Source organism: Aurantimonas aggregata (assembly GCF_010500835.1).
GTDB classification, from domain to species: domain Bacteria; phylum Pseudomonadota; class Alphaproteobacteria; order Rhizobiales; family Rhizobiaceae; genus Aurantimonas; species Aurantimonas aggregata.
Window position 1 is genome coordinate 336665 of the sequence record NZ_JAAAMJ010000001.1, and the last position, 113322, is coordinate 449986.

Annotated in this window: 99 protein-coding genes, 1 tRNA gene, 1 pseudogene and 1 other annotated feature (1 of these 102 running past the window's edge); of the genes and pseudogenes, 62 read left to right on the top strand and 39 right to left on the bottom strand. The window is 67.8% G+C overall.

Features of this window, described 5'->3' with window-relative positions:
• The 4 genes in view from GTW51_RS01525 to GTW51_RS01540 are tightly spaced (at most 11 nt apart) and all read right to left on the bottom strand, a layout consistent with a single transcriptional unit that may run on beyond the window.
• Positions 1-10036 carry the beginning of an SDR family NAD(P)-dependent oxidoreductase gene (locus GTW51_RS01525; RefSeq protein WP_163042109.1) on the bottom strand. Its footprint begins 10760 nt before the window's first position, so the window shows 10036 of its 20796 coding nt (coding positions 1-10036); the start codon lies at positions 10034-10036; its stop codon lies off the left edge, out of view.
• Positions 10037-10047: 11 nt separating this feature from the next.
• Positions 10048-12444: an ACP S-malonyltransferase gene (fabD, locus tag GTW51_RS01530; RefSeq protein WP_163042110.1), complete on the bottom strand. Its 2397-nt coding sequence runs from the start codon at positions 12442-12444 to the stop codon at positions 10048-10050.
• On the bottom strand, positions 12441-14090 hold the full coding sequence (locus GTW51_RS01535) for a cyclic peptide export ABC transporter (protein WP_163042111.1): 1650 nt from the start codon (positions 14088-14090) through the stop codon (positions 12441-12443). Before GTW51_RS01535 ends, fabD begins: the two co-directional genes overlap by 4 nt.
• Before the next feature lie 2 nt (positions 14091-14092).
• The gene (locus GTW51_RS01540) at positions 14093-15727 is read right to left on the bottom strand and encodes a cyclic peptide export ABC transporter (RefSeq protein WP_163042112.1); all 1635 of its coding nucleotides are present in this window, start codon (positions 15725-15727) and stop codon (positions 14093-14095) included.
• A gap of 460 nt (positions 15728-16187) precedes the next feature.
• Here GTW51_RS01540 and GTW51_RS01545 point away from each other — a divergent pair, with 460 nt between their 5' ends.
• Together GTW51_RS01545 and asnB are read left to right on the top strand one after the other, a co-directional pair.
• A complete protein-coding gene (locus tag GTW51_RS01545; RefSeq protein ID WP_163042113.1) occupies positions 16188-16436 on the top strand; it encodes an acyl carrier protein in 249 nt (82 codons plus the stop codon).
• Positions 16437-16456: 20 nt separating this feature from the next.
• Positions 16457-18454 carry an asparagine synthase (glutamine-hydrolyzing) gene (gene asnB, locus GTW51_RS01550; protein ID WP_163042114.1) on the top strand — a complete coding sequence of 666 codons (1998 nt, stop codon included), beginning with the start codon at positions 16457-16459 and terminating at the stop codon, positions 18452-18454.
• On the opposite strand, the gene GTW51_RS01555 is transcribed toward asnB, so the two are convergent.
• From GTW51_RS01555 to GTW51_RS01575, 5 genes are read right to left on the bottom strand one after another with little or no spacing between them, the layout of a single operon-like run.
• Positions 18418-19185, bottom strand: a complete 768-nt coding sequence (locus GTW51_RS01555) for an enoyl-CoA hydratase/isomerase (protein WP_163042115.1) — start codon at positions 19183-19185, stop codon at positions 18418-18420. The genes asnB and GTW51_RS01555 overlap by 37 nt on opposite strands.
• On the bottom strand, positions 19182-20429 hold the full coding sequence (locus tag GTW51_RS01560) for a beta-ketoacyl synthase N-terminal-like domain-containing protein (RefSeq protein WP_163042116.1): 1248 nt from the start codon (positions 20427-20429) through the stop codon (positions 19182-19184). The genes GTW51_RS01555 and GTW51_RS01560 overlap by 4 nt, the downstream gene beginning before the upstream one ends.
• The gene (locus GTW51_RS01565; RefSeq protein ID WP_203565835.1) at positions 20410-20700 is read right to left on the bottom strand and encodes an acyl carrier protein; all 291 of its coding nucleotides are present in this window, start codon (positions 20698-20700) and stop codon (positions 20410-20412) included. The genes GTW51_RS01560 and GTW51_RS01565 overlap by 20 nt, the downstream gene beginning before the upstream one ends.
• Positions 20697-21953 (bottom strand): hydroxymethylglutaryl-CoA synthase family protein, encoded by a 1257-nt coding sequence (locus GTW51_RS01570; protein WP_163042117.1) that lies wholly within the window; start codon positions 21951-21953, stop codon positions 20697-20699. The genes GTW51_RS01565 and GTW51_RS01570 overlap by 4 nt, the downstream gene beginning before the upstream one ends.
• Positions 21950-23197, bottom strand: a complete 1248-nt coding sequence (locus GTW51_RS01575) for a cytochrome P450 (protein WP_163042118.1) — start codon at positions 23195-23197, stop codon at positions 21950-21952. The genes GTW51_RS01570 and GTW51_RS01575 overlap by 4 nt, the downstream gene beginning before the upstream one ends.
• 241 nt (positions 23198-23438) lie before the next feature.
• Here GTW51_RS01575 and GTW51_RS01580 point away from each other — a divergent pair, with 241 nt between their 5' ends.
• Positions 23439-24293: a metallophosphoesterase family protein gene (locus GTW51_RS01580; RefSeq protein ID WP_163042119.1), complete on the top strand. Its 855-nt coding sequence runs from the start codon at positions 23439-23441 to the stop codon at positions 24291-24293.
• Here the strand turns inward: GTW51_RS01580 and GTW51_RS01585 are convergent.
• Positions 24269-25075 (bottom strand): 4'-phosphopantetheinyl transferase family protein, encoded by an 807-nt coding sequence (locus GTW51_RS01585; RefSeq protein ID WP_163042120.1) that lies wholly within the window; start codon positions 25073-25075, stop codon positions 24269-24271. The two genes, GTW51_RS01580 and GTW51_RS01585, sit on opposite strands and share 25 nt — an antisense overlap.
• Between GTW51_RS01585 and GTW51_RS01590 the strand changes: the two genes are divergently transcribed.
• Entirely contained in the window at positions 25074-26042 is a 969-nt protein-coding gene (locus GTW51_RS01590; protein ID WP_163042121.1) for an acyltransferase domain-containing protein, read from the top strand. The genes GTW51_RS01585 and GTW51_RS01590 overlap by 2 nt on opposite strands.
• 21 nt (positions 26043-26063) lie before the next feature.
• Here GTW51_RS01590 and GTW51_RS01595 read toward each other — a convergent pair whose 3' ends face one another.
• The 4 genes from GTW51_RS01595 to GTW51_RS01610 form a co-directional block, all read right to left on the bottom strand.
• Positions 26064-27296, bottom strand: coding sequence for a cytochrome P450 (locus GTW51_RS01595; RefSeq protein ID WP_163042122.1), 1233 nt, complete (start codon positions 27294-27296; stop codon positions 26064-26066).
• A complete protein-coding gene (locus tag GTW51_RS01600) occupies positions 27296-28564 on the bottom strand; it encodes a cytochrome P450 (RefSeq protein ID WP_163042123.1) in 1269 nt (422 codons plus the stop codon). Before GTW51_RS01600 ends, GTW51_RS01595 begins: the two co-directional genes overlap by 1 nt.
• 72 nt (positions 28565-28636) lie before the next feature.
• Complete coding sequence (locus GTW51_RS01605) at positions 28637-29929, bottom strand: cytochrome P450 (RefSeq protein WP_163042124.1); 1293 nt, start codon at positions 29927-29929, stop codon at positions 28637-28639.
• A 119-nt stretch (positions 29930-30048) separates the two neighbouring features.
• Positions 30049-30861, bottom strand: coding sequence for an FkbM family methyltransferase (locus GTW51_RS01610; RefSeq protein WP_163042125.1), 813 nt, complete (start codon positions 30859-30861; stop codon positions 30049-30051).
• 781 nt (positions 30862-31642) lie between these two features.
• Here GTW51_RS01610 and GTW51_RS01615 point away from each other — a divergent pair.
• The 15 genes from GTW51_RS01615 to GTW51_RS01685 all read left to right on the top strand — a co-directional run bounded on the left by GTW51_RS01615 (position 31643) and on the right by GTW51_RS01685 (position 45093).
• Positions 31643-31804: a hypothetical protein gene (locus tag GTW51_RS01615; RefSeq protein WP_163042126.1), complete on the top strand. Its 162-nt coding sequence runs from the start codon at positions 31643-31645 to the stop codon at positions 31802-31804.
• Positions 31805-32105: 301 nt separating this feature from the next.
• Complete coding sequence (locus GTW51_RS01620) at positions 32106-33308, top strand: GTP-binding protein (RefSeq protein ID WP_163042127.1); 1203 nt, start codon at positions 32106-32108, stop codon at positions 33306-33308.
• A gap of 35 nt (positions 33309-33343) precedes the next feature.
• Positions 33344-34882, top strand: coding sequence for an ABC transporter substrate-binding protein (locus GTW51_RS01625; protein ID WP_163042128.1), 1539 nt, complete (start codon positions 33344-33346; stop codon positions 34880-34882).
• Positions 34879-35817 (top strand): ABC transporter permease, encoded by a 939-nt coding sequence (locus tag GTW51_RS01630; RefSeq protein ID WP_163042129.1) that lies wholly within the window; start codon positions 34879-34881, stop codon positions 35815-35817. Before GTW51_RS01625 ends, GTW51_RS01630 begins: the two co-directional genes overlap by 4 nt.
• Positions 35814-36632 carry an ABC transporter permease gene (locus GTW51_RS01635; protein ID WP_163042130.1) on the top strand — a complete coding sequence of 273 codons (819 nt, stop codon included), beginning with the start codon at positions 35814-35816 and terminating at the stop codon, positions 36630-36632. The genes GTW51_RS01630 and GTW51_RS01635 overlap by 4 nt, the downstream gene beginning before the upstream one ends.
• Entirely contained in the window at positions 36629-38068 is a 1440-nt protein-coding gene (locus GTW51_RS01640) for an ABC transporter ATP-binding protein (protein WP_163042131.1), read from the top strand. The genes GTW51_RS01635 and GTW51_RS01640 overlap by 4 nt, the downstream gene beginning before the upstream one ends.
• A 202-nt stretch (positions 38069-38270) precedes the next feature.
• Positions 38271-38417, top strand: coding sequence for a hypothetical protein (locus tag GTW51_RS01645; RefSeq protein WP_163042132.1), 147 nt, complete (start codon positions 38271-38273; stop codon positions 38415-38417).
• Positions 38414-39184 (top strand): zinc ABC transporter ATP-binding protein AztA, encoded by a 771-nt coding sequence (gene aztA / locus GTW51_RS01650; protein WP_163042133.1) that lies wholly within the window; start codon positions 38414-38416, stop codon positions 39182-39184. The genes GTW51_RS01645 and aztA overlap by 4 nt, the downstream gene beginning before the upstream one ends.
• Complete coding sequence (locus tag GTW51_RS01655) at positions 39181-40065, top strand: metal ABC transporter permease (protein ID WP_163042134.1); 885 nt, start codon at positions 39181-39183, stop codon at positions 40063-40065. Before aztA ends, GTW51_RS01655 begins: the two co-directional genes overlap by 4 nt.
• 19 nt (positions 40066-40084) lie before the next feature.
• Positions 40085-41080 carry a metal ABC transporter substrate-binding protein gene (locus GTW51_RS01660; protein ID WP_163042135.1) on the top strand — a complete coding sequence of 332 codons (996 nt, stop codon included), beginning with the start codon at positions 40085-40087 and terminating at the stop codon, positions 41078-41080.
• A 73-nt stretch (positions 41081-41153) separates the two neighbouring features.
• Positions 41154-41567, top strand: a complete 414-nt coding sequence (locus GTW51_RS01665; protein WP_203565836.1) for a transcriptional repressor — start codon at positions 41154-41156, stop codon at positions 41565-41567.
• Entirely contained in the window at positions 41560-42786 is a 1227-nt protein-coding gene (locus GTW51_RS01670; protein WP_163042136.1) for a CobW family GTP-binding protein, read from the top strand. Before GTW51_RS01665 ends, GTW51_RS01670 begins: the two co-directional genes overlap by 8 nt.
• 11 nt (positions 42787-42797) lie before the next feature.
• Positions 42798-43778, top strand: a complete 981-nt coding sequence (locus GTW51_RS01675; RefSeq protein ID WP_163042137.1) for a CobW family GTP-binding protein — start codon at positions 42798-42800, stop codon at positions 43776-43778.
• A complete protein-coding gene (locus tag GTW51_RS01680; RefSeq protein WP_163042138.1) occupies positions 43766-44815 on the top strand; it encodes a WD40 repeat domain-containing protein in 1050 nt (349 codons plus the stop codon). The genes GTW51_RS01675 and GTW51_RS01680 overlap by 13 nt, the downstream gene beginning before the upstream one ends.
• Positions 44812-45093 carry a nitrate reductase gene (locus GTW51_RS01685; RefSeq protein WP_163042139.1) on the top strand — a complete coding sequence of 94 codons (282 nt, stop codon included), beginning with the start codon at positions 44812-44814 and terminating at the stop codon, positions 45091-45093. Before GTW51_RS01680 ends, GTW51_RS01685 begins: the two co-directional genes overlap by 4 nt.
• A 260-nt stretch (positions 45094-45353) precedes the next feature.
• On the opposite strand, the gene dmeF is transcribed toward GTW51_RS01685, so the two are convergent.
• Complete coding sequence (gene dmeF / locus GTW51_RS01690; RefSeq protein ID WP_163042140.1) at positions 45354-46316, bottom strand: CDF family Co(II)/Ni(II) efflux transporter DmeF; 963 nt, start codon at positions 46314-46316, stop codon at positions 45354-45356.
• Positions 46313-46591 carry a metal/formaldehyde-sensitive transcriptional repressor gene (locus GTW51_RS01695; RefSeq protein WP_163042141.1) on the bottom strand — a complete coding sequence of 93 codons (279 nt, stop codon included), beginning with the start codon at positions 46589-46591 and terminating at the stop codon, positions 46313-46315. Before GTW51_RS01695 ends, dmeF begins: the two co-directional genes overlap by 4 nt.
• Positions 46592-46683: 92 nt before the next feature.
• On the opposite strand from GTW51_RS01695, the gene GTW51_RS01700 reads away from it, so the two are divergent.
• From GTW51_RS01700 to GTW51_RS24280, 3 genes and pseudogenes are all read left to right on the top strand, one after another.
• Positions 46684-47151, top strand: a complete 468-nt coding sequence (locus GTW51_RS01700; RefSeq protein ID WP_163042649.1) for an Rrf2 family transcriptional regulator — start codon at positions 46684-46686, stop codon at positions 47149-47151.
• Positions 47141-48036 (top strand): annotated as a pseudogene (locus GTW51_RS01705) (NAD(P)/FAD-dependent oxidoreductase). The gene GTW51_RS01700 and the pseudogene GTW51_RS01705 overlap by 11 nt, the downstream one beginning before the upstream one ends.
• Positions 47933-48400, top strand: a complete 468-nt coding sequence (locus GTW51_RS24280; protein ID WP_203565837.1) for a class I SAM-dependent methyltransferase — start codon at positions 47933-47935, stop codon at positions 48398-48400. The pseudogene GTW51_RS01705 and the gene GTW51_RS24280 overlap by 104 nt, the downstream one beginning before the upstream one ends.
• Positions 48401-48458: 58 nt before the next feature.
• On the opposite strand, the gene GTW51_RS01715 is transcribed toward GTW51_RS24280, so the two are convergent.
• The 5 genes from GTW51_RS01715 to GTW51_RS24285 all read right to left on the bottom strand — a co-directional run bounded on the left by GTW51_RS01715 (position 48459) and on the right by GTW51_RS24285 (position 52711).
• The gene (locus GTW51_RS01715; RefSeq protein ID WP_246232487.1) at positions 48459-49370 is read right to left on the bottom strand and encodes a DMT family transporter; all 912 of its coding nucleotides are present in this window, start codon (positions 49368-49370) and stop codon (positions 48459-48461) included.
• A complete protein-coding gene (locus tag GTW51_RS01720) occupies positions 49367-50128 on the bottom strand; it encodes an ABC transporter ATP-binding protein (protein WP_163042143.1) in 762 nt (253 codons plus the stop codon). The genes GTW51_RS01715 and GTW51_RS01720 overlap by 4 nt, the downstream gene beginning before the upstream one ends.
• Complete coding sequence (locus GTW51_RS01725) at positions 50125-51120, bottom strand: FecCD family ABC transporter permease (protein ID WP_203565868.1); 996 nt, start codon at positions 51118-51120, stop codon at positions 50125-50127. Before GTW51_RS01725 ends, GTW51_RS01720 begins: the two co-directional genes overlap by 4 nt.
• Positions 51121-51161: 41 nt before the next feature.
• The gene (locus GTW51_RS01730; protein ID WP_425483216.1) at positions 51162-52178 is read right to left on the bottom strand and encodes an ABC transporter substrate-binding protein; all 1017 of its coding nucleotides are present in this window, start codon (positions 52176-52178) and stop codon (positions 51162-51164) included.
• A 404-nt stretch (positions 52179-52582) separates the two neighbouring features.
• Positions 52583-52711, bottom strand: a complete 129-nt coding sequence (locus GTW51_RS24285) for a hypothetical protein (RefSeq protein ID WP_281354555.1) — start codon at positions 52709-52711, stop codon at positions 52583-52585.
• A gap of 88 nt (positions 52712-52799) precedes the next feature.
• Between GTW51_RS24285 and GTW51_RS01740 the strand changes: the two genes are divergently transcribed.
• Positions 52800-53462, top strand: a complete 663-nt coding sequence (locus tag GTW51_RS01740) for a hypothetical protein (protein WP_246232490.1) — start codon at positions 52800-52802, stop codon at positions 53460-53462.
• A gap of 200 nt (positions 53463-53662) precedes the next feature.
• Here the strand turns inward: GTW51_RS01740 and GTW51_RS01745 are convergent.
• Positions 53663-53736 (bottom strand) — tRNA-Ile (locus GTW51_RS01745).
• Between the two features lie 150 nt (positions 53737-53886).
• Here GTW51_RS01745 and GTW51_RS01750 point away from each other — a divergent pair.
• On the top strand, positions 53887-54615 hold the full coding sequence (locus GTW51_RS01750; RefSeq protein WP_163042146.1) for an SIMPL domain-containing protein: 729 nt from the start codon (positions 53887-53889) through the stop codon (positions 54613-54615).
• A 72-nt stretch (positions 54616-54687) separates the two neighbouring features.
• Here GTW51_RS01750 and GTW51_RS01755 read toward each other — a convergent pair whose 3' ends face one another.
• The 7 genes from GTW51_RS01755 to GTW51_RS01785 all read right to left on the bottom strand — a co-directional run bounded on the left by GTW51_RS01755 (position 54688) and on the right by GTW51_RS01785 (position 63062).
• Positions 54688-55023 (bottom strand): hypothetical protein, encoded by a 336-nt coding sequence (locus GTW51_RS01755; protein WP_163042147.1) that lies wholly within the window; start codon positions 55021-55023, stop codon positions 54688-54690.
• A gap of 137 nt (positions 55024-55160) precedes the next feature.
• A complete protein-coding gene (locus tag GTW51_RS01760; protein ID WP_163042148.1) occupies positions 55161-56030 on the bottom strand; it encodes an SDR family oxidoreductase in 870 nt (289 codons plus the stop codon).
• Between the two features lie 80 nt (positions 56031-56110).
• Complete coding sequence (locus tag GTW51_RS01765) at positions 56111-56401, bottom strand: HlyU family transcriptional regulator (RefSeq protein WP_163042149.1); 291 nt, start codon at positions 56399-56401, stop codon at positions 56111-56113.
• A complete protein-coding gene (gene rpoD / locus GTW51_RS01770) occupies positions 56401-58374 on the bottom strand; it encodes an RNA polymerase sigma factor RpoD (RefSeq protein ID WP_163042150.1) in 1974 nt (657 codons plus the stop codon). Before rpoD ends, GTW51_RS01765 begins: the two co-directional genes overlap by 1 nt.
• 296 nt (positions 58375-58670) lie before the next feature.
• Entirely contained in the window at positions 58671-60626 is a 1956-nt protein-coding gene (dnaG, locus tag GTW51_RS01775; RefSeq protein ID WP_163042151.1) for a DNA primase, read from the bottom strand.
• An 85-nt stretch (positions 60627-60711) separates the two neighbouring features.
• On the bottom strand, positions 60712-61566 hold the full coding sequence (locus GTW51_RS01780; protein ID WP_163042152.1) for a universal stress protein: 855 nt from the start codon (positions 61564-61566) through the stop codon (positions 60712-60714).
• A gap of 11 nt (positions 61567-61577) precedes the next feature.
• Positions 61578-63062, bottom strand: coding sequence for a SulP family inorganic anion transporter (locus GTW51_RS01785; RefSeq protein WP_163042153.1), 1485 nt, complete (start codon positions 63060-63062; stop codon positions 61578-61580).
• A 64-nt stretch (positions 63063-63126) separates the two neighbouring features.
• Positions 63127-63179 (bottom strand) — a sequence feature (sul1 is cis-regulatory element that is thought to sense ions involved in sulfur or methionine metabolism; They are found in Alphaproteobacteria).
• 167 nt (positions 63180-63346) lie between these two features.
• On the opposite strand from GTW51_RS01785, the gene GTW51_RS01790 reads away from it, so the two are divergent.
• Entirely contained in the window at positions 63347-63703 is a 357-nt protein-coding gene (locus tag GTW51_RS01790) for a CidA/LrgA family protein (RefSeq protein ID WP_163042154.1), read from the top strand.
• On the top strand, positions 63696-64415 hold the full coding sequence (locus GTW51_RS01795; RefSeq protein WP_163042155.1) for an LrgB family protein: 720 nt from the start codon (positions 63696-63698) through the stop codon (positions 64413-64415). Before GTW51_RS01790 ends, GTW51_RS01795 begins: the two co-directional genes overlap by 8 nt.
• Before the next feature lie 39 nt (positions 64416-64454).
• On the opposite strand, the gene GTW51_RS01800 is transcribed toward GTW51_RS01795, so the two are convergent.
• A complete protein-coding gene (locus tag GTW51_RS01800; RefSeq protein WP_163042156.1) occupies positions 64455-64904 on the bottom strand; it encodes a GatB/YqeY domain-containing protein in 450 nt (149 codons plus the stop codon).
• 360 nt (positions 64905-65264) lie between these two features.
• On the opposite strand from GTW51_RS01800, the gene carA reads away from it, so the two are divergent.
• Positions 65265-66452 carry a glutamine-hydrolyzing carbamoyl-phosphate synthase small subunit gene (carA, locus tag GTW51_RS01805; protein ID WP_163042157.1) on the top strand — a complete coding sequence of 396 codons (1188 nt, stop codon included), beginning with the start codon at positions 65265-65267 and terminating at the stop codon, positions 66450-66452.
• An 88-nt stretch (positions 66453-66540) separates the two neighbouring features.
• On the opposite strand, the gene GTW51_RS01810 is transcribed toward carA, so the two are convergent.
• The gene (locus GTW51_RS01810) at positions 66541-66678 is read right to left on the bottom strand and encodes a hypothetical protein (protein ID WP_163042158.1); all 138 of its coding nucleotides are present in this window, start codon (positions 66676-66678) and stop codon (positions 66541-66543) included.
• A 297-nt stretch (positions 66679-66975) separates the two neighbouring features.
• Here GTW51_RS01810 and GTW51_RS01815 point away from each other — a divergent pair, with 297 nt between their 5' ends.
• Positions 66976-67275 carry a helix-turn-helix domain-containing protein gene (locus GTW51_RS01815; RefSeq protein WP_163042159.1) on the top strand — a complete coding sequence of 100 codons (300 nt, stop codon included), beginning with the start codon at positions 66976-66978 and terminating at the stop codon, positions 67273-67275.
• On the opposite strand, the gene GTW51_RS01820 is transcribed toward GTW51_RS01815, so the two are convergent.
• The 3 genes from GTW51_RS01820 to GTW51_RS01830 all read right to left on the bottom strand — a co-directional run bounded on the left by GTW51_RS01820 (position 67254) and on the right by GTW51_RS01830 (position 70432).
• The gene (locus GTW51_RS01820; RefSeq protein WP_163042160.1) at positions 67254-68783 is read right to left on the bottom strand and encodes a bifunctional aminoglycoside phosphotransferase/ATP-binding protein; all 1530 of its coding nucleotides are present in this window, start codon (positions 68781-68783) and stop codon (positions 67254-67256) included. The two genes, GTW51_RS01815 and GTW51_RS01820, sit on opposite strands and share 22 nt — an antisense overlap.
• Positions 68784-68866: 83 nt before the next feature.
• Positions 68867-69976, bottom strand: a complete 1110-nt coding sequence (locus tag GTW51_RS01825; RefSeq protein WP_163042161.1) for an extracellular catalytic domain type 1 short-chain-length polyhydroxyalkanoate depolymerase — start codon at positions 69974-69976, stop codon at positions 68867-68869.
• A 39-nt stretch (positions 69977-70015) separates the two neighbouring features.
• Positions 70016-70432, bottom strand: coding sequence for a CopG family transcriptional regulator (locus GTW51_RS01830; RefSeq protein ID WP_163042162.1), 417 nt, complete (start codon positions 70430-70432; stop codon positions 70016-70018).
• 259 nt (positions 70433-70691) lie between these two features.
• On the opposite strand from GTW51_RS01830, the gene GTW51_RS01835 reads away from it, so the two are divergent.
• Positions 70692-71183, top strand: a complete 492-nt coding sequence (locus GTW51_RS01835; protein WP_163042163.1) for an NUDIX hydrolase — start codon at positions 70692-70694, stop codon at positions 71181-71183.
• Between the two features lie 39 nt (positions 71184-71222).
• Here GTW51_RS01835 and GTW51_RS01840 read toward each other — a convergent pair whose 3' ends face one another.
• Complete coding sequence (locus tag GTW51_RS01840) at positions 71223-71897, bottom strand: GntR family transcriptional regulator (RefSeq protein ID WP_163042164.1); 675 nt, start codon at positions 71895-71897, stop codon at positions 71223-71225.
• Positions 71894-74866: an FAD-binding and (Fe-S)-binding domain-containing protein gene (locus tag GTW51_RS01845; protein WP_163042165.1), complete on the bottom strand. Its 2973-nt coding sequence runs from the start codon at positions 74864-74866 to the stop codon at positions 71894-71896. Before GTW51_RS01845 ends, GTW51_RS01840 begins: the two co-directional genes overlap by 4 nt.
• Positions 74867-75025: 159 nt before the next feature.
• Here GTW51_RS01845 and GTW51_RS01850 point away from each other — a divergent pair, with 159 nt between their 5' ends.
• The 12 genes from GTW51_RS01850 to cls all read left to right on the top strand — a co-directional run bounded on the left by GTW51_RS01850 (position 75026) and on the right by cls (position 88907).
• A complete protein-coding gene (locus tag GTW51_RS01850; protein WP_343033866.1) occupies positions 75026-76222 on the top strand; it encodes a pyridoxal-phosphate-dependent aminotransferase family protein in 1197 nt (398 codons plus the stop codon).
• Between the two features lie 63 nt (positions 76223-76285).
• On the top strand, positions 76286-77263 hold the full coding sequence (locus tag GTW51_RS01855; RefSeq protein ID WP_163042166.1) for a TRAP transporter substrate-binding protein: 978 nt from the start codon (positions 76286-76288) through the stop codon (positions 77261-77263).
• A gap of 106 nt (positions 77264-77369) precedes the next feature.
• Positions 77370-77903, top strand: coding sequence for a TRAP transporter small permease (locus tag GTW51_RS01860; protein WP_163042167.1), 534 nt, complete (start codon positions 77370-77372; stop codon positions 77901-77903).
• Positions 77900-79180, top strand: coding sequence for a TRAP transporter large permease (locus GTW51_RS01865; protein ID WP_163042168.1), 1281 nt, complete (start codon positions 77900-77902; stop codon positions 79178-79180). Before GTW51_RS01860 ends, GTW51_RS01865 begins: the two co-directional genes overlap by 4 nt.
• Before the next feature lie 4 nt (positions 79181-79184).
• The gene (locus tag GTW51_RS01870; protein WP_163042169.1) at positions 79185-79967 is read left to right on the top strand and encodes an enoyl-CoA hydratase/isomerase family protein; all 783 of its coding nucleotides are present in this window, start codon (positions 79185-79187) and stop codon (positions 79965-79967) included.
• Positions 79967-81184, top strand: coding sequence for a CaiB/BaiF CoA transferase family protein (locus tag GTW51_RS01875; RefSeq protein ID WP_163042170.1), 1218 nt, complete (start codon positions 79967-79969; stop codon positions 81182-81184). Before GTW51_RS01870 ends, GTW51_RS01875 begins: the two co-directional genes overlap by 1 nt.
• 13 nt (positions 81185-81197) lie before the next feature.
• Positions 81198-82481, top strand: coding sequence for a beta-eliminating lyase-related protein (locus GTW51_RS01880; protein ID WP_163042171.1), 1284 nt, complete (start codon positions 81198-81200; stop codon positions 82479-82481).
• Between the two features lie 73 nt (positions 82482-82554).
• Positions 82555-83697, top strand: coding sequence for a glycine cleavage system aminomethyltransferase GcvT (gcvT, locus tag GTW51_RS01885; RefSeq protein WP_203565871.1), 1143 nt, complete (start codon positions 82555-82557; stop codon positions 83695-83697).
• 19 nt (positions 83698-83716) lie between these two features.
• Positions 83717-84085 carry a glycine cleavage system protein GcvH gene (gene gcvH / locus GTW51_RS01890; protein ID WP_163042173.1) on the top strand — a complete coding sequence of 123 codons (369 nt, stop codon included), beginning with the start codon at positions 83717-83719 and terminating at the stop codon, positions 84083-84085.
• Positions 84086-84089: 4 nt separating this feature from the next.
• Positions 84090-86942, top strand: a complete 2853-nt coding sequence (gene gcvP / locus GTW51_RS01895; RefSeq protein ID WP_163042174.1) for an aminomethyl-transferring glycine dehydrogenase — start codon at positions 84090-84092, stop codon at positions 86940-86942.
• Positions 86943-86975: 33 nt separating this feature from the next.
• Entirely contained in the window at positions 86976-87419 is a 444-nt protein-coding gene (locus GTW51_RS01900) for a YqaA family protein (RefSeq protein WP_163042175.1), read from the top strand.
• Between the two features lie 27 nt (positions 87420-87446).
• Positions 87447-88907, top strand: coding sequence for a cardiolipin synthase (gene cls / locus GTW51_RS01905; protein WP_246232492.1), 1461 nt, complete (start codon positions 87447-87449; stop codon positions 88905-88907).
• 72 nt (positions 88908-88979) lie between these two features.
• Here the strand turns inward: cls and GTW51_RS01910 are convergent, their stop codons facing one another.
• Positions 88980-89738: an IclR family transcriptional regulator gene (locus tag GTW51_RS01910; protein ID WP_163042177.1), complete on the bottom strand. Its 759-nt coding sequence runs from the start codon at positions 89736-89738 to the stop codon at positions 88980-88982.
• A gap of 196 nt (positions 89739-89934) precedes the next feature.
• Here GTW51_RS01910 and GTW51_RS01915 point away from each other — a divergent pair, with 196 nt between their 5' ends.
• From GTW51_RS01915 to GTW51_RS01980, 14 genes are all read left to right on the top strand, one after another.
• Entirely contained in the window at positions 89935-91524 is a 1590-nt protein-coding gene (locus tag GTW51_RS01915) for a gamma-glutamyltransferase (RefSeq protein ID WP_163042178.1), read from the top strand.
• Between the two features lie 61 nt (positions 91525-91585).
• Complete coding sequence (locus GTW51_RS01920; protein WP_163042179.1) at positions 91586-93202, top strand: ABC transporter substrate-binding protein; 1617 nt, start codon at positions 91586-91588, stop codon at positions 93200-93202.
• Positions 93203-93280: 78 nt separating this feature from the next.
• A complete protein-coding gene (locus GTW51_RS01925) occupies positions 93281-94222 on the top strand; it encodes an ABC transporter permease (RefSeq protein ID WP_163042180.1) in 942 nt (313 codons plus the stop codon).
• Positions 94222-95109: an ABC transporter permease gene (locus GTW51_RS01930; RefSeq protein ID WP_163042181.1), complete on the top strand. Its 888-nt coding sequence runs from the start codon at positions 94222-94224 to the stop codon at positions 95107-95109. Before GTW51_RS01925 ends, GTW51_RS01930 begins: the two co-directional genes overlap by 1 nt.
• Complete coding sequence (locus tag GTW51_RS01935; protein WP_163042182.1) at positions 95106-96758, top strand: ABC transporter ATP-binding protein; 1653 nt, start codon at positions 95106-95108, stop codon at positions 96756-96758. Before GTW51_RS01930 ends, GTW51_RS01935 begins: the two co-directional genes overlap by 4 nt.
• A 9-nt stretch (positions 96759-96767) precedes the next feature.
• Entirely contained in the window at positions 96768-98267 is a 1500-nt protein-coding gene (locus GTW51_RS01940; protein ID WP_163042183.1) for a M81 family metallopeptidase, read from the top strand.
• A gap of 34 nt (positions 98268-98301) precedes the next feature.
• Positions 98302-99462: a M20 aminoacylase family protein gene (locus GTW51_RS01945; protein ID WP_163042184.1), complete on the top strand. Its 1161-nt coding sequence runs from the start codon at positions 98302-98304 to the stop codon at positions 99460-99462.
• A gap of 41 nt (positions 99463-99503) precedes the next feature.
• Positions 99504-100661 (top strand): M20/M25/M40 family metallo-hydrolase, encoded by a 1158-nt coding sequence (locus tag GTW51_RS01950; protein ID WP_163042185.1) that lies wholly within the window; start codon positions 99504-99506, stop codon positions 100659-100661.
• A gap of 56 nt (positions 100662-100717) precedes the next feature.
• Complete coding sequence (locus tag GTW51_RS01955) at positions 100718-102106, top strand: amidase (RefSeq protein ID WP_343033870.1); 1389 nt, start codon at positions 100718-100720, stop codon at positions 102104-102106.
• A 261-nt stretch (positions 102107-102367) separates the two neighbouring features.
• Positions 102368-103450, top strand: coding sequence for a TRAP transporter substrate-binding protein (locus GTW51_RS01960; RefSeq protein ID WP_163042186.1), 1083 nt, complete (start codon positions 102368-102370; stop codon positions 103448-103450).
• 4 nt (positions 103451-103454) lie between these two features.
• A complete protein-coding gene (locus GTW51_RS01965) occupies positions 103455-103979 on the top strand; it encodes a TRAP transporter small permease subunit (protein ID WP_163042187.1) in 525 nt (174 codons plus the stop codon).
• A 3-nt stretch (positions 103980-103982) separates the two neighbouring features.
• A complete protein-coding gene (locus GTW51_RS01970; protein WP_163042188.1) occupies positions 103983-105308 on the top strand; it encodes a TRAP transporter large permease in 1326 nt (441 codons plus the stop codon).
• 4 nt (positions 105309-105312) lie between these two features.
• On the top strand, positions 105313-106899 hold the full coding sequence (locus tag GTW51_RS01975; protein ID WP_163042189.1) for a gamma-glutamyltransferase family protein: 1587 nt from the start codon (positions 105313-105315) through the stop codon (positions 106897-106899).
• A gap of 217 nt (positions 106900-107116) precedes the next feature.
• Positions 107117-107338, top strand: a complete 222-nt coding sequence (locus GTW51_RS01980) for a YgaP family membrane protein (RefSeq protein ID WP_163042190.1) — start codon at positions 107117-107119, stop codon at positions 107336-107338.
• Positions 107339-107349: 11 nt separating this feature from the next.
• Here GTW51_RS01980 and GTW51_RS01985 read toward each other — a convergent pair whose 3' ends face one another.
• Both GTW51_RS01985 and GTW51_RS01990 read right to left on the bottom strand, forming a co-directional pair.
• Entirely contained in the window at positions 107350-107739 is a 390-nt protein-coding gene (locus GTW51_RS01985) for a hypothetical protein (RefSeq protein ID WP_163042191.1), read from the bottom strand.
• Between the two features lie 97 nt (positions 107740-107836).
• Entirely contained in the window at positions 107837-108193 is a 357-nt protein-coding gene (locus tag GTW51_RS01990; protein WP_163042192.1) for an ArsR/SmtB family transcription factor, read from the bottom strand.
• Positions 108194-108297: 104 nt separating this feature from the next.
• On the opposite strand from GTW51_RS01990, the gene GTW51_RS01995 reads away from it, so the two are divergent.
• The 7 genes from GTW51_RS01995 (at position 108298) to GTW51_RS02025 (ending at position 113067) form a co-directional block, all read left to right on the top strand.
• On the top strand, positions 108298-109191 hold the full coding sequence (locus GTW51_RS01995; protein WP_163042193.1) for an MBL fold metallo-hydrolase: 894 nt from the start codon (positions 108298-108300) through the stop codon (positions 109189-109191).
• A gap of 10 nt (positions 109192-109201) precedes the next feature.
• Entirely contained in the window at positions 109202-109579 is a 378-nt protein-coding gene (locus tag GTW51_RS02000) for a rhodanese-like domain-containing protein (protein ID WP_246232495.1), read from the top strand.
• A gap of 77 nt (positions 109580-109656) precedes the next feature.
• Entirely contained in the window at positions 109657-110445 is a 789-nt protein-coding gene (locus GTW51_RS02005; RefSeq protein WP_163042194.1) for a sulfite exporter TauE/SafE family protein, read from the top strand.
• 33 nt (positions 110446-110478) lie between these two features.
• Complete coding sequence (locus GTW51_RS02010) at positions 110479-110913, top strand: YeeE/YedE family protein (RefSeq protein WP_203565838.1); 435 nt, start codon at positions 110479-110481, stop codon at positions 110911-110913.
• A gap of 11 nt (positions 110914-110924) precedes the next feature.
• Positions 110925-111353, top strand: coding sequence for a DUF6691 family protein (locus tag GTW51_RS02015; RefSeq protein ID WP_163042195.1), 429 nt, complete (start codon positions 110925-110927; stop codon positions 111351-111353).
• 151 nt (positions 111354-111504) lie between these two features.
• Positions 111505-112512 (top strand): zinc-dependent alcohol dehydrogenase family protein, encoded by a 1008-nt coding sequence (locus GTW51_RS02020; RefSeq protein WP_163042196.1) that lies wholly within the window; start codon positions 111505-111507, stop codon positions 112510-112512.
• Positions 112513-112620: 108 nt separating this feature from the next.
• The gene (locus GTW51_RS02025; RefSeq protein WP_163042197.1) at positions 112621-113067 is read left to right on the top strand and encodes a DUF2383 domain-containing protein; all 447 of its coding nucleotides are present in this window, start codon (positions 112621-112623) and stop codon (positions 113065-113067) included.
• The last annotated feature ends 255 nt before the right edge of the window (positions 113068-113322 follow it).

Below are 113322 nucleotides of genomic sequence, written 5' to 3' on the forward strand. Positions count from 1 at the left end.
CGGCGACCTGCGGCTGGCCTGCCGCCAGGCTGTGATGCAGCGCGCCGATCCCGGCTTCACGTCCCAGCGGCCGCTGCCCCATACGGCCGAACAGCGCCGCCTCTGTTGGCTCATCGACGCGCATGCCGCCGTCCCGCCAGAGCGGCCAGTCGATCGACAGGATGGCCCCGTCGGAGGTCCGGGCCAGCCCATCCAGAAATCCGTTGGCGGCCGCATAGTCGGCCTGGCCTTCATTGCCGAAGGCGCCGGCGAGCGATGAAAACAGCGCGAAGGCGTCGAGGTCGAGCCCCCGGCAGGCCTCGCGCAGGGCCAGCGCTCCAGCGATTTTCGGCGCGAGCACGGCGCGCAGATCGTCGGCGGTCTTGCCCACGAGGAAACCGTCGCGCAGCGTTCCGGCGGCATGAACGACGCCGTTCAGCCCACCATGCACCTCGACGATCTGGGCGACCAGCGCGTCGACCAAAGCCGCATCCGCCATGTCGACCTGCCGATAGGCGGTCACGGCGCCGAGGTCGCGCAGCTGCTCCAGGAAAGCCGATCGATCGGCATCGACCGGGCGGGCGCCGGCCAGGACGATGACGGGCCGGCGGGCGGTGCGCGCGATATCCTCGGCAACGATCCGGCCGAGACCGCCCATGCCGCCAGTGACGAGGTAGACGCCGCCGTCGCGCCAGCGATGCGCCGGCGTCACCTCGTCGAGCGCCTGCCACGCGCGAACATGGCGTCGCCCGCTCTCGTAGCGGCAGGGCGAGCCGGCAAGGTCGCGCGCGGCGTCGGCCAGCCATCCAGCGACCCAGTGTGGCGCGCTGCCCGGCGGGATCTCCACCAGCTGCGTCCCGATCCGCGGCTCTTCCAGCGATGCCGTCGCCAGCATGGCGCCGAGCCCGGCGAAGACCAGGCCGGCGCCTTCCGCCGGGACGGCGAGCTGGATCAGGACGGCGTCATGGCCCGGCGCCGCGATCTCCCGGCGCAAGAGGTCCAGGAGCGCCACGGCAGCATTCGTATAATCCTGGCCGAGATCGGCGCCGCCAAGCGCGAGCTGTTCGACTTCGGCGCCGAGGACGGCGGCAACCCCGACCCCGCAGCCGATGACGATGCGCCGGCCGCGGAAAGCCGGCCCCTCCGCGTCCCTCGGCACCCAGATCGGGGCGAAGCGTGCCGTGTCCCGATCGGGCTCTCCCCGCTCGGCGGTCGGAAGCCAGAATCGCGTGGTCGCGAAGGCGCGTGGCGGCAACGGCGCGCGTCCCGGGCGATCTGGCCGGTCGTGGCTCTCCAGCACAACATGGGCGTTCGCCCCGCCAAAGCCGAAACTGCTGACGCCGGCGCGGCGCGGACTGCCGTCGGGCGCGGGCAGCCAAGCTTCCGGCGCGGTGACCAGCCGGAACGGGCTGCCGGCAAGATCGATGTGCGGATTGGGTGGCGTCGCGTGCAGCGTCGGCGGCAACAGGTTTCGCCGCATCGCCATCACGATCTTGATCACGGCGGCAAGCCCCGCCGCGGCTTCAAGATGGCCGATATTCGACTTCACCGCGCCGAGCCCGATGCCTTGCGGGCCGGCCTCGCCGCCGTCCAGCAAGGTTTCATAGGCGCGGCGCAGGCCGTTGATCTCGACCGGATCGCCGAGGCCAGTCCCGGTGCCATGCGCCTCGACATAGGACACGCTGCGCGGGTCGATTCCCGCCATCGCAGCCGTGACGAGGCGCGCCTGCGCCTTGGCGTTAGGGGCGGTCAGCGCGCCCGACCGACCGCCATGATTCTCCGCGCCGCCGGCGACAACGGCCAGGATGCGGTCGCCGTCGAGCTCGGCATCGCCGAGCCGCTTGACGAGCAGCGCCGCGGCGCCCTCGCCGCGCGCATAGCCGTCGGCCGCCGCGCCGAACGTAATGCACCGACCGGAGGGCGACAGCATGCCGGCCAGATGCGGCCCCTCGAAGCCGTCGGCCGAGAGGCAGAGATTGACGCCGGCGACGATCGCCGCCGAGCATTGCCCGAGACGCAGCGCGTCGCGGGCGCGCAGCAAGGCGATCAGCGAGCTGGAGCAGGCCGTATCGACGGCCTGGCTCGGCCCGCCCAGATCGAACTGGTGCGACAGCCGGTTGGCGGCCATGGCCAGCGAATTGCCCGTCGCGAGATAGCCATCGACCGGCAAGCCCTCGGCCCGCCAAAGCGCGGCATAGTCGAGCGCGCTGATGCCGACGAAGACGCCGGTGTCGCGCGGCAGGTCCTGCGGCGTGAGGCCGGCATCCTCCAATGCCCGCCAGGCGGTCTCCAGCAGCAGGCGCTGCTGCGGGTCCATGCGCTCGGCCTCGACCGGCGAGATCTTGAAATGCGCGGCGTCGAACCGGTCGACATTGTCGAGGAAGCCGCCATGCAGCGCAAAGCCGCCCTCTCGCAGCCGTGCGGTATAGGCAGGAGAATAGCGATAGAGAGGCAGGTCGGACGTGAGATCGCGGCCGGCCAGGAGATGGTCGAAGAAGCTCTCGACATCGGGGCTGCCGGGGAAACGCCCGGCCATGCCGATGATGGCGATCCGGTCGTCCGCCTCCTGCCATGACGCCGTTTGCGGCCGGCCAGCGCCGGCGGGTCCAGGCCTAGCCGGCGCGGCGATCCTGTCGGCGGGGTTGGCTGCGGCGCGTGCCGCCACCGGCCCGACCGGTTTTTCCGGGGCGACCGCAACGACGACGCCGTGCCGGTCGGCGAGATGGGCCGCCAGCGCCGCGATATGCTCGCACTCGAAGAAGATCGCCGGCGACAGGTCTATGCCATGGGCCAGACTGACATCGGCGGCATAGCGGGCCAGCGAGATGGAGTCGAAGCCGAGATCGTGGAAATGCTCGCGCAGTCCGATATCGGATGCTGCGAATTTCAGGATTGCCGCCGCCCGTTGGCGCAGATCCCCTGCGAGCAGGCCGAGCGAGGCGTCCTGCTGCTCCGGGATGGCGGGGTTGCTTGCGGGCGCATCCGCCATCGCTTTGCCGGCGGGCGCAAAGCCCGAAAGCATGGCGACGACACGGCCGCCTTCGCCGAGGAACAGGATATCCAGGCGGCCCTGCCCCGACGGGCGGCAGAGCACGTCCGCAACCGCCCCGTCCGCGAAGGCGGCGCCGTCGAGGGACCAGGGCCCGCTGCCGGTGAAATCGGGCATGGCGAGGAGCAGCGCCTGGAAGGCGGCGCCCCATGCGGGCGCCGGCAGGCGCGTGTCTTGCTTGAAATGATCCTGCTGCGGCGCGTCCGTCCGAAGGCTGGCCAGCAGGCCACCGCAGGGCAGGAACCAGGCCTGGTCGAGGCTGTCGAGAAACGGCCCAAAGCCCAGATGCCGGTCTTTCAGCGCCGCACGGATCTCCACCGATCCAAGCGTCCGGTCGGCGCTCGCACGCAGGCCGGCGACATCGATTGCTTCCGGATCGACGACGGCACACCCGTCATGCGGGGCGAGGAAGGTGCCATGCGCCCAAGGGCGCATTTCCGCCGCCGCTCCAACCGTCCCGATCGCGATCCGGTGGCCGCCCGTGCCGGGTTCGATGCGGATCGTCAGTTCCCGCACATTCGGCCAGTCCGTTGCGGCTTCGACCACGATGTCCGCCAGCCGGCCACCTTCGCCGAGACCGGCGATTCGGACCGCCGCCGCCATGATCTCCGGCACGACCATCGGCAGCACCGCGTCGCGGCCGTTCTCGGCAAAGACGTAGTCCCGCAGCTCCGCCAGATGAATGGGGGTGCGATAGCGCAGGCCCCCAGCGTCGGAGAGATTGACGCCGATGAAGGGATGCAGCTTCGACCGCGCGCCCATCGGATGAACCACCGAGGGGGCGTCCGGCGCTTCCTGGTACCAGCAGCGGACCTTCTCGAACGGATAGGCGGGCAGCGACACGCGGCGCAGGGCCCGTCCGCCGGCGAGGCGGTCCCAGTCGACCGCGGCTCCCGCGCACCAGGCGGCACCGACGCGGCCGAGATCGCGCGCGTCGCAGGCGGTCTCGAGCGCGGCGCGGTCGCGCGGCGGATCGGCGTCGAGGATCGACGGCGTATAGAGGGTGCCGGGCCGCGGCGTGCCGGCGAGGAAGGCGTCGATGGCAGCCAGCGCATCGGCGCAATCGGCGGCGACCAGCGCGAGGCGGCAGGACAGCTCGTTCCTGCCCACCTGCAGCGTATAAGCGAGGTCGGCGAGGCGCGCCGGCGGCCCCTCGCGCAGATGCGCGGCGAAGCGTTGCAGGACAGCGCGCAGCCGGGCCGGGTCGAGCCCGGAAAATACCAGCAGTTCGGGCAGATCCGCGACCGGCAGCGGCGCCGGCTCGGGGGACTCCTCGATGACGATATGAGAGTTCATGCCGCCGGCGCCGATTGACGTGACGCCCGCCCGCCGCGGCATCGCCCGGCCGGCGTCGTCGACAAGGCGCGGCCAGGCGGAGAGTTCCCGCTGGACGTAGAAGGGCGAGGTCGCGAAGGGGATGTCGGGGTTGAGCGTCTCAGCATGCAGCGAGGGCGCGAGCTGGCCGTGCTTCAGCTGCATCAACACCTTGGCGATGCCGGCAAGCCCCGACGCGGCGAGCAGGTGCGCGACGTTGCCCTTGACCGTGCCGATCGGGCAGACCTGGACGCCGTCCGTCGCCTTGCGGAACACCTGTGTCAGCGCCTTGATCTCGATCGGGTCGCCGAGCGCGGTGCCAGAGCCGTGCCCCTCGATATAGCCGATCGACGCCGCGCTGATCCCGGCATCGCAGAGCGCGCTGTCGATCGCGGCGGCCTGCTGGGCCGGGCTCGGGACGGTGAAGCCGTTGCGCGCCCCGGCGTTGCTGATGCCCGTGCCGATGATGACGCCGTAGATGCGATCGCCATCGCGCCTGGCGTCGACCAGCCTCTTCAGCACCACCGCGCCGACACCTTCGCCGAGGATCGTACCCTCGGCGCCAAGGCCGTAGCCGCGAATGACCTCCGCCGATTTCGCGGTGAAATGCTCCTGCGACGTCGCGATCAGCTTCTGCGGATGCAGCAGCAGGCTGACCCCGCCGGCCAGCGCCATCTGGCAGCGCCCGGCCCGCAGCATGTGCACGGCCTCGTGGACGCACGTCGCGGACGCCGAACACATCGTGTCGAGGAAATAGGAGGGGCCGGTGAGGCCGTAGTAATAGGACACCATGTTCGGCACGGTGCCGGTGTAGCTGCCGCTGGCAAGCGCCCCGCGCATCAGCATGTTCTGGAAGCCGTAAAGATCGTATTCGTTGGTCATCGACCCGACGATGACCGCGACGTCGCCGTAATGGCGCCGGGCGATGGTCTGGCGCGAATAGCCGGCATCCTCGAACGCCTCGACGCTCGCCTGCAGGAACAGCCGCACCTCCGGCGACATCAGCTCGGCCTCGGCCTGCGAGATGCGGAAATAGCGCGGGTCGAACTTGTCGATGTCCTTCAGGAAGGCGCCGGTCCGGACCACCGTCTTGCCAAGGACGTCGCGCTCGCCATGATGCAGCGCGCCGTTGTCCCAGCGCTCGGCCGGGACCGGCTCGAAGCCGTGTTGGCCTTCCGAGAGCATTTGCCAGAAGCTCTGCTGGTCGTCGGCACCTGCCACATGCAGCGACAGGCCGATGATCGCGATGTCGTGGGGGCCGTCCTGGCCGTCGGCTGCATGAGCCTGGGCACTGACCGGTATAGACGCCGATCGGACGCGATCGCCGGCACCGGCCGCCGCGGCAGCAGCGGGCGGCGCCTTCTGCGCGGCGACCGGCGCATCCGCAACAGGCGGTTCCATGGCCGCCAGCGAGCCGGCGTCGCTCTCCAAAAGCAGTCGAAGCGCCGGCGCGTGCTCGGCCACGAGATGGCCCGCAATGGCTTCGAGATCGACATATTCGAACAGGAGCGTCTTCGACAAAGGCCCGAGCGCCTCTTCCAGGCGGTTCGTCGTCTCGACGATGGCGATGGAGTCGAGACCGTATTCGGAGAGCGCCTGGTTCACGCGGATGCGCGCGGCGTCCATCTCCAGCACATCGGCCAGGATCGCGCGGACATGTTCGATCGTCGGTTGCAGGAGCGCCTCCGCATCGCCCGAGGGTTCCTGCGCCGGCGCGACGGGCGGCGTGCCCGATGCGGGCAGGCCGTAGCCGGCGATCATCGCGTCGATCCGCGTCCTGCCGCCGTAGAGGACGGTCGTGCGGGCCGTGGGCGTGCCGGTCAAGAGGGCGTCGAGCGCTGCAAGCCCCGCTGCGCTTGGCATCGGCGACAGCCCGAGCCGCCGCTGCATCGCGGCCAGCGTCGCGGCGTCGACCGACATGCCGCCATCGCGCCAGAGCGCCCAGGCGACGGCAACCGTCCGGCCAAAGGCCCTTCCCGCCGAAACGTCGGCGGCGCGGGCCTCGGCGAAACCGTCCATGAAGGCGTTGGCGCCGGCATAGATTGCCTGGCCGGGATTGCCGAAGACCGAGGCGACGGAAGAGCAGAGCACGAAGAAGTCGAGCGGCGCCTGGCGCGTCGCCCGGTCGAGATGCACCGTGCCGGCGATCTTCGGCGCGAACACGGAAGCCGCAGCGGCAACGTCCTGAGACAAGATATAGCCATCGTCGAGCACTCCGGCCGCGTGGATGATCCCCTTCAGCGGGCCGTAGTCCCTGGCGATCCGGGCGGTGAAGCGCGCCGTCGCCGCCTCCGAGGCGAGGTCGCAGGCGGCGTATTCGACCCGGGCGCCGTCGGCGCGAAGCTTCTGCAGCCGTGCCTCCGCGGCCGGCTCGGGCGCCGCCCGCCGGCCGCTGAGGATAAGGGTCCGCGCGCCGCGTGCCACCAGCCATTCGGCGAAGATCAGGCCGAGCCCACCGAGCCCGCCGGTGATCCAGTAGACCCCCGCCGGATCGGCCGAATAGGTGGCGCCGGACGGGCCCCACGTGTCGACCCACGGCATCCAGGCGCGGCGCCGGTTGTCGGCCTCGTAGCGCAGCTCGGTCAGGGTGTCGGCGGCGCTCGCTTCCGCCAGAACAAGCGCCGACAGCCGGTCGAGGCAGGCCTCGCCGGCCAGGGCGACCAGGCGCCCGCCGATCTTCGGATTCTCCAGCGTCGCCGTCCTCAACAGCGCGGCAAGCGGCGCCGTCGCGGCAGGGCCGAGCGTTTCCCGGGCGAGGACCAGCAGGCGGACCGGCTCGCGCGGGCGCGACCGCATGACGTCGCCGACGACGCCGTGGAGGCAGGCAAACAGGATTTCCGTCGCCGCCGCGAGCCCAAGCCCGTCGACGTCGTCGAGCGCCTCCACCGGCAGGCCGGTGCGCCGTGCCAGCGCCGCTGCCGTCTCGTCGTCCCAACCCGCGATGAGGACGCGCGGGCGGGCTGCCGTCGCCGGTTCGATGCCCTTCAGCGGCGCGTCCTGCCAGGCGCCCCGCGCCAGAACCACCGGCGATGCTTCCTCGCCCGCAGCGGCCGGCACGGAAGCGGCGGCGCCGGTGATGGTGGCGGCGCCGGGCGCGATCACCCGCAGAGCGAGGTCGTGGAAGATCACGCGCCGTTCACCGGTGCCGTCGACGAGGTCGATGTCGAGCCGCCGAGTCGCGTCGCCCTTGCCCGGACGCAGGCGCACATGCGCCCACATGGTCGCCTCGCAGGGGCCAAGGACCTCGATGCGCGCGCAGGCGAAGGGCACGGCGGCACCGGGCGGCGGCGCCTCGCCGATCGCCACCCAGGCCTGGATCGCCGCATCGAGCAGCACCGGATGCAGTTGCAGGGAATCCAAGGTCGGCAGCAGGCGGCGCGGCAGCTTCAGAAGCGCCAGCGCCTCGTTCTCGCCGCAGCTCACCTGCGCCAGCGCGCGGAACGCCGGACCATGCGCGACGCCGCCGGCGCCGAGCCGGGCGTAGCAGGTCTCAGTGCTGACCGCCTGCCGGATGCGCGCCTTCAAGGCGGCGAGATCAATCCGGTCGGCGCCGGGTTCCGACAGCGGTCGGATCATTCCCTGCACGTTCGGCGACGCGGCGGTCGCGCCCTCGCCTGCCATGATGGCAAAGCCGATGCCGCCGTCGGGAGCGCGGTTCAACCGGGTCTCGATGACGACGCCCTGTCCTTGCGGCGCCTGGATGGGGCGGCTCCAGACGATCGTCTCGATGGCGCAGGCCGCTCCCGCCAACGCGCCCGCCATGCTTGCCGCGGCGCGCGCCATTTCCAGGCAGGCGACGCCGGGCAGGACGGCGATCCCGCCGACATGATGGTCCGCCAGGACGAACATGTCGGCCGAAAGGCGCGTCTCGAAGCCGGCGCCGTCCAGGCCCGAGACGTTGCGGTGGACGAGCGGGTGGCGGACCGCGTCCTGATCCTTGGTGCCGGTCGACAGATCCATCCAGTGGCGCTCGCGTGCGAAGGGATAGAGCGGCGCGGCGATCCGCCGGCCGACGGCCTGGCCATTCGCGGCCCAGTCGACTTCCTCGCCGGCGACAAAGCGTCGTGCGAGATCCTGAGCTTTCGCGCCGTCGAGGTCCCCTGCCGGAAGTTCCTGCAGCGGACCGGCGGGATCGGCAAGGAAGGCACGCAGCGCTTCAGCAAGGTTTTCGGCATCGCGGGCGACGAAGGCGCGCCGGACGGGCATCGCCGTGCGCCCGGTCTGGAAAGTTCGGGCGAGGTCGGCGATCGCCGTATCGTCGTGACCTTCGATGAAATTCAGGAGCCGCGCCGCATAGGCCGGCAGGCCATCCTCCGTCGCGCTGGAGATCGGGATGACATGCCACGACAAGACCGAGCCCGCATCGGTTTCCACTAGGGTGGCCGGCGGCTCTTCCAGCAGGACATGGCCGTTGCTGCCGCCGAACCCGAAGGAGCTGACACAGGCCCGCCGCGGTTCGCCTGCCGCACTCGGCCAGTCGGTCGCCTCGCTTTGAATCCGGAACGGCGTCTCAGACAGGTCGATCAGCCGGTTCAGCTGGCCGAAGCCGACATTCGCCGGCAGCCGGCCATGGCGCAGGGCCGCCAGCACCTTGACGATGCCCGCGACGCCCGCGGCGCCCTCCAGATGGCCGATATTGGTCTTTACCGAGCCGATGCCGCAGCTGTCCGGCGGGAGCGTCACGCCCGCTTCGGCGGCAAGCGCCGCGAAGGCCTGCTTCAGCCCGGCGATCTCGATCGGATCGCCGAGCGGCGTGCCCGGGCCGTGCGCCTCGACATAGCTGATCGTCTGCGGCCCGACCCCGGCCACGCGGATGACGCCTGCGATCAGTTCGGCTTGCGCGGCCGGGCTGGTGACGGTCAGCGAGTTCGTCCGCCCGCCGTGGTTCACGCCGACGCCCCGAACCAGCGCGTGGATCGGATCATCGTCCGCCAGCGCCTTGGACAGCGGCTTCAGCAGCAACACGGCGCCGCCCTCCCCGCGCACATAGCCGTCGGCCCGGTCGTCGAAGGCCTTGGCCTCTCCGTTCTTCGACAGCATGCCCGCCTTGGCGAAGGCGACGAAATGGTTGGGCGACCATATCAGATTGACCCCGCCGGCCAGCGCCATGTCGCAGTCGCCCTCCTGCAGCGCCCGGACGGCCTGGTAGAGCGCCGTCATCGACGCGGCGCAGGCGGTGTCATTGGTGATGCTCGGGCCGTGGAAGTCGAAGAAATGCGAGATCCGGTTGGCGATGATCGAGAAGGCGATGCCGGTCGGCGTGTAGGCGTCGACCCTGGCGAGGTACTTCTCCAGGAGTTCGGCATAGTCCCAGTGGCACACGCCCATGTAGACGCCCGTCCGGCTACCCGCGAGGTCCGCGGCGCGGTAGCCCGAATCCTCGATCGCATGCCAGGCCATTTCCAGGGCAAAGCGCTGCTGCGGATCCATCCACGCGGCCTCGCGCGGCGATATGCCGAACAGCGAAGCGTCGAAGCAGTCGGCGTCGTCGACGAAGCCGCCGCAGACGCGGCCCGCGCCCTTGCCGGCCTCGGCGGTCACCGTGGCGGGGTCGAAGCGCCCGGCCGGAACCTCGGCGATCAGTGAGCGCCCGGCGGCGAGGTGGTTCCAGAACCCGTCGAGACTGTCGGCACCCGGCAGCCGCAGGCCGAGCCCGATGATGGCGATGGGTTCGCGTGGGGGCCGCCTTGCCATCACCGTCTCCCCTAGCGCGCCATGGCGTCGAAACGCCGGTTGAGGAGATCGGCGGTCTGTTCCAGCAGCATCAGGGCGATACTGTCGACATGGCGTTCGCGCCAGGATTCCTGCGGCGTGCCGGCGACCCACTGGTTGAAGGCGCCCTGCGCCGGGCCGCAATGGACCTGGAAGTCGACCTTGTGCTCCAGGTCGCCGGCCAGCGCCCAGTTCGTCGTGTCCTTGAAATAACGCTTGAAGACGAGGGCCATGCGGTGCTTGGGCAGCCGCTCGGCCCGCGCGATCTCCGTCGCCGGGTAGGTTTTCGCCACGTCGGCGAAGACCGCTTCGAAGCTGCGCCGGAAATAGCGCTCCTCGATCTGCGCCCGCAGTTTCGGCTCGATCGTCTCGAGGCTCTCGTGCTGGCGGTAGAGCCCGACGAGCCGATCAGCACGGGCGGGAAAGAAGACGCCCTTCTTCAGCACTTGTACCTTCGAGCCCAGCTCGAACATCTCGCCCGACGGCGCATAGGCGGTATCGTAGACGTCGATCCCTTGCAGGAGATCCTTGACCGCGTCGCTGGTCCCCGCCTCGACCGTGCACTGGTTGATTGATCCGGTGACGATGAAGTCGGCGCCCAGCACCAGCACCGCGGCGGCCGCTTCCGGCGTGCCGATGCCGCCGGCCGCGCCGACGAAGAGCCGGCCGAAATCGCCGAAACGCGCCTCGGCCGTGTCCCGCAGCTTGAGGATCGGCGGGATAAGGGCGAAGGGCATGCCCTGGTCGGTGTGCCCGCCGGAGTCGGACTCCACGCAGATCGCGTCCGCCATCGGCACCCGTCGCAGAAGCTCGGCCTCCCCCGCGTCGATCGCGCCGGCCTGCAGCAGCCGGTCGACCAGCGCCGCTGGCGCCGGGGCGAGAAACTGTGCCGCGACGTCCGGGCGGGAGACCTTGGCGATGATGCGGTTGTCGGCGCGCACCTTGCCTGCCTCGCGCCGAAGCCCCTTGGCCCGGTAGCGCACCAGGGCAGCGGTCACCTCCATGAAGGCCGAGGCCTCGACGACCCGAACGCCCTCCGCGATCAGCATGTCGGTCATCTCGTCCTCGAGATAGGGCCGATTGACGTGGGCGATGAAGTTGACGCCGAAGCTCGCGCGGTCGGGAATGGCCGCGCGGATCCTCGTGATCGCCGCCCTGACCGTTTCCGTCGGCAATCCCGCCGCGCCGAAGATGCCGAGAAGCCCGGCGCGGGCCATCCGCACGACGATGTCGGTCGAGGCGATGGCCTGGTACATCGCGCCGCTGGCATAGGGGTAGCGCAGCCCGAACGCCTCGCAGAAGGCGCGCGAGCCGAGGCTTTCCACGGAAATCCGGCCCCGGCCGGCCGTGTAGCCTGCAGCGTCAGGGACGCTTTCACCGTTCTCGGTGGTATCCGGCGAGCCCATCGGTGGCGGTGCTGCTTCGGCCGGTTCGGCCACGGCCGCGTTCGCATCGGTTTCCGTCGGCAGCGCATGCGGCGCCCCGCCGACCGGCGCCACCGGGCGTGCCAGTTCGGCCGCGCCCAGCGGGCCGGCTTCCAGCTCGGTGCGCTTGAACATCGGCCGGACCACCGGCGGCCCTTCCGGCCCGATCTCCACCGTGTCGACAAAGCCGACGCCCCTGGCGAGGAGGTAACGCAGGCTCTCGCTCCAGCGCACCGGCCGGGTGATCTGCTCGACCATGCGGGCGCGCAGATCGGCATCGACATGCGGCCGGGCCGTGACGTTGGAGATCACCGGCACGCGCTGCGGGGCGAGCGGGACATCCGCGATGAAATCGGCGAACCGATGCTGCGCCTCGGCCATGAAGGGCGTGTGGAACGCGCCACTGACCGGCAGCGGAAGGTAGTGCGTCGCGCCGGCCGCGAGGAAGAGGCTCTCTGCGGCGACGATCGCCTCCCTGCGCCCGGAGACGACGATCTGGCGCGGCGTGTTGAAGTTCGCCGGATGGATGTCGGCGAGATCCTCGCGGCGAAGCAGATCCGCGATCGTTTCGGCCTCGAGCCCCAGCACGGCCGCCATGCCGCCGCCGCGCGCTTCGGCCATCAGCGACCCGCGCCGTGCGACGAGCCGCAGGCCGGTGGCGAAATCGACGACGCCCGACGCAAAGAGCGCGACATATTCCGCGACGCTGTGGCCGAGCAGGAAATCGGCGCGGTCCCCCGTCTCCTCGACATGCCGGAGATAGCGCAGGCTGTTGACGACATAGAGCGCCGGCTGGGTGAACTGCGTCTGGCTCAGCCGCTCGGGCGGTCCGTCGCGGCACAATCGGGCGACATCGAAGCCGAGGACGTCGCCGGCCTGTCGGACGAGGTCCGGGAACGCGGCGAATGCCTCCCCGCCCATGCCGAGCCGCTGCGCGCCCTGGCCGGGAAACAGGAAGGCCTTCATGGCGTCACCAGCTGGGACCGGTCCCGGATCCATTCGATCCGTCCAAGGTCCATTCGCACGACGCGGTCGGCGACCGGCCAGTATTTCTCGTCGTGGGTGGTCGCGATGACGAGCTTTCCCTGCGCCTTCAGCTCCGGAATGAAATCGTTGTAGAAATACTCGCGGAAATGCACGTCCTGCTCGGCCGACCATTCGTCGAAGACGTAGACCGGCCGGTCCTCGAGAACGGCGGCGATCAGGGCCAATCGCTTGCGCTGCCCCGTCGACAGATGCAGCTGGTTGAAGCGGCCATCCGCGAACGTGACCTTGTCGGCAAGCCCCATGACGGCGATCAGGCGGTTGACGCGCGCGGGGTCGATATTTTCCAGACCGTAAAGCCGGTCGAACAAATGGAAGTCGACGAAGACCGCCGAGAAGAGCTCTCTGTAGCCAGCGATGGCCTTGCCGACGACCGCCTTGCCATCGACCTCGATCCAACCCGACTGCGCAGGATAGAGACCGGTCATCGCCCGGAGCGCCGTCGACTTGCCGCTGCCATTGCCGCCGACGAGGAAGATCACCTCGCCGCGCGAGACGGTCAGATCGAGGGGGCCGATCGCATAGGCCTCCGGATCAGCGACATCGTAACTGAAGCGCAGCGCGCTGAAGCCGATCTGCGAGAAATCGTGAAACGCCATGGCTTCTTCACGGGCTTCCTCCGGCGAGACGCTCGGCGCGGCCGACAATTCGCGGTCGATCGCCAGGATCGCCTGCAGCCCGACTTCGGCCCGAACGAACATAGGTGATTGCGCCACCGTCTTCGACAGGGTGCCCATGCAGAACAACAGCACCGGGACGATCTGGAAGACAATGACACTGTTGCCGGTGACATAGGCCGGGAAGGCGAAAGCAACGACGCCGAGCATCAGGAAGGTGACGAGATAGACGAGGAGCGTTAGCGCCACCCAGTGCTCGACGGACCGCACCAGCAACCGCTCGAGGATGTTCGACCGTCGGCGATAGGCCTTGGCGACGCTCTCGGTGCGGCTGGTGTTGAGACGCAGTTCCTTCGATCCGTGGATGACATCGACGATCGCATCCAGCATTTCCGCCTGCATTCGCTCGACCAGTTGCAGGATCTCCACGAAGCGGTTGTTGCTCGCCTTGTAGCCTATGACGCCGGCCAGCACGGTCGCCAGGAACAGGACGAAGGCGGCCGGCGAAAGATAGAGCAGGAAGGCGAGCGCCACCGCCAGGAGGATCGTCTGCTGGAAGGCGTCGATGATCAGGGGGAAGGTGATCGAGAGGTGGTTGGTCTCCTTGGCCACCAGATTGTATAGGCGGCCGCGTCCCAGCCGGTCGGCGACGAGGAGTTCGGTCTTGCGCAGCCTGTCGACGATCGCCAGCCGCTTGGCGTCGAGCAGCTCCTCGATGATCGCCATGGAGCGGACGAGGGCGAACTGGTTGGCGCCGTAATAGAGACCGAACGCGCACAGAAAGGCGGCCCAGGCGACGACACCCGGCGGATTGCCGAGCGCCACGATTCCCGCGACCGTGGTGATGATGACGATCAGCGCCGCATTGGCGAGCCCTGCCACGAGGGTAAGAAGCAGCATGATGCGGAGCTGGCGCCGGTCGGCGCCCCTGATGAAGTCGAGCAGCGCCATCGCTAGGCGCCCCCTGCGGGCAACATCATGCCGAGATCCAGCGCCACGCGCCGGTCGCACCGGTCCCAGTAGCGGTCGTCGTGGGTGACGGCCACCACGGTCTTGCCGCGAGCTTTGAGGTCCGGCAGCATCTCCGTGTAGAAGACCTCGCGAAAATGCGCGTCCTGATCGGCCGCCCATTCGTCGAAGAGATAGACCTCGCGGTCCTCAAGCAGGCTGACGATCATGGCGAGGCGCTTGCGCTGGCCCGTGGACAGGTCGCTGGTCGTGAAGCGCCCCTTCCGGAACCCGACCTTGTCGCTGAGCTCCATCCGCGCGATCAGCCGATCTACTTCTTCCGGCACGACGTCCTCCAGCCCGTGAAGCCGGTCGAAGAGGTGGAAATCCATGAAGATGCTGGAGAAGATTTCCCGATATTCCTGCCGGTTCGCTTCGTCGATCGCTACATCGTCACAGACGATGCGACCGCCCGTCGGTGCATAGAGCCCGCACAGAAGCTTCAGCGCCGTGGACTTCCCGCTGCCGTTCCCCCCGGTCATGAAGACGATCTCCCCGCGCTTGATGGAGAGTTCGAGCGGACCCGCCGTGAAGGTGGTGATCCCGTCCGCGTCGACATAGCGGAAGGTCGTCCCGACCAGGTCGATGGAAGCAAACGCCCTGAACGGCGAGCGCTGGCGCGGCAATGGCGCCACGGCTGCCGGTGCGCCCTCGTCGAGCCGTTGCTCCAGGGAATAGATGTGACCGAGGCCCGCCTCTGCCCGGCCGACGAGGCGGACGACCGAGGTGATGGCCGCCATCGGCCCGATCGCAAAGACCGACGCGGCAACGATCTTGTAGATCGTGTCCGTGTAGCCGGAGAAGAAGACCGGCAGCACGAACACGACGACGCCCACGAGCAGGAACACGAAGGCGTTGCTGAACTGCAGGAGGGTCACCCAGCGCCCACCCAGCCCGACCACCACGGTCTTCAGCCGGCCCGTCACCTCTGCGAAATGGCGGAAGATCGCATCGTTCTTGTCGGCGTTCAGGCGGATTTCCTGAAAGCCGAGCGTGAAGTGCGACAGGGTCTCGAGCATCGCCGCTTCGCGGTGATGCACCTCAGCGAGCGCGCCGCTGAGCGCCCGCTGCCGCCCGACGAAGACGATGATCCCGAGTGCGATGAACCCGGCCACCACGACGAACGACACGAACGACAGGGTCGCGATGTAGACGAGCAGGAAAAGCAGCAGGAACGCGCTCTGCGCCGCTCCGATCAGCAATGGCAATGTCTGCGACAGATGGTCGGTTTCCTGCGCGACGGTCAGGTAGATGTCGCTTGGGCCGAGGGTTTCGAGCGTCCTGAGATCGGCCCGCAGGATCTTGGCGACAAGGCGCCGCCGGGTTGCCTCGAGACGCGACTGCACGAACCGGTTGGTCTGCTGCAGCGAGGCGCGGTTGGCGAGCAAGAAGAATGCCAGCGTCAGGAGATAGGCAACGAGAAGTTGCGAGCCGACGGCCCGCCCGAGCAGGGCATGCTCGGCTGCCTGGTTGATCAGCGCAACGAGACCGGCATTTCCCAGCCCGGACAGGCATGTGATGACAAAGATGAAACGACGATTGGCGGGCAATCCCCCCCGAAGGAGGCGGACGATATTCATTGACGACCGGCCATCCTGACTCCCCCTCGGATGGAAACCTTCCGGAATGCCCCATCGGTCTATTAGCGAACCATGTCAGCGATGTTAACGCCGCAAGGAGAGCCTGGCCTTCGGCTCCGGCGGTTGCGCTTGCGCGGTAAGCAGCCCTGCCCATGCTGGCTAACATGCTATGCGGAGGCCTGCCCCGACGCAAGCGACAACCACGGGCCGGCCTGCGATAAAACTCATTAAAATCCGTTATTTATGCGGCAACGGCGGACGCCGTCCGGAGCATTGCCGGCCGATCGGGACCGCGTGACCGCCGTCCTGCAGGGAAAGCCTGACCCGGCGTAAAAATACGCGCTCCAGCCCTGTCGTTCAGCCGAATGTTTCCCTACGCTGTTCCTTGCCCTGAAAGGCGGCGAACGGATCTTCGTCCGGCGACCCCAACCCGCACGTTTCCCGAGAGCAACCCGAGACCATGACGAAGGTTCGCCGTTTCATCGAAGAACAATTCCTGATCGAGTTCGACGAAAGCTTTCCGGAAAGCGCCGACCTCTTCAAGGAAGGCGTTATGGATTCCTTCGGCTACATCCAGCTGATTCGGTTTCTCGAGAAGGAATTCGCGATCAAGTTCACCGAGCAGGAGATGACGGGCGGTGTCATGGTCAGCCTGACGCAGATCGAGCGGGCGGTGGCGCTGAAGACGGCAGGCCATCCGGCCGGCTGACGTAGAACAGGCGGAAAATCATGTGCGGCATCGCCGGCATCGTCCATCCGGCCCGGCCCGCCGAGGCCCTGTCGGCTGACATCAGCGACATACTCGCAAATATCGGCCATCGCGGGCCGGACGGTGCGGGCTATCTTGTCGACGACGGCTTCGCCATGGGCACGGTCCGCCTCGCCATCCTCGACCCGGCGGGCGGGGCGCAGCCCTTCGGCGACGACACCGGCCGCTACTGGCTCTGCTACAACGGCGAGATCTACAATTACCGCGAACTGCGCGAGACCCTTCGGGCGCTCGGCTGCACGTTCCGGACCCATTGCGATACCGAAGTCGTCCTGAACGCCTGGATCATTTGGGGCCCGGACTGCCTGCGCCGCTTCAACGGCGGCTTTGCCTTCGCGCTTTACGACAGCTGGACGAAGGACCTGGTCCTCGCCCGCGATCGTTTCGGCAAACGACCGCTCTTCTATGCCCGCCACGGGAAGGCATTGCTGTTCGCGTCGGAGATGAAGGCGTTTCTCGCGATCCCCGGCTTTGCCTTCGAACAGGACCCGGCGCAGCTGTCATCCATACTCGGCCAGACGACGCCGCTGCCGGATCAATCCGGCTTCATCGGCATCGAAAGCCTGCCGATGGGGCAGTGGCTCAGTCTCCGCAACGGCTCGGTCACCGCCCGGACCTATGCCGAGCTGCGGTTCGACGCTGGACCGGCGGTCGCCAGCGAGGCCGAGGCTGTCGAACTGATCCGGACGCGGCTCGCCCGCAGCGTGGAGTTGCGCCTGCGCAGCGATGTCGAGGTCGGCGTCTATCTCAGCGGCGGGGTCGATTCTGCCATCGTCGCCGCGCTGGCCGGCGACTTCTCGACACGAAAGCTCTCGACCTTTTCGGTCGAGTTCGAGGATTCCGAGTTCGATGAATCCGCCGACCAGCGCCTGGTGGCGGCCCATCTCGGCACGCGCCATCACGCCGAGCGGATCAGCCACGCCGACATCGCCCATGCCCTGCCCGACGCCGTCTTCCATGCCGAAATGCCGGCCTTTCGCAGCGCCTTCGTGCCGATGTTCATCCTGTCGCAGCGAACCCGGGACGAGGGCATCAAGGTCATCCTCAGCGGCGAGGGCGCGGACGAGGCCTTTCTCGGCTACGATCTGTTCAAGGAGACCCTGCTGCGCGCGGCCTGGAGCGACATGGCGGAGGACGTCCGGCGCGAGCGGCTGCAATCGCTCTATCCGCATCTCGGCCATTACGGGCCCGAGGATATCGCCGCGCTGACCGGCCTTTACCAGCAGTTCTCGCGGGAACACATGCCGGGCCTCTTCTCGCACGAGCTGCGCTTCCAGAACGGCCTGTTCTCGACCCGGCTCCTGAAGCATGCCGGCTCGCCCTTTGCGGCGATCACCGCGCTGACCAGGAACTGCAGCGCCTATTCGGCCATGTCGGCGACCGAACGGGCGCAATGGCTGGAATACCAGACGCTCCTGCCCGGCTATCTGCTGTCCACCCAGGGCGAGCGTATGAGTCTCGCCCACGGCGTCGAGAACCGCTGCCCGTTCCTCGATCCCGACATCGTGGCGCTGGCATCGTCCCTGAACCTGAAATTCGACGACGGCTTTCGCGAGAAGCGCCTGCTCCGCGAGGCCTTTCGCGACCGCTTGCCGGACAGGATCGTCGACAAGCCGAAATTTCCCTACCGCGCGCCGGACGGCGCGGCCTTCGCGGCCGTGCGTCCGGACTATCTGGACCTGGTGCTCAGCCCCGAGGAACTCGGCAAGATCCCGTTTCTCGACTCCCGCTTCGCCCAGCGCCTGGCAACCAAGGTGCTGACGAAACCGGCTTGCGAGATCAGCACGAAGGAAAACCAGACCTTCCTGTTCCTCCTGTCGATCAGTCTCCTCCACCGCGCTTTCGTCAGCCGCGAGGGTCGCCGCCAAGGCGTCCTGCCGCCGCTGGAGAAAATCGTCGACCTGACGCGAGAAAAGCTGGCTCACGCCTCCCAGGGCAGCTTCAGTTCCGTCACGTAGCGTCGGATCCCGGCGATCACCGCCGGGTCGTCGAAGCAGGCACGGTTGGCCGCCAGCGCCGATGCCTTGCCGGCATCCAGGTCACCGCGGCAGGTCGCCATATAGGTCTTATAGCGGGCGATCGCCGGCTTGCGCAGATGCTTGAGCCGATCGAGATGGCGAACCAGTTCGCGCGCGACGTCGTCGCAGAGGACGTCGACGAGACCGCTCGCCGCCGCATCCGCCGCCGAGACCGGCCGCGTCATCAAGGTCATGTAATGGGCCCGCTGATGGCCGACGCGCCGGACCAGAAACGGCAGGACGCAAGCCGGGAACAGGCCGAACAACAGCTCGGACAGTCCGAACCGCGCCGGCTCTTCGGCGATGACGATGTCGCAGGCTGCCACGAAGCCCACGCCGCCGGCATTGGCGCGACCGCGCACCAAAGCGATGCTGACGAAGGGACCTTCGGCCAGCGCCCGCCAGACGTCGTAGAGCGGTTCGGGATCCCCCGCCGCGCCGTCCGCCGCGACCGCATCGAAGTCGCCGCCAGCGCAGAACACGTCGTCGCCGCCTTCGATCACGACGATCGCAATCGGCACGCCATCGGGTCCCGCTCCCTCACATTGGGCGAGAATCGCGGCGAATTCCACGATCATGCGGGCGTTGATGGCGTTGCCGGCCGCCGGGCGATCGAAGACGATGCGGCAGATCCCGTCGCCGGTCGACACTTGCAGCGTCTCGTACGTCATTGCCGGCTCTCCTTGTCGGGCGCGCCGATCACCAGCGCCGCGCTGGTCCCGCCAAAGCCGAAGGAGAGCTTCAGCGCATGGCGGATGGCGTGCGGAACGGCAACGGCACCGACCCAGTCGAAGCGCGGATCGAGCGGGTTGTCGAGGTTTCGTGTCGGATGAAGGCGCCCGGCCTCGATCTGGATGAGCACGGCGGCGACCTCGATGGCACCGGCGGCGGCCAGCCCGTGGCCGAGGATGGACTTGGTCGCGTTGATCCGGGCGCCGGTCAGGCCGAGCGTCCGGTAGGCGGCAAGCTCGGCCGCGTCGCCGGCGGGCGTGCCCGTGGCGTGGCCGTTGACGTAGTCGATGTCGGCCGCAGTCAGCCCGGCTTCGGTCAGGGCGTTCGTGGCCGCTCGCACCTGCCCCTGCGAGTCCGGCTCCGGCCCGCGCGTGCCGTCGGCAACGAGCGCGCTGCCGAGCAGCGTTCCGTAGGCCTTGGCGTCGCCGGCCATGTCGGACCGGCAGAGCACGAGCGCGGCGGAGGCTTCGCCATAGATGAAGCCGTCATGGCCACGGTCCATCGGCCGGCACGCCGCGCCCGGCCTATCGGCGAAACGCGTGGTTCCCATGGCGCCCATGGCGCGCATCGCCTGGAGGTCGTGCGCCGACACGTCCTGCAGCGCCCCCAGCGCGATGCAGACGTCGACGCGGCCGCTACGAATGGCATCCATGGCCTGGATAATCGCCACCGTGCCGCTCGCGGAGGCGGCGCCGACGCTGTAGGCGAAGCCGCGGATCGGATAGGTCGCGGTGCAGAGCCCGCCAATGTCGGTGTCGAGGAATATGTGACCGTGGCGCGGCGGCACATAGGCGAGCCGGCCGGCGAAGCTCGCGGCGGCAAGCGCCTGCTCCCGCGCGGCAAGGTTCGTGCCCCCGACCACGAGCCCGATGCGCAACGGATCGATCGTTTCCAGGCCGGCCTCGCGCCACGCCTCGTCCAGCACGGCGATCGCCACCCGCTCGCCGAAGGTGGTGGTTCGGGCGAGACGCGCCGGCAGGATTGCCGGTGGCTCCGACATCTCGATGCCGACGAAGGCACTGTCGCCCTCCGGGGCTTCGCGACCGGGCCGAGCGAGGTGCGAAAAGAGGTCCCTGCCCGCGAAAAGCCCGTCGCGGAACGCCGCCTTGCCATGGCCGAGGCCACAGGCGACGCCGATGCCCGTCACGACGATCGACGGGGTATCAGGCGGCGCTTTTGGCATGGAGTAGGTCGGCCAGCTCGCCGATATTGCGGGGCCCGTGCAGCTCGACCAGCGGGATCTTCAGGCCCAGTTGCTCCATCACGGCGAGGATGATCTCGCTGCGCTCGATGGAATCGACGCCCAAATCCGCCAAGGAGTCGGCACGGGCGATCGGCTGCCCCGACAGCTCCGGCACAGTCTCGCGAATTTCGGCGACGATGAGCGCGACGATCTGGTTGCTGTCCAAGCTGTTCCCCCGGCGCGGGCCGCGATCGTCGCTCGGATCGCTCAAACCCAGCTATACTCCCGGTGGTAGCCGACGACCCTGTCGAGGACAAGGCGATCGCCCTTGCCGGCGGTCGGCCAGGCGCCTGGCACGACGCCGTGGTCGAGTTCGACGTCCCGCGTGCCGAAGCGGACAACGTCCGGGCTGGACAGCAGCGCGACATATTCCGCCATCGTCAGCCGATAGCGTCGGTCGAGCGTCTCGGCGATGGCCATCGACCGGAGGCGCTCCGCGCCTTGCGGCGTGACGACGCCGCTGAAGAATTCTGAGCAGCAGCCCGACCCGTAGGAGAACAGCCCGACGCGCAGCGGTTCGGCGATTGCGATCGTGTCGATCGTTCCGGCCAGCGCAACGAAGACCGATCCGCCCGCGGTGTTGCCGACGCGCTTGCCGTAGGCCAGGCTCGGCGCCAGCCGCCGGTCGAAATCGGCGGCGACCTCTGCGATGGGCGCCTTGTAGAGCTTGCGCATGAGATGGCGATGCGCGCCCTTCACCATGCCACCGAACGGCGTGTGGAAGCACAGCTGGTTGAAGGTTCGGCGGAAATCGGCGCCCTCGACACGGCGCGCATAATCGTTGAAGGCCCCGTTGCAGCAGTCGAGATAGGCCATCAGCGACAGATCCGCGTCGCCCGCCTCGGCATCGGGACCCGGCCGGCAGGTGTCCATCACCTCGAAGGCGTGGTTGCCGTAGGCGCCAGGATCGATCTGCAGGATGGCCGGCGTCTCGGAGACGATCATCGCGACGGCGCCGGCACCCGAACTCGGCTCGGAATAGGCCCATTCCTCGACCGCACCGGCGTCGGCCAGCGCGAAACGGGAAATGTCGGTCGTCACCACCAGCGCCCTGGCGCCTGGCGACGTTTGCGACAGCACGAAGTTCACCGCCATCTGCAGCCCGGCCGCGCCCGAGTAGCAGGCCTGCTTGATCTCGAACAACCGGCAGTTCGGCTCAAGGCCGAGATGCCGGTGCAGATAGGTGCTGATCGACTTGCCGAAATCGATGCCTGATTCGGTGCAGGTGATCACCATCTCGATGCGGCCGCGCTCTTCCGGCGTCATCGCATCGAGCAGCGGCTTCGCCGCGTTGACGGCAAAGGTTATCGGGTCCTCGTATGGCAGCGCGACGGATTTTTCCTGCATCAGCAGGTTCTCGAAACGCGGCATGTCGAGGCCGCGATAGTCGCAGAGCTCGCGCACGTCGAGACAGGCCATGCCGCCAAAGACGTTCATCGCCTCGATGCCGACCGGTCGGGTCAAGCGGCGCGCTCCAGGCGGACCGGCAGGCTGGCGAGACCGCGGGCGTTCATCCGGTCAAGCCGCCACGCCGGCGGCCCGGCAAGCGCGATCCGGCTGTAACGGTCGAGCACCGCGGAGAACGCGATCTGCGCCTCCAGCCGGGCCAGCGGGGCACCGATGCAGAAATGCGCGCCGGCGCCGAAGGTGAACTGGGCATTGGACGGCCGCGCGATATCCACCGCGTCGGCGCGGTCGAACCGCGCTGGGTCACGGTTGATCGCGCCGATCAGGCCGATGACCGGCGAACCTTCCGGAATGAGAGTGCCCTCGACCGCGAAATCCTCCCGCGCCACACGCAGGATCATGTTGCCACCCGGCTCCATGCGCAAAAACTCCTCGATCGCCGTGCGCATCAGCCGGCGGTCCGCCCGCAGCCGCGCCATTTCCTCGTCATGGCGCAGCAGCAGCAGCATGCCGTTGCCGATCAACGTGACGGTCGTCTCGTGGCCGGCGACCAGCATCGAGACGAGGTTGGTGAGCGTCTCCTCCTCGTCCAGCGTGCCGCCGTCATGGGCGCGGATCGCCATGCCCATGAGATTGTCCTCGTCGGCGTCACGGCGCGCGGCGATCTGCTCGCGCAGGAAGTCCTTGAACTCGTTCAATGCCGCCAAGGCCTCGAGCTTCTGCTCCGGCAGCATCAAGATGTCGCCGATGCGGATCAGCGACGCACTCCACCGGCTGATCGTCTCGTCCATGCTGGCGGGAATGTCAAAGAGCTTGCACAGGACCCGCAGCGGCAGCGGCGCGGCGTAGGCCGCGATGAAGTCGGTCTCGCCCGCGTCCGGCATGGCGTCGAGCAGGGCTTGCGTCTCGATCTCGATCAGCTCCGCCATCGCCGCCATCGCCTGGCTGCGGAAGGCCGGCTCGTAGACCTTGCGCATGCGGGCGTGATCCTCGCCGTCATTGCTGATCATCTGCGGCTGGAACTCGCTGAACAGCCTATAGCCGACCGGATCGTTCAGGCGGTAGTCCGGCGAAGACCAGCCGTTGGTCCAGCGGCGCGTGTCGCGCCCCATGGCCGTCGATTTCGCCACTTTCGAGAAGGCCTTGTGGCCGAGGACGAAATAGATTCCGCTGGCGGAGTCGAAATGGATAGGCCCCCTCGCCTGCAGCCGGCGCAGCACGGGGTAGGGATCGGCGAGGAAGACCGGATCGGACAGGATCGACCACCAGTCGATGTCGCCGTCACGCCTCGCCTCGCTCATGTCTCCCCCTCCTCGATCGTGCCCGACCGCAGGTCCGGCAGACAATGCGGACGCAGCGGCAGGATGTCGATCTATGATATGGCACAGCCGCATCGGAGAAGTCGCTGCGAAACGAAACGCGCGCATGCGGTTGCTCACCCGCATCTCGCTCATGCGGCCATGGCGGTGGACAGGATCGGCTCCGCATGAAAAGCCTCCCTCGCGCCCAAGAGCGCGGACGGGATTCGGGGCTGCCGAAGCGATGAAACTCCTGGCGATCAGCGATCTGCATCTGGCGAGCCAGGCCAACCGTGACGCCCTCCTCGCGCTGCCCTCTTACGGCGCAGACTGGCTGATCGTCGCCGGCGACGTCGCCGAACGCTTCGACCATATGCGCCTTGCCTTCGAGGCGCTGACAAACCGGTTTGCGAAAGTCTTCTGGGTCCCCGGCAATCACGATCTCTGGGCCATCCCCCACGAGCCGGGCCGGCCGGCGCTGGCGGGCGAGCCGCGCTATCGCGCGCTGGTGAAACTCGCCCGAGACAACGGCGTGGTAACCCCTGAAGACCCGTACCAGACCTGGTCGGGCGCTGGCGGTCCCTGCATCATCGCGCCGCTCTTCCTGCTCTACGACTACAGCTTCCGGCCGGCACATATCGACCGGGCGGGCGTCGTCGACTGGGCCCGGGAGGAAGGCGCGGTCTGCGCCGACGAGATGTTTCTCGACCCGGCCCCGTGGCCGACCCGGGATGCGTGGTGCGACAACCGGATCGCCGAAACCGAGCAACGCCTCGCCGAGATCGGGGCCGGCATGGCGACCGTCCTGGTCAACCATTTCCCGCTGCGCGGCGACCTCATCCACATCCCCCGCGCGCCGCGTTTCACGCCGTGGTGCGGCACCCGCCGGACCGACGACTGGCACCGGCGCTACAATGCCCGCGTCGTCGTCTCCGGCCATCTCCATGTCCGCCGGACCGACTGGCGCGACGGCACGCGCTTCGAGGAGGTTTCCTTCGGCTATCCGCGCCAATGGGACCAGAGCCGGGGCATGGCGCCCTATCTGCGGACCATCCTGCCGACGCCGCCTGACGATCAGACGGCCAGTCCACGAAGATAGGCGAGCGGCGCGGGGCCGACATCGACGTCGAGCCGCGACGGGTCCGGATGGCGCACGGCGAGCGCCATCCGATGATCGGCCGAGGGGCGCCGGGCGTCGAAGCGCCAATGCGCGGCATCGTCGCCCGCTTCATCGTCGAACCGGATGGTAAGCCTGTCGAGATCGAACGAGAACGCCTCCAACGGCTGCGACAGGCCCTTGCCGATCGCCTTCACGTAAGCCTCCTTGAGCGTCCAGAAGGTCAGGAAGGTCTCCACCCTTTCCGCCGGCGGTGCTGCCGCGAGAACCCGACGCTCCGCCTCAGACAGGACCCGCATGGCAAGCGTTGCCGTTTCCACAGTCCGCGCCAGCCATTCGACGTCTACGCCGATATCGTGGTCGATCGTCAGGGCCGCCGCCGCCAGGCCCCTGGTGTGCGAGAGGTTGACGCGCAGCCGCGGCGCGCCGGCAGGGACGCTGAGTTCCGGCTTGCCATGGGCTTCGACCGCAAACCGCCAGTCCCGCGCCGGGTGGCCGGTGCAGAAGCTCAGAAGACCCCGCACCAGCGCATGAGCGGCGATATAGACAAGGCGGTCGCGCTCGAAATGGAACCGCGCCGCCCGCGCCCGCTCCGCCGGGATCAGCAGCGACTCCAGGAGCAGCCAGTCGGCTGGCCCGATTTCTGCGAGCGGCAGGTACCAGGCGGCGACCCGGTCGCCGTCGACGAGCAGCTTTCCGTTCGCGGCCGGGCCGTGCGACAAGAAGCGCCCAGCGACCGGATCTCCGACCAAGGTCTCCCCCATGGTTCCCCCTTCCCCGTCCCTTCCCGTGGCGTTCTGCTTCGCCGGGCAGGGATCGCAATACCATCACATGGCGGCCGACCTGATGGGCGCAGAACCGGTATTCCGTCAATGGATGGAGATCGGCGAGAAGATCCTGCGGCGCACCCACGGGTTTTCGCCGCTGGAAAGGATCTACGACCGGGCCAAGAGCATCGGCGATCAATTCGACAGGCTCGAACACACCCATCCCTCACTCTTCATGACGCAATTCGCCACCGCCAAGATGCTGCAGGCCATGGGCATGCGGCCGGACATGCTGCTGGGCGTCAGCCTCGGCGAGTTCGTCTCCATGAGCCTTGCCGGAATGATCCCGTTCGAGACGGCGCTGCATGCCGTGGCGCGGCAGCCGGCGGTGTTTGCGGCCACGTCGCCCCCCGGCGCGCTCATTGCCGTGCTCGCGCCGGAGAGCCTGCGCGCCCGGTCACACGTCCTGAGCCAGGTGACGGAGGTCGCCGGAACCAACGCCGAACGCCATTGCGTCCTCGCCTGCCTGGCGACCGACACGGAGCGCGTGACCGACGAACTGCGCCGGCTGGACGTCGCCTTCCAGCGCCTGCCGGTTCCCTTCGCCTTTCACTCGCGCTGGGTCGAGGCGGCGCGGGAACGCTATAACGCCTCGGTTGCGGACCTGTCGTTCCAATCGCCGTTCTGGCCGGTCTGGTCGGCCTGTCTCGCCCGCCCGATCGAAGCAGCCGACCACGGCGCGACCTGGCGGATCGTCCGCGATCCGATGCGCCTGCGCGCCACCATCGCCGCGATCGAGGCTGCCGGCGGCGCGTTCTATGTCGATCTCAGCCCGACCGGCAGCCTCGCCGCGATCCTGCGGCAGGAACTCTCGGCCGAATCCCCCTCGCGGGCGGTGGCGCTACTGAGCCCCTTCGGCGGAAACCTGAAACGGCTGGCGGATCTGCAGAAGGCTTGCCGCTGACCCCAGAGATCGCGTCCGCGCTCACTCCAGACGCAAGGGCAGATGTGCCAGCCCGCGCTGGTTCGTCCGGTCCGTCCACCAGACAGGCTCGCCGGCCAGTTCGATCCGCGGATAGCGTTCGAGCAGCGCGGTGAAGGCGGTCTGCGCCTGCAGCCGCGCCAGCGCCGCGCCGATGCAGACATGCGGGCCTCCGCCGAAGATCGCCTGCGGGTTGGGCCGGCGCGCAATATCGAAGCCGTCCGGATCATCGAACCGGGCCGGATCACGGTTGATCGCACCGATCAGGCCGATGACCAGCGATCCGGCCGGGATGGTGGTGCCGACGCAATCGAAATCAGCGATCGCCACCCTGAGGATGAAGTTGATCGCCGGCTCGAAGCGCAGCATCTCCTCGATGGCCGACCGCATCAGCTCTGGCTCGGCGCGCAGCCGCGCCATATGTTCGGGGTGCCGCAGCAGCGACAGAAGCCCGTTGCCGAGAAGATTGACCGTCGTCTCGTTACCGGAAGCAAGCCCGAGGAGGTTGTTCAGCGTCTCCTCCTCGTCCATCAGCCCGGCGTCCATCGCCCGCAACGCCAGCGCGACATAGCAGGTGCCCGGATTGTCGCGGCGTGCTGCCAGATGGGCTCGCAGATAGGCCTTGTAGGCCCGCAGGGCATCGAGCGCCTCTCGCTTCTCGCCCGGCCCCATCATGATGTCGCCGATCCTGATTAGCGCGCCGTTCCACAGCGCCAGCTGCGGATCCATCTCGGCCGGAATCTCGAAGAGATTGCGCGCGACCCGCAGCGGCAGGTGGTTGGCGAAGCCGGTCATGAACTCGACCGGCCCGTCGTTCGGCAGGGCGTCGAGCAAGGCTTGGGCCTCGGCCTCGATCATCGGCTTCAGCGGCGGGATCTCCGCCGGGCGGAAGGCCTTTTCCCAGACGTCGCGCATGCGGCGGTGGTCGGGCGCATCGGCGTTGACCATCTGGCGGTGGAATTCGCTGAACAGCGCGTGGCTCAGCGGATCGCTCTCCTTGCTGCCCGGCCGATCCCAGCCATTCGTCCACCGCCGCGTGTCGCGGCCCATTTCCGGCGCCCGGAGCATGGCGTTGAACGGCTCGTGGCCGAGGACGAAATAGATGTCCGTGGCCGCGTCATGGTGGACAGGGCCCAGTTCACGGATGCGCCTGAGATGGGAATGCGGATCGGCGAGGTAGCCGGGGTCTGTCAGCAGCGTCCACCAGTCGATCGCCTCGGTTGTAGCGTCGTTCATCATGCGTGTCCGAACCGAAGCGGGAGGGAATGCAGGCCGTGCTGGTCGCTGCGATGCGTCCACCAGACGGGATTGCAGGCGAGTTCGATCCGACCGAACCGCTCCGCCAGCCTGGCGAAGGCCGCCTCGGCGGTCATCCGGACCAGCGCCTTGCCGAGGCAGATATGCGGCCCGCCGCCGAAGACCTGATGGGGGTTCGGCCGCCGGCCGATGTCGAACCGGTCGGGATCGTCGAACTGCGCGGGATCGCGGGTGATCGCCGGGACCAGGCCGATTGCCAGCGAGCCCGCCGGAACGAGGATGTCACCGCACCGATAGTCGCGGATCGCGACGCGGAGAATGAAGCTGCCGCCGGGCTCGTAGCGCAGCATTTCCTCCACGGCCGAGCCGACCAGCGCGCGATCGGCCCGCAGCCTGCCGAACTCGGCCGGATGGCGCAGCAGCGCCAGCATGCCGTTGCCGAGCAGCGTCGCCGTCGCGGCCCCGCCGGAAACCAGCGTCACTAGGTTGGTGAGGCTTTCCTCTTCGTCCATCGTGCCGTCCGCATGGGACGCCTGCGCCAGGGCCAGCAGACCGTTCGGGTCGATCCCGGCGGTCAGCCGGTCGCGCAGATAGGCCTTGAAGGCACGCAGCGCCGAGAGCGCATCCCGTTTCTCCTCGGGCGACATGATGATGTTGCCGACCAGGCTGAGGGCCGCGACCCATTCGGCCACCTGCGCGTCCATTTCGGCGGGAAGTTCGAAGGCAACGCGCGTCACGCGCCGGGCCAGCGGGTTGGCGAAGGCCGCCATGAAATCGACCGGCGCATCGAGCGGCAGGCTATCCAGCAGGTCCGCGCATTCGGACGCGATCGCCGGGCGCAGCCATGCCAGGCTAGCCTCGCGAAACGCCTTCTCGTAGACCGCTCGCATCCGGCGGTGCTCCGGCGGGTTGGCGTTGGTCATCTGCGGCTGGAACTCGCCGAACAGCTCGAAGCTCAGCGGATCGCGCAGCCGGTTCTCCGGCGAGTTCCAGCCGTCGCGCCAGAGGCTCGTGTCCCGGCCCATCTCCGGTGCCGTGGCCATCCGGCGGAATGCGTCATGGCCGAGGACGAAGTAGATGCCGGATACCGGGTCCTGATGCACCGGCGCCAGATCGCGGATGCGTTTCAGCGCCGCATAGGGATCGGCCAGATAGGCCGGGTCGGCGAGCATCGCCCACCAGTCGACCCCGGAAATGTCAGGCGGAAAGTCCGGGGCATAGGCATTCGCGACGTCGGATCGGGTCATGACGGAGGGGCCCCTGAAGCCTGCTGCGTGGAGACATTCGCGGAGCGAACACAAGACCGTTCCAAGCTGGTGTCAGGCCTCGCGCATGAGCAGCGGCAGCGACTGCAGCCCCCGCTGATCGCTGCGATCGGTCCACCAGACGGGTTTTCCCGCCAGTTCGATCCGGTCGAACCGGTTCATCAGCGCCGTGAAGGCTACCTGGGCGGTCATGCGGGCGAGCGCCTTGCCGATGCACACATGCGGGCCGCCGCCAAACGCCGCCTGGGCATTGGGCCGCCGGCCGATGTCGAAGACATCGGGAATGTCGAACAGGGCCGGGTCGCGGTTGATCGCGCCGACCAGGCCGATCGCGAGCGATCCCTCGGGAATGACGGCGTCGCCGCACCGGAACTCCTTGATGCCGGCGCGGGGTATCAGGCTGCTGCCGGGTTCGTAGCGCAGCATCTCCTCGATCGCCGGACGCATCAGCCCGGGATTGGCCCGCAGCCGGGCGAACTGGTCGGGATGCTGCAGCAGGGTCAGCATGCCGTTGCCGAGCAGCGTCAGCGTGGTGCGGCTGCCCGAGATCAGCATGACGACGTTGTTGACGGTCTCCTCCTCGTCCATGACGCCGGCTTCCGCGGCGGCCAGGGACAAGGCGACGAAGCCGTCGCCGGGCTCGTCTCGAAGTGCGCGCAGATGGCTCCGCACGAAAGCCTTGAACTCCGTCTGGGCTCGCTGCGCGGCGCGCTTCTGTTCAGACGTCATGACGATGTTGCCGAGCCAGCTGAGCGCTGCAATCCACTCGGCGATCGGCTCGTCCATCTCCATCGGGATGCCGAAGAGCTGCAGCGAGATCCGGTGCGGCAGCGGATTGGCGAATGCCGTCATGAAGTCGAAGGGCTGATCCGCGGGCAGCCTGTCGAGCAGACGTCGGCACTCGGCTTCGATCATCGGCAGATAGCGGACCATGTCGCCGGGCCGGAAAGCCTTCTCGTAGACCCCGCGCATCCGACGGTGATGCGGAGGGTTGGCGTTGATCATCTGGGGCTGGAATTCGGTGAATAGTTCATAGGTCTGCGGGTCGCGCAGCTGGTTCTCCGGGCTGCTCCAGCCGCTCGCCCAGAAGCGGGTGTCACGCCCCATCAGCGGCGTCTTCGCGATCATCGCGAACTCGCGATAGCCGGGGACGAAATAGATGCCGGAGACCCCGTCGTAATGGATCGGCGCGAGTTCCCGGATCCGCTTCAACTCGGGATAGGGGTCGGTGAGATAGTTCGGGTCGCCCAGCATCGCCCACCAGTCGATCCCGAAGGAGAGCGGCGAGGCGTCAGGCGGGCCCGCAGCGTCGCCGGAGTTTTCGGTAGCCTGCTGGCTGCTTGACATGACGGATGCTCCGGCGACGGTTGGTACGAATAGAACACCGAAGGTCGCGCTCCCGCCAGACCTTTCGATGCAGAGCGCCCCTCAGGGACGTGCGTGGCCCGAAACCGGACGGCAGACGCTCAAGGACGATGGGCGTAGATGTGGGATACCGGCGCGCCACCTTGCGCCATCGGGTGGCTTTCGACGACCGCGCTGAAGCCATGGCCCTCCAGCTCGGCGAGGAATTGGTCCCGCTCCTCCGGGCCGCGATGCACCTCGACCAGGAGCTGCCGGATCTGCGGCCACAAGGCCGGGCCGATCCCGTCCAGCACGGCCCGCTCCTGCCCCTCGGTATCGATCTTCAGCAGATCAATCGGCCCGATACCGTAGCGCGCGACGACATTGTCGAGCGTGTCGACCTCGGCGGTGATCGCCTCGGTGCGGAACAGGCGCTCGACGAATTCCGTATCGTCGAGCCGCTCATGCGCGCCCGTCCGGTCGATGATGGCGCGGATTTCCGGGCTCGCCCCATCGCCGAACAGGAGGTCGCGAAGGCCGCCGGCCAGCGTGTGCCCGATGGCTGGATCGGCCGTCGAGAGCGCCGAGATGGCAGGATAATGATCGAACACGATCTCTCCGGCGGCACTGCCGAGCGCCAACCGGCGCGCCTCGACCGGCCCGCCCATGTCTTCGGCGTTTCGCTGCAGTGCCCCGAAGGCGGCGGGCATCGGCTCGAAGGCGAAGATTCGCGCGCGCGGGCACAGGTCGCGCAGCCGCAGGCAGAACAAGCCGATATTCGCACCGACATCGACGTAGGTGCCCCTGTCCGGGAGTGTCAGACCATGCTGGGTCAGGTCGTCCGAGACGATTTCGTGCCAGCCGAAGCCGACCTCGTAGTCGTTGACGCAATGGACGGCGCGGCCATCGGGAAGCGTCGCGTTCGATAGGCTCATGGTCGTTCACCCCTCGCACCGGCGAATGACCGCCGTTCCCCCCGATCCTTACCACGGATCGTGAAAGCCTATCAGCGAGATGCACGTTTGCGGTGACGATTCGGCGCCGATGGCAGGGCAGAGACAGTGCCCGTCGCGGCGCGGATCGGCTCTTTCGGCGGGTTTGCCCGACCTTTGCGAGCGTGCGACGCGCGTCGCACACCGCGATCCTACGAAGAAACCGATGCTTTCGAGTTCGAAGCTTGAATGCGCACCCTTGCACCTTCTGGCGGATAGCTCACATCGACCGTGCCGCCGAGTTGCCCGCCCAGGAGGCACTCCAACAAGGTCGAGCCGAACCCGCGCCGGGTCAGGGAGCGACGGGTGAACCGTTGTTCTCGATCCATTCCAGATGCGGCGTGCTGTCGCTTCGCGGGCGTTCCGTCTTCCATCTGACCGTCGGACGCCCCTGCGGGACCGAAAGCGCGCTGTACTTCGCGGCATTTGTCGTCAGTTCATGCACCGCCGTCGCGAGAGGAACGGCGACGTCGACCGGAGTTCGAAAACTTCACCGTCGAGCGTCAGTCGCTTACCGTCATCTTAGGGCGCCAGCCCCGCCCGGATGATTTTCTGGAGATCGGCGCCGGAAAAACTTTGCGATCTCCTCCGAGACCTGAAGCTCGACATTACCACGCGGCTTGTCCCGGAGACCGATGTCAAGGGGGCATCTGAGCCACATGCCAGGGTCGCAGCCCCGAAGTCGCTGCGTCCGTTACGTGATCTGAACCGGCAATAATTGCCGATGTCCCCGGTTCAGAGGGCAGATTTCTACGAGCGCCTCAAGGCGTGGGCGGCCGAGCCGATCAACGGGGTGTACCTAGACGATAGTGAAGTCGCCTCGCTGGAGGCGTTTTTAGGCACCTTGTCTTTCGAGGCGGAATCAAACGTCGCCGAAACCGATTGAGGTCAACGACACAAGGGGCGAGGCAGAATATGCTGCCTCAGAATCGGCCGCTTTCGACCCTTCTGAGACGTTCCCGATAGATTTTGAAGTTGTCAGAAGCGGACGGCTCGCATCGCACGCTGTCGCGCTCGTCACACGTTCGATGCTGCTTGACTGGAACCTACCCTGAACCGTCACCGTCACCTTCGTCATGGTGCGACGGATCCTCGCCCACTTCGGACGAAACCAGCAGCGCTGAATCCACGATTGACGTCGTAATAAAATAACATTACTAAGCTCCATCCCGACCACGGAGCTTGCTATGGAACGTTTGCCCGTCACCGTCCTTTCCGGCTTCCTCGGCGCCGGCAAGACGACGCTGCTCAACCACGTCCTCGGCAACCGCGAGGGGCTGCGGGTCGCCGTCATCGTCAACGACATGAGCGAGGTGAATATCGACGCGGCGCTGTTGCGCGACGGCGGCGCCGACCTGTCGCGCACGCAGGAGACGCTGGTCGAGATGACCAATGGCTGCATCTGCTGCACGCTCCGGGACGATCTCCTCGCCGAGGTGCAGCGGCTGGCGGCCGAGCAGCGCTTCGACGCGCTGCTGATCGAATCGAGCGGCATCTCCGAGCCGCTGCCGGTGGCCGCCACCTTCGAGTTCCGCGACGAGGCCGGCTTCAGCCTGTCGGACGTCGCCCTCCTCGACACGATGGTCACCGTTGTCGACGCCGCCAACCTCCTGAAGGACTACGCCTCCAGCGACTTCCTCAGGGATCGCGGCGAATCCCTCGGCGAGGGCGATGAGCGCACATTGGTCGACCTGCTCGTCGAGCAGATCGAGTTCGCCGACGTCGTCGTCCTCAACAAGGCCGCGCTCGCCGGCCCTGCGGCGCTCGCCGCCGCCCGCGCCATCGTCAGGGGGCTGAACGCCGGGGCGCTGGTCGTCGAGTGCAACCACGGCCACGTGCCGCTCGGCGCGGTGCTGGGCACCGGCCTGTTCGACTTCGACAAGGCCCATACCCATCCGCTCTGGTACCGCGAACTGCACGGATTTGCAGCGCATGTGCCGGAAAGCGAGGAATACGGCATCCGCTCCTTCGTCTACCGGGCCCGGGGCCCTTTCCAGCCGGCGGCGCTCCAGCGCTTCATCGGCGAGCCATGGCCGGGCGTCTTACGTGCCAAGGGGTTCTTCTGGCTAGCGACGCGCCCGAACCATGTCGGCGAACTTGCTTTGGCCGGCGCACAGGTGCGGACTGAGAGGCGCGGGCTCTGGTGGTCGGCCGTGCCGAACGAGCGCTGGCCCGACGATCCCGATTTCCACCGCCTGATGGCGCCCAAGCTCGATCCGCTCTGGGGCGACCGGCGCCAAGAGATCGTCTTCATCGGCACCGATCCGATGGACGAGGCAATGGTCCGGGCCCGGCTCGATGCCTGCCTGGTGCCCGAGGACCGTTTCGAGCCCGCCCTGTGGGAACGGCTGCCCGATCCCTTCCCGAACTGGGCGGCCCGCGCCGCATGAGTCGCTTCCCTTCTCTCCAACACCCGAGACCATCCATGATCCGACGTCCCCTGACCCGCGTGCTCGGCCCGCTTGCCCTTGCTTTGTCCCTCCTCGTTTCGATGCCGGCGCTCGCCGCCCCGGACGGCGTCTTCGACATCGTCGCGCCGTTCGAGATCGGCGGCGCCGATCCGTCGCTGTCGGGATTCATCTTCCAGCGCATGGAGATCGCCGAGACGCTGCTCGAGGTCGACAGCGAGGGCCGGCCGCAGCCGGGCCTTGCCACCGCCTGGAACGTCTCTGAGGACGGGCTGGTCTGGACGCTGCCGATCCGCGAGGGGGTGCGCTTCCACGACGGCACGCTGCTGACCGCCGAGGCGGTGGCCGCCTCGCTGGAGAAGGCGCGCGGGAAGCCGGGCGTCCTCGAGCGCGCCAGCATCGAGAGCCTGTCCGCCGAGGACGGCGCCGTGGTGATCCGCCTGGCCGAGCCTTTCGCACCGCTCACCGCGTTGCTGGCCCACTTCTCCACGATCATCCTGGCGCCTTCATCCTTTGCCGACGACGGCACCGTCAAGGACATCATCGCCACGGGGCCGTACCGGCTGACGCTCTTCGAGGCGCCGCAGCGCCTCGCGGTCGAGGCCTTCCCCGACTACCGGGACGGCAAGCCGGCGATCGAGGCCGCGACCTATCTGGCGGCAGGGCGCGGCGAGACACGAACCTTGATGGCCGAGAGCGGCGACGCCGACCTCGCCTTCCAGCTCGACCCGCCGAGTGTCGCCCGCCTCCATGCCAACGACGCGGTGGAGTTGCTCAAGGTCCCGTTGCCGCGCGTCATGCAGCTCAAGGTCAATGCCGGCCTGCCGCCCTTCGACACGGCGGAAGGGCGGGCCGCGCTGAGCGAGGCGATCCAGCGCGAGGGGCTCGCCGCGGCGCTGCTGCGCGCGCCCGGCACCGGCGCCACGCAGCTCTTCCCGCCCAGCGTAGAGGCCTGGCACGACAAGGGGCTGACGCCCCTTGCCACGGATCCCGAGGGCGCGCGCCAGCGGATCAAGGCAATGGGCTGGACGTCGGGCGCCGGCGGCATCCTGGAGAAGGACGGCGAGCCGCTGCGCCTCCGGCTGCTGACCTATGCCGACCGTCCGGAACTGCCGCTGATCGCGACGGCACTCCAGGACCAGTTCCGCCAGGTCGGCATCGACGTGGAAGTGTCGGTCACCAACTCCTCCTCGATTCCTGCGGGGCACCAGGACGGCACGCTCCAGCTCGCGCTCGCCGCCCGCAACTATTCGCTGGTGCCTGATCCCTTCGTCACCCTGCTCGGGGATTTCCAGGAAGGCGGCTCGGACTGGGGCGCGATGAACTGGGACGACCCGGCGTTCCATAAAGCAATGCAGGCGCTTCTTAAGGCTTCCGACGCCGGCGAACAGGCGCGGCTGCGCGGCGAGATCACGGCGATCCTCCAGCGCGACCTGCCGGTCATCCCCGTCGTCTGGTACGAGCAGACCGCCGCCGTCACCAAGAGCGTCGAAGGCGCGAGGATCGATCCGTTCGAGCGCAACTTCGGTCTTTCCGGGATGCGGTGGAAGCCATGATCCGGCTTCTCGGCTACCGTCTCCTCCAGGCGGGTTTCGTGGCGCTGACGGTCGGCGCGCTGACCTTCGTCCTGATGCGGCTTCTGCCGGGCGACATGGCGTATCGCATCGCCGCTGGTCGCTACGGCTACGACCTCGTCTCGGCGGAGAACGCGGCGTCGGTGCGCGCCGAGCTCGGGCTTGATCAATCCGGGTGGTTCGCCTTCGGCGGCTGGATCTGGGACATCCTGACCCTCGATCTCGGCCGCTCGCTCGTCTCGGGCGAGCCGGTGGTCGAAGCAATCGCCCACCAGCTCGGCGCATCGGTGACGCTGGCGCTTTTCGCCGTGGCGCTGTCGCTGCTGATCGGCCCACCGCTCGGCATGCTGGCCGGGCGAAAGGCGGGCGGCGTCCTCGACCGTCTTCTCCTCGTGGCAGCGGTCACCGTGCGAGCGCTGCCGCCCTTCGTGATCGGCCTGCTCCTGATCCTGGTCTTCGCCCTGTCGCTCGGCCTGCTGCCGGCCGCAGGCCATAGCGATGCGATCCACTTCGTGCTGCCTTCGGTAACGCTGGCGCTCGGCCTCGCCGCCATCTCGTCCCGCGTCGCCCGCGACGCGACAGCGGAGGTGGTCGCGGCGCCCTTCTATGCCTTCGCCCGGCTCAAGGGCCTGCCGGAGCGCCAGCTCTTTCCGCGCCACGGCCTGCGCAACGTCTCGGTGCCGGTCGTCACCTATCTGGGTGTCCAGCTCGTCATGCTCATCGAGGGCGTGGTGGTGGTGGAGACGCTGTTCGCCTGGCCCGGCATCGGTCACGCCCTCGTCCACGCCATCGTCCAGCGCGACCTGCCGATGGTGCAGGGAACCGCACTGGCCATGGGGCTGATGTTCGTCGTCCTCAACGCCGTCGTCGACATCGTCAACGCGCAACTGGATCCGCGCGCAAGGAGCGCCGCATGAGCCTCGCCGAAATCCTTCCGGCTACCCCGGACCAGCCGCGACGGCTGCCCCATGTCGGGGCAGCGCTGCTCCTCCTGCTGGTGCTCTTCGCCGTCCTCGCACCGATCCTCGCGTCGAGCGATCCGGCACGTCAGGACTACGGGGCGATCCTCTCAGGGCCAAGCCAGGCGCATCCGTTCGGCACCGACCATCTCGGGCGCGACATGTTCGCCCGGCTCGGCGCAGCCCTTCGGCTTTCGCTCGGCCTCGCGGTGCTTAGCGTGCTGACCGCGGGTATTCCCGGTACGCTACTCGGCATTCTCGCCGCCTGGAAGGGCGGGTGGATCGATCGGCCGCTGTCGATCGTGGCGGACGTTTTCCTGTCCCTGCCGGGGCTGCTTCTCGTGCTGCTGATCAGCGCGATCTTCCCGGGCTCCTTTCTCGCCATCTACGGCGCGATCTCGCTGGTCCTGTGGATCGAGTATTTCCGCATCACACGGGCGACTTCGCGCGCGATCCTCGCCTCGCCGGCCGTCGAGGCCTCGCGTCTCCTCGGCTTCGGCCCGGCCTACATCGTCCGGCACCATCTCTGGCCGGAGCTTTCGCCGGTCATCCTCACTGTCGGCGCATTCGGCGCGGCGACGGCGATCATGGCGGTGGCGGCGCTCGGCTTCGTCTCGGTCGGCCTCAGGCCCCCCACCGCCGAACTCGGCCTGATGATGACGGAACTGCTGCCCTATTACGCCGAGGCACCCGGTGTGCTGCTCCAGCCGATCCTGGCGGTGTTCCTGCTCGTCCTGTCCCTCAACCTCCTTGCAGGATACCGCGCCCGATGAATCCGGTCCTCACTATCGAAGCGGTATCGGTGCACGCCGGATCGCAGCGCATCGTCGCGCCGACCAGTCTCGCGCTGGTCCCGGGGCGGCCGCTCACCATCATCGGCGAGACCGGATCGGGAAAGAGCCTCCTCGCGCAGGCCATCGTCGGCAATCTGCCGGACGGGCTGTCGGCCGAGGGACACGTCACGATCGGCGACGTCTCGGAGGATGCGGGTGCCTCCGGCCGCCATGCGCTCTGGGGACGCGGCATCACCGTGCTCCCGCAGGAGCCATGGCTGAGCCTCGATCCGACCATGCGTGCGCTGCCGCAGGTCGCCGAGACGCACCAGTTCGTCGCTGGGCTCGGCGACGCGGAGGCGGACCGGGCGGCGGCCGATGGTCTCGCCGGCGTCGGCCTGTCGGAAGCGGGTGCGAAGTATCCGTTCCAGCTTTCCGGCGGCATGGCGCAGCGCCTTGCGTTCGTCGTGGCGCGGGCCGGTGGCGCGCCGATCGTCATCGCCGACGAGCCGACCAAGGGCCTCGACGCGGCCCGGATCGGCGAGGTCGTGGATCTCCTGCGCAAGGGCCTGGCGGATGGCGGCGCGCTGCTGACCATCACCCACGATGTCGAAGTGGCGCGGCGCCTGGGCGGCGAGGTAGCGATCATGCTGAAGGGCGAGATCGTCGAGCGCGGCGAAGCGGATCTCGTGCTGACGGCGCCGCAGCACGAATACACCCGGATGCTGCTCGCCGCCGATCCGCGCCATTGGCCAACACGAAGTCCGGCAGATCCCTCAGTGGCGACGGAAGGAAACGTTCTTGCGTTGCGCGACGTATCCGCCTCGCGCGGTGGCCGCACCCTGTTTTCCGGCCTCTCATTGGCGGTGGGTCCCGGCGAGATCGTCGGGCTCACGGGCCCGAGCGGCTGCGGGAAGTCGACCCTCGGCGACGTGGCGCTCGGGCTGGTCCGCGCGGATGCGGGCATGGTGCAGCGTCAAGCCAGCCTGCCGCCCGCCGCTTTCCAGAAGCTCTACCAGGACCCCGTCGCGGCCTTCCCGCCGCGCCGGACGCTCCGCCGCACCCTTGGCGACCTCGCCGCGCTGCATCGGCTGGATGCGTCGAAGATTCCTGAACTCATGAAGCGCCTGCGCCTCTATCCGGCGCTGCTCGATCGCCGTCCCGGCCAAGTCTCCGGCGGGGAGCTCCAGCGCTTCTCGCTCCTGCGGGTACTGCTCCTCAAGCCGGCGCTGATCGTCGCGGACGAGCCAAGCTCGCGTCTCGATCTCGTCACTCAGAAGGAGATGATCGAACTGATCGTCGACGCAGCGGACCGGGACGGCTGCGCGATCATCCTGATCAGCCACGACGAGGCCTTGGTCGACGCGGTGGCCGATCGTCGAATCCGGCTGGACGGCGACGTCTCGGTCAGAGAGCCGGACCGTCAATCCGCCTGATCCTCGCCGGCGGGCGACACGTTCCATCCACTTGCATCTTGTACTGTAATTTTATAACATAAAGATGCCTGTGACGTCCTTCCAGGTTCGTGCCCAGGAGCCAGTTCTCGGGCCGCCGGCTGCGCGGATGAGAACGCTGCCGATCCGGGAAATGCCGTCCGCGATCTGAAACCTCGTCCGTGATGGGCGGAGAAGAAAAAGCATGACCGCCTTTCAAAGCCCAAGCGTGCCCAATCCGCGCCGCTCTTCCGCCCTGCGTCAGTCGGCTTCCCAGCGGCTGACGCTGGCAGCGATCCCCATCGTCTTCCTGTGGCTCGCGGTCGCCTTCGCGCTGGATCTCTTCGCATGAACTCGACCGTGAGCATGCCTGTCGTCCGCCTCGACGACCTGACCCTCGCCTACCGCCGCCATCCGGCCGTCCACCACGTCACCGGCAGCTTCCCGGGTGGCTCGCTGACGGCGATCGTAGGACCGAACGGCGCCGGCAAGTCGACGCTCCTGAAGGGCATCATGGGCCTGCTCCCGCCTTCGGAAGGCCGGGTCCATCTCGGCGGCGTGCGCCGCCGCGATATCGCCTATCTGCCGCAGGCCAGCGAACTCGACAGATCCTTCCCCGTCAGCGTGACCGATCTCGTCTCGCTGGGTGCGTGGCGCGAGGCGGGCATCTTCGGCCGCATCAAGGGCAAAGCACTCGATCGTGTCTTCGAGGCGATAGAGGCGGTCGGGCTGAGCGGTTTCGAGGACCGCATCATCGGCACCCTCTCCGGCGGGCAGCTCCAGCGCGCGCTCTTCGCCAGGGTGCTCGTCCAGGATTCGCGCCTGCTGCTGCTCGACGAGCCATTCACCGCCATCGACACGCGCACCGTGCTCGACCTGCTCGCCATCGTCCGCCGCTGGCACGGCGAGAGGCGCACCGTCATCGCCGTTCTCCACGACATGGATCTGGTGCGAGAGCACTTCCCGCAAACGCTTCTCATCGCCCGCGAACTGGTCGGCTGGGGCGAAACAGACGACGTGCTTCGGCCCGAGCGGCTGAAGGAGGCCCGGGCGCTGAGCGAGACGTGGAACGAGGATCCGCATTTCGGGGCTCCCCGCGGCGCAAGGAGGGCTGCATGACCCTGATTGCCGCCGCATTCGACTACGCCGTCGCGCCGTTCCTCGACTATGGCTTCATGCGCCGCGCGCTCGTCGGATGTCTTGCCCTCTCCTTAGGCGCCTGCCCGCTGGGCGTGCTTCTCGTCCTGAGGCGCATGAGCCTCGTCGGCGACGCTATGAGCCACGCGATCCTGCCGGGTGCCGCAGTGGGCTTCCTGCTCGCCGGCTTCTCGCTCTTCGCCATGACGGTCGGCAGCCTGGCCACCGGTCTGGCAGTGGCGGTGCTGGCCGGGCTCGTCTCGCGCTTCACGCCGCTCCGGGAGGACGCGAGCTTCGCGGCCTTCTACCTCTCATCGCTCGGGCTCGGCGTGATGCTCGTCTCAGTGCACGGCTCGAACATCGACCTCCTGCACGTCCTCTTCGGCACCGTGCTGGCCCTGAACGATCCCGCCGTGTTGCTGATGGCGACGATCGCCACGGTCACCATGGCGGCGCTCTCCCTCCTCTACCGCCCGCTGATCGCCGAATGCCTCGACCCGGGGTTCCTGCGGTCGGTCGGCGGTGGCGGCGGGATCGTCCACATGCTGTTCGTGACGCTCGTCGTCCTGAACCTCGTCGGCGGCTTCCAGGCGCTCGGCACGCTGATGGTCGTCGGCATCATGATGCTGCCGGCAGCGTCCTCGCGCTTCTGGGCCGAGACGGTGCCTGGCCAGATGGCCGTCTCCGCGGCGATCGGCCTTGCCGCCGCGATGGTCGGGCTCCTCGTATCCTACCACCACGACCTGCCCGCCTCGCCGGCGATCATCCTGTCGGCGAGCGCGGTCTACGCCGTCTCGGTCCTGCTCGGGCGCTTCGACAGCGTCGCCGCGCGGGCCGTTCTCCGCCCCCACTACCATCACTGATCCCACGAAAGGACATTCCATGCGTTTCCGCACTAAGATACTGACACTCTCGCTCGGCGCCTCCCTGATCGCCCTCGCCTCGCAGGGGAGCGCGCAGGAACAGGTCAAGGTCGTCGCCTCCTTCTCCATCCTCGGCGACATGGTCGAGCAGATCGGCGGCGATCACGTCGCGCTGACGACGCTCGTGGGCCCCGACGGCGACGCCCATGTCTACGAGCCGACGCCGTCCGACGCACGCGCCGTCGGCGCTGCGGACGTCCTCGTCGTTAACGGTTTGCAGTTTGAGGGCTGGCTTCCGCGCCTCGTGGATACGGCGGAGTTCAAGGGCGAGGAGATCGTCGCCACCACCGGCATCGAGCCGATCCCCTTCGCAGAAGAGGAAGAGGGCCACGATCACGCCGCGGGCGAACATGCGGGAGCCGGCCATGAGGATCATGCCCACGAGGCGGGCGAAGCCGCCGGGCACGAGGGCCACGATCACGGTGCGAACGACCCGCATGCCTGGCAGAGCCTGTCGAACGGCGTCGTCTATGCCGAGAACATTGTCAAAGGTCTGGTGGCCGCCGATCCTGACAACGCCGCCGACTACCGCGCCAGGGGCGACGCCTATATCGGCGAGATGAAGGCGATGGACGAAAGGGTGAAGACCGAACTCGCCGCCATTCCCGAGGACCGGCGCAAGGTGGTGACCTCGCACGACGCCTTCGGCTATTTCGCCAAGGCCTACGATGTCACCTTCATCGCTCCGGAGGGTGTCTCGACCGAAGCCGAAGCCTCGGCAGCCGATGTCGCCAAGATCATCGACCAGATCAGGCACGACGGCATCTCCGCGGTGTTCGTCGAGAACATCAGCGACACGCGGCTAGTCGACCGTATCGCGGCGGAGACCGACGCCAAGGTCGGCGGCACGCTCTACTCCGACGCGCTGTCGGGCGAGGACGGCCCCGCCCCGACCTATCTCGACATGTTCCAGCACAACATCGAGCAGATCGTCGCCGCGCTGAAGACGAGCTGATCCCGACTTGCCCCAGGCACGGGACACCGGCCCAGGCCATGCGTCCCGTGCCGCCGGATCTTTGCGAGGAAGCATGGGACGATTGATGGACACCCTGCGCAATCACGAGCGCGTCTACCAGGTGCTCAAGGCGGCCCGCACGCCGCTCTCGGCCTACGCGCTTCTGGCAGCACTACGTGGCCAGGGGATCACCGCGCCGCTGACGGTGTACCGCGCCCTCGAACGGCTGGTGCTGGAGGGGCGCGTGCATTGCCTCGAATCCCTCAAGGCATACGTCGTCTGCCGTCACCCGAGCGAACATGCCGGCGGGAGCGCCGTCTTCGCGATCTGCCGGGATTGCGGGGTTGCCGAGGAACTCGTCCAGCCGGCGGCCTTTGCTAGGCTGCGCGAGGCGGGAGAGCGGCACGGCTTTGCCACCGACGAAGCCTCGATCGAGTTGAGGGGCTATTGCGCCGCCTGCCGGGAAAGGGCGGACGCGCATGTCTGACCACGTCCCCGTCACCATCCTCACCGGCTTCCTCGGCTCCGGAAAGACGACGCTCCTCAACGCGCTCCTCTGCGACCCTGCCTTCGCCGACACGGCCGTTATCGTCAACGAGTTCGGCGACATCTCGATCGACCATGATCTCGTCCAGGTCGGCAAAAAGGAGATGATGGTGACGACGACCGGATGCCTTTGCTGCACGATTGGCAGCGACATCCGGTCATCGCTCGCCGAACTCCTCGACGCGTCGCGCAGCGGCGCCGTTCCTTCGTTCTCCCGGGTCATCGTCGAGACCACCGGCCTTGCCGATCCCGCGCCCGTCATCAACCAGATCGTTCCGGGCGGCGCGCCGGCCATGGGCCTTCGCGACCACGGCGTCGGCCGAACGTTCACTTTAGCCGGCGTCGTCTGCACCATCGACATCGTCACCGCCGAGGCGACGATCGAGCGCTATTTCGAGGCGATGAAGCAGGTCGCCTTCGCCGACCGCATCGTCCTCACCAAGACTGACCTGGCACGCGACCCGGCGAGCCTGGCGGATATCGATCTGCTCCGCCAGAGGCTGCGGGAGCTGAATCCTTCGGCCACGCTTCTCGATCGCAACGAGGGCGGTTTCGACCTCGCGGGGGTATTTGCCCCCCGGAGCTATGCGCCGCACGACGTCGGCCCGGACGTCGAGGGCTGGCTCGCGCTCGAACAGGCGCTGTCCGCGGAAGCGGCGAGCGGAGCCGCCCATGCCAACGTCGCGCGACACGGCGACGGCGGCATCCTGACCTCCTGCCTGATCGCGGACCGCCCGATCGGCGCGAAGGACCTCGACGCCTTCTTCCTCGTGCTGAAGGCGGCGGCCAGCATCCGGCTCCTGCGCCTCAAGGGCCTCATATGCCTCGAGGACGATCCCGAGCGGCCGCTCGTCGTCCACTGCGTGCAGCATGCGGTTCATCCCCCGAATCGCCTCGATGCTTGGCCCTCGGACGACCGCCGGACGCGCATCGTGGCAATCACCCACGACATCGACCCCAAGGCGCTTCGCCAGCTCTTCGATGCCGTCACCGGCGAGAAGAAGCCGCTGCGCGTGGCCCCTGCCGCCGCCCTGGCCGGGATCATCCTGGCCGTCGCCCTCGTCGGCGTCGGCCTCGTCTTCACCGCCAGTTCCCTCGCCGGCGCCGAGCGGCCCGGCGTCGAGCTTCCCGTCAACCTTTCCGCGACACACGCCCCCTGATGGAGACCACCATGTCCGCTTCCCCTTCGCCGTCCACGCAGACTCCCGTCACCGTCCTCACCGGCTATCTCGGCGCCGGCAAAACGACGCTGCTCAACCGCATCCTCACCGAGGCGCACGGCAAGCGCTACGCCGTGATCGTCAACGAGTTCGGCGAGACCGGCATCGACAACGACCTCGTGGTCGATGCCGACGAGGAAATCTTCGAGATGAACAACGGCTGCATCTGCTGCACCGTGCGCGGCGATCTGATCCGCATCGTCAGCGGCCTGATGCGCCGGCCGGACCGCTTCGATGGCATCATCATCGAGACCACGGGCCTTGCAGACCCGGCCCCCGTCGCCCAGACCTTCTTCGTTGACGAGGACGTCCGGGCAAAGACCCGGCTCGATGCGATCGTGACCGTGGTCGATGCCGTCCATCTTCTCGGCGCGATTGAGGAGGCGCATGAGGCGCAGGAACAGTTGGCGTTCGCCGACGTGATCCTCCTCAACAAGACCGACCTGGTCGACGAGGCGCAGCTTGCCGAAGTGGAAGCGCGCATTCGCCGGATCAATCCATATGCGAAGATCCACCGCACCAGCCGCTGCGGGATCGACCTCGCCGAGGTGCTGGGCCGCGAAGCCTTCAGCCTCGACCGCGTGCTCGAGGTCGAGCCCGACTTCCTCGACCATTTCCACGAGCACGAGCACGACGACGCGGTGACCAGCCTGTCGCTCCTGTCGGACACGCCAATGGATCCGGGCAAGCTCCTGCCCTGGCTCCAGGACGTCACGCAGCGCTATGGCCTTGAGATCCTGCGGATGAAGGGCATCCTGTCGATGCAGGACGACGACGACCGCTTCGTCGTGCAGGGCGTCCACATGCTGCTGGAAGGCGACCACCAGCGCCCCTGGAAGGACGGGGAGCGGCGCCAGAGTCGCCTGGTCTTCATCGGCCGCGACCTGCCAAGGGAAATCCTCAGCCAGGGCTTCGAGTCGTGCCGCGCCTGATGCAGGCCGCGCGTCCGGCACCGATGGGCGAAGCGCCGCTGGCGCAGCACATCGGCCAGGAAGTGGCGACGGGCGCGCATGTCTCAGCCGTCCGCTTCATCTCTGGCGCGATGGCCGCGGCGCTCGGCGACGGCACAGTCAGGTTCTGGGAGCCCGGTGTCCCGGAGCCCGAAAGCATCGTCGCGCATTCCGGCCCGATCCTTGCCGTGGCGACGCATGCCGAGGCGGGTACGATCCTGACCGGCGGCGACGACGGCCTTGTCTGCCGGGTCGGACTCTCCGGCGCCCATCCGGTGGCAGAGACCGGCGGCAAATGGGTGGATGCGGTCGCAGCCGCGCCATGGGGCGGCATCGCCTTCTCCTCCGGCAAGGCGGTCACGGCGATCCGGAGCGACGGGACGCGGCGGGAGATCGCCACAAACTCAACCGTCCAGGGTCTCGCCTTCGCGCCGAAGGGCCGCAGCCTCGCCATTGCCCATTACGGCGGAGTGACGCTCGCCGATATGCAGGCCAAACCGTCGGCGAACCGCTTGCTGGCGTGGATGGGCTCTCACATCGCCGTGAGCTTCAGCCCGAACGGTCGGTACGTCGTCTCGGCGATGAACGAGAACGTCCTGCATGGCTGGCGGATCGAGGACGGGGCCGACATGCGGATGAGCGGCTACCCCTCGAAGCCGCGATCGCTGTCTTGGTCGCCGGGCGGTGCCTGGCTCGCCACCTCCGGTGCCGACTGCGCCGTGCTCTGGCCATTCCGGGGAAAGCAAGGGCCGATGGGCAAGCAGGCGACACCGATCGCCTTCGCGCAGGCGCTGGTCACGGCGGTGAGCTGCCATCCGGTGAGCGACGCGGTGGCCGTCGGCTATGCCGACGGCGCTGTCGTCTTCGCCCGCCGCGGCGACGACGCCGTCATCCCCGTACGGGCAGCGGACGGGGACCGCATCACCGATCTGGGCTTCGACGCCGGCGGTCATCTCTTCGGCTACGGGACGGAGGGCGGCAGGCTCGGTCTCCTGGATCTGCGGGGCATCGGGCGATGAGCGGCTTCGTCAATCCGCTCGCCCGCAGGCAGAAGCCGGGTTATCCAGAGGCCGTCGCCGCGCTCAAGGCCGAGACGCGGCGGCTGCTCGATCTCTCCGACGACGTCGCCGTCTCCGTCACCGAACTCACCTGCCGCGACCTGGACTGCCCCGATATCGAGACGGTGATCGGTATCCTCGTCGCCGGCACCGCGCCGCGCATCGCCAAAATCCACAAGACCGTTCCGGAGGTCACGCCCGCCGATCTCGCCGCGGCCTTTGCCGCGGGCAAGCTGTGAGGTGGCGCCATGGCGGGATTCCTGATGGGTGGCGGTGTGCGCAAGCTTCTTGATATCTGACTTCTTACGTTGGCCCTCTACGACGAAGGCACGCCCCGAAGTCGAGGGCGAGATGGACGTTCTCACACCCCTGCCCAAGCGCGGGCCCGCCGTTCCCGGAGGCGAGCTGCCGATCCACGAGGATTTACCAGAGGGGGTGGCGCGGGCAGTATATTTCTGAAGGGACCGGATGGCTGAGGTTGGCCGGCTACGTCCCTTCACTATGCAGCCCCTGCCTGGACCTCGACTTCCACGGTGAGGTGGGAGAGATCGTGGATGTGGGCCACCTTGGCCCGATAGGCTTCCAGAGGACGGGCATGCGCGGTCGCTATCGACACGATGGCCGCGTGGTGGCCGGGGCCGACCTGCCAGACATGGAGATCGGCGATGCGGTCCCCGTCGGCCTCGATCGCCTGGCGGATTTCGTCGGGCAGGTCTTCGCCTTCCGGGACATAGTCGAGAAGCACCGCCCCGGCATCCCGCGCCAGCCCCCATGACCAGCGCGCGATGACGAGGGCGCCGACGATGCCTATGACCGGGTCCAGCCAGATCCAGCCATAAACGCTGCCAAGGCTGAGTGCTGCGATGGCAAGTATGGAGGTCAGGGCATCGGCAAGGACATGCAGGTAGGCGGCGCGGAGATTATTGTCGCCGCCTCCGGCAATAGCCGCGCGATGATCATGATGAGCGTGATCGTGACCAGGGTGATGGTGATCGTCCCTTAGAAGCCATGCGCTTGCGAGGTTTACCGCAAGTCCGACAATCGCCACCGAGATCGCCTCCCCGAACGAGATGGGCACGGGCGACGCAAGGCGCAGGAAGCTTTCGTAGGCGATGAGGAGTGCAACCAAAGCCAGGATGACCGCACTGGCGAACGCTGCGAGATCCCCGATCTTGCCTGTCCCGAACGTGAAGCGGGAGTTATGGGCGTGCTTGCGGGCGAAGACGTAGGCGCCGACGGTGATCAGCATAGCCGCGGCGTGCGTCGACATGTGGAGCCCGTCCGCGACCAGGGCCATGGAGCCGTAGATCGTCCCCGCCACGATCTCAATCACCATCATGGAAACGGTAAGCGCTATCACGAGCCAGACGCGGCGCTCGTTCCGGCTGTGGGCGTCCCCCAAGAAGACGTGACCGTGTGGCGTGCCATGGGTCGGCAGAGCCGGCGTCTCCCCCGTCGTCATTTCAGGTAGGTCCGCACGACCGCGATCAAGTCCGCCGCGCCCTTGGCCTTCTCCGGGTCATCCTCATGCTCGGGGTCGACCACATGGTTTCGCACGTGCTCTTCGATCAGTTCGATCGTAAGGCCATTCACAGCGCCGCGGACGGAAGCGACGAGCTGGAGGACGTCGCCGCACGGAGCGTCGTTTTCGAGGCTACGGACGATCGCCTCCAGTTGTCCCTGGAGCCGACGGATCCGGGCGACGAGTTTCGCGGAATTGTTCGGGAGATGCGCCATAGCATAGCTACCTACCCTATTTTGGACGCTGCGGCTAGTGATCGATAACAGCCAGCTTGACTCTACAGCCGACATGTAACAATGAAAGTTTCATGAAACGAGATAGTCGATTGTCGGGCGTCCTGCACGTCCTCCTCCACATGGCCGAGACCGACGGCCCGGTCACTTCCGAGCAACTTTCCAAAGCGATGCGGACCAACCCGGTCGTCATCCGCCGCACCATGGCCGGGCTGCGCGAGCAAGGCCTAGTTCGGTCCGAGAAGGGGCACGGGGGCGGCTGGACCATCGCGAAGGACCTCGTGACCGTGACGCTGCGGGACATCTACGAGGCGCTCGGGTCACCCGGCATCTTCGCGATGGGGAACCGCACCGAGGCTCCGGGTTGTCTTGTCGAAGAGGCCGTCAACGCGGCAATGGACGAGACGTTCGCCCAAGCAGAAGCCCTCCTCCTCAAGCGCTTCGGCGAGGTCACGCTCGCTGCTCTCAGCGCCGACTTCCACGCTCGCGTGACGAGACGCACCAGTCATTGCGATTTCAAGGACGAACCCCATGCGGCATGATGCGATCGTTATTGGCGGAAGCTTTGCCGGGCTTTCGGCGGCCACCTACATTGCCCGCGGGCGCCGCTCCGTCGCGGTGATCGACGCGGGCGCGCCCGCAACCGCTTCGCGGCCTATTCCCACGGCTTCCTCGCTCAGGACGGCTCGGAGCCTCGCGCCATCCTGTCGGCCGCCCGCCAGCAGCTTACTGCTTATACAGGCTTGTCGCTCATCGGGGCGACCGCTCTCGATGCCCGGAGGACTGACGATGGATTCGCCGTTGTTCTCGACGGCGGCGAGACGCTGGAGGCCGCGAGGCTCGTGCTGGCCTTCGGTCTCACTGATCTATTGCCGGACCATCCGGGTTTGCGCGAACGCTGGGGCCAGAGCGTGCTCCACTGCCCCTATTGCCACGGCTACGAGTTTGCCGCGCAGCGCCTCGGCGTCCTCCAGACCGCGCCGCATTCGGCGCACCAGGCGATGCTGATCGCCGAATGGGGGCCAACGACGTTCTTCCTCGACGGCAGGGAAATGCCGGAAGTGACGACGCAGGACGAGCTGGCGCGACGCGGTGTCCGGATCGAGCCGGCGCCCGTATCCTCGCTAGAGGGAGACGATGGCGATCTTTCGCATCTTGCTCTTGGCGATGGCCGCAACGTGCCAGTCGACGCGCTCTACATCGCGGCGCCTACACGGCTTAACAGCGACCTTGCGGAGCGTCTGGGCTGCGCAGTCGATGAGGGCCCTCTCGGCCCGCTCATCCGGACTGATGCAGACAGGTTGACGACGGTTCCGGGCGTCTATGCCGCCGGCGACATCGCCCGCGCCCCGCACATGGTTGCCTGGGCGACGAGCGACGGGGTCACGGCGGGTGTCTCGCTGCACCGCTCGCTCGTATTCGGGTAAGGAGGACAGCATAGCGATCGGCGGCGAGTTCACGCTTCGGCTCCTGCGCGACGCAGGGATTGCCGAGCGAATGCGGATCCTCGACGTCGGGTGCGGCACCGGCGGCGTGCCCTTAATCGCCGCGGACCTTATCGGGTTCGGTGGAAGCGTGCTCGGCATCGACCGCGACGCTCGGATGGTCGAGATGGCACGCGAACGCGCGCTGGGCGCCGGCATGGGCAACATCCGCTCCGAGGTACTCGACATGGATGACCTGCCTGCCGGCTCCGACCCCTTGTGGAGACTGCCGGCTGAGATAGGTCGGGTGCGGACCCAGGTCAGACCTGCATCCATTCCAGCTCCATCATGCCAGCTCATCCAGTAGGTGATCGTATCCGTCTCCGGTTCTGACGCACTGCCGCAACAGGCGGCCCTTTGCGCCGTCAGGCCGGCGGCCCCCGTCGCCTCGGCAGGGCGACGAGAGAGCCGGCGAGGACCAGCGGTGCGGCGACGAGGAACGCCCAGTTCGGAACCTCGGCGAAGAAGAGGCCGCCCGCGGCAGCGGCCCACAGGATCGAGAGATATTCGAACGGTGCGAGGGCAGCGGCCTCCGCATGGCGAAAGGACAGCGTCATCAGGATATGCGCGATCCCGCCGGCAAGGCCCGCGCCGAACAGCAGCAGCGCCTGGTGCACATCGGGCATGACCCAGCCGAACGGCAGGGTCGCCAGCCCCGCCACGGCCGACACGATGGCGAACCAGAAGGCGATCGCGCCTGCCCTTTCGCCGGCGAGGGTCAGGCGGCGGACCTGGATCAGCGCGCCGGCGGTAAGGAACGACGTCGCCAGCCCCAACAGAACACCGAGAAGCGCGCCATCGGCCAGGTTTCCGGAAAGGGCCGGCAGGCAGAAGGCGGCGCCCCCGCAAAGACCGAGAACGATGCCGCCGATCCGTCGCGGGCCGAGGCCCTCCCCCAGGAGCGCCCACCCGAGAAGCGCCAGCATCACCGGGGCCAGATAGGACAGGAGCGTCGCTTCAGCGAGCGGAAGAAGGCTGATCGTGGCAAAGGCGGTGAACATGGCGCACGCACCCAGAAGGGAGCGCGCGACATGGCCAAGTGGTCGGCGCGTGGCAAGACCGCGCGGGAAATCGCCGCTCCACCACAAGAACAGCACCAAAGGCAGCAGGGCAACCGCCGAGCGGAAGAACACCATCTGCCCGAGCGGCACCGAACCGCTCAGGGCCTTGATGCAAACGCCCATCGCCGCGAAGGCCAATGTGGAACCGATGCGCAGCCAGATGCCGAATGACTCGTCGGCGATCGGAAGGCGAAACTCTTCGCGCGCGGCGCTCAATCGCTGCAAAACCGGATGTGCGGGCGGCCGGACCCGGCGAGCTCGACCTCCGCCTCGATGCGGAAGACGTTCTTGAGCAGTGCCTGGCTCAGCACGTCCGCCGGCGCGCCGCATTCGACCAACGCGCCTTCCTGCATCACCACGATCCGGTCGCAGAACATGGCCGCGAGATTCAGGTCGTGAAGCGCCACGATGCTGGTCAGATCCAGATCGCGCACCATGCGCAGGATCTCGATCTGATGGTGAATGTCGAGATGGTTGGTCGGCTCGTCGAGAAACATGACCGTGGGCGCTTGCGCCAGTGCCCGCGCGATATGGACCCGCTGGCGTTCGCCGCCGGACAGGGTCTGCCAGGCCTGTGCGCGTCGCTGGTGCATGTCGACCCGCGACAGGGCGGCCGAAACGGCCGCTTCGTCGGCGGTCGACCATCCACCAAGGGCCGAGCGGTGCGGGGTGCGCCCCAGCCTGACCACGTCGCGAACGGAGACGTTGGTATCGGTCGCGGCGTTCTGCTGCACGAAAGCGACCTGCCGCGCCATAGTGCGGCGCGAGACCCCCGCGATGTCCCGGCCGTTGATTTCCACCCGTCCCGAGCGCGGGCGCTTCAACCCGGCGAGAAGGCGCAGGAGCGACGATTTTCCCGATCCGTTCGGGCCGATCAGCCCGAGGGTTTCGCCCCTGCGCACGGACAGGGAGACGTCCCGCACGATGGTCTTGCGGCCGACGCCCCAGACGAGGTTGCCCGCGACGATCGTCATGCCTGGGGCCGCGAGCGGTAGAGGATGAGGGCGAAGAACGGCACGCCGACAAGCGCCGTGACGACGCCGATGGGCACCGTCTGCTGGGTGACGACGACGCGCGAGGCGATGTCCGCCAGAACCATGAAGACCGCCCCGACCGCCGCACAGGCGGGCAGCAGACGCAGATGCGTCGGGCCCACGACGTAACGGGCCGCATGCGGGACGACGAGGCCGACAAAGCCGATCGCGCCGACCATGCTGACGATCGTCGCCGTGATCATGGCGGTGACGGCGAACAGCACCAGCCGGATGCGCGCTACCGGCACGCCGAGCGCCGCCGCATCCTCGTCGCCGAAGGTGAAGGCGTCGAGCGCGCGGGCCATCCACAGGCAGATGCCCAGACCCAGGACCACCACCACGACCAGAAGCTGGAAGTCGGGCCAGCGCACGCCGCCGAAGCTGCCAAGCAGCCAGAACATGACGTCGCGTGCCTGCTGGGCGTTACCGGAGGTGGTGACGATGTAGGAGGTCAGCGCGTTGAAGAGCTGCGCTGCGGCGACGCCGGCGAGGATCGTATGATTGGGTCCGCTCGTCGCGCCGTTGGACAGGATCGCGACGACGGCGAAAGCGGCAAAGGCGCCGGCGAAGGCGCCCATCGAAAGCGACAGGCCGCCCGCGCCGATGCCCAGAACGATCACGCAGACTGCCCCGGTGGAGGCGCCGGCCGAAACGCCGAGAACGAAGGGCTCGGCCAGCGGGTTGCGCAACAGCGCCTGAAGGATGGCACCGCAAAGCGCCAGACCTGCGCCGGCGAGCGCGGCCACCAGCGCCCGACTGAGGCGCAGGTCCCAGATGACGCTTTCCTGGATCGGCGGAATGTCGGCACTGGTCAGGCCGAGGCCATTGGTGATGGCAAGAACCACCGTGCCGAGCCCGATACTGTAATCGCCGATGGCGGTCGCCAGAGCGACCGCGAAGGCGAGAGCGATGAGAAACAGCGCCAGGAACAGGACGAGCCCGCCGGCCCCTCGTTCCGCTTCTTCCGATGTGGTCACGGCAGATCGAGGGTCCGCAGTTGCTCGGCGACCTGCTCGGCGCCGTAGATCGTGCGGATGCTCGGATTCATCGCGGCGCCGCTCATGACGACGATCCGTCCGGCCTTGACCGCGTCCATCTGGCTGACGGTCGGGTCGGATGTCAGATAGGCCACCTTCGCATCGGCGTTGTCGAGCTCCCAGCGGTTGCGATCCACCTGCGAGGCCACGAAGACGGTGGGATTGGCGGCCATGATGCCTTCCCAGCCGAGCGTCGGCCATTCGGCCTCGGTCTTCACCGCATTCGACCCGCCCAGAATGTCGGCGATATAGCCAGAGGGCCCGTTGCCACCGCCCAGATAGGCGTCGTCTGCGGGCGACGGGCTGGAGAACCAGAACAGGAAGGTCAGATCCTCCCGGTCCTCGAACTCGGCACGTAGTGCGGATTCACGGGCCTTGAAGTCCTCGATGATGGCCTGCCCGCGGTCGCCCACGTCGAAGATGCGCGCAAGCTCCTCGATCTCCTTGTAGAGCAGGTCCATAGTCCACAATTCGCCGCGGCTGCCATAGGCGTCATGGGCGTCCAGCGTCGTGGAGCAGGCGCTCGGCGACAGATAGGTCGGAATTTCGAGGCTCTCGAAATCTTCTCGCTTGGCGACCTTGCTGTCCGGCCCCATCAGCGTCGTCAGCATCGAGGCGACGAAGTCGGGCTGTTTCGACAGAACGGACTCCAGCGTCGGGAACTCGACCGTCAGAACCTCGACCTTGTCGTTGGCGGTCTGAAGTTCGGGCAGCACCTTGTTCGGCCAGAACGCGGTGGCGGCCATCCGGTCCTCCAGCCCCAGCAGCAGCATGACTTCGGCGCTGTTCTGCCCCAGCGCTACGGCCCGTTCCGGTGCCTGTGCGAACGTGACCGTCTGCCCGCAATTCTCGATCGTCAGCGGATAGCTTGTCGGCTCGGCCCGCACCGAGGTGCAGAGGGCGGCCACCGCGAGGCCACCCAGAGCGACGAGGCTCCTGTTCAGCATGTTCATATCCATTGTCCACGAAGGAAAGCCCCCCTCCGTATTGCCGCGCGGCGGCTAAAACAAGAGTGACACAGTCACGTTTTATCGCGGGCAACAAACGGGCGCCAGGGTCAACCCGGCAACATTCGTACGAGTTCTCCGACGGGGACTGTCGTTGCCCGGGCAGTACGCTTTTGGCGAGCATGTCCACCGAGGCGGCCAGCCGGATGACCCGGTTAACTCGACGCCGCTTGCCCGGCAAAGCGGACTCACACCATTGTCGCGTCCGGGACCGCCATGCCTTTACCATTGGATGCCCGGCGCGGGTGCGTTACGTGAACGCAACGTTATATGATCATGTGGTCCACTGAATGGGATCGATCGGAAAGGAGGCGGGCATGTCGATGAAGCAGATACTCGCGCTCCTGAACTCACACATCGATGGCGATGAGGAACAGCTCCTGTCGATCGCGCTTCAGTTCGCGGCCCAAGAGGCACGGAACGGGCGAGCCGATGATGCCGACAAGCTGAAGCGGCTCGTTCAGAAGGCGCGTGATCAAAGGCGCCCCGGGGCGTCAGCTTCGGGACAGACGCCCATCCCGCTGGCGCGACCGCGTGGTGAGCTCTCCTGTCGCCGCGAGACAAAACTTGCTCCGGGAGTTCGGCTACGGCGTTCCCGACCTCGAGCGTGCGTTACAGTCCGCTAGGAACGACGTAACGCTCGTCGCCGAGGCGGAGATCCAGCCGTTCGCGCCGTCACCGGACGGACGGACCGCAGTGTTCAACGAGATGCATTTCTACGACCTGCCGTGGCCGCGGGCCGCCCTTGAGCAGTTGGAGAACGAGATCGTCACCATGAAGGTGACGTTGTCGTACTTCGTCGAGCCGAACTTAACGGGCAAGGCGGCGACGCGGCCCGATACCTACAGATCCTTCGGGCTCCGCTTCGCGCTGAAGAAGCGGGGCGAGTCGATGCCGAAGTTCCGAAGCCGCGTATCGGCCGCGCAGGAAAAGGACGGTACAGCGAGCCCCGAGGAAACGAGCTGCTGGCTGCTCGGCCCGAACGCGATGCAGGCTGGATCCCTCCACTGCGACCTATGGCGTGGACGAGCCGTCGACCTGGCCGGGCACGGCGCCATCGCGGTGGTTCCGGTCACCGGCTGGTGGAAGTCCCACGTCGGCCAGCGTCGAATGGGTGATCGGGCGCGTTACTCCCTCGTGATATCCATTTCCGCGGCGGGGCATGGCGTGGATCTGCATACGGAAATCTCAACGCTCGTCGAAGCTGCCCAGATCGTCGAGATCGCTTGACGCGAGTCGATGTCTTTTCAGGGCACCGCTGGCGGCAGCTCTTCACACGAAGGCCGTCGCTGGAGGATTCAAAGCCTGCAAAGGATGGCTGATTCGGCTCAGTTTCAGGCTGGCTCACGTAAACAACGGAGAATGCTGACGTTTCTGAGCCGAGTTATTGCGCCCAGTTTCATACGTTTCTGCACGATGCAATTGGTGTGTGGGCCCGGCAGGACTCGAACCTGCAACCAAGCGGTTATGAGCCGCCGGCTCTAACCAATTGAGCTACAGGCCCCACGCCTGACGCCGTAGCGCAATCGCGGCGGCGCCTCAAGCGCGGTGTGGAAGGAAGCGTCGGCTGCTGCCGCAAAGGTGGGGACGGACGGTTTGCCGCCGCAATGCCTGCCTAGAAACGGCGCCTCGACCCGAATCGGAGAACTGTCCCATGCGCCGAACCCATACCGCCCTCGCCCTCGTTTTCATGCTGACCGCGCCGCTGCCGGCTTTGGCGCAGGAGACCGGCTCGCCGACCCCGCCGACGATCACCGTCACCGGCACCGGCGAGGCCAGCGCCCGGCCCGACCAGGCGCTCGCGACCTTCACCGTGCTGCGGACGGCCGAGACGGCGCGCGCTGCCCTCGACCAGGCGAACGAAGCGATGCGGGAAGTGAGCGGCGGGATGCGCGAACTCGGCGCCGAGGACCGCGACCTGCAGACATCCGGCTTCTCGATCAATCCGCAATATCGCTACGACAATACCGAGGGCAGTCAGCAGCCGCCGACGATCGTCGGCTACGAGGTCCGCAACACGCTGACCGTGCGGGTGCGCGACCTGGCGCGGCTCGGCGAGATCCTCGACCAGGCGGTGACGCTCGGCGTCAACCAGGGCGGCGAGATCCGCTTCGATCTCGCCGAGCCAGGCCCGGTGGAGGATGCGGCCTTGAAGGACGCGGTCGCCGACGCCACCGCCACGGCCCGGCTGATCGCCGAAGCCGCCGGCGTGACGCTCGGGACGGTTCGCCAAATCCACGAGAATGTCGGTATGGCGCCGCCGCCGATGCCGTTCGCGACGATGAAGATGCGCGCCAACGGGGCCGCGGAGAGCGTGCCCGTCGAGGCCGGCGAGAACAGCTTCAACGCCAGCGTCAGCATGGTCTTCGCCATCGGCGAGTAGCCGTCCCGGTGCCACGCAAAGCAAAGGGGGCGGATGCGACAGCACCCGCCCCCCGGCTGTTTCAGAACTGGTTCAGCGGCGGAAGCTGATCACCGGGCAGCCCGGGGCGAGGGCGAAGCGCACCAGGGTATGATCGCCGCGCGAGCGGCCGGCGACCACCACGGCGCGGCGATTGACGTTCCGCACATGCGCGCGGCGCACGCCCATCCGCTCGGCCTTGCGCAGTGCCTGGCCCGGCGCGCAGAGCGCCGGCCGGTGCGGGCGGTGGTCGCGGACATGATGGACCGGCGCATTGCCGATGGTGACGCCGAAGCGGAAACTGTCGGCGGCAGCCGGGGCGGCGGTGGCCATGGCGCCGATGGTCAGCGTGGCGGCGACGGCGAGCGAACGGGCGAGGGTCGAGAACATCGGGGCATCTCCTGTCGGGTCGGCCGCAGGGCGCGGCGGGTTCGACAGGATTGACCCTAGACGCAGAGCGCTGAACCGGTGCCGAAGCCGCCATTCATGCAGCATTCAGCCCGCCGGCGTCCCCTCGCCCGCGTCCCTCAGCCGAGCATGTGGCTGACCTTGCTCGACACCTTGTCGAACACCCAGTCCGGCACGAAGAAATCGGCGACCGGCTCGCCGCCGCCCTGCGGCCCGTAGACGGAAAAGTCGCTCACGCCTTCCTCCATCAGCACCAGTTCGTCGATGTAGAACTGGCCGGTCGCCTCGCGCGACGGCCGGCTGAGGATGGCGTGGGCAGCGTCCGCGACGATCTCCGGCGAGCGGCTCATCTTCGCCATGGCATCCCCGCCGAGGACGTTGCGGACCGCCGCCGTGTCGATCGCCGTCAGCGGCCACAGCGAGTTCACCGCGATGCCGTCCTTGCGGAATTCCTCGGCCATGCCGAGCGTGCACATCGACATGCCGAACTTCGCCATCGTGTAGGCGACATGGTTGCGGAACCACTTGGCGCTCATGTCGAGCGGCGGCGAGAGGTTGAGGATATGCGGGTTCTCGGCCTGCTTCAGATGCGGGATGCAGGTCTTGGAGACAAGGAACGTGCCGCGCGCGTTGACGCCGTTCATCAGGTCGTAGCGCTTCATCTCGGTCTGGAGCGTACCGGTCAGCGCCATGGCGGAGGCATTGTTGATGCAGATGTCGATGCCGCCGAAGCGTTCCACCGCCGCCGCCACCGCGGCCTCGACCTGCGCCTCGTCGCGGATGTCGCAGACGACGCCGAGGCCCTTGCCCCCCGCCGCCTCGATCTCTTCGACGGCCGAATGGATCGTGCCGGGCAGCTTCGGGTTCGGGCTGTCAGTCTTGGCCGCGACGACGACGTTGGCGCCGTCGCGCGCTGCCCGAAGCGCGATCGCCAGGCCGATGCCGCGCGAGCCGCCCGACATGAAGATGGTCTTGTCTTTGAGTGTCACGATGTCTCTCCCCAGTTCGTCGGGAGAGACCTAGCCGAGGCGGGCCGCCGGGGAAAGCACCGGCTGCCCTGATGCCGGCGTCAGCCGAACATCCCCTCGCCCTGCTCGTCCACCACCTGCCGCGCCTTGCGCAGGCCGGCCTGCGCCGCTTCATCCTCGGAGGTGAAGAGATCGGCGCGGATCAGCCGGTGGATCTTTTCCTCCCCGGCAACAGTCTTGGTAATCGTGGCCGCAAGGCGGAACTGGCCGCCTTCCGGCATCGGCGTCGCGGCCAGCGCGAAACCTTCGTAGGTCTCGGTTGCGGCGATGCGCGGGGCGGCGGGCTCGCTGGAGCCGCCGCCACCGCCGAAGAGCTTCTTGAGGAACGACATCAGCTGTCGAGGAACGAGCGCAGCTTGCGCGACCGCGACGGGTGCTTGAGCTTGCGCAGCGCCTTCGCCTCGATCTGCCGGATGCGCTCTCTCGTCACCGAGAACTGCTGGCCGACCTCTTCCAGCGTGTGGTCGGTGTTCATGCCGATGCCGAAGCGCATCCGCAGGACACGTTCCTCACGCGGCGTGAGCGATGCCAACACGCGCGTCGTCGTCTCGCGCAGATTGCCCTGGATCGCCGCGTCGATCGGCAGGATGGCGTTCTTGTCCTCGATGAAGTCGCCGAGATGCGAATCTTCCTCGTCGCCGACCGGGGTCTCGAGCGAGATCGGCTCCTTGGCGATCTTCAGGACCTTGCGGACCTTCTCCAACGGCATCGCCAGCTTCTCGGCCAGCTCCTCCGGGGTCGGCTCGCGGCCGATCTCGTGCAGCATCTGGCGCGAGGTGCGGACGATCTTGTTGATCGTCTCGATCATGTGCACCGGGATGCGGATCGTGCGCGCCTGGTCGGCGATCGAACGGGTGATCGCCTGCCGGATCCACCACGTGGCGTAGGTCGAGAACTTGTAGCCGCGGCGATACTCGAACTTGTCCACGGCCTTCATCAGGCCGATATTGCCCTCCTGGATCAGGTCCAGGAACTGCAGGCCGCGGTTCGTGTACTTCTTGGCGATGGAAATCACGAGCCGCAGATTCGCCTCGACCATTTCCTTCTTCGCCTGCCGGGCCTCGCGCTCGCCCTTCTGCACCATGTGGACGATGCGGCGGAACTCGGTGATCTCCAGGCCCGTCTCGGTGGCGAGGTTCTGGATCTCCTGGCGCAGCGCCCTGATGTTCTCCTTCTCCGCCTGGACGAACTTCAGCCAGCCCTTGCCGGAGAGATTGGCGATGTGGCGCGTCCAGTTCGGGTCGAGCTCGGAGCCCTGGTACTCGTGCAGGAATTCGTCGCGCTTGACGCTGTGCGATTCGGCGAGGCGCAGCAGCCGGCCTTCGTTGCCGACGAGGCGCTTGTTGATGTCGTAGAGCTGGGTGACCAGCGCGTCGATGCGGTTCTGGTTCAGCGACAGGCTCTTGACCGCCGCGATCAGGTCTTCCTTCAGCTTGCGATAGGACCGCTCCTGGCTCGGCGACAGCGTGCCCTGGGCGGCCAGGCGGTTCTCGACCTGCTGGTCCTGCAGCTTGCGCAGCCGGCGATAGCCGTCGGCGATCTGGTCGAAGGTCTCCATGACCTGCGGCCGGATCTCGGCCTCCATCGCCGCCAGCGACAGCGAGTTATCCATGTCGTCTTCGTCGTCGTCGTCGTCACTGCCGGGAGCGGCTGCTGCAGGCGCCTCGGCGACGGGGGCCGCCTCGCCCGGCGTCGGCGCGGTCGGCTGCTTGGCCTCGGGCCCGGCATAGGTCGCCTCGAGATCGACGATCTCGCGGAGCATGATGTTGCCCTCGTTGAGCTCGTCACGCCAGATGATGATCGCCTGGAAGGTCAGCGGGCTCTCGCAGAGACCCGCGATCATCGTCTCGCGGCCGGCCTCGATGCGCTTGGCGATGGCGATCTCGCCCTCGCGGCTGAGCAGTTCCACCGAGCCCATCTCGCGCAGATACATGCGCACCGGGTCATCTGTGCGGTCGCCGGCTTCCTTCTTGGGGGTGGTGGCGACCTGCGTCGGGCCGGTCTCGGCGACCTCGGTGGTCTCCGCCGCCTCGGCGGTCTCCTCGCCTTCCGCTTCCTCGTCGTCTTCGACGACGTTGATGCCCATGTCACTGAGCATGGTCATCATGTCCTCGATCTGCTCGGACGTGACATCGTCCGCCGACAGCATCGAGTTCAGCTTTTCCATCGTGACGAAGCCGCGCTTTTTCGCGGCCTTGATCATCTTCTTGACGGCATCATCGGACAGGTCGAGCAGGGGACCGTCAGGTGTCGCGTCGGCGCGCTCCTCGATCGGGGCCTCGCTCTCTTTGGCCTTTGTTGCCATGTATTCTATTCTCCAGTTCGGGCGCCATGAACGTCCCGCCGTCTCGAACCGCTCATCCAGCGGCGCACCGTGCGGGAGAGTCTACGGCGGCAGCCGTTAACACTCGCCTAACCATGATGCGCTCGCCTTCCGGGACAGGGCCCGAATGCGGCAGCGCCCTCAAGAAGGGGCGAGTGGGCAATAAATCAAGGTCAGGTTGGATCGAACCACCCTGTCGACCGGCCTCATATGATGTGTCAACGGCTTGAAGGCAATGGACGACCAGCCGGTGTCGGCCTCGCAGGGTTTTGTTTTCCCTATATTGAGGTGGCAGGCCGTCCCGACAAGAGGCCGAAGCCCTCAATCAGCGCTTCCGTGCCGTCAACCTGGTCGAGTTCGCGCTTGACCTCCATCAGATGGGCGAAGGCAGCTTCCGTCGGGTCGCGACCGAGCGCTGCCTCGGCGTCTCGCAGTTCCTGCCGCAGCGCCAGCGAGCGGTGCGAGAGATAGAGCGCCTGGCGCACCGCCTCCATCGCGTCCTCGGGTGCCGCGTCGGACAGGAACGGCCAGAGTCGCAGGTCGCGCAGCCGCTGCAGCAGCCGGTCGTAGACCGGCCTCAGGCCGCGCGCGTCGATGGCGACCAGCAGCGCATCGCGCGACGTCGTCTGCGCCTCGGCATAGGCGTCGAGCACCGCAGTGCGCAGCTTGGCGAGTTCGCCGTCCGGCAATGCGAGGTCGGCGAAATAGTCGAAGGCCTCGTTGATCAGCACCGGATGGTTGATGAAGCCGAGCACGATCGCGACCTCGCGCAAGGCCGCCTCGGGCGCCTTGCCCGGCCTTGTCAGACTGGAGCGGGCGAGCCGCTCCGAGATCGCCGATCGCCGCGCGCCCTGGGGACTGCCGCCACCGCCCCGCGCGCCGGGGCGCCCGCCCTGCACTCGATCACGATCGCCGCCCTGCCGCCTTCCGCCGCCCCGCGCCTCGCGAGCCGCGCCGAAGAAGCTCCGCAGCCGCTCGTCGGCATCCGCCAGATAATGGCGGCGCACGCTCTCGTCGCCGATCTGGCGCAGCGTCGCCTTCAGCCGGTGCTCGAGATCGGCCCGCCGCTCCGGCGTGTCGTAGTCGCCGCCGGCGGTCTCGCGCGACCAAAGCATGTCGGAGAGCGGCCGGGCCGCCGACAGGACACCCTGCATCGCCTCGGCGCCGCCCTCGCGGATCAGGTCGTCGGGATCCTTGCCTTCGGGCAAGAGCGCAAAGCGCAGCGAGCGGCCGGGCTTGAGCGCCGGCAGAGCGGTTTCGGCCGCCCGGTGCGCGGCCTTGACGCCCGCGGCGTCGCCATCGAAGCAGAGGATCGGCTCGCTGGTGACGCGCCAGAGCAGATCGAGCTGACGGTCGGTGAGCGCCGTGCCCAGCGGCGCGACGGCGTGCTCGATCCCGGCCTGGGCGAGCATGATCGTGTCCATGTAGCCCTCGACCACCACCAGCGTGCCGGCAGCCTTGGCGGCGCGCCGCGCGCGGGCGAGATTGAACAGCACCTGGCCCTTGTGGAAGACCTCCGATTCCGGCGAGTTGAGGTATTTCGCCGAGACGTCCGACGACAGCGCCCGGCCGCCGAACGCGATCGGCCGCTCGCGCAGGTCGAGGATCGGAAACATGATCCGGTCGCGGAACCGGTCGTAGGAGACGGCGATGCCCTCGCCGTGGACGACGAGGCCTGCCGCCTCGATCTCCGCCTTGCCGACATTCTTCTGGGCGAGGAATTCCTTCAGGCGGTTGCGCGAGTCGGGCGCGTAGCCGAGCCCGAAGGCCTTTTGGGTCTGCGGGTGGAGACCCCGGTCGCGCAGATAGGCCCGTGCCTTGGCGCCATCCGCCTCCTGCAGCATCGCCTGGAAATAGCGCGACGCGTGCTCCAGCGCGTCGACCAGCGTGGCACGGGTCTCCTCGCGCCGCTCGGCCTCCGGGTCGCGCGCGGGCATGGCGAGCCCGGCCTCCCCGGCCAGCCGTTCGACGGCCTCGGGAAAGGACAGGCCCTCGAGCTCGGTCAGGAAGCGGAAATGGTCGCCCGAGACGCCGCAGCCGAAGCAATGGTAGCGGCCTTTGGAATCCTCGCAGTGGAAGGACGGGGTTTTTTCGCCGTGGAACGGGCAGCAGGCCCAGTAGTCGCCCCGCCCCGGCTGCGACTTGCGCCGGTCCCACGCGACGCGCCGGCCGATGACGTCCGAAATCGGAACGCGGGCACGGATGTCGTCGAGAAAGGCGGGCGGGAAGCGCATGGCGCGGTGATAGCGCGTTCGGACGGGGAATGGGATGGGGATCGCACCGGCAGCGGCGCAACCCCCATCTTGTCTCGGAGAGTGGCTAGCGGATGACCAGCACCGGCACGGTGCAGGCCTGGATCAGCGCCGTCGTCGTCGAGCCGACGATCAGGTTGCGGATCCGCGAATGGCCGTAGGCGCCCATGACCAGCAGGCCGATACCGTCGCGCTTGACCTTCTCGGCAATCACCGTTTCCGGATCGCCGCTCTCCACGCCGACCGTGACGTCATAGCCGGCCGCAGCGAGCTGCTCGCGGGCGACGTGGAGACGTTGCCCGGCCTCGCCGCTGCCGTCGCCGACCATGAACAGATGGCAGGCGACGTCCTTGAGCAGCGGGCTCGCCAGCAGCCGCTCGACGATCATCGGCGAGCTGCGGCCACCGTCGAACGCCACCATGAAGCGCTCGATCGGCTGGAAGGCGCGCGAAGCGACCAGCAGCGGCTTCGTCATCGAACGCACCACCCGCTCGAGATTGGAGCCGAGATGGCCCTTGGCCATGTCGGCGGCCTCGCCGCGCTTGCCGATGACCACCAGTCGCGCCTCCGGCTCGATCTCCTTGATCGCGTCGGTGACCTCGCCGTTGCGCAACCGCTCGGTCACCTCTGACACGCCGTCGGCCTTCACGCGCGCCGCCGCCTGCTCGAGGATCAGCCGACCGCGCCGGTTGGCGAGCTTGGCCTTCTGCGCGTCGAGCTCGGCGAGCTCGGCGAGCAACGCCTCACGGCCACCGAGTTCGAGACTGCCGCTGAGGTCGAACGGCCGGCTCGAGACCTCGCGCCGGCCGAGCACGTGGAGGATTTCCACCGGCACGTCGAGCCGCTTGGCGGCCCAGCTTGCGTGGTCGCAGACGCTCGTCGCGTAGTTCGACCCGTCGATGCAGGCGATGATCTTGTTCATGGCAATCCTCCCTAGTGGGCCGAGAGGCTGTCCATCGCCCCGGGCCTGTCGTGGATGGCGAGCTTGTCGACGATCGTCGCGCTCGCTTCGTTGAGGCCGAGGATTTCCACCTCGGCGCCTTCCCGCCGAAACTTCAGCACCACCCGGTCGAGGGCCGCAACGCCGGAGAGATCCCAGATATGCGCCGCACCGACGTCGATGACGACCTTGTCGAGCGATTCCTTGAAGTCGAAGGCATTTGCGAACTGGTCGGTCGAGGCGAAGAACACCTGCCCCTCGACGCGGTAGGTCCGGGTGCGGCCATGCTCCGACAGATCGGACGTGACGCGGAAGATCTGCGCCACCTTCCAGGCGAAGAACACGCCCGACAGCATGACGCCGACGAGCACGCCGATCGCGAGGTTATGCGTCCACACGACGGTGATGACGGTCGCCAGCATGACGACCGAGGAACGACGCGGATGGTCGCGCAGGTCTTTCAGCGATACCCATGAGAACGTCCCGATCGAGACCATGATCATGATCGCGACCAGCGCCGCCATCGGGATCACCGCGACCCAGTCGCCGAGCACGACGATGAGGAACAGCAGGAAGACGCCGGCCGCAAAGCACGACAGCCGGCCGCGGCCGCCGGACTTCACGTTGATGACCGACTGGCCGATCATCGCGCAGCCGGCCATGCCGCCGAAGAAGCCGGTCACGGTGTTGGCGATGCCCTGCCCGACGCATTCGCGGTTCTTGTCGGAGCCGGTGTCGGTCAGCTCGTCGACGATCTGCGCGGTCATCAGCGACTCGAGCAGGCCGACCACCGCCACCGCCGCCGCATAAGGCAGGATGATCATCAGCGTCTCGAGATTGAGCGGCACGTTCGGAATGAGGAAGAACGGCAGCGTCGAAGGCAGTTCGCCCATGTCGCCGACGATGCGCAGGTCCAGGCCGAAGAACAGCGACACGGCGGTCAGGACGACGATCGTCACCAGCGGCGACGGGATCGCCGTGGTGAGGCGCGGGAACAGATAGATGATGGCCAGCCCTGCCGCGACCATGACGTAGGTCATCGACGGAACGCCGACGAGTTCGGGGATCTGCGCCATGAAGATCAGGATCGCCAAGGCGTTGACGAAGCCGGTCATCACCGACCGCGAGACGAAGCGCATGGCACTGGCGAGCCCCGAAAAGCCCGCCGCGATCTGTAGCAATCCGGCCAGGACGGTGGTGGCGAGCAGATATTCCAGCCCATGGTCGCGAACCAGCGTGATCATCAGGACGGCGGTCGCCGCCGTCGCGGCGGAGATCATGCCCGGCCGTCCGCCGGTAAAGGCGATCAGCACGGCGATCGAGAAGGAGGCGTAGAGCCCGACCCTCGGATCGACGCCGGCGATGATGGAGAAGGCGATGGCCTCGGGAATCAGCGCGAGCGCGACGACGAGCCCGGCGAGCAGATCGCCGCGGACATTGCCGAACCACTCGTGGCGGAGTGTTTCTAGGGAAAACATTGGGGTTCTTTTTGACTTGCGCGGGAGAGCGAGGCGTCGGCCGGTGTGCGACGGGTCGGTCTGAAGTTAGCCGAGGGATGGGCGCCCGGCGTAGCCACCCAATTCAATGGGTCCTTGCAGTCCGGCGTTCATGCCACTTCGCACCTGCGAGATCAACCGGGCGAAGCGATGTCCCGAGCATAGGCGGATTGCGGCAGGTCCTGGCCTGAAAGACCGTGATGCCCATTTCGCCGTGCCTTGAGGTCGGCTAACGCTCACGCGACCTCTCACGATCCGGGTGTCCGATGCTCCAGGCTCTGACCGCCATATTCGCATGCCAACTCGCCGGCGAAGCGATCACCGTCGCGCTCGGCCTGCCGTTGCCCGGACCGGTCATCGGCATGGCGCTTCTGTTCACGTTCCTGCTGCTGCGCAAAAGCGTGCCGGTGAGCCTCGGCAAGGTCGGCGACGGGCTGCTCGCCAACCTGTCGCTGCTGTTCGTGCCGGCCGGCGCCGGCATCATGATGCATGCCGGCCGGCTCGAGGGCGAGGCACTGTCGATCGGCCTGACGCTGGTGGTGTCGACGCTGGCGACCATCACGGTAACGGCGCTGGTGATGAACCGGCTCGGCCCCGGCCGCAAGGAGCGCTCCGATGGGTGAAACGCTGGTCGATGTCTGGGTCTATCTGGCGGCGAGCCCGCTTCTGGCGCTGACCATGACGCTGATCGCCTATCAGGGCGCGGTCTGGCTTCATCAAAAGGCCGGCTCGACGGCGCTGCTCAACCCGGTGCTCGTCACAGTGGCGCTCGTCGTCGCGGTACTGACGGCGACGGGCACGAGCTACCAGACCTATTTCGAGGGGGCGCAGTTCATCCACTTTTTGCTCGGCCCGGCGACCGTGGCGCTGGCGATCCCGCTCTATCGGCAGTTCGACCGGGTCCGGCGCAGCGCGCTCGCCATCGCGGCGAGCCTCCTCACCGGTTCGCTCACCGCCATCGCCTCGGCCCTCGCGGTCGGCGCGCTGACGCGGCTCGATGCGGTCAGCCTTGCCTCGCTGGCACCGAAATCGGCAACCGCACCGGTGGCGATGGGCATCGCCGAAAAGCTCGGCGGCCTGCCGTCGCTGACGGCGGTGTTCGTGATCCTGACGGGAATCATCGGCGCGGCTCTTGGGCCGGTCGTGCTCAACCTGCTCGGAGTCCGCGACGAGGCGGCACGGGGTCTCGCCATGGGCACTGCCTCGCACGGCATCGGCACGGCGCGGGCCTTGCAGGAGAGCGAGGTGGCAGGCGCCTTCTCGGGCCTCGCCATGGGGCTGAACGCCCTGGCGACGGCGCTGCTCCTGCCGCTGGTCTGGGTGTTGTTCTTCTGATCGCCCCGAGGCCTGGCCTCGCCGGGGCATAAGGGCGCTCTAACGCAGCATGCCCTTGACCAGGGTCGAGGCCTGGTTGAAGTCCATCTGACCCGGGTAGCGCTCTTTCAGCGCGTTCATGCAGCGGCCGACGTCCCGCAGGCCCCTGGCATCGGTGTCCTCGACGACCTTCTTGCAGGCCTGCTCGATTTCGCCGGTGCCGAGCTGCGGCGGCAGAAACTCCCGGATGACGCCAATCTCCTCGCGCTCCTGCGCGGCGAGATCGGGCTGGCCATTCTCGTCGTGGGCCTTCGCCGACTCGATCCGCTGCTTGATCATCTTGGCGAGAATCAGCTGGATGTCATCGTCGCCCACCGGGTCCCTGCCGGCCGAACGCTGGGCGATGTCGCGATCCTTGATCGCGGCATTGATCAGCCGCAGCGTACAAACGCGGCGGCGCTCCTGGTTCTTGGTAGCGGCGGTCAGGGCTTCCGCGAGTTGCTCGCGCATTGTCAGGCTTTCGTTTTTTATCGCATCGATGCCCGCGTCCCGGCGAACGGGGCCGCGTCAGCGTAATGCATACTTGTTGCAGAAGAAGGTAAAGCCGAATTGGACGCAATGCCGCAGCTTCGGCTCAATGTGACTCTGTCGTGTCTCTCGATTGCATCGGGCGTTGCCGCTTGGGCCGATCGGCCGCGGGACGTCCTGGGGTCGCGCCAGCCTCTTGCGGTGCAACCGAAGGCGGATGTAGAGACTTCCCCACCGGTCCACAAGTCCCTTGTCTCATAGCTGCCCTGCGCCGATATCGGGGCTGCGGGAGAGCGACGCGCGACAGGCGGACCCCTGCGGACGAAAGAGCTTGGAGACATCATGACCGAAGGCTGGACGAAGCGGAAGGCGACCGGATTGCTGGTTCTCGCCGACGGCACGGTAATCGAGGGATTCGGCCTTGGCGCGCCCGGCGCGATCGAAGGCGAGGTCTGTTTCAACACCGCCCTGACCGGCTACCAGGAGATCCTGACGGATCCGTCCTATGCGCGCCAGATCGTCACCTTCACCTTCCCCCACATCGGCAATGTCGGCGCCAATGACGAGGACCAGGAGGACATGGTGCCGCTGAACGGCGCCGGCGCGGTCGGCGCGATCTTCCGTGCCGAGATTTCCGAACCGTCGAACTATCGCTCATCCGGCCATCTCGACGCCTGGCTGAAGGCGCGCGGCGTCGTCGCCCTGTCGGGCATCGACACCAGGGCGCTCACCGCGCTGATCCGCGAGAAGGGCATGCCCAACGCGGTGATCGCCCACGACCCGGACGGCAATTTCGACATCCCTGCCCTGCAGCAGCGCGCTGCCGCCTGGAGCGGCCTCGTCGGGCTCGACCTCGCCAAGGACGTCGCGACGACCGAGACGCTGGTCTGGGACGAGCGGCCGTGGGTCTGGGGCAGCGGCTACGCCAAGGGAGGCGAGCCCCGCTACACGATCGTCGCCGTCGACTACGGCACCAAGCGCAACATCCTGCGGCTGATGGCCGGCGAAGGCGCCCGCGTCGTGCTGGTGCCGCCGACCGCCACCGTCGACGAGATCATGGCGCACCAGCCGGACGGGGTTTTCCTGTCGAACGGCCCGGGCGATCCGGCGGCGACCGGCGAATATGCCGTGCCGACGATCCAGGCGCTGATCGAGAAGGACGTGCCGGTGTTCGGTATCTGCCTCGGCCATCAGTTGATGGCACTGGCGCTCGGCGGCAAGACCGAGAAGATGCATCAGGGCCACCACGGCGCCAACCACCCGGTCAAGGACTTCACCACCGGCAAGGTGGAGATCGTCTCGATGAATCACGGCTTCGCCGTCTCGGCCGGCTCCTTGCCGCAGGGCGTCGAGGAAACCCATCGCTCGCTGTTCGACGGCAGCAATTGCGGTCTGCGCCTTTCCGATCGGCCGGTGTTCTCGGTGCAGCATCATCCGGAGGCATCGCCCGGCCCGCAGGACTCGCACTATCTCTTCCAGCGCTTCTTTCGGATGATCGACGCGCACCGCGCGGACTCCGCCGCCGCCTGATCGCGCGGACGCCTCTCTCCTCCCCGAAACGACAGCGGCGCCGGATGCAATCCGGCGCCGCTGTCGTTTCAGTCATTTCTTCAGGCGTTTACTTCCAGCCTATCCGGGCCATCATGCGCTTGAACCATGCCCGCACGCCGCAGTTGAACGTGGCGTGACGATGCAGGTCGTCCCGGTCTCGGTCGCCGCCGTAGGAAGAGCGACCGACGATGATATCAGCAAGCATTCTACCGCTCCTCTTGTGCTCAAGAACCAGAAGCAGCGTGCCTTTCCGCCGAGGGGAACCCTTCGGATTCCGCTTGGGCGGCCATCGGCAAGCCGCGTCTCATGCGAATAAAGATGTGCACTTCGTGCGCTATGTCAACAGATTTTGGCGCACTCGGTGCATATTTTTCGTTTGCAGCCCGACCGGGCCCGGCCTAGAAGGCCGGCGCGTCGCCGACGCCCCGGAACAAGCGATTGTGCGGGGCGAAAGCTCACCCCAGACTTAAATCCCGGCGTGCCGCTGGCGGACGGAGAGAATATGACCCCTGAGACCTTCAAGAGCTGGCGCAAGTCGCTCGAGCTCAAGCAGAAGGACGCAGCCGAAAAGCTCGGACTGAAGAAGCGCGTCATCCAGTATTACGAAAAGGGCCATCGCGACGGCAAGAAGGTCGAGATCCCGAAGACCGTCGAGCTGGCCTGCATGGCGTTGTCGCTCGGCTACGAGGAATATGACGGCCGGCCCCTGCCGCGTTCGGCGACCGAGGCGCGCTCGACGAACCGGCCGCAGACTCCCAGGGCTGAGGCTCTGGACGACGGTTACCGCCTAACGATCAGCTGACGGGCGCGGTCGGCGACGATCTCGATCGAGGCCTCGCTCGGCAGAACCTCCCACTCCACCGGATCACGGTCCCGCGCCACCTGCTCCCGGACGACGTCCGTGGTGGCGTCCGAAGGGTCAGCGGTCCGCCGGGCCACCCGCTCCAGCAGCCGATCGGTCGGCGCTTCGAGCCACAGCCCGGTGAAGGACAGCCCTGCCGCTTCCGCAGCGGCGGCGATACGCGCACGCTCCGACGGCCGGTCGAACACCCCGTCCGCGACCACGCCGTGCCGCAGTCGGGCGATCCGCTCGGCCGTTTCGATCATCGCATCATAGACACGGTCGGACACGTCCGCAGTGTAGCATTCGGCCGGTAGCCGGGTTTCGACCGGGACGGCGAAGAGCCGCTTGCGGAGCCGGTCGCTGGAGACGATCCGCGCCCCCGGCGGCGGGCCGATTTCGGGCGCGATCGCTGCCGCGACGGTCGACTTGCCGGAGCCGGAAAGCCCGCCGACGGCGACCACGCGCGGTGCCCGCGGCTCGAGCAGTTCGCGGGCCAGATCGAAATACGCCCGCGCCTCGTCGGCAAGGCGGGCAGCCCCGGTACCGCCTTCAACAGCCTGGGTGGCCGTGACGTGGGCGCGGACGGCGGCCCTGACGGCCATCAGGAACGGCAGAAGCGGCAGGCCCTCCGTCTCGTCGATCTCGTCCAGATAGCGGTTGAGCACGAGGTTGGCCGCTTCCTCGAGCCCGCGGTGCCACAGATCCATCAGCAGGAAGGCGAGATCGTAGAGAATGTCGGTGGTAGCCATCGCCTCGTCGAATTCGAGGCAGTCGAACAACGTCGGCTCGCCGCCGACGAGGCAGATATTGTGCAGATGCAGATCGCCATGGCAGCGGCGGATCTTGCCGGTCTCGCCGCGCCGGTCGAGCAGCGCGGCGTGCACCGATAGCGTAGCCCGGAAGCGACGGTTGAACGCCGCGACCTCGTCAGTGGGAAACACCGTAGTGGTCGCCAGGGCGCGCTCGTTGATGTCGAGGACGCCCGCCATCACCGCGGCTCCCCCAGTGCCGCGCTCCGCGGGTAGCCCCGCGTGAAAGCCGGCGACATGGCGGGCAAGCCGCGTCATCAGCGGCGCGGTTAGCCTGCCATCGATCGCCATCTGGTCGAACAGCCCGTCACCGTCGAACCGCGCCATCTCGACGACGGCGTCCACCAGGGTCCCCTCGCCGTCCAGCGCAAGGCACCCATCCGATCCGCGGACGATCCGGCGCACGCCCTTGTAGAGCATGGGCGCTGTGCGACGATTGAGTTCGACCTCGCGCTGGCAGGCGGCGACCCGGCGCTCCGGTGTCGCGAAGTCGACATAGCCCAGCTTGACTGCCCGCTTCAGCTTGAATGCCCGGTCGCCACCGATCTGGACAACCGAAATATGTGTCGTGACCTCATCGAGAGCAGCCGGATCGACGCCCTCGAACGCCGCCTGGCGAACGAAGTCGATCGTCTCGCCCTGCCCCTCCCCGCCCATGGATCGCCTCCTGCTCTCTCGCGCGCCGCCGCGCCGCGCGCCTCGCATCATCTCGCCAGCGTCGCGCGCCGACAAGCCGGCGATCAGTTCGAAGGACCATCCTGCTCGAGGAAGAAGCGCAGCATCTCGCGGCTCGCATCCGGCCCGCGCGGGTCGGTATAGGTGCCGGCGCTGCTGCCGCCTGCCCAGGCATGACCGGCGCCGTGCAACAGCCAGTGCTCGTGCAGCGCTTGGCCCCGCTTGTCGCGAAAGCGGGTGCGGGTGTAGCCGACGCCGCCCGGCGACGTGCCCTTGTCCCGGTCGGCGGTAAAGTCGTTGCCCGCCTTGGCCTGGGCGATGACCTGATCGCCGTTGACCTTGTTGACGGTGGCATCGCCGTCGCCGTGAAAGGCGATGGTCGGCACACCGGCGCCGCGTACCGTTGACGGCGCACCGCCCTTGCGCATCGCCGAGAACGCCGAGGTGACGTCGCGCGCCGCGCCGCAGGCAAGACCCGAATGCACCCCTACTGCAGCGAAGACATCCGGGTAGGTGGCGCCCATGATCGCAGCCTGCGCGCCGCCGGCGGACAGGCCGGCGACGTAGACGCGCTTCGGATCGACGCCGAACTCGGCGACGACTTCCCGGGTGATGCCGGCGATCAGCGACGGCTCGCCGCGCTCGCGCTCCTGATCGGCGGCGGAAAACCAGTTCCAGCATTTGGAGCTGTTGGCGGCCTTCGACTGCACCGGATAGGCGACCAGGAAGCCGGCTTCCTCGGCCAGCTCGTTCATCCGCGTGCCGGCGGCGAAATCGTCCGGCGACTGGGTGCAGCCGTGCAGCATGACGATCAGGGCGCGGTCGCGCTCGGCAGGCTTGCTTGGAACGTAGAGCTTGTAGTCCCGCGTGCCGGCGGTGTTGGCGAACAGCCGCGTGATGAACTGCGCCCCCTCCGGCACCGGAACCGCATTCTTCGCGGCCGGCTCGGCGCCCGTCCGCCTGACGGCGCCGGCGTCCGCCATTCGGCGCCACCGCTCGGTGAGCCCGGCAGGAAACGCCGACGGGGCGGTTCGGGCGGAAGAAGCACTATCAGCCGGTGCCGACGGTGTCATTGCGCCGCGCGTGCCGCCGAGGAGGGCCATCGCCTCGTTCAGCCTGCCTTTGCGGGTGAGCCGCATGACTTCCATCATTTCGATTCCAGATAATGGCTTCATATGCCTTCCCCTTCCTGGGGTGAATTTGAACGCGGCCGATCAGCCGATGCGGCCGCGAAGGGCTGCCTTGACGGCGGGGCTCGCCTGCAACGAGCCGAGCACGTGCAGCGAGGCGATGGTGTCGAGTGCAAGTTCGGCGGAAACGTCCGGATCGATGATCGCGAGCCCCAAGACGTTGAGTGCGAGCGTTTCGCCCCGCGCCTTGAAGCTCTCCAGATCCTGGCGTGTCACCCGTCGCAGCCCGAGATCCAGCGAGCGCCGCGCCGCGGACTGGCGAACCGCCTCCTCGTGCCGCTCGAGCTGGTTGCGGATGGCGGTGCGGATGAAGTCCGTCCGGTTCGAGTAGAAGCCCTCCTTCACCAAGAGCTCGATCTGCCCCAGATCGACAAAGCCGAGATTGATCGTGATCTTCTCGCTTTCGACAGGATTTTTGACCGCCTCGATCACCGTCGCCATAATTATTCCCTCCATCCGTGTGGATGGTAAGTGGATGGCGGGCATCCTCTGTGCAAGCCCATCGTCTTGATTTGGCCGGATCAGACACTGATGCCGTCTTTCTGCCGCTACGCAACTGTTGCGCAACGGGGGAATTGTTGTGGAGCAATCCGACACTATCTAAGACTTCAACACTCAATATCGTTCCTGATTGCTGCATCGCCCTGTAAGGTTGGTGGCGCTCTTGATTCGGACACCGCCGACGGAGCCGGATGCCGCCATGCCCAAGACCAAACGCCGCAAGCAATTCGCCGCCCTGCCCTTTCGGGCTGGTACCGACGGCATCGAGATATTGCTGGTCACCTCGCGCGACACCGGACGATGGGTGATCCCCAAGGGCTGGCCGATGAAGAACCGGCGGCCGCACCGCGCCGCGGCCATCGAGGCCTACGAAGAGGCGGGCGTCGTCGGCAAGGCCGACAAGACGCCGCTCGGGACGTTCGACTACGAGAAACGAACCGAGACCGGCGCGATCGCCTGCCGAGTCACCGTCTTCCCCCTACCGGTTTCGCGCCTTCTCGACGAATGGCCCGAACGGGCGGAGCGTCACCGCTTGTGGCACAACTGGCAGCGCGCCAGTGAACTCGTTGAGGAACCGGAACTGCAGGCGATCCTGCGCGATTTCGGCCGCCGCGCGGGGAAGCAATCCTCCAGCCGCGCGAGTCCCGCCAAGATCCCGAAAGACGAGCGCGACGCGTCTGCGGCAGGATAATCTGCGGCCTCGCCACGATGGCGATGAAGTCGCCTCCCCTTATTCGGTGAGGCTGGTCGCCAGCGCCTCGAGCTTGTGGGTCAAATGCTCGCGCAGCAGCCGTCCGAGACGTCCGCTGTCGCGCGCCTCGAGCGCCGCCGCGATGGCCTCGTGCTCAGCCGTGGCGGCCAGCCAGCGTTCCGGCGTCAGATTCGCCTGGTAGCGCGCCCGGTAGACCCGGCGCGCCAGGATCGCGTGATGCTGGACCAGCGTCGGATTGCGGGCCGCGGCGAGGATCGCGGAATGGATGGCCTGGTTGACGGTGAAATAGGCCGGGCGGTCGCGATCTTCGTAGGCCGCCCGCAGCCGGACCGTATCATCCGAGATCGCGACGATCTCCGCATCGGTGGCGTGCGTCGCCGCGAGTTCCCCGGCCAGTCCTTCCAGCACCGCGACCAGCGGGAACAGTTCGGTGAGTTCGGCGAGACTCTGCGCGGCGACCACCGCGCCGCGATTGGGCAGCAAGGTCACGAAGCCCTCATGCGCCAGCACCTTGATCGCCTCGCGGATCGGCGTGCGCGAAACGCCGAAGCGCTCCGTCAGCAGTCTCTCTGGCACCTTCTCGCCCGGCGCCAGCTCGCCCTCCATGATAATCCGGCGCAGCCGGTCGGTCAGTTCGACCGCGAGCGCCGGCCGGGCGAGCGGGCCGTCGAGGCGGGTATCGGCAAGGCTCATGAGCTGACTTCCGCTCGAAGGGGGGGCGTGGCCGGCGCTGCGGCGGGGTCCAGTGCCGCGGCCAGGACCTGTGCGACATGGATCGCCTGGCGCTTCGTACCGTCGTCGATCTGGTGGCGGCAAGACGTTCCGTCGGCTACGATCACCGCGTCGGCGGGCGCCGCCCGCACTGCCGGCAAGAGCGACAGCTCGCCCATCGCCATCGACACGTCGATCGTCGCCGCGTCGTAGCCGAAGGCGCCGGCCATGCCGCAGCAGGACGATTCGACGACCGACAACTCAAGGTCCGGAATCAGCCGCAGCGCAGCCTCCACCGCCGACATGGCGCCGAACGCCTTCTGGTGGCAGTGACCGTGCAGCAGCGCCGGGCGGCCGATCGGGCGCAGCTTCAAGGCAAGCCGCCCGGCCTTGTCCTCGCGCATCAGGAACTCCTCGAACAGCAGCGCATGCTCGGCGACCTGCTTGGCCGCCGCGCCCGGCACCAGCGCCAGGAATTCGTCCCGCAGCGTGAAGATGCACGAGGGCTCCAGCCCGACGATGCTCCAGCCTCGTTCGATTTCCGGCAGCAGCGCGGCGATGGTGCGCTCGGCCTCGGCCTTCGCCCGGTCGAGCATGCCGGCGGCAAGATAGGTCCGTCCGCAGCAGAGCGCCCGGCCGCCTTCCGGAACACCTGCAATTTTCACGGCATAGCCCGCCGCCTCCAGCACGCGCACCGCCGCACGCAAGGTCTCGGGGTCGAACCAGCGCCCGAACGTGTCGGCGAAGAGCACGACGCCTTTCGTTTCCGGCCGTCGCCCCGCCACCCTGCCTTCGACGTCGCGGAACCAGTCGCGCCGGAAGCGCGGCAGCGAGCGGCGCTTCGACAGGCCGAACAGCCGCTCCGACAACGCCGCCAGCGCCGGGATCCGGTCGCGCAGTCCGACCAAACCGGAAAACCGCGCGGCGAACGGAGCATAGCGCGGCAGGCCGGCGATCAGCCGGTCCTTCAGCGAATAGCCCTTCGCCCGGCCCCGCTGGTAGAGCACCTCGCTCTTCATCTTCGCCATGTCGACGCCGGTGGGACATTCGCGCCGGCAGGCCTTGCAGGAAACGCACAATTGCAGCGTCTCGGCCATCTCGTCGGAGAGCAGCGCGTCCTTCCCGAGCTGTCCGGACAGCGCCAGCCGCAGCGTGTTGGCGCGGCCGCGCGTGACGTCGCGTTCATTGCGGGTGACGCGGTAGCTCGGGCACATCACGGCGCCGGCGGATTTGCGGCAGGCGCCGTTGTTGTTGCACATCTCGACGGCGCCCTGCAGCCCGCCCGCCGATCCCGGCCACGCCGACCAGTCGAAGCCGGTGGGCAGGTCCTCGACCGCATAGCCGGGCGGATAGCGCATCAGGCTGCGGTCATCCATCTTCGGCGCCGCGACGATCTTGCCGGGGTTGAGCCGGTTGCCGGGATCGAAGGCGGCCTTCACCTCCTCGAAGGCGGCGACGATCCGGCCGCCGAACATCTGCGCGTGGAATTCCGAGCGGACGATGCCGTCGCCATGCTCGCCGGAATGCGAGCCCTTGTACTCGCGCACCATGGCGAACGCCTCCTCGGCGATCGCCCGCATCGCCTTGACGTCCTTGTCGAGCTTGATGTTGAGGAGCGGCCGCACGTGCAGGCAGCCTTCCGAGGCGTGCGCATACCAGGTGCCGCGCGTGCCGTGCTTCGCGAAGATCGCCGTCAGCCGGTCGGTGTAGTCGGCGAGGTGTTCCAGCGGCACCGCGCAGTCCTCGACGAAGGAGACCGGCTTTCCCTCCTCCTTCATCGACATCATGATGTTGAGGCCGGCGGCCCGCAACTCGGCGATCGCCGTCTGCAGCTTCAGGTCGGACACGGCGACGACGCCGCCCTCGTGCGCCGCGCCGCGTCCGAAGCCGTAGCCGAGGCCGCCCATCACGTCCTCGAGTGCCGCCATGCTGGCGGCGTTCTCGTCCGGCTCGTCGGCGAATTCGACCAGCAGCAGCGCCGCCGGATCGCCTTCGACGAAGGCCTCCAGCGTCGGCACGAACATGTCGATCCGCCGGGCGAGCCCGATCATCGTCGCATCGACGAGTTCGACCGAGGTCGGCTTCAACGCCACCAGGTGCTGCGCCGCCTCCATCGCGGCGCAGAAGGTCGGGAAATGGCAGGCCCCGAGCAGCCTTGTCGGCTTCGGCAGCGGCGACAGGGCGATCTCGATGGCGGTCGAGATGCCGAGCGTGCCTTCCGAGCCGACGAGGAGATGCGCGAGATTCACTGGCTCGAAGGCCGGCGTCAGCGCGTCGAGATTGTAGCCGCCGACCCGCCGCTGCACCGCCGGGAAGCGCCTTGCGATCTCGTCCGCCTCGCGCCGGCCGAGTGCCAGCATCGCGGCGACGAGGTCGCGCGGCGGCTCGCCTGAGGCGTTCTGGTCAAGTCGGCCGAAATGGCCCACCGTGCCGTCGGCGAGGATCGCATCGATGGCGATGACGTTGTCGCGCGTCGTGCCGTAGCGCAGCGAGCGGGCGCCGCAGGAATTGTTGCCGACCATCCCGCCGATCGTCGCCCGCGAGGCGGTCGAGACATCGACGGGAAACCACAGGCCGTGCGGCTTGAGCAGCCGGTTGAGATCGTCGAGGACGATGCCCGGCTCGACCAGCGCGCGTCGCCCGGCGACGTCGAGCTCGAGCAGGCGGTTCAGGTATTTCGACGTGTCGACGATCAGCCCTGAAGTGACCGTCTGGCCGCATTGCGACGTGCCGCCGCCCCGCATGGTCAGCGCCAGCCCCTCCTCGCGGGCCGCATCGAGCGCCGCCGCGACGTCGCCGGTCGTCTTCGCCACGACGACGCCTGCCGGCATGATCTGGTAGATCGAGGCATCCGTTGCGTAGCGGCCGCGGGTGAAGCGGTCGAGATGTACGTCGCCGACGATCTCCCGCGACAGCCGGCGCGCCAGACCCGGCCGGATCATCTCGCCCATGTCGGCAGGCTCCCCCGGCAGCGATAATGACGCTGCCCGCTTGACACGCATAATGAATTCATAATCCAATTGGATGGCAAAAATTCGCAGCGCCGGCAAGAGCGCAGCAGAGCAAGCGGATCACTTGCGCGTAAGCGCCGATCCTGAGGAGACGCCATCGTGACCTACCGAGCCGGCCGGCATTTTCTGCAGATCCCCGGCCCCACCAACGTTCCCGACCGCGTCCTCCGCGCCATGGACATGCCGACGATCGATCATCGCGGGCCTGACTTCCAGGCCATGGCGAAGCGGGTGCTGACCGGGATCCGCAGCGTCTTCAAGACGGCCAATCCGGTGGTGATCTATCCGGGATCGGGCACCGGCGCGTGGGAAGCAGCGCTCGTCAACACGCTGTCGCCGGGCGACCTTGTGCTGATGTACGAAACCGGCCACTTCGCCTCACTGTGGAAGAAGCTGGCCGAACGGCTCGGGCTGCGGACCGAGTTCATCACCGGTGACTGGCGCCACGGCGCCGACGCCGCGGCGATCGGCGAGCGCCTCAAGGCCGATACCGAGCACGAGATCAAGGCGGTCTGCGTCGTCCACAACGAGACCTCCACCGGCTGCGTCTCGCCGATCGGCGACATCCGCAAGGCGATCGACGCGGCGGGCCATCCCGCCCTGTTCCTCGTCGACACCATCTCCTCGCTCGCCTCGATCGACTCTCGCCACGACGAATGGGGCGTCGACGTCACCGTCGGCGGCTCGCAGAAGGGGCTGATGCTGCCGCCGGGCCTCTCGTTCAACGCCCTTTCGGACAAGGCGATCGCGGCCCAGGCCGGCGCGAAGATGCCGCGCTCCTACTGGGCGTGGGACGAGATGCTGGCGATGAACCCGAACGGGTTCTTCCCCTCCACCCCGGCGACCAACCTGCTCTACGGCCTCGACGCGGCACTGGAGATGCTGGACGAGGAAGGCTTGGAGAACGTCTTCGCCCGCCACCAGCGCCATGCCGCGGCGACGCGCGCGGCGGTCGACGCATGGGGCCTCGAGATCCTGTGCGCCGAGCCGGCGCATCATTCCGGCGCCCTCACCGCCGTCTTGATGCCGGACGGCAAGGGAGCCGATGCGCTCCGCAAGACGATCCTCGAGCATTTCGACATGTCGCTCGGTGCCGGCCTGTCGAAGCTCGCCGACAAGATCTTCCGGATCGGCCATCTCGGCGACTTCAACGACCTCACGCTCGTCGGGACGCTGGGAGGCGTCGAGATGGGTCTGAAGCTGGCCGGGGTGAAGCACCGGTCTGGCGGTGTCGACGCGGCGATGGCGGTTCTCGCCGCGGCAGCACCAACGGAGGCGCGGCAGGCAGCGGAATAGGCGGAGAAGACCAACGGGCGGTTGAGGAGCCGTCCGCCAACGACAATAACGGGAGGAAGACCAATGACGATACGCAGATTGATGCTCGGCGTCGCCGCGGCGGCGCTGCTTGCTCCGACCGCGGGCGCCGGGGCGCAGGAAACCCTCGATCTCGGCCATGTCGGCGACCCCGGCTCGCTCTACGAGGCGACGGCGGAGAATTTCGCAGAATGCGTCGCCGCGACCGGCACGGCGACCGTGCAGGTGTACGGCTCCTCGCAGCTCGGCAGCGACGAGGAGATGCTGCAGAAGCTGAAGCTCGGACAGATCGACTTTTCCGTGCCCTCGTCGGTGATGAGCTCGGTGTCGCCGATCTTCGGCGTCTTCGAGATGCCGTATCTGATCAAGAGCCGCGAGCACATGAAGAAGGTCCGCGACGAAAAGCGCGACACCTTCGTCGAAGCCGCCGCGGGCCGCGGCTACCAGATCCTCGGCTTCTGGGAGAACGGCTTCCGCCACGTGACCAGCAACGCCAAGCCGGTCAACGTCCCGGCCGACCTGCAGGGCATCAAGCTGCGCGTGCCGAAGGGCGAGTGGCGGGTGAAGATGTTCCAGAGCTACGGCGCCAACCCGACGCCGATGGCCTTCTCGGAAGTCTTCACGGCGCTGCAGACCGGGGTCATCGACGGCCAGGAGAACCCGCTCGCCCAGATCTATTCTGGCCGCTTCCAGGAAGTGCAGAAGTTCATGTCGATGACCGGGCACGTCTATTCGCCGGCCTTCCTCGCCACCTCCTCGCGGAACTGGGACGGCTGGGACGATGAGCTGAAGACCGCCATCCAGGATTGCGCCACAAAGTCCAGCGACTTCGCCTATGAGCGCTCGCAGCAGATGGACGACGAACTCGTCGGCAAGATCGAGGAAGCCGGCGTCGCGGTGAACGAGGCCGACAAGGACGCCTTCATCGAGGCATCCGCGCCGATCTACGAGGAGTTCGGGACGCAGGTCGAAGGCGGCCAGAAGCTGGTCGAGGACATCCAGGCGCTCGCCGCCGGGTCCTGATCTCGGCGATCCGCGTCCTTTCTTCGGGTGCCGGTCGACGCGTCGGCCGGCACCCTTCTCCCTGCATCGACGATGAAACGGCGTCCGGCGGACGCGGGAGGCGAAATTGCGCCAGCTGGCAAGAATCCTGGGCGAGTTTCTGACCTGGGTAGTGATCGGGCTGATGGTGGGCCTGACAGCCGTCGTCGTCGCCGCGGTGATCTATCGGAAGCTCGGTGCGTCGCTCTCATGGTACGACGAGATCGCCGGCGTCCTCCTCGCCTGGATCACCTATTACGGAGCAGCACTCGCGGCCCTGAAGCGCAGCCACATCGGCTTCGACGACGTGCTGCTTTCGCTGCCGCTGCCGGCCCGCAAGGCAGCGGTCATCCTCTCCGAGGGGCTGGTGATCCTGTTCTTCGTGCTGCTCGCATGGTCGGGGCTGGAGGTTCTCGCCATCCTCCAGGGCGAGACACTCGTCAGCCTGACCTGGGTCCCGGTCGCCCTCACACAGTCGATCATCCCGATCGGTGCGATCCTGTTCATCGTCGCAGAGCTGCTGAGCGTCCCCGACTACTGGCGCGACGTGATGGCCGGACGCTCCGTCGAGCACCCGCCGATGGCGCACGGCGCCTCACCCGACAAGGGCCATCACCCATGATGATGTTCGTGATCTTCATCGCGCTCGTCGCGATGGTGTGCATCAACGTGCCGATCGCCATCGCGCTGGCGCTGGCGGCCGTGCTCGCGGTCTTCATCAGCGACGGCGGCGCCGCGCTCGTGACCATCGCGCTCGACATGTACAACGGCGCTCGATCGTTTTCCCTGATCGCCATCCCGATGTTCGTGCTGGCCGGCGCCATCATGAACGCCACCGGCATCACCCGGCGCCTGATCGCCTTCGTCTCCGCCGTCATCGGCTTCGTGCGGGGCGGGCTGGCGATGGTCAATGTCGGCGTGTCGCTGTTCTTCGCCGAGATTTCCGGCTCGGCCGTCGCCGACGTGGCGGCCATGGGCTCGATCATCATTCCGGAGATGAAGAAGCGCGGCTATCCCGCCCCCTTCGCGGCGGCGATCACCTCGTCCTCGGCCTCGCTCGCCATCATCATCCCGCCGTCGATCCCGATGATCCTCTATGCGGTCGCCGCCGGCACCAGCATCGAGCAGCTCTTCGTCGCCGGCATCGTGCCGGGCCTGATCGGTGCCGCCGGTCTGATGGGCGTCGCCTACTATTACGCGGTGAAGTACAATCTGCCGATGGAGGAGGCCTTCAACCTCCGCCAGCTGCGCAGGACCTTCGTCGAGGCGCTGCCGACCTTCTCGCTGCCGGTGATCATCCTCGGCGGCATCTTCGGCGGCTTCGTCACCGCCACCGAGGGCGCCGGCCTTGCCGTCGTCGCGGCCATCCTCGTCGGCATCTGGTACCGCGAGGTCGATTGGCGCCAGCTCAAGCAGGCCATGCTCGAGGGTGGCATCCAGACCGCCGTGGTGATGCTGCTGGTCGCCGCCTCGATCCTGATGGGCAGCTATCTGACCCAGGCGCGCGTGCCACAGCAGCTGGCCGCAGGCATCCTCGACATCACGTCAAACCAGTATCTGATCCTTCTGATTCTCAACGTCTTCTTCCTGATCATCGGGTTCTTCCTGCACTCCGCCGCGGCGATCATTCTGGTCGTGCCGGTGATCGTGCCGCTGATCCAGCAGGCCGGGATCGACCCGGTGCATTTCGGCCTCGTGGTGACGCTGAACCTGGCCATCGGGCAGCAGACCCCGCCGGTCGCCTCGGTGCTGATCACCGCCTGCTCGATCGCCAAGGCGAACATATGGGAGGTCTCGAAGGCGAACCTGCCCTTTGTCGGCGTGCTGTTGTTCGTGCTCCTGCTTTGCACCTATGTGCCGGCAGTCCCGATGTTCCTGGTCGAATATTTCTACAGGTAGCCCGATGAGTCATGACGAACTCCTCTACGAAATCCGCGGAACGACGGGCTGGATCACGCTGAACCGGCCGCAGGCCCGCAACGCGCTGACCTTCGCCATGTACGAGGGCCTGGCCGATATCTGCCGGACGGTGCCGACCGACGGCTCGGTAAAGTGCCTCGTCGTCACCGGGGCCGGCGAGAAGGCCTTTGCCGCCGGCACCGACATGACGCAGTTCCGCGGCTTTTCCACCGACCAGGACGCGCTCGACTACGAGCACAAGATGGATGTCGTGCTGGGCGCGGTGGAAGCCTGCCCGCTGCCGATCATCGCGGCGCTATCAGGCGCCTGCACAGGCGGTGGCGCCGGCATCGCGGCAGCCTGCGACATTCGCATCACGACGGCGGATCTGCGCTTCGGTTTCCCGATCGCCCGCACCCTCGGCAACTGCCTGTCGATCGCCAATCTGTCGCGCCTCTCGGGCCTGATGGGTCCCGGCCGCACCAAGGAGATCATCTTCACCGCCCGCCTCCTCGGAGCCGAGGAAGCACTTTCCTGCGGCCTGGTGTCGGAGGTCGTCGCCGACCACGCGGCGCTGCTCGCCCGCGCCGGGGAACTCGCCACGCTGCTGGCGGGCCACGCGCCGATCACGCTCGCCACCAACAAGGAAGCGCTGCGGCGGCTGCGCGTCGAAGGCGCCGGCGCCAACGACCGCGACCTCGTGGTCAGGGCCTATATGAGCGAGGATTTCAAGGAGGGCATGGAAGCCTTTCTCGGCAAGCGCAAACCCGAATGGAAGGGCCGCTGATGGCTGCCGCCAAGGGCCCGCTCGAGGGCATGAAGGTCGTCGAGCTGGCCCATATCATGGCCGGCCCGGTCTGCGGCATGATGCTCGCCGACATGGGCGCCGACGTCGTCAAGGTCGAGAAGCCGGAGGGCGACGACACCCGCCGCTTCCTGCCGCCGGACATCAACGGCGAATCCGCCGCCTACATGATGATGAACCGCAACAAGCGCGGCATCGTCCTCGACCTGAAGAGCGAGGACGGCAAGGCCGTGCTGCGGCGCATGCTGGAGACCGCCGACGTCGTCATCGAGAACTACCGCATGGGCACGATGGAGAAGCTCGGCCTTGGCTACGAGACGCTGCGCAAGGCCAATCCCGGGCTGATCTACTGCGAGATCTCCGGCTTCGGCCGCACCGGCCCCTATGCCGGCCGCGGCGGCTTCGACCTGATCGCGCAAGGGATGAGCGGACTGATGTCGATCACCGGCGAGGGCGCCGGCCGCCCACCGGTGAAGTCCGGCGCGCCGGTCACCGACATCACCGCCGGCATTCTCGGCGCGCTCGGCTGCGCCGCCGCCTATGCCCGCAAGCTGCAGACCGGCGAGGGCCAGAGGGTCGACACCTCGCTGTTCGAGGCCGGCATCACCCACACCTACTGGCAATCGGCCATCGCCTTCGCCACCGGCGTGGCACCGGGACCGCTCGGCTCGGCGCATCCTCTGAACGCGCCCTACCAGGCCTTCCGCACCGCCGACGGCTGGATCAATCTGGGCGCCGCCAACCAGAAGAACTGGGAGCGGATGCTGTCGGTCATCGGCGCCGAGGAACTGGCATCCGACCCGCGCTTCGGCAATAATCACGGCCGCATGCAGAATCTCCCCGCCCTTGCCGAAATCCTCGACGATCATTTCTCGACCCGGACGTCGGCCGAGTGGCTGGCGCAGCTCGAGGCCGCGGGCGTGCCCGCGGGGCCGGTGCTCGACGTCGGCGAGATGCACCGCGATCCGCAGACGCTTCATCGCGAGATGGTGGTCGAGACCACCCATCCGAAGGCCGGCCCCGTCAAGGCGATCGGCCTGCCGATCAAGTTTTCCGGCACGCCCGGCGGTGTCACGCGCCCGGCCCCGCTGCTGGGGCAGCACAGCCGCGAAGTCCTGGCGGAATATGGCTGGGACGACGACGCCGTCGACGGCTTCCTCGCCTCCGGCGCGGTCCGAGAGAGTGCGGCCGGCCGTTGATGGCAGGACGCGCATGACCCGAACCGATCGCTTCGACGATATCGCCGGCTCGGCCGCGGACGATTTGCAGGCCGAACTCGCCGAACGGGTACGCGGCGAGGCGCATCGCCTCCGCCACGAGCGGCTGATCCTCTATGCCGGCGCCAACATCCTGACGCCGGCGCTGGAATCCGCCTTCGACGCGACGCTCAGCCTGATGCCCTACATGGGCCCGCCGCACGACAAGGAGCAGCCGGGCAGCGACTTCGCTGCCTCGCTCGAAATCCTGACCAGCCGGCTCGCCTGCGAGGTCTTCGAGGCGGCCTGGGCCGACTGCCGTCTGCCGAGCTGCACCATCGCCAATCTCGCCGTCTTCGCCTGCTTCACGACGCCGGGCGACACCATACTCGCCCCGGCGGCCAGCGATGGCGGCCATCTCAGCCAGCGCCGCGGCGGCACACCCTCGCTCTTCGGCCTCGACATCGTCGACCTGCCCTTCGATGCCGCCGGCCAGTGCCTCGACGCGCCCGCCGCCGCCGCCCTGATCCGCGCCCACCGGCCGCGCCTCGTCATGCTCGGCCGCAGCGTGATGCTCGGGCCCGACACGCTCGAGCCCGTGGTCAGCGCTGCCCGCGAAACCGGCGCGCTGACCGTCTACGATCTCTCCCACGTCGCCGGGCTGGCCGCCGGCGGCGTCTTCCCCAACCCGCTGCGCGCCGGCGTCGATCTTCTGACCATGTCGACCTACAAGACCCTGGCCGGCCCGACCGGCGCCATCGTCGCCGGCACCGACCCGGAGATGGGCGCGCGCTTCGCCGCCTTCGTCGACGGCGCACTCCTCGCCAACCAGGACCTCTCCCGCCTGCCGGCCCTGGCGGGCGCCCTCGCCGAGTTCCGCGACGGCGGGACCTACGCACGCCGGACCGTCGACCTCGCCACGTCGTTGAAAGCGGCGCTGGCGGCGGCCGGCCTGCCCGTCCTCCTCCCCGAGGCGCCCGCCCAGAGCCATCAGGTCGTGGTGCCGATCGGCGACCTCGATGCGACCAAGGCGGCAATGGCGGCGCTGGAGCGGGGCCACCTGCTCGTCGGCCGCTGCCCGGTTCCGGGCGAGCCGGGTAGCCATGGCCTGCGCTTCGGCAGCCAACTTGCTGCCCGCATCGGCATGGCGCCGGTCAGCCTGACGGCGGTCGCAGAGGCGGTGGCGACGCTGCTGCACACGACGCGTGCCGCAGGCCGGGCGCCGACCGATGATCACGAAGCGGTGCTGGCTTGCCGGCGCGCCGTGATGGCCGCGCTGGCAACCACGGCTCCGGGGTAGACGCGCAGCCCGACTGCGACTACCCACCATCCTGCCTATCGTCCGAGGGACGAATCGCGACTTTCACAAGGAGCTGGCGCCCATGACGGATCTGAAGCGAACACCGCTCACCGACCTGCACGTCTCGCTCGGCGCGCGGATGGTGCCGTTCGCGGGCTACTCGATGCCGGTGCAGTACCCTGCCGGCATCATGAAGGAACACCTTCACACCCGCAGCGCCGCCGGGCTGTTCGACGTTTCGCACATGGGACAGATCGCGATCCGGCCGCGCTCCGGCAATCTGCGCGATGCGGCGCTGGCGCTGGAGACGCTGGTGCCCGTCGACGTCGCCGGTCTCGCCGAAGGCCGTCAGCGCTACGGCGTGTTCACCGACGATTCCGGCGGCATACTCGACGATCTGATGATCGCCAACCGTGGCGACCACCTGTTCCTCGTCGTCAACGCCGCCTGCAAGGACCAGGACCTGGCGCATCTCGAAGCTGGCCTCGCCACCACCTGCATCGTCGAGAACCTGCCGCATCGGGCGCTGCTCGCCCTGCAGGGACCGGCGGCGGAGGCTGCCCTCGCGACGCTTGCGCCGGAAGTCGCTGCCATGCGCTTCATGGACGTTCGCGCGGTCGACCTGGTCGGTGCCGGCTGCATCGTCTCGCGTTCCGGCTATACCGGCGAGGACGGCTACGAGATTTCCGTCCCGGCGGCCGACGCGGAACGCCTCGCCAAGGCGCTGCTCGCCATCGACGGCGTCGCCCCCGTCGGGCTCGGTGCGCGCGACTCGCTGCGGCTGGAAGCCGGTCTCTGCCTGCACGGCAACGACATCGACACCACGACGACGCCGGTGGAGGCCTCGCTCGAATGGGCCATCCAGAAGATCCGGCGCGCCTGCGGCGATCGCCAGGGCGGCTTTCCCGGCGCCGACATCATCCTGAAGCAGCTCTCGGCGGGCGCTGCGCGGCGGCGCGTCGGCCTGCGTCCCGAGACCAAGGCGCCGATCCGCGCCGAGACGCCGCTCTTTGCCGAAGAGGCGAGTGGCGAGCCGATCGGCCGCGTCACCTCGGGCGGCTTCGCGCCGTCTCTGGAGGCGCCGGTCGCCATGGGATACGTTCCGACGGAGCAGGCGGGAGTGGGCACCCGGCTCTTTGCGGAGGTCCGCGGCAAGCGGCTTCCCGTCACCGTCACATCCCTGCCCTTCGTCACGCCCGGCTACAAGCGCCGGTAGACACTGAAGGAATTTTCCAATGCTGAAATACACCAAGGAACACGAGTGGCTGCGGATCGAGGGCGACGTGGCGACGGTGGGGATCACCCCGCACGCCTCGGTGCAGCTGGGTGATCTGGTCTTCGTCGAGCTGCCGGCCGTCGGCACGAACTTTGCCAAGGGCGACGATGCCGCCGTGGTGGAATCCGTCAAGGCCGCCTCGGAGATCTACGCGCCGCTCGATGGCGAGATCGTCGAAATCAACCAGGCGATCGTCGACGACCCGTCGATCGTCAACAGCGACCCGGGCGAAGCCGGCTGGTTCTTCAAGATGAAGCTCGCCGATGCCAGTGCCGCCGCCGAGCTGATGGACGAGGACGCCTACAACGCGATGGTCGGGCAGGCCTGATCCGATGACCTTCGAATACACCGACTACGAGCCCTACGACTTCGCCAACCGCCGCCATATCGGCCCTTCCCCGGCCGAGATGGAAGCGATGCTGAAGGTCGTCGGCGCGGACAGTCTCGACGCCTTCATCAACAGTACGGTGCCGGCCTCGATCCGCCAGAAGGCGCCGCTCGAATGGGGCCCGGCGATGACCGAACGCCAGGCGCTCGACGCGCTGCGCGAGACCGCCGACATGAATCGCAACCTCGTGTCGCTGATCGGCCAGGGCTATCACGGCACGATCACGCCGCCGGTCATCCAGCGCAACATCCTCGAGAACCCCGCCTGGTACACGGCCTATACGCCCTACCAGCCGGAGATCAGCCAGGGCCGGCTCGAGGCCCTGCTGAACTTCCAGACGATGATCGCCGATCTCACCGGCCTCGATGTCGCCAGCGCCTCGCTGCTCGACGAGGCAACGGCGGCGGCGGAAGCGATGGCGATGGCGCACCGCGTCGCCAAGGCCAAGCGGGACGTCTTCTTCGTCGACGAGAACTGCCATCCCCAGACCATCGCGGTGATCCGCACCCGCGCCGAGCCGCTCGGCTGGTCGGTCGTCGTCGGCGATCCCTTCGCTGATCTCGATGCGACCGCCGTCTTCGGTGCCATCGTCCAGTATCCGGGCACATACGGCCACGTCCGCGACTTCGGCGATGTCATCGCCGCGCTTCATCGTACCGATGCGATCGCCATCATGGCCGCCGACCCGCTTTCCCTGGCGCTGCTGCGCACGCCGGGCGAGATGGGCGCCGACATCGCCATCGGCTCGGCGCAGCGCTTAGGCGTGCCGATGGGCTACGGCGGACCGCACGCCGCCTTCATGGCGGTCAAGGATGCGCACAAGCGCGCCATGCCCGGCCGCCTCGTCGGCGTCTCTGTGGATTCGCGCGGCAACCGCGCCTACCGCCTCGCGCTGCAGACGCGCGAGCAGCATATCCGCCGCGAGAAGGCGACGTCCAACATCTGCACCGCGCAGGTGCTGCTGGCGGTGATGGCGGCGATGTACGGCGTTTTCCACGGACCGTCCGGCATCAAGGCGATCGCCCAGCGTGTCCACCAGCGCGCCGTCCTCCTCACCGCCGGGCTGGAGAAACTCGGTTACAAGGTGGAGCCGGATGCGTTCTTCGACACGGTGACGGTCGAGGTCGGCCGGCTGCAGCGGGTGATCCTCGATGCCGCCGTCGCCGGCGGGGTTAACCTGCGCCAGATCGGCAACGACCGGATCGGCATCAGCGTCGACGAGCGCACCCGCCCCGGCAATATCGAGACGGTCTGGCGTGCCTTTGGCGGCGACATGACGGTGGATGAATTCCCGCTCACCTACCGCCTGCCGGAAAAGCTGCTGCGCAACACCGCCTACATGACCCACCCGGTCTTCCACATGAACCGGGCGGAAAGCGAGATGACGCGCTACATGCGCCGGCTCTCGGACCGCGACCTCGCGCTCGACCGCTCGATGATCCCGCTCGGCTCCTGCACGATGAAGCTGAACGCCACGGCCGAGATGCTGCCGATCACCTGGCCGGAATTTGCCGAGCTGCACCCGTTCGTGCCGGCGGACCAGGCGCTCGGCTACAAGGCGCTGATCGACGATCTCTGCGCCAAGCTCTGCCAGATCACCGGCTTCGACGCGGTCTCGATGCAGCCCAATTCCGGCGCCCAAGGGGAATATGCCGGCCTGCTGACCATCCGCGCCTATCACCGCGAGAATGGCGGCGCCGAGCGTGACGTCTGCCTGATCCCGACATCGGCCCACGGCACCAACCCCGCCTCGGCGCAGATGGCCGGCATGAAGGTGGTGCCGGTCCGCACCGCCGAAAACGGCGACATCGACGTCGGCGATTTTCGGGCGAAAGCCGAGCAGCACGGCGAGCGACTTGCCGCCTGCATGATCACCTATCCCTCGACCCACGGCGTGTTCGAGAGACGGGTCGCCGAGCTCTGCGACATCGTCCACGCGCATGGCGGCCAGGTCTATCTCGACGGCGCCAACATGAACGCGCTGGTCGGGCTGGCGCGGCCGGGCGATTTCGGCGCCGATGTCTGCCATCTCAACCTGCACAAGACCTTCTGCATCCCGCATGGCGGCGGCGGGCCAGGCATGGGGCCGATCGGCGTCAAGGCGCATCTGGTGCCGCATCTGCCGGGCCATCCCGCGACCGGCGGCGAGGCCGGGCCCGTCTCGGCGGCGCCTTACGGCTCGCCATCGATCCTGCCGATCTCCTGGAGCTACTGCCTGATGATGGGTGGCGCCGGCCTAACCCAGGCGACCAAGGTCGCGATCCTCAACGCCAACTACATTGCCCGCCGGCTGAGGGATGCCTATCCGGTGCTGTATGCGGCGGAGAACGGCCGGGTGGCGCATGAATGCATCCTCGACACGCGGATCCTGCAGGAAAAGGCCGGGGTCAGCGTCGACGACATCGCCAAGCGCCTGATCGATTGCGGGTTCCACGCGCCGACCATGAGCTTTCCGGTGCCGGGCACGCTGATGATCGAGCCGACCGAGAGCGAGACCAAGGCGGAGCTCGACCGCTTCTGCGACGCCATGCTGGCGATCCGCGAGGAGGCCCGCGCCATCGAGGAGGGCCGCTCCGACAGGCTCGACAACCCGCTGAAGAACGCGCCGCACACGGTCGAAGATCTCGTCGGCGAGTGGAACCGGAGCTACAGCCGCGAGCAGGCCTGCTTCCCGCCCGGCGCGTTTCGCGTCGACAAGTACTGGGCGCCGGTCAACCGCGTAGACAACGTCTATGGCGACCGGAACCTCGTCTGCAGCTGCCCCCCAATGGAAGACTACCAGGAAGCTGCGGAATAACCGCCGGCGGCGGCCCGCGGATAGGGCATCACCATGGGTGATCCGGGGCTCTACGGCGGGCTGATGCTGGCCTCGTTCCTGGCGGCGACGCTGCTGCCGGGATCGTCGGAGGCGCTGCTGTCCGGGCTGCTGGCGAACGGCTACGGCGAGCCGATCCTGCTCGTCGGAGCCGCCTCCTTCGGCAACGTCACCGGCTCGCTCGCCAACTGGCTCTGCGGACGTTTCCTCGCCCGCTTCATGGGAAGGCGCTGGTTTCCCGTGTCCGAAAAGGCCTACGGGCAGGCAGCGTCCTGGTTCGGGCACTACGGGCTGTGGACGCTTCTGTTCGCCTGGGTGCCGATCATCGGCGATCCGCTGACCGTGGTCGCGGGCGCCCTACGAACGCCGATCCTGCCGTTCGTCGTGCTGGTGAGCATCGGCAAGGTCGTGCGCTATGCCGGCGTCGCCGCCGCGACCCTCTGGTGGACCGGCGGGTGACCGGACGTCGCCGTTCATGTCAGGATCATGCCCCTGTCTCGCCGCCGGCGGCGCGGCTATGGTGGCGCCATGATCGCTGCCGTCACCGACCATCTGGGTCTCATCTATCTGGTCTGCGAATGGATCATCCGGCTGGCGATGCTCGCCGTGGTGCCGCGCCGGCGCAACTCGCCATCTGCCCGGAGCTGGCTGCTCTTCATCTTCTTCCTGCCGATACCCGGCGTCCTCATCTATGCCGCGATCGGCCGTCCCGCCTTTGCGCAATGGCGCGCCGAACGCTTCCGTCGGCTTGCACCGTTCTTCGCCGACACCAACGCCCGCATGCGCCCCGCAGGGCTGCGGATCCCGAATGCACAGAACCGCAAGGCGGTGGATCTGGCCGACAGCGTCGGCGGGTTCCCGGCGATCGGCGGCAACGCCATCGAGCTGATGGACGGATACGACCAGACCATCGACAGGCTCGTCGCCGACATCGACGCAGCGCGCTTTTCCGTGCGGCTGCTGGTCTACATCTTCGCCGACGACGCGACGGGCATGAAGGTCATCGACGCGCTGGCGCGGGCCGTCGCCCGCGGCGTCAAATGCCACGTCCTGCTCGATCCGGTCGGGTCGCATCGCTGGCGCCGCGGCACCGTCTCGCGCCTCCGCTCGGCCGGCGTCGAGGTCCGCGAGGCCCTGCCCTACCGGCTGCTGCACCGGCGCACCCGCGGCGACATGCGCAACCACCGCAAGCTTTTCGTCATCGACGGGGCGATCGGCTATGCCGGCTCGCAGAACATCGTCGCCAAGGATTTCCGGCCGGGCGTCACCAACCAGGAACTCGTCGTGCGCGTCGTCGGCCCGGTCGTCGCGGCGATGACGGCGGTGTTCGTCGCCGACTGGTTCCTCGAGACCGAAACCATGCTCTGCAATGCCGTCGACGTCCCGGCGCCTGCCGGCGCCGTCGTCGCGCAGATCCTGCCGAGCGGCGCCAATTATGCGCTGGAGGGTTTCGCCACGCTGCTGGTCTGGCTGATCCACACGGCGCAGCACTCGGTCGTGGTGACGACGCCCTATCTCATCCCTGAGGAAGAACTGATGGGCGCGATGCGCACTGCGGTGCTGCGCGGCGTCAGGGTCAGCATCATCGTTTCGGCCGTCGCCGATCAGCGGCTCGTGCGGCTGGCGCAGGAATCCTACTACGAGGATCTCCTGGCGGCCGGGGTCTCGATCTATCTGTTCGAGAACTATCTGCTGCATGCCAAGAATGTCAGCATCGACGGGCGCCTGTCGATCATCGGCTCGAGCAATGTCGACCTGCGCTCGTTCCAGTTGAACGAGGAGGTCAGCCTGCTGATCCCTGACGAGGCGACGACGATGATGCTCGACGCAACCCAGGATCGGGCGATCACGGGCAGTCGGCAGCTGCTGCTGGAGGACTGGAAGCGCCGTTCGCGGCCAAGGCGTTTTGCCGAAAACCTCGCCCGCCTTCTGAGCCCGCTGCTCTGAAAGAGAGCGTTCCGCTCGATTGACCGAGCCCGCGCGCAGGGTGGTGCGCACGGGAGCCGCGAAACCGCTTCGTCACAGCGAATTGGCGGCATCCACCAGTTGCGGCACGAGGGCGGCCTCGATCCGGGCGCGATCCCATTTCAGGCCGGACACCGAGCACTGGATCGCGGCCGCGCGCCGGTTGCCGCGCACCGGGGCGGCGATTCCGACCTCGTTCATCAGCAGCTCGTCGTAGCCGATCGCATAGCCGGTCTCGGCCGCCTCGTCGATGAGCCGGAGCACCGCCATCCGGTCCATCACGGTGTTCTGCGTATAGCGCTTCATCGGCCATTCCTCGGCGCAGCGGCGGCGCTCCTCCGGCGGTCGCAGCGAGAGCATGGCCCGGCCGCTGGAGGTATTCAGCGCCGGGGCACGGCGGCCCACGATGGTCGCGGCGTAGCTGGTGCGCGCATTCGGCATGCGGGCGGCATAGACGATGCTGTCGCCGTCGAGCAGCGCGAGATTCACCGTTTCGCCCAGTGCCTGCCGCAGGTCGATCAGCCGTGGCATCGCCGCCCGCACCGTCTCGTCCGCGAACAGGAAGGCGTTGGCGAGTTCGAGGAACTTGATTGCCGGCCGATAGCGCCGGGTCTGCGGATCCTTCTCCAGATAGCCGAGCCGATGGAAGGTGTTGGCGAAGCGCTGCGTCGCGCTCTTGTCGAGCCCGGTGGCGAGCGCGAACTCGCGCAATCCCATGTCCGTGTGCGCCTCGTCGAAGGCGGCGAGCACCCGCATTCCCTTTTCGAGGGATGAGACGAACAGCGTGTCCTGCTTGGGAGTGATCGTATCCATCTGCCGTTCCGTCATGATGCGCTGCACAAATTATGCGCAGGGTGCGGTGTTGACTACTTCGTGACCTGATGCGTAGCTTAGCATATTACAGTGATGGATATCACATTATGATACCTGCGGCAGTCCGGGCTTCGTCGAAATCGCCAGCCGAGCATCGCCGCTCGGGCGTTCGAACCGTTGGCGGATGGCCAGCCCGATGAACGCGTTCTCCCGCTCGCAGACGATCCGCAAACCGGCGATCCGATCGAAAGCCGGGATCGTCGCGGCGCAGAGCCGGCTCGCGGCGGAAGCTGGCGCTGCCGTTCTCGCCGAGGGCGGAGACGCATTGGATGCCGCTGTCGCGACATCCTTTGCGCTGGGCGTGCTCGAGCCGTGGATGAGCGGCCCGGCCGGTGGCGGCGCGATGATGATATGGCGCGAGGCCGAGCAGAAGGCCTACTGCGTCCATTACGGCATGCGCGCGCCGGCAGGCCTCGACCCGGCCGACTACCCCCTGTCGGGCGAAGGGGTCGCCTCGGATCTGTTTCCCTGGAAGGCCGTCGTCGACGATCGCAACGTCGAGGGCGCCACGGCCGTTGCCGTGCCGGGGCTCGTCGACGGGATCGGCATCGCCCATCAACGCTTCGGGCGGCGGCCCTGGCAGGGGCTGCTCGAGCCCGCCATCGCTCTTGCCCGGGAAGGGCTCCGGATCGACTGGTATGCGGCGCTGATCCTGGCGTCGAACACCCGGTCGCTGGCCCGCGACGCCGATGCGGCAGCGCTGTTCCTCGAGGACGGCATGTGGCCGCCGGTGCCGGGCTGGACCGCCCTGGTCGACCGGCGCGTCCCCAATCCGGCCATGGCCGAGACCCTTGCCGTCCTTGCCGAACGCGGCCACCGCGAATTCTACGATGGCGAGATCGGCCGCAGGCTCGCCGCCGATGTCCAGGCCAAGGGCGGATCGCTCTCTGCCGAGGACCTCTCCGCCTATCACGCCACGATCGCCGAAATCGCCCGCACGCCCTATCGCGACGGCGGCTTCTACCTGCCGGGCAACCTCACCGCCGGCCCGACTTTCGCCGACGTCTTCGCGCGCCTCGGCGAAGGCGACATGACGGGTCTGGATCAGCCCGACGGGCACAGCTTCGGGGCCTATGCGGATGCCTTCGCGGGCGCCTACCAGGACCGCCTCGCCGGCATGGGCGACAACGAGGCGCCGCACAGCCCGACCTGCACGACGCATTTCTCAGTCGTCGACCGCGACGGCAACATGGTGGCGATGACGCAGACGCTGCTGTCGGTGTTCGGCTCGCGGGTCGTCTCGCCCTCGACGGGCCTCCTGCTCAACAACGGCATCATGTGGTTCGATCCCGAGCAGGGCAAGCCGAACTCGCTCGGCCCCGGCAAGCGCTGCCTGATGAATGTCTGCCCGGTCATCGGCGAGACGGCCGACGCACGCTTTGCCATCGGCGCGTCGGGCGGGCGCAAGATCTTGCCGGCGGTGGCGCAGCTCTCGTCCTTCCTGATCGATTTCGGCTTGGACCTCGACGCGGCCTTCCATCACCCGCGCATCGACGCCAGTGGCGGCCCGGCGGTGATCGCCGACGAGGCGCTGTCGCCCGAGATCCTCGCCGCGCTCGGCCAAACCCGCCGCGTCGTGACGGCACCGCGCACGGTTTATCCGAATTCCTTCGCCTGCCCCGCCGGCGTGATGCGTCGCGGCGCCCAGAATTTCGGCGCCACCGAGATCATGTCGCCCTGGGGAGACGCGGTCGCCGAGCCTTCGGGTGCCAGTGACCATCCATGAGCCGCAGGTCCGCCGCAGGCGGCCTCGCACGCAATCCCACCGCAACAAAGGAGCAGGGCACATGAAGCATCTTCGATCCCTCGGAACGGCCGTCCCGCAAGGAAGCCTGCGCAGGCATCTGCTGGCCTCGGCCATCGCGCTGGCGAGTATCGGCGTCGCCTCCCCCGTCTTCGCGCAGGAGATCCGCGCCGTGATGCATTCGGGCCTTCGCGTGCTCGACCCGATCATCACCACGGCGCACATCACCCGCAACCATGGCTACATGATCTACGACACCCTGCTGGCGGTGGACGAGAACCAGGCGCCGCAGCCGCAGATGGCCGAGTGGACCGTCTCCGGCGACGGCATGGCCTACACGTTCACGCTGCGTGACGGGCTGAAGTTCCACGACGGCGCCGACGTCAAGGCGGCCGACGTGGTCGCCTCGCTGAAGCGCTGGGCCGAACGCGACGGCGGCGGCCAGATGCTGATGGGCTACACCGCGAGCATCGAGGCGAGCGACGACAAGACGGTCGTCCTCACGCTCTCGGAGCCGTTCTCCTACGTCATCGAGCTGATCGCCAAGCCGTCGGCCGTGCCGGCCTTCATCATGCCGGAGCGGATGGCGTCGACGCCGGGGACGGAAGCCGTCGCCGAGCACATCGGCTCCGGGCCGTTCCGTTTCATGGACGCTGAGTACGAGCCGGGCGTGCGCGTCGTCTACGAGAAGTTCGAGGACTACGTCCCCCGTTCCGAACCGGCGAGCTGGACCGCCGGCGGCAAGAACGTGCTGGTCGACCGCGTCGTCTGGGTCAACATGCCGGACGCCCAGACCGGGATCAACGCCCTGACCTCCGGGGAGATCGACTACATGGAGCAGCCACCGATCGACCTCCTGCCGCTGCTCGAGGGCAGCGAGGACATCACCGTCGACGTCCTCAACACGCTCGGCTACCAGACGATGGGCCGGCTCAACTGGCTGCATGCGCCCTTCGACGACGTGCGCGTGCGCCGCGCAGCTATGCTGGCGCTGAACCAGACCGACGTGCTCGGCGCGCTTATCGGCAACCCCGACTACTACAGCGTCTGCGCTTCCATGTACGGCTGCGACACGCCGCTGGCGACCGACGCCGGTGGTGAAACCATGATGGAAGGCTCGGATGTCGAGGGCGCAAAGGCGCTGCTCGCGGAAGCCGGCTATGACGGCACGCCGATCGTGCTGATGCAGCCGACCGACGTCTCCTCGGTCAGCCCGCAGCCGGTGGTCGCCGCGCAGCTGCTGCGCGAGGCGGGCTTCACCGTCGACCTGCAGCCGATGGACTGGCAGACGCTGGTCACCCGCCGTGCCAGCCAGGCAGCGCCCGCCGATGGCGGCTGGAACATGTTCTTCACCAACTGGGTCATCCCGGAAGTGTGGAACCCGATCATCAATCCGATGCTCAACGGCGGCGGCACCGAGAAGGCGTGGTTCGGCTGGCCGGACGATCCGGAGTTGGAGGCGATGCGCAAGGAGTTCGTGCAGGCGACGAGCGACGAGGAGCGCCAGGAGATCGCGACGCGGCTCCACCAGCACGCCTATGAGGTCGTCAACTACATCCCGCTCGGCCAGTATCTGAGCCCGTCGGCATGGCGCAACGAATTGTCCGGCGTGCGGAAGTCTCCCGTGCCGCTGTTCTGGGACATCTCCAAGGCCGAGTAGGCCGCTTCCGGGCAGGCGAGACGCGAAAGCCGCCCGCCTGTCCGGCCCGCATTCCTCCTGCCGTGGAGCCCTGACGCCATGCTCGCCTATTTCGTGCGCCGCGTGCTCGCCGCCATCCCGGTGATGATCGTCGTCGCCCTGTTCGTCTTCCTGCTGCTGCGCCTGACGCCGGGCGACCCCGCGGCGATCATCGCCGGCGACATGGCGACGCCGCAGCAGCTGGCCGATATCCGGGAAGCGCTGGGGCTCAACGAGCCGCTCTACACGCAGTTCGTCACGTGGAGCACCCAGCTCCTCACCGGCGATTTCGGCACATCGCTGATCTCGCGTACGCCGGTGACGACGCTGATCGGCCAGCGCCTCGAGCCGACGGTGAGCCTCGCGCTCCTGACCATCACCCTGACCATCCTGATCTCCGTGCCGCTCGGCGTGCTGGCGGCCTGGAAGCATGGCAGCTGGATCGACAACCTCGTCACCACCGCCTCGGTCGTCGGCTTCTCCATCCCGGTCTTCGTGATCGGCTACATCCTGATCCAGATCTTCGCACTGGAGCTCAAGCTCCTCCCCGTCCAGGGCTTCCGCAGCATCTCCGAAGGAGTCGGACCGTTCCTCGAACGCGCGATCCTCCCCGCCCTGACGCTCGCCTCGATCTACATCGCGCTGATCACCCGGATGACCCGCGCCGCCATGCTCGACGTGCTCGGCGAGGACTACGTCCGAACCGCCCGCGCCAAGGGGCTGGACGAAAACGCCGTGTTGTTCGGCCATGCGCTGCGCAACGCCGCTGTGCCGATCCTGACCGTCATCGGCACCGGCTTCGCGCTGATGATCTCCGGCGTCGTCGTCACCGAGAGCGTCTTCAACATTCCCGGCCTCGGCCGCCTGACCGTCGATGCGATCCTCGCCCGCGACTATCCGGTGATCCAGGGCCTGATCCTCCTGACCAGCGGCATCTACGTGCTGGTGAACCTCGCGATCGACCTTTCCTACGCATTCCTGGACCCGAGGATCCGCTATTGATGACCCAAGTCGAGGCTCGGGCGGAGCCGCTGGTGCGCCGGCGTTTCCCATCCCTCACCGGCGGACGCGGCATCGGCATTGCAGCGACCCTTGCCGCCATCATGCTGTTCCTGATCGTGATGCTGGCGATCTTCGCGCCGCTGATCGCTCCCTACGACCCGATCCAGATGGATCCGTCGAAGCGGCTGCAGCCGGCCAGCGAGATGTTCCTGCTCGGCACCGATGCCTATGGCCGCGACCTGTTCTCGCGGATCGTCTACGGCGCCCGCATCTCGCTGATCGTCGGCATCGGGGCGGCCGTCGTCAGCGTCGGGATCGGCCTGCCGCTCGGACTGCTGTCGGGCTTCTTCCGCCCGCTCGACGCGATCCTGATGCGGATCATGGACGGGCTGATGGCGATCCCCAGCATCCTCCTCGCCATCGCCGTCGTGTCGCTGGCCGGCGCCAGCCTCTGGACCGTTCTCGTCGCGATCACGATTCCCGAGATCCCGCGGGTAGTGCGGCTGGTCCGATCGGTCGTCCTGACCGCCCGCGAGGAGCCCTATGTCGAGGCGGCGATCGCCGTCGGCTCCAGCCTGCCGAAGATCATGTGGCGGCATCTGATGCCGAACACGCTGGCGCCGCTGATCGTCCAGGGCACCTATATCTGCGCCTCCGCGATCCTGACCGAGGCGATCCTGTCCTTCCTCGGCGCCGGCATCGGCACCGAGACGCCGTCCTGGGGCAACATCATGTCCGAGGGCCGGGTCTACTTCCAGCTGAAGCCCTCGCTGATCTTCTGGCCCGGCCTGTTCCTCTCGATCTGCATCCTGTCGATCAACCTCCTGGGCGATACCGCCCGCGACCTGCTCGACCCCCGCATGAAGCAGCGTGGAGCCGCCCGATGAGCACCCCCATCCTGCGCATCGAGAACCTCGTGGTCGAGACCGGCGGCCGCTACCCGGTGCCGATCCTCAACGGCATCTCGCTGGAGATCGGCAGCGGCGAGACCGTCTGCCTCGTCGGCGAAAGCGGCTCGGGCAAGTCGGTGACCTCGCTCGCCACCATGGGCCTTCTGCCGAAGGGCGCCCTCGTCGCCCGGAGCGGCCACATCTGGCTGGAGGGCGAGGACGTTCTTGCCGCCGGTCCGCGGCGCCTGAAGCAGTTGCGCGCCACCCGCATGTCGATGATCTTCCAGGAGCCGATGACGGCGCTCAACCCGGTGCTGACCGTCGGCCGGCAGATCGAGGAAGTCCTGAAGGCGCATGCCAGCCTCGGTGCCGGCGAGCAGCGCCGGCGTGTGCTGGAGATGCTCGAGCAGGTGCACCTGCCCGACGTCGAGCGGATCTACGGCTCCTATCCGCACCAGCTGTCCGGCGGCCAGCGCCAGCGCATCATGATCGCCATGGCGCTGATCCTGCGGCCGAAGCTCCTGATCGCCGACGAGCCGACCACGGCGCTCGACGTCACCACGCAGAAGCAGATCCTCAAGCTGGTGCGTGAACTCCAGGCAGAGCTCGGCACCTCCGTCCTGTTCATCACCCACGACATGGGCGTCGTCGCCGACATCGCCGACCGGGTCTGCGTCATGCACCATGGCGACATCGTCGAGACGGCCGCGACGAAGACCATTCTCAGCGACCCGAAAGAGGCCTATACCCGCGCGCTGCTGGCCGCCGTCCCGGCGCTGCTGCCGCGCTCGCCGCGCGCCGACAAGAGCTACGAGACGGTGCTCGAGACCGTCGAGCTCGGCATGGTCTACCGGCAGAAATCCTTCCTGCGCGCCAGGCCCGGAACCGTCGCCGCCGAGGACGTCAACCTGGTCCTGCGCCGGGGCCGCACCCTCGGCATCGTCGGCGAGAGCGGCTCGGGCAAATCCACCGTGGCGCGCTGCGTGATGCGCCTGATCGACCCGACCGCGGGCAGCGTGCGCGTCGGCGGCAAGGACATTTCCAGCCTTTCGCGCAACGCGCTGCGACCGTACCGCAAGCGCATCCAGATGATCTTCCAGGATCCCAACCGCTCGCTCAACCCGCGCATCACCGTCGGCGACAGCATCACCGAAGGGCCGATCAACTACGGCGCCAAGCGCGCAGCGGCCCGCAGCCGCGCGGCCGAGCTGCTGGAGCTCGTCGGCATGCCCGCCGACGTCCTCGACCGGCACCCGCACCAGTTCTCGGGCGGTCAGCGCCAGCGCATCGCCATCGCGCGGGCGCTCGCGATGGACCCGGACGTGCTCGTTGCCGACGAGGCGGTTTCGGCGCTCGACGTGTCGGTGCAGGCGCAGGTGCTGGACCTGCTCGACGACATCCAGGCCCGGCTCGGCGTCGCCATTCTCTTCATCACCCACGACCTGCGGGTCGCGGCGCAGATCTGCGACGACGTCGCCGTCATGCAGAAGGGCCGCGTCGTCGAATACGGCCCGGCGGAGGCCGTCCTCCGCCACCCCCGCCAGGACTACACGCGCGAGCTGATCGAGGCCGCCCCCGGCCGCGACTGGGACTTTCCGAACTTTCGCCCGCTTGCCGCGACGCTCGCCGCCGACCCCCGCATCTAGGACCCCAAGATGACCAAACCGCGCATCGCCGTCGGCGGCTTCATGCATGAGACCAACACCTTCGGCCCCAGCAAGGCGGGCATTGACGCCTTCATCGAGGGCGGCGGCTGGCCGGCGCTGAGCGAAGGCGCGGCATTGATCGAGGCGACACGCGACGTCAACATGGGGATATGCGGCTTCGTCGAGGCGGCCGAGGCCGAAGGCTGGGACCTCGTGCCGACCCTGTGGTGCGCCGCCAGCCCCTCGGCCCACGTCACGGAAGCGGCGTTCGAAGACATTGCCGGGCGCATCATCGCCGGCATCGAGGCCGCCGGCCCGCTGGACGGCGTCTATCTCGACCTCCACGGCGCCATGGTCGCCGAGCATGTCGACGACGGTGAAGGCGAGTTGCTGGCGCGGGTGCGCGCCGTCGTCGGCCCGAACGTGCCGATCGTCGCCAGCCTCGACCTGCACGCCAACGTCACGCAGACGATGGTCGACGCCGCCGACGCGCTGATCGCCTATCGCACCTATCCGCATGTCGACATGGCCGAGACCGGCCGCCGCGCCGCCGCCTATCTCGGACGCCGGCTGGACGGCCAGCGCGACGCAAAGGCCTTCCGCCAGGTGCCGTTCCTCATCCCGATCGCCTGGCAGTGCACCGGCATGGAGCCCTGCCGCAGCCTCTACGCGTCCCTGCCGCCATTCGAGGCCGACGGTATCGCCTCGATCTCGCTGCTCACCGGATTCCCGGCCGCCGACTTTGCCGATTGCGGGCCGAGCATCGTCGCCTACGCGCCGACCCAGGAAGCGGCCGACCGCGCCGCCGATGCTCTGCTTGACGCCATCAGCCGTCGCGAGACCGACTTCGCCGGCAAAGTGTTCGCGCCGGATGCCGGCGTCGCCGAGGCCATCGCCCTTTCCGCGAATGCCCGTCGCCCGGTGGTCATCGCCGACACCCAGGACAATCCCGGCGCCGGCGGCGACTCCGACACGACCGGCATGCTTCGCGCACTGGTCACGGCCGACGCCCAGCGCGCGGCGATCGGCGTCATCGTCGACCCGCAGGCGGCCGCCGAGGCGCACCGCGCCGGCGTCGGCGCCACGGTCTCGCTCGGCCTCGGCGGCAAGTCCGGCATCGCCGGTGACGCGCCCTTCGAGGCCGCGTTCATCGTCGAATCCCTCTCCGACGGGCAGCTGGTCGCCGCGGGGCCCTTCTATGGCGGGGCGCGCATGCAGCTCGGCCCCTCCGCGTGCCTGCGCATCGGTGAAGTCAGGATCGTCGTCGGCTCGCGCAAGGCGCAGATGGCCGACCAGGAAATGTACCGCTTCGTCGGCATCGAGCCGACCGAGCAGGCGATCCTCGTCAACAAGAGCTCGGTGCATTTCCGCGCCGATTTCGAACCGATCGCCGAGACCATCCTCGTCTGCGCCGCGCCGGGGCCGATGCCGGTCGACCCGGCGGCGCTCCCGTTCACGCGCCTGCGCCACGGCATGCGCCTCTCCCCCGGCGGCCCGGCCTTCGGCTGAGACGCCGCCACCATTCTTGCCAAGGAAGCTTGCCATGACCGCCCTGCCACTCATCGACACCTTCAAGGGCGACCTCGTCGCCATCCGCCATGACCTGCACGCCCATCCCGAGATCGGCTTCGAGGAGAAGCGCACCTCGGGCGTCGTCGCCGCCAAGCTGGAAGAGTGGGGCGTGACGGTGCATCGCGGCATCGGCGGCACCGGTGTCGTCGGCATCATCGAGGGCAAGCGGCCCGGCCGCCGTATCGGCCTGCGCGCCGACATGGACGCGCTGCCGATGGACGAGCTCTCCAACCTGCCCTACCGCTCGACCATCCCCGGCCGCTTCCACGGCTGCGGCCATGACGGCCACACCACGATGCTGCTCGGCGCCGCGCGCTATCTGGCCGAGACGCGCGACTTCGCGGGCACCGCTGTGCTGATCTTCCAGCCCGCCGAGGAAGGCCTCGGCGGCGCCCGCGCCATGCTCGCGGACAAGCTCTTCGAGCGCTTCCCCTGCGACGAAATCTACGGCCTGCACAACTCCCCCGACCTCGAACCCGGCCAGATCTCGATCTTCCCCGGCAAGGGGATGGCCGGCGCCAGCTTCTTCGACATCAAGATTACCGGGGCCGGCAGCCACGGCGCCATGCCGCACAAGTCGCGTGATCCGATCGTCGTCGCAACGCACCTCGCCGCGGCGCTGCAGAGCATCGTCAGCCGCAACACCGACCCGACGAAGTCGGCCGTCCTGTCGATCACCCAGATCCATTCGGGCTCTGCCTACAACGTCGTGCCGGAGGAGGCGTCGCTGGCTGGCACGATCCGCTTCTTCGACGACGCCATCGGCGAGATGGTCCGCACCCGCCTACGCAAGATCGCGGCCGGCGCAGCGCTTTCCTTCGAGGTGGAGATCGACGTCGACATCCGCGACATCTTCTCGGTGCTCGACAACCACCCGGCCGAGACCGGCTACTTCACCGAAGCCGCGACCGACATCGTTGGCGCCGAGAACGTCCTCACCGAGCCCCGCCCGACGATGGGCAGCGAGGATTTCGCCGACATGCTCCAGGCGGTGCCCGGCGCCTATTGCTGGGTCGGCCACGCCGGCACCGTGCCGCTGCACAATCCGAGCTTCGTCCTCGACGACGGCATCCTGCCGATCGGCGCCAGCCTCTTGGCGCGGATCGTCGAGCGGCGGCTCGGCGCAGCCTGAGCGACGGCGCGCATTTGGACAGGACAACAGGGGGAACCGACATGAACGCGCCATTGCCCGAACTCGACCTCGACGCCGACCGGTTGCTCGAGGGCCTGCGTCGCTGGATCGAATGCGAGAGCCCGACCTTCGACGTCGCCGCGGTCAACCGGATGATGTCGCTGGCCGCCGAGGATCTCACGGCGATGGGCGCCACGGTCGAGCGCATCGACGGCCCTGCCGGCCTCGGCGACTGCCTGCGCGCCGCCTTCCCGCATCCGCGAAAGGGCGAGCCCGGCATCCTGATCATGGCGCATCTGGACACGGTGCATCCGATCGGAACGCTGGAGAAGCTGCCCTTCCGGCGCGACGGCGATCGCTGCTACGGCCCCGGCATCCTCGACATGAAGGGCGGCACCTTCGCCGCGCTGCAGGCGGTGCGGGCGCTGATCCAGGCCGGCATCGAGACATCCCTGCCGGTGTCGGTGCTGCTGACCTGCGACGAGGAGATCGGCAGCCCCGGCACCCGCCCGCTGATCGAGGCGGAGGCCGCGAAACATAAGGTCATCCTGGTCCCGGAGCCGGCGATCAACGGCGACGGCGTCGTCACCGGCCGCTACGCCATCGCCCGCTTCAACCTGGCGGCCACGGGCCGTCCCAGCCACGCCGGCGCGTCGCTCAAGGAAGGCCGCTCGGCGATCCGCGAGATGGCCGGCCAGATCCTGGCGATCGAGGACATGACCGACGAGGACTGCACCTTCAGCGTCGGCGTCGTGCATGGCGGCCAGTGGGTCAACTGCGTCTCCACCACCTGCCGCGCCGAGGCGCTTTCGATGGCCAAGCGCCAGGAGGACCTCGACCGCGGAACCGACCGCATGCTGGCGCTCAACGAAACCCGGGAAGACGGCACCGGCTTTGCCGTTACGCTCGGCGTCGTCCGCCCGGTCTGGGAGCCCGGCCCAGGCACGATGCGGCTCTACGCCATCGCCGAGGAAGTCTCGGCGACGCTCGGCACGACCCTCTCGCACGGCAGCTCCGGCGGCGGCTCGGACGGCAACTTCACCGGCGCCATGGGCCTGCCGACTCTCGACGGGCTCGGCCTCGTCGGCGGCGGCTATCATACGCTGGGCGAGTACATCAGCGTCGAGAGCCTCGTCCAGCGTTCCCGGCTGATGGCCGGGCTGCTGGTGAAGATCACCGGCAAGGAGATGGGATCCTGACGGCGCCCGTCACTTCCCCCTTCGACGCGTCTGGCGAACTGGTCGCACCGCAAGGGGTGGCGATCCCGGCGCTCTGCCGGCTCGGGGCGACGCAACTGGCTGCCCTCTTGACCAAGGGCGAGGTCTCCTCGCGCGAGATCGCCACGTCGTTCCTCGAACACATCGACAGCGTCAATCCTGCCCACAACGCCATCGTGTCGCTGCGCAATCGGGACGCCATCCTCGCCGAAGCCGATGCCGCGGACGAGCGGCTGCGGGCGCAAGGGCCGGACGGGCTGCTCCACGGCCTGCCCATCGCCATCAAGGATCTTGCCGCCACAAGGGGCCTTCGCACCACCTTCGGCTCGCCCATCCATGCCGACTTCGTCCCGGACGCCGACAGCCTGACCGTCGAGCGCATCCGCGCGGCCGGCGCCATCATCATCGGCAAGACCAACACCCCCGAGTTCGGCCTCGGCTCGCACACCTACAATCCGGTCTTCGGCACCACCCGCAACGCCTTCGACCCGCGCCTCAGCGCCGGCGGCTCCAGCGGCGGCGCTGCGGCCGCCCTGGCGCTGCGGATGCTGCCCGTCTCCGATGGCAGCGACATGGGCGGCTCGCTCCGCAACCCGGCCGGCTACAACAATGTCTACGGCATGCGGCCCTCGCAGGGACGCGTGCCGAATGCCGGTTCGGAGGATTTGTTCTATTCCCAGCTGTCCACCGACGGCGCGATGGCCCGAAGCGTCGCCGATCTCGCCGGCCTGCTGGCGATAGAGGCCGGGCCCGATCCCCGTGCGCCGCTGGCGTTGCAGGATGGCCTTAGCTGGGAACCCGGGGTCCATGCCCGTCCCGGGCGGATCGCCTGGCTCGGCGATCTCGGCGGTCACCTGCCGATGGAGGCTGGCGTACTCGATGTCTGCGAACGGGCGCTGGCGCGGCTGGCCGACGCCGGCTGCACGGTCGAACCGGTGACGCCGGCATTCGACTGGGAGCGCCTATGGTCCGCCTTCGTCGTGCTCAGGCAATTTTCCATCGCCGGCAAATACGGCCCGCTTTACGACGACCCTGCGACACGTGACCTGCTGAAGCCGGAGATGCGCTGGGAGATCGAGAGCGGTCGCCGCCTTGGCGTAGAGGCGCTGTACGCTGCCGCGCGTACCCGCACCGCGTGGTATCTGGAATGCCTGCGCCTGTTCGAGGCGTTTGACGCCCTGGCCCTGCCCTCGGCGCAGCTGTTCGCCTTCGACGCTGAGTGGCACTGGCCGCGCGACATCGCGGGACAAGCAATGGACAGCTACCATCGCTGGATGGAGGTCGTTGCGCCGGGAACGCTGTCGGGCTGCCCCGTCATCAGCCTGCCCGCCGGCTTCCACCGGTCGAATCGGTCGATGGGCCTGCAGCTGATCGGCCGACCGAGGGACGATGCCCGGCTGCTGGGGCTGGCGGAACTGTACGCCTGATTGGGGCGACTCCCGCCGGTGGCTCGCGGCCGGGTGTTGCTCGCCATGCGGCAAGGCGGCACTCAACCGCGCCGAAGGGCGCTGCCAGCACCACCTGCATCCTTCGTGGTCATCGGCCGGGTCAGTCTGCCACGATTGTATACGACCACCGGCCGCTCCTGCGTCCACTTCCTCGGCGTTACTGCTATCGCCCGCTTGGCACGCCGCTTGCTCACATCGTTGGTCGAGACCCGATCTCGTCCATACGCAAAGGAGCCACGCATGAAGCGTCGTCAGTTCATCACCGGTACCGCCGTCGCCGCCGCAACGTTGCCGCTCGCTGCCCCCTCGATCGCGCGGGCTCAGGAGAGCTTCAGCTGGAAGATGACCAACGCCTATGGGCCGGGCTCGCCCTTCTACGTCGAAGGCCCCGGCAGCCCGACCGATTTCTGCGCGACGGTCGCGGCGATGAGCGGCGGCCGCCTGACCATCCAGCATTTCGCGGCGGGTGAGCTGATCCCGGCACTCGAAGGCTTCGACGCGGTGCAGAGCGGCACGGTCGAGATGAACGCCGCCAACGCCTATTTCTGGGCCGGCCGCATTCCGGCAGCGCAGTATTTCACCACCGTGCCCTTCGGCATGAACTTCGCCGGGCAGACCGCCTGGATTTACCATGGCGGCGGCCAGGCCCTCTGGGACGAGCTTTATGAGCCGATCGGCCTGAAGGCGATGCCGATGGGCAATACCGGCGTGCAGATGACCGGCTGGTTCCGCGAGCCGCTGGAGACCGTCGAGGACCTGCAGGGCCTGAAGATGCGCATCCCGGGCCTGGCCGGAAAGGTCTACGCCTCGCTCGGCGTCGACGTCCGGCTGTTGCCGGGAGGCGAGATCTTCCCGGCGCTGGAACGCGGCGTGATCGACGCCGCCGAATTCGTGGGCCCCTACCAGGACCGGCGCCTCGGCCTGCAGAACGCCGCCAAGTACTATTACACCACCGGCTGGCACGAGCCGAACAACGTCACCGAGCTTCTCGTCAACAAGGCCGCCTGGGATAGCCTGCCGGACGATCTGAAGGCGATCGTCGAGGTCGCGGCGAAGGCCTGCACGGTCGAGAGCTACACCTGGTGCGAGGCGGTCAACGCCGAGGCCCTCAAGGATCTCGTCGACAACGAGGGCGTCACCGCGCAGGTGCTGCCCGACAGCATCATCGCGGCGTTGCGCGAGGCGACCGATACCGTCCTGGCAGAGTCCGCTGCGAATGATCCGGCGCTCAAGAAGGTCCACGATTCCTACATGGCCTTCAAGGCAGAGCACGACGCCTGGGCCGGCCGCTCCGAGGAGCCGCTCTTCGGGCTGAAGTCCTGACGCCATGGCGATAAGCCTGATCAAGATCGCGGACCAGGCCGAGCGCCTGGTCCGCGTCATCGGCCATGTCGCGGCATGGTCGGCCGTCCTTCTCGTGCTGCTGGTCGCCGGCAACGTGCTCGGTCGGTATCTGCTCGGCCTCAGCAGCGTCGCCGCGCAGGAGCTTGAATGGCATTTGATGGCCTTCGGCGCGCTGTTCGGCATGGCCTACGGCATCAACCAGGGCGCCGAAGTGCGCGTCGACATGCTGTACGAGCGCTTCGGGCCGCGCACGCGGCTGATCGTCGACCTGCTCAGCACGATCGGCCTTCTCGTCGTCAGCCTGGCGCTCGCCTGGTTCGCGACCCGCTACGCCATCCAGAGCCATGCTATGAACGAGGGCTCGCCCGACCCCGGCGGCCTCACCCATCGCTATCTGCTGAAGGGGCTGCTGCCCGTGGCCTTCCTCCTCCTCGCGATCCAGGCCGCCGGCATGACGCTCGTCAACATCGCCCGGCTGATCGCTCCCGCAGACCTGCGTCCGGAATAAACCATGCCCTTCACGGAAATCCTGGCGCTCGGCATGATCGGCGCCTTCTTCGCTTTGCTGCTGCTCGGCGTGCCGGTGGCGGTCTGCCTCGGCGCGACCGGCCTGTTCTTCGGCTGGATCGGCTTCGGGCCGATGCTGTTCAACCTGCTGCCGGCGCGCATCTACGGCACGGTCACCAACTACACGCTGCTGGCACTGCCGCTGTTCATCTTCATGGGCATCATGCTGGAGAAGAGCCGGATCGCCGAGCGATTGCTGGAGGTCATCGGCCTTGCCATGGGCGGCCTGCGCGGCGGCATGGCGCTCGCCATCATCCTCGTCGGCATCCTGATGGGCGCGGCCTCCGGCGTCGTCGGCGCGACAGTCGTCACGCTCGGCCTGATCGCGCTCGGGCCGATCCTCAACCGCGGCTACGACCACGGCGTCGCCGCCGGCGTCATCTGCGCCTCGGGCACGCTCGGGCAGATCATCCCGCCGAGCCTGGTTCTCATCCTTCTCGCCGACATCATGGGCGAAAGCGTCGGCACGCTGTTTGCCGCGGCCTTGATCCCCAGCCTGATCCTGTCGGGGATGTTCATCGCCTACATCCTGGTGCTCGGCGTGCTGCGGCCCGAGTCGATGCCGCCGATCGCGCTCGCCGAGCGCGAGGCGCTGACCGGGCGGCAACTCGCCGGCCAGGTCGTCAAGGTGGTGCTGCCGCCGATCGCGCTGATCTTCGTCGTGCTCGGCTCGATCATCGGCGGCGTCGCCGCCCCGACGGAAGCCGCCTCCATGGGGGCGCTCGGCTCGATCCTGCTCGCCCTCGGTACCGGCCGGCTCACGCTGACGATGATGCGCGACGTGACGCGCTCGGCCTTCGTCACCAGCGCCATGGTGTTCCTTATCCTGATCTTCGCCCAGCCCTTCGGCCTGGCGTTTCGCGGCCTCGGCGGCGAGCGGCTGGTGCAGGACGCCTTCGCGATGGTACCGGGCGGGCTCGACGGCCAGATCCTGTTCCTCCTGGCGCTGATCTTCGTCCTCGGCTTCTTCCTCGAGTGGATAGAGATCTCCTACATCGCCCTGCCGCTGTTCCTGCCGATCTTCCACGCGGCCGGCGCCGACATGGCCTGGATCGCGATCCTCGTCGCCATCAACCTGCAGACCTCCTTCCTGACGCCGCCCTTCGGCTGGGCGCTGTTCTTCCTGAAGGGCGTCGCACCACCACAATTGCGAACGATCGAGATATACAGGGGCGTCGTCCCGTTCATCGTGATTCAGCTTTTCGCGGTGTTCCTCGTCTATCTCTTCCCGCAGCTGGCTCTCTGGCTGCCCGACGCAATCGGCTGGTAATCTCATGCAACACACTGCCTACGGACTGAACGCGGCCTTCACCGCGCCCCATCGCCTCGCCGCCATGGCGGGACGCGACGTGATGAAGGCCGGCGGCACCGCCATAGAGGCGATGGTCGCGGCGGCCGCGACGATCGCCACCGTCTATCCGCACATGAACGGCATCGGCGGCGACGCCTTCTGGCTGATCGCCAGGCCCGGCCAGGCACCCGTAGCGATCTCCGGCGCCGGCCGCGCTGCGGCATTGGCGACCCCCGGCTTCTATGCCGAGCACGGCCATCCGAACGCGATCCCGAGCCGCGGCGGCCTTGCCGCCCTGACCGTCCCCGGCGCGATCGACAGCTGGCGTCTGGCGCTGGAGGAAGTGCCGGCCGACCGCCGCCTGCCGCTCGGCGCCCTGCTGGAAGACGCCATTGGCTTCGCCGAGAACGGCATCGCCGTCAGCACCGGCCAGTCGCGGATCACCGCGGCGAAGCTCGCCGAGCTCGAGCACGTGCCGGGCTTTGCCGAACATTATCTCGACGGCGGCAAGGTACCGGCGCCCGGCGCACGGCTGGAGCAGAAGGCGCTGGCCGGGACCTTCCGGCATCTGCGCGACAACGGCCTGCGCAGCTATTACGAGGGGGCGCCGGCGGCCTCGATCGCCGCCTTCGCCGAGGCCCAGGGAAGTCCGCTACGGGCGAGCGACTTCGCGAGCTACCAGGCGACCCGCGAGGTGCCGCTGCATGTGACGACGAGCCATGGCGCGCTCTACAACATGGTAGCCCCGACGCAGGGCGCCTTCTCGCTGATGATCCTGGCTCTGTTCGACCGGCTTGGCGTGAAGACCGGCGAAGGCTTCGATCACATTCACGGCCTCGTCGAGGCGACCAAGCAGGCCTTCATCCTGCGCAATGCCGAGCTCGGCGATCCCGACACCATGGCCCGGCCGGCGCAGGATCTCCTCGAGGCGTCGCTGCTCGACGATCTCGCCGGCCGCATCGACCGCCGTACCGCCCTGCCCTGGCCGCATGTCGCCAAGCCCGGCGACACGATCTGGATGGGCGCCTGCGACGCGGACGGCACCGTCGTCTCGTTCATCCAGAGCGTCTTCTTCGAGTTCGGATCGGGCGTGACCGATCCCGGCACCGGCGTGATGCTGCAGAACCGCGGCGCCGGCTTCTCGCTGCAGCCAGGCCCGAACCAGCTGGCGCCCGGCCGCCGGCCGTTCCACACGCTGAACCCGGCGCTCGCCGTCCTCAACGACGGACGCGTGATGGCCTATGGCAACATGGGCGGCGAAGGCCAGCCGCAGACCCAGGCGGCGGTATTCACCCGCCATGTCTGCTTCGGCGAGGACCTGCAGGCGGCGATCACCGCCCCGCGCTGGCTGCTCGGCAAGACCTGGGGCGACTCCACCACCAGCCTCAAGCTGGAGTCGCGCTTCGATCCGGCCCTGGTCGAGGCCCTGCGCGCCGCCGGCCACGAGATCGAGATGATCGAGCCGTACAGCGATCTGGCGGGCCACGCCGGCGCGATCGTGCGCAGCGCCGATGGCGGCGTCCAGGCGGCCGGCGATCCACGTGCCGACAGCGCGGCCCTCGCCTGGTAGGGCACCTCGCTGCGCTGATCGCGCCGCGACTCTGTCACCGAACCTTCGCACCCGGCGGATTTCCGCCAGGTGCGCCCAAGGTGCCATCCGCCAGGGCGCTTCGCCGTCACGCCGTTGATCGAGATCAATGCGACTTGCCCGGGTTGGACGATGCTTCCACCGTGCCCCCGTTTCCGGCGGACCAATCCACTGGACGGGCAACCCTTGGGAGTCTCACATGGCCCTTTTCCGCAATGCCAACGTCGGAACCGAAGATCGCGTCGTGCGCATCGTCCTCGCGGCGGTCGCTGCGATCGCGGCCTATGCCTATCTGGCGGCGCCATGGTCTTACGTCGCGTATGCCGTGGCACTGATCCTGGTGGTGACCGCGGTGGTCCGCTTCTGTCCCGCCTATGCGCTCTTCGGTGCGAGCACCTGCCGGACGCCGACCGCGCGCTGACGCGCAAAAGCTCAATCCGGCATCACGATGCCCGGCGCCCGCGTGGCCCTGACCAGGTCGAACGTCACTTCGGTCTCCCGCCACTCTTCATAGGGCGCCGCGGGCGGGCGCAACGACCGGCAGCGCCGTAGCGTCCGAACCACCGCGTCGCGCAGCGTCCGCTCAACGGCGTTGGCCGGTTCATAGTCGGTGGTGGCCTCCAAGAGGTTCCCCTCCGGATCGAGGTGCAGCGTGAAGGTGATGGGCCGGACCGACGTCGCGGCCTGGGCCGACGGCGCCGTCCAGCAGCGCATCACCTGGGTCTCGATGCTGGGGACCGGCTGCTGTGCGTGGCCAGCTGTCGCGGCGAAGCCCAGGACCGCTGCCAGGAGGATGGACTTCCATAGTGGGGATGACGTCAATCAGGCTTCCTCTTCGCCGACGAGAATAGCGGTTCCTACCACGTCGCCGGACGCAGCACCCAGCGACGAACGCGCACGTCGGGACACGAGACTGCGATCACCCGCCTGCCTGCTCCCGCTCGAGGGACGCCGCCCGCTCTGGTCCGCAGAACACCTCGTAGAGGGCGGCCATGATCGCCTGGGTCTCGGCACTGGCGAGGGAATAGAAGATCGTCTGCGCTGCCCGTCGCGTGGTGACGAGGCCGCCGGCCCGCAGCCGCGCCAGGTGCTGCGACAGCGCCGACTGGCTCAGGCCCACCTCCTCGATCAGCATTCCGACGGATGCTTCACCCTCGGCCAGCCGGCAAAGGATGCGCAGGCGGTGGGCGTTGGCCATCAGCGCCAGCATGTCCGCCACCTCTCCCGCCCGCGCATCCAGTGCACGCGCGTCGGAGCCGGCAATGGCTACAGGCATAATATTAGACTTGTCTAATTTAGTCATAACAAATATATAGCGCTGGACGGCAGCCGGTCCAAGTGGCTTCCACCCGATTGCAGCCGAAACAGAGGAGTTGTCGCATGTTGACCCGCCACAGCCCGTCCCGCGGAGCGGGTTCGCCCGATATCTGGGGCTTCTACGAGGAAGCCTCCGGCTCGATCCAGTATGTCTGCGCCGATCCTTCGACCCGCAAGGCGGCGCTGATCGACGTCGTCCTGAACTACAATCCGGCCGAGGCCCGCACCTCGACGGAGAGTGCCGACGAGATCCTGGCGCATGTGAAACGGGAGGGGCTGACCGTCCAGTGGATCCTCGACACACATCCGCATGCAGATCACATGATGGCGGCTGCCTATCTCAAGGAGAAGCTCGGCGTCCCGATGGCCATCGGCGAGAAGGTGGTGGAGATCGCCGAACTTTGGCGCGGCCTCTACAATCTGCCCGATGCGTTCGATCCGGTACGGGACTTCGACGTGCTCTGGGACGACGGCGCCAGTTTCGCGATCGGCGAACTCGACGTCCGCGTCATGCTGTCGCCCGGCCACACGCTCGGCTCGATCACCTATGTCGTCGGCGACGCGGCCTTCGTCCACGACACGCTGATGTATCCCGACATGGGCTCCAGCCGGGCCGACTTCCCGGGTGGCTCGTCCAGGGTGCTCTGGCAGTCGATCCAGGAGATCCTGTCGCTGCCGCCGCAGACGCGACTTTTCGTCGGTCACGACTACGGCGCCAAGGGGCGCGACGACATTCGCTGGGAGGCGACCGTCGCCGAGCATCGCAGGGACAACATCCACGTGAAGGATGGCAGCGTCGAAAGCCAGTTCACGCAGATCCGCGACGCGCGCGACGCGACCCTCGAGCTGCCGGCTCGCATCCTGCCGGCGCTGCAGGTCAATCTGCGCGGCGGCCGGTTGCCGCCGCCCGAAAGCGACGGCCATCGCTACCTGAAGATCCCTGTCGACCGCTTCTGAGGAGACCACGATGAGCAAGACCATGAAGGACTTCGTTGCCGAAGCCAGATCGACGACCGGTGTTGTCCAGCCGGACGAGGCGCATGCATCCGAGGCGCTGATTCTCGACGTGCGCGAGGCGCACGAGTTGGCCGAGACCGGGCAGGTCGACGGTGCCGTCCACGTGCCGCGCGGCTTCCTGGAAGCACGCGCCGATCCGACGGCGGGCAGCGCTCATCCCGAACTGTCGCAGGCTCATGGCGAAAGGACGCCGGTCTATGTCCTCTGCGCCTCCGGCGCCCGCGCCGCCCTGGCTGCGAAGACGCTGATCGAAATGGGTTACGACGCGAGGCCCATCGAGGGCGGCATCCAGGCCTGGCGGGACTGCGGCCTGCCGGTCGTCGACTAATAACGGTCAACGCCAGCGTCGCCGCGCCGCCTCCTGATCCCCTATGCGTCCGCCGATGGCGGCCCGAGTTCGCAACGATGACCCTCAGCCTGACACAATATCTTCTCGGCGCGCTGTCGGGCTCGCTGGTCGGACTGTCGCTCGGGCTGTTCGGCGGCGGTGGCTCGATCCTCGCCGTGCCGCTGATGGTCTATCTCGTCGGGGTGCCCAGCCCCCACATGGCGATCGGCACCAGCGCCTTCGCCGTCGCCGCCAATGCCGCCGGCAACCTCGTCACCCATGCACGGCTCGGCAACGTGAAGTGGCGCTGCGCCCTCCTCTTCAGCGGCGCCGGCATCCTCGGCGCTGTCCTCGGCTCGACCGTCGGCAAGGCGGTCGACGGGCAGCATCTGCTGTTCCTGTTCGCCATCCTGATGATCGGCGTCGCCGTCCTGATGTTCCGCGAACGCGGCCGCATCGGCGATCCCGCGGCCGAATGCAATCGCCGTAACGGCCCGAAGGTGCTCGGCTACGGCGGCGCCACCGGCATCTTCTCCGGTTTCTTCGGGATCGGCGGCGGCTTCCTCGTCGTGCCGGGCCTCATCGCTTCGACCGGCATGCCGATGCTGACCGCGATCGGCTCGTCGCTCGTCGCCATCACCGCCTTCGGCCTGACCACCTCGGCCAACTACGCGCTGTCCGGCCTGGTCGACTGGCCGCTCGCGCTGGTCTTCGTCGCCGGCGGCCTCGCCGGCGGGGTGGCCGGCGCGTTCATCGCCCGCTGGCTGTCCGGCCGCAAGAGCGCCCTCAACGTCGCCTTCGCCGGCCTGATCGTCGCCGTCGCCCTCTACATGCTGTTCCGCAGCGGTCAGACGCTGCTCGGCTGAAAGCCGTTTCCGCCCGCTCTTCGGAGTTGTCCCATGCCGCTCGACACCATCACCCCCTTCACGCCTTTCGCCTCGCTCGCCGGCGGCATCCTCCTCGGCCTGTCGGCCGTCCTGGTGATGGCGCTGTTCGGGCGCATCGCCGGCATTTCCGGCATCACCACCGGCGCCGTTCCGGGACGCCGTGACAACTGGTCGTGGCGCATCGCCTTCGTTGGCGGCCTCGTGGCCGCGCCGCTGCTCATCCTCTCCGTCACCGGCGAGCCCGTGCAGCAGACCGTCCCGGGCAATCTCGTCGCGATGGCGATTGCCGGGCTGCTCGTCGGCTTCGGCACCATCACCGGATCCGGCTGCACCAGCGGCCACGGCGTCTGCGGACTGGCGCGGCTGTCGACCCGCTCGCTCGCCTCGGTCGTCACCTTCATGATCTTTGCCGCGGCGACGGTTTTCGTCCTCCGCCACCTCGTCTGAAGGAGCCCCTGATGCGCCCTCTCCTCGGCTTCCTTGCCGGCCTGCTGTTCGGTGTCGGCCTCGTCGTCGCCGGCATGTCCGACCCGGCAAAGGTCCTCAACTTTCTCGACATATTCGGCCGCTGGGACCCCAGCCTCGCCTTCGTCATGGGCGGCGCGGCGGTAACGACCTTCATCGGCTACCGCGTGGTTCTGTCGCGCCTGCAGCGTCCGCTGATCCTCGCCGAATTCCAGATCCCGACACGCCAGGACATCGACCGCGACCTCCTCGTCGGCGCCGCGATCTTCGGCATTGGCTGGGGCATTGGCGGCTTCTGCCCAGGCCCGGCCTGGACTTCGCTCGCCCTCGGCGCCCCCGGCACGCTGATCTTCCTGCCGGCCATGCTGGCGGGCATGGCGATCGCCACGCTGCTGCGGGAGCGCCGCGCCGCCGTCGCTTGAACCAGCGCGTCTGGATCGACGCGACGGCACACTCTTCTGCAGACCCGGTGAACAGCCCGTAGCCTCCCGGCTCGTAGACGTCTCGGCGGAATCGCATATCTGTCGCGTTTGACGGCGCCCACGGGCGCCGATGCGCATTGGAGTACGACTGATGAAGACGATGGCGTTGCAGGCACCCGGTGGCGTCGATCGAATCCGCAGCGAGGACCGCGTCGATCCGGGGCAGCCGGGTCCCGGCGAAATCCGCGTCGCGCTGCATGGCGGCTCGCTCAACTACCATGACCTGGCGGTCGCGAGTGGACAGATGACGACCGAGGACGGGCGCGTCCTCCTCGCCGACGGCGCGGGCATCGTCGAGAGCGTCGGCACCGGCGTCGGCGAATTTACCGCCGGCGACATGGTCGTCTCCTGCTTCTTCCCGGACTGGCAGGACGGCGCGCCGGCGGTGGTGGACTTCTCACGCACCCCCGGCGACGGCATCGACGGCTTCGCGCGCGAACACGTCGTGCTGCCCGCGACCGCCTTCACCCATGCGCCGAAGGGCTACGACGCGGTGGAGGCCGCGTCGATCACCACGGCCGGCGTCACCGCCTGGCGGGCATTGGTCGACGATGGCGGCCTGAAGGCCGGCGACACCGTGCTGCTGCTCGGCACCGGCGGGGTCTCGATCTGGGCGCTGCAGATCGCCAAGATGTTCGGCGCGACCGTCGCCATCACCTCGTCCTCCGACGATAAGCTCGAGCGGGCGCGCGCCCTCGGCGCCGATTTCACGCTGAACTATCGCACTGAGCCGGAATGGGGCCGCGCCGTGCGGGACTGGACGGGCGGCCGCGGCGTCGACCACGTCGTCGAGGTCGGCGGGCCGGGCACGCTCGCCCAGTCGATCGAGGCGGTGCGGATCGGCGGCCATATCGCGCTGATCGGCGTCCTGACCGGGTTTTCCGGCGAGGTGCCGACCGGCCTGCTGATGGGCAAGCAGGCGCGGATCCAGGGCCTCATCGTTGGCAGCCGTCGGCAGCAGAAGGCGTTCGTCCGGGCGCTGGAGGCGAACGGCGTCCGCCCGGTGATCGATCGCCGCTTCCCGCTCGCCGACCTGGCCGAAGCCTTCCGCTACGAACAGGGCGCCAGCCATTTCGGCAAGATCGGCGTCGAGTGGTAGCAGTCGTTTCCCTGACAAGGCGGCCGTCATGGCCATCTCGTCGCCCGGCCGGGGAACGGATACAACGGCTGGACCCTTTCCTGTGCATCAACAGGCAAGGAGGACCCCATGGTCACCACAGTCGGCACTGAAAACACCTTCGAGAAGCTCGTCCAGAACCTTCTCATCCTCGAACACGACGCGATCGCGGCCTACGAGTCGACGATCGAGAAGCTGGACGATCCGGCCTCCAAGGCAAAGATCGCCGAGTTCAAGGCTGATCACGAGAGCCACGTCATGGAACTGACCCGACTGGCCGGCGCCATCGGCACGGCGGCACCCCAGGAAGGCGACGCCAAGCAGTATCTCACCACCGGCAAGATCGCCCTCGCCTCTCTCGTCGGCGACAAGACCATCCTGAAGGCGATGTCGACGAACGAGATCGAGACCAAGATGGCCTACGATCACGCAGCCAAGAACGATGCTGCGACGCCGGAAGCCCGGACCTTCTTCCAGAAGGCCTATGCCGACGAATCCCGGCACAAGGAATGGATGGACGCCGCCGCGGCTTCCTGACGTTCCCGTTCGCCCGCCGGCTCCGGCCGGCGGGCGAACGGGCTGAGCCGGAATGGGCGATCCGCGACGTCGCGGGAGCCGTCTGGCGCGCTCGGCGTCCCATTCACGCGGCAAAAGGACGATCTGGGACGGGCCAATGGGGTTCAACCTTGGCACCCGCCGATCCGGGGTTCCCGCTTGCGGCATTCCTGCCTGCCAGCCCGACAGCGACCAGCCCATCAAGGCCTGCCCGCGCGTCAGCGATGCCGACCTCGC

What these genes read in the sequence shown, in the direction of transcription:
- GTW51_RS01785 (WP_163042153.1), bottom strand. Translation starts at nt 63,062, where the DNA reads ATGTTTTCCCTAGAAACACTCCGCCACGAGTGGTTCGGCAATGTCCGC.
- gcvH (WP_163042173.1), top strand. Translation starts at nt 83,717, where the DNA reads ATGCTGAAATACACCAAGGAACACGAGTGGCTGCGGATCGAGGGCGAC.
- GTW51_RS01875 (WP_163042170.1), top strand. Translation starts at nt 79,967, where the DNA reads ATGGCTGCCGCCAAGGGCCCGCTCGAGGGCATGAAGGTCGTCGAGCTG.
- GTW51_RS01840 (WP_163042164.1), bottom strand. Translation starts at nt 71,897, where the DNA reads ATGAGCCTTGCCGATACCCGCCTCGACGGCCCGCTCGCCCGGCCGGCG.
- GTW51_RS01750 (WP_163042146.1), top strand. Translation starts at nt 53,887, where the DNA reads ATGCGCCGAACCCATACCGCCCTCGCCCTCGTTTTCATGCTGACCGCG.
- GTW51_RS01980 (WP_163042190.1), top strand. Translation starts at nt 107,117, where the DNA reads ATGGCCCTTTTCCGCAATGCCAACGTCGGAACCGAAGATCGCGTCGTG.
- GTW51_RS01660 (WP_163042135.1), top strand. Translation starts at nt 40,085, where the DNA reads ATGCGTTTCCGCACTAAGATACTGACACTCTCGCTCGGCGCCTCCCTG.
- GTW51_RS01780 (WP_163042152.1), bottom strand. Translation starts at nt 61,566, where the DNA reads ATGAACAAGATCATCGCCTGCATCGACGGGTCGAACTACGCGACGAGC.
- GTW51_RS01615 (WP_163042126.1), top strand. Translation starts at nt 31,643, where the DNA reads ATGTCCCCGGTTCAGAGGGCAGATTTCTACGAGCGCCTCAAGGCGTGG.
- GTW51_RS01800 (WP_163042156.1), bottom strand. Translation starts at nt 64,904, where the DNA reads ATGCGCGAGCAACTCGCGGAAGCCCTGACCGCCGCTACCAAGAACCAG.
- GTW51_RS01765 (WP_163042149.1), bottom strand. Translation starts at nt 56,401, where the DNA reads ATGTCGTTCCTCAAGAAGCTCTTCGGCGGTGGCGGCGGCTCCAGCGAG.
- GTW51_RS01990 (WP_163042192.1), bottom strand. Translation starts at nt 108,193, where the DNA reads ATGCCTGTAGCCATTGCCGGCTCCGACGCGCGTGCACTGGATGCGCGG.
- GTW51_RS02015 (WP_163042195.1), top strand. Translation starts at nt 110,925, where the DNA reads ATGCGCCCTCTCCTCGGCTTCCTTGCCGGCCTGCTGTTCGGTGTCGGC.
- GTW51_RS02000 (WP_246232495.1), top strand. Translation starts at nt 109,202, where the DNA reads ATGAGCAAGACCATGAAGGACTTCGTTGCCGAAGCCAGATCGACGACC.
- GTW51_RS01685 (WP_163042139.1), top strand. Translation starts at nt 44,812, where the DNA reads ATGAGCGGCTTCGTCAATCCGCTCGCCCGCAGGCAGAAGCCGGGTTAT.
- GTW51_RS01545 (WP_163042113.1), top strand. Translation starts at nt 16,188, where the DNA reads ATGACGAAGGTTCGCCGTTTCATCGAAGAACAATTCCTGATCGAGTTC.
- GTW51_RS01845 (WP_163042165.1), bottom strand. Translation starts at nt 74,866, where the DNA reads ATGGGCGAGATGATCCGGCCGGGTCTGGCGCGCCGGCTGTCGCGGGAG.
- GTW51_RS01630 (WP_163042129.1), top strand. Translation starts at nt 34,879, where the DNA reads ATGATCCGGCTTCTCGGCTACCGTCTCCTCCAGGCGGGTTTCGTGGCG.
- GTW51_RS01915 (WP_163042178.1), top strand. Translation starts at nt 89,935, where the DNA reads ATGAACGCGTTCTCCCGCTCGCAGACGATCCGCAAACCGGCGATCCGA.
- GTW51_RS02025 (WP_163042197.1), top strand. Translation starts at nt 112,621, where the DNA reads ATGGTCACCACAGTCGGCACTGAAAACACCTTCGAGAAGCTCGTCCAG.
- GTW51_RS01595 (WP_163042122.1), bottom strand. Translation starts at nt 27,296, where the DNA reads ATGAACGACGCTACAACCGAGGCGATCGACTGGTGGACGCTGCTGACA.
- GTW51_RS01665 (WP_203565836.1), top strand. Translation starts at nt 41,154, where the DNA reads ATGGGACGATTGATGGACACCCTGCGCAATCACGAGCGCGTCTACCAG.
- aztA (WP_163042133.1), top strand. Translation starts at nt 38,414, where the DNA reads ATGAACTCGACCGTGAGCATGCCTGTCGTCCGCCTCGACGACCTGACC.
- GTW51_RS01700 (WP_163042649.1), top strand. Translation starts at nt 46,684, where the DNA reads ATGAAACGAGATAGTCGATTGTCGGGCGTCCTGCACGTCCTCCTCCAC.
- GTW51_RS01655 (WP_163042134.1), top strand. Translation starts at nt 39,181, where the DNA reads ATGACCCTGATTGCCGCCGCATTCGACTACGCCGTCGCGCCGTTCCTC.
- GTW51_RS01910 (WP_163042177.1), bottom strand. Translation starts at nt 89,738, where the DNA reads ATGGATACGATCACTCCCAAGCAGGACACGCTGTTCGTCTCATCCCTC.
- dnaG (WP_163042151.1), bottom strand. Translation starts at nt 60,626, where the DNA reads ATGCGCTTCCCGCCCGCCTTTCTCGACGACATCCGTGCCCGCGTTCCG.
- GTW51_RS24280 (WP_203565837.1), top strand. Translation starts at nt 47,933, where the DNA reads ATGCCGCCGGCGACATCGCCCGCGCCCCGCACATGGTTGCCTGGGCGA.
- GTW51_RS01560 (WP_163042116.1), bottom strand. Translation starts at nt 20,429, where the DNA reads ATGCCAAAAGCGCCGCCTGATACCCCGTCGATCGTCGTGACGGGCATC.
- GTW51_RS01825 (WP_163042161.1), bottom strand. Translation starts at nt 69,976, where the DNA reads ATGAAGCCATTATCTGGAATCGAAATGATGGAAGTCATGCGGCTCACC.
- GTW51_RS01590 (WP_163042121.1), top strand. Translation starts at nt 25,074, where the DNA reads ATGGTTCCCCCTTCCCCGTCCCTTCCCGTGGCGTTCTGCTTCGCCGGG.
- GTW51_RS01925 (WP_163042180.1), top strand. Translation starts at nt 93,281, where the DNA reads ATGCTCGCCTATTTCGTGCGCCGCGTGCTCGCCGCCATCCCGGTGATG.
- GTW51_RS01625 (WP_163042128.1), top strand. Translation starts at nt 33,344, where the DNA reads ATGATCCGACGTCCCCTGACCCGCGTGCTCGGCCCGCTTGCCCTTGCT.
- GTW51_RS01880 (WP_163042171.1), top strand. Translation starts at nt 81,198, where the DNA reads ATGACCCGAACCGATCGCTTCGACGATATCGCCGGCTCGGCCGCGGAC.
- rpoD (WP_163042150.1), bottom strand. Translation starts at nt 58,374, where the DNA reads ATGGCAACAAAGGCCAAAGAGAGCGAGGCCCCGATCGAGGAGCGCGCC.
- GTW51_RS01815 (WP_163042159.1), top strand. Translation starts at nt 66,976, where the DNA reads ATGACCCCTGAGACCTTCAAGAGCTGGCGCAAGTCGCTCGAGCTCAAG.
- GTW51_RS01620 (WP_163042127.1), top strand. Translation starts at nt 32,106, where the DNA reads ATGGAACGTTTGCCCGTCACCGTCCTTTCCGGCTTCCTCGGCGCCGGC.
- GTW51_RS01730 (WP_425483216.1), bottom strand. Translation starts at nt 52,178, where the DNA reads ATGAACATGCTGAACAGGAGCCTCGTCGCTCTGGGTGGCCTCGCGGTG.
- gcvP (WP_163042174.1), top strand. Translation starts at nt 84,090, where the DNA reads ATGACCTTCGAATACACCGACTACGAGCCCTACGACTTCGCCAACCGC.
- GTW51_RS01610 (WP_163042125.1), bottom strand. Translation starts at nt 30,861, where the DNA reads ATGAGCCTATCGAACGCGACGCTTCCCGATGGCCGCGCCGTCCATTGC.
- GTW51_RS02005 (WP_163042194.1), top strand. Translation starts at nt 109,657, where the DNA reads ATGACCCTCAGCCTGACACAATATCTTCTCGGCGCGCTGTCGGGCTCG.
- GTW51_RS01950 (WP_163042185.1), top strand. Translation starts at nt 99,504, where the DNA reads ATGAACGCGCCATTGCCCGAACTCGACCTCGACGCCGACCGGTTGCTC.
- GTW51_RS01675 (WP_163042137.1), top strand. Translation starts at nt 42,798, where the DNA reads ATGTCCGCTTCCCCTTCGCCGTCCACGCAGACTCCCGTCACCGTCCTC.
- GTW51_RS01600 (WP_163042123.1), bottom strand. Translation starts at nt 28,564, where the DNA reads ATGACCCGATCCGACGTCGCGAATGCCTATGCCCCGGACTTTCCGCCT.
- GTW51_RS01960 (WP_163042186.1), top strand. Translation starts at nt 102,368, where the DNA reads ATGAAGCGTCGTCAGTTCATCACCGGTACCGCCGTCGCCGCCGCAACG.
- GTW51_RS01940 (WP_163042183.1), top strand. Translation starts at nt 96,768, where the DNA reads ATGACCAAACCGCGCATCGCCGTCGGCGGCTTCATGCATGAGACCAAC.
- GTW51_RS01795 (WP_163042155.1), top strand. Translation starts at nt 63,696, where the DNA reads ATGGGTGAAACGCTGGTCGATGTCTGGGTCTATCTGGCGGCGAGCCCG.
- GTW51_RS01605 (WP_163042124.1), bottom strand. Translation starts at nt 29,929, where the DNA reads ATGTCAAGCAGCCAGCAGGCTACCGAAAACTCCGGCGACGCTGCGGGC.
- GTW51_RS02020 (WP_163042196.1), top strand. Translation starts at nt 111,505, where the DNA reads ATGAAGACGATGGCGTTGCAGGCACCCGGTGGCGTCGATCGAATCCGC.
- GTW51_RS01695 (WP_163042141.1), bottom strand. Translation starts at nt 46,591, where the DNA reads ATGGCGCATCTCCCGAACAATTCCGCGAAACTCGTCGCCCGGATCCGT.
- GTW51_RS01965 (WP_163042187.1), top strand. Translation starts at nt 103,455, where the DNA reads ATGGCGATAAGCCTGATCAAGATCGCGGACCAGGCCGAGCGCCTGGTC.
- GTW51_RS01935 (WP_163042182.1), top strand. Translation starts at nt 95,106, where the DNA reads ATGAGCACCCCCATCCTGCGCATCGAGAACCTCGTGGTCGAGACCGGC.
- GTW51_RS01580 (WP_163042119.1), top strand. Translation starts at nt 23,439, where the DNA reads ATGAAACTCCTGGCGATCAGCGATCTGCATCTGGCGAGCCAGGCCAAC.
- asnB (WP_163042114.1), top strand. Translation starts at nt 16,457, where the DNA reads ATGTGCGGCATCGCCGGCATCGTCCATCCGGCCCGGCCCGCCGAGGCC.
- GTW51_RS02010 (WP_203565838.1), top strand. Translation starts at nt 110,479, where the DNA reads ATGCCGCTCGACACCATCACCCCCTTCACGCCTTTCGCCTCGCTCGCC.
- GTW51_RS01835 (WP_163042163.1), top strand. Translation starts at nt 70,692, where the DNA reads ATGCCCAAGACCAAACGCCGCAAGCAATTCGCCGCCCTGCCCTTTCGG.
- GTW51_RS01855 (WP_163042166.1), top strand. Translation starts at nt 76,286, where the DNA reads ATGACGATACGCAGATTGATGCTCGGCGTCGCCGCGGCGGCGCTGCTT.
- GTW51_RS01900 (WP_163042175.1), top strand. Translation starts at nt 86,976, where the DNA reads ATGGGTGATCCGGGGCTCTACGGCGGGCTGATGCTGGCCTCGTTCCTG.
- GTW51_RS01540 (WP_163042112.1), bottom strand. Translation starts at nt 15,727, where the DNA reads ATGAATATCGTCCGCCTCCTTCGGGGGGGATTGCCCGCCAATCGTCGT.
- GTW51_RS01635 (WP_163042130.1), top strand. Translation starts at nt 35,814, where the DNA reads ATGAGCCTCGCCGAAATCCTTCCGGCTACCCCGGACCAGCCGCGACGG.
- GTW51_RS01970 (WP_163042188.1), top strand. Translation starts at nt 103,983, where the DNA reads ATGCCCTTCACGGAAATCCTGGCGCTCGGCATGATCGGCGCCTTCTTC.
- cls (WP_246232492.1), top strand. Translation starts at nt 87,447, where the DNA reads ATGCCCCTGTCTCGCCGCCGGCGGCGCGGCTATGGTGGCGCCATGATC.
- GTW51_RS01820 (WP_163042160.1), bottom strand. Translation starts at nt 68,783, where the DNA reads ATGGGCGGGGAGGGGCAGGGCGAGACGATCGACTTCGTTCGCCAGGCG.
- GTW51_RS01920 (WP_163042179.1), top strand. Translation starts at nt 91,586, where the DNA reads ATGAAGCATCTTCGATCCCTCGGAACGGCCGTCCCGCAAGGAAGCCTG.
- GTW51_RS01645 (WP_163042132.1), top strand. Translation starts at nt 38,271, where the DNA reads ATGACCGCCTTTCAAAGCCCAAGCGTGCCCAATCCGCGCCGCTCTTCC.
- GTW51_RS01830 (WP_163042162.1), bottom strand. Translation starts at nt 70,432, where the DNA reads ATGGCGACGGTGATCGAGGCGGTCAAAAATCCTGTCGAAAGCGAGAAG.
- GTW51_RS01945 (WP_163042184.1), top strand. Translation starts at nt 98,302, where the DNA reads ATGACCGCCCTGCCACTCATCGACACCTTCAAGGGCGACCTCGTCGCC.
- GTW51_RS01720 (WP_163042143.1), bottom strand. Translation starts at nt 50,128, where the DNA reads ATGACGATCGTCGCGGGCAACCTCGTCTGGGGCGTCGGCCGCAAGACC.
- dmeF (WP_163042140.1), bottom strand. Translation starts at nt 46,316, where the DNA reads ATGACGACGGGGGAGACGCCGGCTCTGCCGACCCATGGCACGCCACAC.
- carA (WP_163042157.1), top strand. Translation starts at nt 65,265, where the DNA reads ATGACCGAAGGCTGGACGAAGCGGAAGGCGACCGGATTGCTGGTTCTC.
- GTW51_RS01870 (WP_163042169.1), top strand. Translation starts at nt 79,185, where the DNA reads ATGAGTCATGACGAACTCCTCTACGAAATCCGCGGAACGACGGGCTGG.
- GTW51_RS01575 (WP_163042118.1), bottom strand. Translation starts at nt 23,197, where the DNA reads ATGAGCGAGGCGAGGCGTGACGGCGACATCGACTGGTGGTCGATCCTG.
- GTW51_RS01535 (WP_163042111.1), bottom strand. Translation starts at nt 14,090, where the DNA reads ATGGCGCTGCTCGACTTCATCAGGGGCGCCGACCGGCGCCAGCTCCGC.
- GTW51_RS01790 (WP_163042154.1), top strand. Translation starts at nt 63,347, where the DNA reads ATGCTCCAGGCTCTGACCGCCATATTCGCATGCCAACTCGCCGGCGAA.
- GTW51_RS01670 (WP_163042136.1), top strand. Translation starts at nt 41,560, where the DNA reads ATGTCTGACCACGTCCCCGTCACCATCCTCACCGGCTTCCTCGGCTCC.
- GTW51_RS01995 (WP_163042193.1), top strand. Translation starts at nt 108,298, where the DNA reads ATGTTGACCCGCCACAGCCCGTCCCGCGGAGCGGGTTCGCCCGATATC.
- GTW51_RS01755 (WP_163042147.1), bottom strand. Translation starts at nt 55,023, where the DNA reads ATGTTCTCGACCCTCGCCCGTTCGCTCGCCGTCGCCGCCACGCTGACC.
- GTW51_RS01865 (WP_163042168.1), top strand. Translation starts at nt 77,900, where the DNA reads ATGATGATGTTCGTGATCTTCATCGCGCTCGTCGCGATGGTGTGCATC.
- GTW51_RS01640 (WP_163042131.1), top strand. Translation starts at nt 36,629, where the DNA reads ATGAATCCGGTCCTCACTATCGAAGCGGTATCGGTGCACGCCGGATCG.
- fabD (WP_163042110.1), bottom strand. Translation starts at nt 12,444, where the DNA reads ATGAAGGCCTTCCTGTTTCCCGGCCAGGGCGCGCAGCGGCTCGGCATG.
- GTW51_RS01585 (WP_163042120.1), bottom strand. Translation starts at nt 25,075, where the DNA reads ATGGGGGAGACCTTGGTCGGAGATCCGGTCGCTGGGCGCTTCTTGTCG.
- GTW51_RS01930 (WP_163042181.1), top strand. Translation starts at nt 94,222, where the DNA reads ATGACCCAAGTCGAGGCTCGGGCGGAGCCGCTGGTGCGCCGGCGTTTC.
- GTW51_RS01555 (WP_163042115.1), bottom strand. Translation starts at nt 19,185, where the DNA reads ATGACGTACGAGACGCTGCAAGTGTCGACCGGCGACGGGATCTGCCGC.
- GTW51_RS01975 (WP_163042189.1), top strand. Translation starts at nt 105,313, where the DNA reads ATGCAACACACTGCCTACGGACTGAACGCGGCCTTCACCGCGCCCCAT.
- GTW51_RS01810 (WP_163042158.1), bottom strand. Translation starts at nt 66,678, where the DNA reads ATGCTTGCTGATATCATCGTCGGTCGCTCTTCCTACGGCGGCGACCGA.